The sequence below is a fragment of the Arcticibacter eurypsychrophilus genome (assembly GCF_001730525.1).
In the GTDB taxonomy this organism is placed as follows: domain Bacteria; phylum Bacteroidota; class Bacteroidia; order Sphingobacteriales; family Sphingobacteriaceae; genus Arcticibacter; species Arcticibacter eurypsychrophilus.
In genome coordinates, this window is sequence record NZ_MDFN01000009.1 from 57,672 (window position 1) to 143,649 (window position 85,978).

64 protein-coding genes (1 of these 64 running past the window's edge) are annotated in these 85,978 nt (G+C 39.9%); 20 read left to right on the plus strand and 44 right to left on the minus strand.

Annotated features, from left to right (window positions below):
* From BFL47_RS06505 to katG, 4 genes are all read right to left on the minus strand, one after another.
* Nucleotides 1-237, minus strand: the beginning of a protein-coding gene (locus BFL47_RS06505) for a RagB/SusD family nutrient uptake outer membrane protein (RefSeq protein ID WP_069658994.1). The gene continues 1,767 nt to the left of window position 1, outside the view; 237 of the gene's 2,004 nt are visible here — the first part of the coding sequence; its start codon is at nt 235-237; its stop codon lies beyond the left edge, outside the window.
* A 10-nt stretch (nt 238-247) separates the two neighbouring features.
* A complete protein-coding gene (locus tag BFL47_RS06510) occupies nt 248-3,343 on the minus strand; it encodes a SusC/RagA family TonB-linked outer membrane protein (RefSeq protein ID WP_069658995.1) in 3,096 nt (1,031 codons plus the stop codon).
* Nucleotides 3,344-3,450: 107 nt separating this feature from the next.
* The gene (locus BFL47_RS06515) at nt 3,451-4,827 is read right to left on the minus strand and encodes an IPT/TIG domain-containing protein (protein WP_069658996.1); all 1,377 of its coding nucleotides are present in this window, start codon (nt 4,825-4,827) and stop codon (nt 3,451-3,453) included.
* Between the two features lie 866 nt (nt 4,828-5,693).
* On the minus strand, nt 5,694-7,964 hold the full coding sequence (gene katG / locus BFL47_RS06520; protein WP_069658997.1) for a catalase/peroxidase HPI: 2,271 nt from the start codon (nt 7,962-7,964) through the stop codon (nt 5,694-5,696).
* 420 nt (nt 7,965-8,384) lie between these two features.
* On the opposite strand from katG, the gene BFL47_RS20190 reads away from it, so the two are divergent.
* Together BFL47_RS20190 and BFL47_RS06530 are read left to right on the plus strand one after the other, a co-directional pair.
* The gene (locus BFL47_RS20190; RefSeq protein ID WP_083257047.1) at nt 8,385-9,152 is read left to right on the plus strand and encodes a response regulator transcription factor; all 768 of its coding nucleotides are present in this window, start codon (nt 8,385-8,387) and stop codon (nt 9,150-9,152) included.
* A gap of 200 nt (nt 9,153-9,352) precedes the next feature.
* Nucleotides 9,353-10,111 (plus strand): bestrophin family protein, encoded by a 759-nt coding sequence (locus BFL47_RS06530; protein WP_245681320.1) that lies wholly within the window; start codon nt 9,353-9,355, stop codon nt 10,109-10,111.
* Nucleotides 10,112-10,295: 184 nt separating this feature from the next.
* On the opposite strand, the gene BFL47_RS06535 is transcribed toward BFL47_RS06530, so the two are convergent.
* The 14 genes from BFL47_RS06535 to BFL47_RS20045 all read right to left on the minus strand — a co-directional run bounded on the left by BFL47_RS06535 (nt 10,296) and on the right by BFL47_RS20045 (nt 28,564).
* Nucleotides 10,296-11,198: a prohibitin family protein gene (locus BFL47_RS06535; protein WP_069658998.1), complete on the minus strand. Its 903-nt coding sequence runs from the start codon at nt 11,196-11,198 to the stop codon at nt 10,296-10,298.
* A 128-nt stretch (nt 11,199-11,326) separates the two neighbouring features.
* Nucleotides 11,327-12,997 carry an alkaline phosphatase family protein gene (locus BFL47_RS06540; protein WP_069658999.1) on the minus strand — a complete coding sequence of 557 codons (1,671 nt, stop codon included), beginning with the start codon at nt 12,995-12,997 and terminating at the stop codon, nt 11,327-11,329.
* A gap of 41 nt (nt 12,998-13,038) precedes the next feature.
* Nucleotides 13,039-14,535: a SusD/RagB family nutrient-binding outer membrane lipoprotein gene (locus BFL47_RS06545; protein WP_069659000.1), complete on the minus strand. Its 1,497-nt coding sequence runs from the start codon at nt 14,533-14,535 to the stop codon at nt 13,039-13,041.
* Between the two features lie 27 nt (nt 14,536-14,562).
* On the minus strand, nt 14,563-17,895 hold the full coding sequence (locus tag BFL47_RS06550) for a SusC/RagA family TonB-linked outer membrane protein (RefSeq protein WP_069659001.1): 3,333 nt from the start codon (nt 17,893-17,895) through the stop codon (nt 14,563-14,565).
* A 448-nt stretch (nt 17,896-18,343) separates the two neighbouring features.
* A complete protein-coding gene (locus tag BFL47_RS06555; protein WP_069659002.1) occupies nt 18,344-18,922 on the minus strand; it encodes a helix-turn-helix domain-containing protein in 579 nt (192 codons plus the stop codon).
* A 36-nt stretch (nt 18,923-18,958) separates the two neighbouring features.
* A complete protein-coding gene (locus tag BFL47_RS06560) occupies nt 18,959-20,095 on the minus strand; it encodes a TIGR03364 family FAD-dependent oxidoreductase (RefSeq protein WP_069659003.1) in 1,137 nt (378 codons plus the stop codon).
* A gap of 11 nt (nt 20,096-20,106) precedes the next feature.
* Complete coding sequence (locus tag BFL47_RS06565) at nt 20,107-21,450, minus strand: DUF5690 family protein (protein WP_069659004.1); 1,344 nt, start codon at nt 21,448-21,450, stop codon at nt 20,107-20,109.
* Nucleotides 21,451-21,453: 3 nt separating this feature from the next.
* Nucleotides 21,454-22,137, minus strand: a complete 684-nt coding sequence (locus BFL47_RS06570) for an HAD-IA family hydrolase (protein WP_069659005.1) — start codon at nt 22,135-22,137, stop codon at nt 21,454-21,456.
* Nucleotides 22,138-22,173: 36 nt separating this feature from the next.
* A complete protein-coding gene (locus tag BFL47_RS06575; RefSeq protein ID WP_069659006.1) occupies nt 22,174-23,556 on the minus strand; it encodes an aspartate aminotransferase family protein in 1,383 nt (460 codons plus the stop codon).
* A 159-nt stretch (nt 23,557-23,715) separates the two neighbouring features.
* Nucleotides 23,716-25,092, minus strand: a complete 1,377-nt coding sequence (locus BFL47_RS06580; protein ID WP_069659007.1) for an aspartate kinase — start codon at nt 25,090-25,092, stop codon at nt 23,716-23,718.
* Between the two features lie 55 nt (nt 25,093-25,147).
* On the minus strand, nt 25,148-26,035 hold the full coding sequence (locus BFL47_RS06585; protein ID WP_069659008.1) for a bestrophin family protein: 888 nt from the start codon (nt 26,033-26,035) through the stop codon (nt 25,148-25,150).
* 272 nt (nt 26,036-26,307) lie between these two features.
* Entirely contained in the window at nt 26,308-27,915 is a 1,608-nt protein-coding gene (locus tag BFL47_RS06590; protein WP_069659009.1) for a glycoside hydrolase family 31 protein, read from the minus strand.
* A 211-nt stretch (nt 27,916-28,126) separates the two neighbouring features.
* A complete protein-coding gene (locus BFL47_RS20040) occupies nt 28,127-28,351 on the minus strand; it encodes a hypothetical protein (protein WP_069659010.1) in 225 nt (74 codons plus the stop codon).
* A 21-nt stretch (nt 28,352-28,372) separates the two neighbouring features.
* Nucleotides 28,373-28,564 carry a Rossmann-fold NAD(P)-binding domain-containing protein gene (locus BFL47_RS20045; RefSeq protein WP_069659011.1) on the minus strand — a complete coding sequence of 64 codons (192 nt, stop codon included), beginning with the start codon at nt 28,562-28,564 and terminating at the stop codon, nt 28,373-28,375.
* 179 nt (nt 28,565-28,743) lie between these two features.
* Here BFL47_RS20045 and BFL47_RS06605 point away from each other — a divergent pair, with 179 nt between their 5' ends.
* The 9 genes from BFL47_RS06605 (at nt 28,744) to BFL47_RS06645 (ending at nt 40,240) form a co-directional block, all read left to right on the plus strand.
* Nucleotides 28,744-29,157: a hypothetical protein gene (locus BFL47_RS06605; RefSeq protein WP_139125779.1), complete on the plus strand. Its 414-nt coding sequence runs from the start codon at nt 28,744-28,746 to the stop codon at nt 29,155-29,157.
* Nucleotides 29,158-29,377: 220 nt separating this feature from the next.
* Nucleotides 29,378-30,070 (plus strand): DUF305 domain-containing protein, encoded by a 693-nt coding sequence (locus tag BFL47_RS06610; RefSeq protein WP_069659013.1) that lies wholly within the window; start codon nt 29,378-29,380, stop codon nt 30,068-30,070.
* Nucleotides 30,071-30,393: 323 nt separating this feature from the next.
* Nucleotides 30,394-30,966 carry a DUF3347 domain-containing protein gene (locus BFL47_RS06615; RefSeq protein WP_069659014.1) on the plus strand — a complete coding sequence of 191 codons (573 nt, stop codon included), beginning with the start codon at nt 30,394-30,396 and terminating at the stop codon, nt 30,964-30,966.
* Nucleotides 30,967-30,972: 6 nt separating this feature from the next.
* On the plus strand, nt 30,973-31,431 hold the full coding sequence (locus BFL47_RS06620; RefSeq protein ID WP_069659015.1) for a heme-binding domain-containing protein: 459 nt from the start codon (nt 30,973-30,975) through the stop codon (nt 31,429-31,431).
* Nucleotides 31,432-31,441: 10 nt separating this feature from the next.
* A complete protein-coding gene (locus BFL47_RS06625) occupies nt 31,442-34,012 on the plus strand; it encodes a multicopper oxidase domain-containing protein (RefSeq protein WP_069659058.1) in 2,571 nt (856 codons plus the stop codon).
* A 12-nt stretch (nt 34,013-34,024) separates the two neighbouring features.
* Nucleotides 34,025-36,427, plus strand: a complete 2,403-nt coding sequence (locus BFL47_RS06630; RefSeq protein WP_069659016.1) for a heavy metal translocating P-type ATPase — start codon at nt 34,025-34,027, stop codon at nt 36,425-36,427.
* A gap of 117 nt (nt 36,428-36,544) precedes the next feature.
* On the plus strand, nt 36,545-36,997 hold the full coding sequence (locus BFL47_RS06635) for a 5-fold beta-flower protein (RefSeq protein WP_069659017.1): 453 nt from the start codon (nt 36,545-36,547) through the stop codon (nt 36,995-36,997).
* Between the two features lie 494 nt (nt 36,998-37,491).
* On the plus strand, nt 37,492-38,592 hold the full coding sequence (locus BFL47_RS06640) for a metallophosphoesterase (protein ID WP_069659018.1): 1,101 nt from the start codon (nt 37,492-37,494) through the stop codon (nt 38,590-38,592).
* Nucleotides 38,593-38,710: 118 nt separating this feature from the next.
* Nucleotides 38,711-40,240, plus strand: coding sequence for a choice-of-anchor I family protein (locus BFL47_RS06645; RefSeq protein ID WP_069659019.1), 1,530 nt, complete (start codon nt 38,711-38,713; stop codon nt 40,238-40,240).
* Between the two features lie 387 nt (nt 40,241-40,627).
* On the opposite strand, the gene BFL47_RS06650 is transcribed toward BFL47_RS06645, so the two are convergent.
* The 4 genes from BFL47_RS06650 to BFL47_RS06665 form a co-directional block, all read right to left on the minus strand.
* A complete protein-coding gene (locus BFL47_RS06650; protein ID WP_069659020.1) occupies nt 40,628-41,827 on the minus strand; it encodes a DcaP family trimeric outer membrane transporter in 1,200 nt (399 codons plus the stop codon).
* A gap of 15 nt (nt 41,828-41,842) precedes the next feature.
* Complete coding sequence (locus BFL47_RS06655; RefSeq protein WP_069659021.1) at nt 41,843-42,910, minus strand: type II asparaginase; 1,068 nt, start codon at nt 42,908-42,910, stop codon at nt 41,843-41,845.
* Between the two features lie 12 nt (nt 42,911-42,922).
* Nucleotides 42,923-44,335 (minus strand): aspartate ammonia-lyase, encoded by a 1,413-nt coding sequence (gene aspA / locus BFL47_RS06660; RefSeq protein ID WP_069659022.1) that lies wholly within the window; start codon nt 44,333-44,335, stop codon nt 42,923-42,925.
* Between the two features lie 70 nt (nt 44,336-44,405).
* Nucleotides 44,406-45,740 (minus strand): anaerobic C4-dicarboxylate transporter family protein, encoded by a 1,335-nt coding sequence (locus BFL47_RS06665; RefSeq protein WP_069659023.1) that lies wholly within the window; start codon nt 45,738-45,740, stop codon nt 44,406-44,408.
* A 325-nt stretch (nt 45,741-46,065) separates the two neighbouring features.
* Between BFL47_RS06665 and BFL47_RS06670 the strand changes: the two genes are divergently transcribed.
* Nucleotides 46,066-46,302 carry a hypothetical protein gene (locus BFL47_RS06670; RefSeq protein WP_069659024.1) on the plus strand — a complete coding sequence of 79 codons (237 nt, stop codon included), beginning with the start codon at nt 46,066-46,068 and terminating at the stop codon, nt 46,300-46,302.
* On the opposite strand, the gene BFL47_RS06675 is transcribed toward BFL47_RS06670, so the two are convergent.
* From BFL47_RS06675 to BFL47_RS06725, 11 genes are all read right to left on the minus strand, one after another.
* Nucleotides 46,299-46,769: a TspO/MBR family protein gene (locus BFL47_RS06675; RefSeq protein ID WP_069659025.1), complete on the minus strand. Its 471-nt coding sequence runs from the start codon at nt 46,767-46,769 to the stop codon at nt 46,299-46,301. The two genes, BFL47_RS06670 and BFL47_RS06675, sit on opposite strands and share 4 nt — an antisense overlap.
* 6 nt (nt 46,770-46,775) lie before the next feature.
* Nucleotides 46,776-48,356 carry a Na+/H+ antiporter gene (locus tag BFL47_RS06680; RefSeq protein ID WP_069659026.1) on the minus strand — a complete coding sequence of 527 codons (1,581 nt, stop codon included), beginning with the start codon at nt 48,354-48,356 and terminating at the stop codon, nt 46,776-46,778.
* 329 nt (nt 48,357-48,685) lie between these two features.
* On the minus strand, nt 48,686-50,035 hold the full coding sequence (locus BFL47_RS06685; RefSeq protein WP_069659059.1) for a Gfo/Idh/MocA family protein: 1,350 nt from the start codon (nt 50,033-50,035) through the stop codon (nt 48,686-48,688).
* Between the two features lie 15 nt (nt 50,036-50,050).
* A complete protein-coding gene (locus BFL47_RS06690; protein ID WP_069659027.1) occupies nt 50,051-51,169 on the minus strand; it encodes a phosphotransferase enzyme family protein in 1,119 nt (372 codons plus the stop codon).
* 72 nt (nt 51,170-51,241) lie between these two features.
* Nucleotides 51,242-52,795, minus strand: coding sequence for a DUF4832 domain-containing protein (locus BFL47_RS06695; protein ID WP_083257048.1), 1,554 nt, complete (start codon nt 52,793-52,795; stop codon nt 51,242-51,244).
* 34 nt (nt 52,796-52,829) lie between these two features.
* A complete protein-coding gene (locus BFL47_RS06700; RefSeq protein ID WP_069659028.1) occupies nt 52,830-53,930 on the minus strand; it encodes an acyltransferase family protein in 1,101 nt (366 codons plus the stop codon).
* A gap of 4 nt (nt 53,931-53,934) precedes the next feature.
* Nucleotides 53,935-54,804: a PKD domain-containing protein gene (locus tag BFL47_RS06705; protein ID WP_069659029.1), complete on the minus strand. Its 870-nt coding sequence runs from the start codon at nt 54,802-54,804 to the stop codon at nt 53,935-53,937.
* Nucleotides 54,805-54,827: 23 nt separating this feature from the next.
* On the minus strand, nt 54,828-56,342 hold the full coding sequence (locus tag BFL47_RS06710; protein ID WP_069659030.1) for a RagB/SusD family nutrient uptake outer membrane protein: 1,515 nt from the start codon (nt 56,340-56,342) through the stop codon (nt 54,828-54,830).
* An 11-nt stretch (nt 56,343-56,353) separates the two neighbouring features.
* Complete coding sequence (locus BFL47_RS06715) at nt 56,354-59,353, minus strand: SusC/RagA family TonB-linked outer membrane protein (RefSeq protein WP_083257049.1); 3,000 nt, start codon at nt 59,351-59,353, stop codon at nt 56,354-56,356.
* 327 nt (nt 59,354-59,680) lie between these two features.
* Nucleotides 59,681-60,697, minus strand: a complete 1,017-nt coding sequence (locus BFL47_RS06720) for a LacI family DNA-binding transcriptional regulator (RefSeq protein WP_069659032.1) — start codon at nt 60,695-60,697, stop codon at nt 59,681-59,683.
* A gap of 789 nt (nt 60,698-61,486) precedes the next feature.
* Nucleotides 61,487-61,675 carry a hypothetical protein gene (locus BFL47_RS06725; RefSeq protein ID WP_069659033.1) on the minus strand — a complete coding sequence of 63 codons (189 nt, stop codon included), beginning with the start codon at nt 61,673-61,675 and terminating at the stop codon, nt 61,487-61,489.
* 95 nt (nt 61,676-61,770) lie between these two features.
* Between BFL47_RS06725 and BFL47_RS06730 the strand changes: the two genes are divergently transcribed.
* Nucleotides 61,771-62,232 carry a DinB family protein gene (locus tag BFL47_RS06730; protein WP_069659034.1) on the plus strand — a complete coding sequence of 154 codons (462 nt, stop codon included), beginning with the start codon at nt 61,771-61,773 and terminating at the stop codon, nt 62,230-62,232.
* Here the strand turns inward: BFL47_RS06730 and BFL47_RS06735 are convergent.
* Nucleotides 62,229-62,720 carry a hypothetical protein gene (locus BFL47_RS06735; RefSeq protein WP_170827285.1) on the minus strand — a complete coding sequence of 164 codons (492 nt, stop codon included), beginning with the start codon at nt 62,718-62,720 and terminating at the stop codon, nt 62,229-62,231. The genes BFL47_RS06730 and BFL47_RS06735 overlap by 4 nt on opposite strands.
* A gap of 104 nt (nt 62,721-62,824) precedes the next feature.
* On the opposite strand from BFL47_RS06735, the gene BFL47_RS06740 reads away from it, so the two are divergent.
* A complete protein-coding gene (locus BFL47_RS06740) occupies nt 62,825-63,916 on the plus strand; it encodes an AI-2E family transporter (protein ID WP_069659036.1) in 1,092 nt (363 codons plus the stop codon).
* Here the strand turns inward: BFL47_RS06740 and BFL47_RS06745 are convergent.
* Nucleotides 63,913-66,834: a glycosyl hydrolase 115 family protein gene (locus BFL47_RS06745; protein ID WP_139125780.1), complete on the minus strand. Its 2,922-nt coding sequence runs from the start codon at nt 66,832-66,834 to the stop codon at nt 63,913-63,915. The two genes, BFL47_RS06740 and BFL47_RS06745, sit on opposite strands and share 4 nt — an antisense overlap.
* A 171-nt stretch (nt 66,835-67,005) precedes the next feature.
* On the opposite strand from BFL47_RS06745, the gene BFL47_RS06750 reads away from it, so the two are divergent.
* The 3 genes from BFL47_RS06750 to BFL47_RS06760 all read left to right on the plus strand — a co-directional run bounded on the left by BFL47_RS06750 (nt 67,006) and on the right by BFL47_RS06760 (nt 70,175).
* A complete protein-coding gene (locus BFL47_RS06750; RefSeq protein ID WP_069659037.1) occupies nt 67,006-67,455 on the plus strand; it encodes an ATPase in 450 nt (149 codons plus the stop codon).
* 195 nt (nt 67,456-67,650) lie between these two features.
* Complete coding sequence (locus tag BFL47_RS06755) at nt 67,651-68,613, plus strand: ABC transporter ATP-binding protein (protein ID WP_069659038.1); 963 nt, start codon at nt 67,651-67,653, stop codon at nt 68,611-68,613.
* Nucleotides 68,613-70,175 (plus strand): ABC transporter permease/substrate-binding protein, encoded by a 1,563-nt coding sequence (locus tag BFL47_RS06760; protein ID WP_069659039.1) that lies wholly within the window; start codon nt 68,613-68,615, stop codon nt 70,173-70,175. Before BFL47_RS06755 ends, BFL47_RS06760 begins: the two co-directional genes overlap by 1 nt.
* 179 nt (nt 70,176-70,354) lie before the next feature.
* On the opposite strand, the gene BFL47_RS06765 is transcribed toward BFL47_RS06760, so the two are convergent.
* Nucleotides 70,355-71,725: a mercuric reductase gene (locus tag BFL47_RS06765; protein ID WP_069659040.1), complete on the minus strand. Its 1,371-nt coding sequence runs from the start codon at nt 71,723-71,725 to the stop codon at nt 70,355-70,357.
* Nucleotides 71,726-71,921: 196 nt separating this feature from the next.
* A complete protein-coding gene (locus BFL47_RS06770) occupies nt 71,922-72,779 on the minus strand; it encodes an NAD(P)-dependent oxidoreductase (RefSeq protein ID WP_069659041.1) in 858 nt (285 codons plus the stop codon).
* 416 nt (nt 72,780-73,195) lie between these two features.
* Here BFL47_RS06770 and BFL47_RS06775 point away from each other — a divergent pair, with 416 nt between their 5' ends.
* Together BFL47_RS06775 and BFL47_RS06780 are read left to right on the plus strand one after the other, a co-directional pair.
* Nucleotides 73,196-74,347: an XdhC family protein gene (locus BFL47_RS06775; protein WP_069659042.1), complete on the plus strand. Its 1,152-nt coding sequence runs from the start codon at nt 73,196-73,198 to the stop codon at nt 74,345-74,347.
* Entirely contained in the window at nt 74,344-74,955 is a 612-nt protein-coding gene (locus tag BFL47_RS06780) for a nucleotidyltransferase family protein (RefSeq protein ID WP_069659043.1), read from the plus strand. Before BFL47_RS06775 ends, BFL47_RS06780 begins: the two co-directional genes overlap by 4 nt.
* Here BFL47_RS06780 and BFL47_RS06785 read toward each other — a convergent pair.
* Nucleotides 74,910-76,046, minus strand: coding sequence for a mannonate dehydratase (locus BFL47_RS06785; RefSeq protein ID WP_069659044.1), 1,137 nt, complete (start codon nt 76,044-76,046; stop codon nt 74,910-74,912). The genes BFL47_RS06780 and BFL47_RS06785 overlap by 46 nt on opposite strands.
* Before the next feature lie 157 nt (nt 76,047-76,203).
* On the opposite strand from BFL47_RS06785, the gene BFL47_RS06790 reads away from it, so the two are divergent.
* Nucleotides 76,204-76,614, plus strand: a complete 411-nt coding sequence (locus tag BFL47_RS06790) for a hypothetical protein (protein ID WP_069659045.1) — start codon at nt 76,204-76,206, stop codon at nt 76,612-76,614.
* A 91-nt stretch (nt 76,615-76,705) separates the two neighbouring features.
* On the opposite strand, the gene BFL47_RS06795 is transcribed toward BFL47_RS06790, so the two are convergent.
* The 6 genes from BFL47_RS06795 to BFL47_RS06820 are packed head-to-tail and all read right to left on the minus strand — an operon-like array spanning nt 76,706 to nt 85,692.
* A complete protein-coding gene (locus tag BFL47_RS06795; protein WP_069659046.1) occupies nt 76,706-78,127 on the minus strand; it encodes a TolC family protein in 1,422 nt (473 codons plus the stop codon).
* 1 nt (nt 78,128) lies between these two features.
* Nucleotides 78,129-78,815 (minus strand): ABC transporter ATP-binding protein, encoded by a 687-nt coding sequence (locus BFL47_RS06800; protein ID WP_069659047.1) that lies wholly within the window; start codon nt 78,813-78,815, stop codon nt 78,129-78,131.
* Nucleotides 78,816-78,834: 19 nt separating this feature from the next.
* The gene (locus BFL47_RS06805; RefSeq protein ID WP_069659048.1) at nt 78,835-81,249 is read right to left on the minus strand and encodes an ABC transporter permease; all 2,415 of its coding nucleotides are present in this window, start codon (nt 81,247-81,249) and stop codon (nt 78,835-78,837) included.
* A gap of 60 nt (nt 81,250-81,309) precedes the next feature.
* Nucleotides 81,310-83,739: an ABC transporter permease gene (locus BFL47_RS06810; RefSeq protein ID WP_069659049.1), complete on the minus strand. Its 2,430-nt coding sequence runs from the start codon at nt 83,737-83,739 to the stop codon at nt 81,310-81,312.
* Between the two features lie 11 nt (nt 83,740-83,750).
* Nucleotides 83,751-84,428, minus strand: coding sequence for an ABC transporter ATP-binding protein (locus BFL47_RS06815; RefSeq protein WP_069659050.1), 678 nt, complete (start codon nt 84,426-84,428; stop codon nt 83,751-83,753).
* Nucleotides 84,429-84,438: 10 nt separating this feature from the next.
* Nucleotides 84,439-85,692: an efflux RND transporter periplasmic adaptor subunit gene (locus BFL47_RS06820; RefSeq protein ID WP_069659051.1), complete on the minus strand. Its 1,254-nt coding sequence runs from the start codon at nt 85,690-85,692 to the stop codon at nt 84,439-84,441.
* Nucleotides 85,693-85,978 lie beyond the last annotated feature (286 nt).

Genomic DNA, 85,978 nt, shown 5'->3' on the forward strand with positions numbered 1-85,978 from the left:
TATATCGTCTGCATAATTGCTTACAGTATACGTCTTATGCCCAATTTCAAGGTTGTAGTCTAATAACTGGTTATAACAATTAGCCAGCCATTGCTCTGTATAATCTCTGCTATTAAATATCCGCGTTTCACTTTGCCTGTCGGCGAAGTATTGGTCTACACTCAGGTAATCTTTACACGAAGTAGCGAAAAGTCCCGTGCCAGCCAATAGTATAATTATAATGTACTTTGCTTTCATTCTTTTAAGTTTATAAGGTTGCAGTTATACCAAAAGTGAAGGTCTTTGCCAAGGGATAGGCCTGTCCGTTAGAACTATTCATCTCAGGATCCCACAATTTGAATTTAGAGAATGTGAGTACGTTCGTGCCCATTAAATACAGCCTTAGATTATTTACATGGAATCTATTAACGATGCGCTTTGGCAAGGTATATCCAGCTTCAAGTGTTTTAAGACGCAAATAGGTGCTTTCCCTGAGCCAGTATGACGATGCCCTGTAATTGTTTGCGTTACCACCATAACTCAATCTGGGATAAGAAGCGTTGACATCTTCATTCTGACCTAGGATCCAACGGTTTGATTCATCGAAATCTGTCAGTATATTTCCCCAGTCGCCTTCGCTGAAAGGGTAAACCGTGTAGCCATTGATAAAAAATGACGATTTGCCCGCACCTTGGAAATGCACGTTAAAGTCAAAACTTTTCCATTGACTTACCAACGCAAAACCGTAGACTAGGTTCGGATAAGAAGTTGCTCCCACAGGTAGTATATCAGTGTCGTCTATTTTGCCATCGCCATTAATATCCTTGTACTTGATGTCACCTGGCATAACCGCTCCATATGTTTGTACTGGACTGTCTCTTATGTCGTCATAGTCTTTAAAAAGTCCAAGGGCAAGAAGGCCCCTGTTCTGTTTAACCCTGAAACCGGCTTGAGTGTTATACTGATAGTTACTAAATTGTTCGTCCGCTTCCAGAATTTCATTCTTGCTATAGGTCATCGTACCACGCATGGTTAAATTAACCTTGCCTACAGTTTGAGAAATCTTAATCTGTCCGTCAATTCCTTTGGACAAGACAGATCCTACATTGGCACTTGGATTTGCAGCTTGTAGACCTACACTTGCTGGTACGTAATCTCTTCTCATATATATTCCATCTCGTTGTTCATGGAAATAATCCAGAGATCCTGCTATTTTGTCATTAAATAATGAAAGATCCAAACCTAGGTTGTGCTTTGTAGCTACTTCCCAAGTCACCGTATTTGACGCAATATTCTGATAGGTTAACCCAGGGAAACTAAAGCTACTTTCGATATCTCCCCAATTATACCCCTTATTAGGATCCGTAGGTTGATCGTATGTTCTGAAAGAAGAGAGGTAGGGAAAACGAATTGGCACTTGGTCGCTACCGATATAGTCATTCCCCACTTTACCATAGGAGTAACGGACCTTAAACATATTCATCCAGCTCAAATTTTCCTTTATAAAAGGTTCCTCCCCTATGTTCCACGCTCCGGAAACAGCTGGGAAAAAATCGAATTGATGACCTGTGGCAAAGTTTTCCGAACCGTTATAGCCGAAGCTAAAATCTGCAAAATAGCGGCTTTTATACCCGTATGTAAACTGGCCAGCAAATCGTTGATTGCGTCGGTCAATACCCTGGATCAAGTCATCACCGTAATAAGAGGTGTTCACTTTCTTTTCCTGAGTATACTGCAACATACCTCCCATATTGTGACTGCCGAAGCTTGTTGCGTAGTGCAGTTCGCCTTGCATGAATTCTAAACGCTCGCCCTCTGCATATGATTGTTGGGTCAATAACTGCTCAGTAATACGACGATCAAAAATCAAATTTCCCTCAGAATCTCTTAACCGTTGTGCTTCCCATCCTTCCGGCCATTTCATTCTTCTGATATTGTTCTTGTTATTCGTATCGTAACCATATCTTCCGAGAAAACGCATGCCTTTGGTTACAAAGTCCATATTCTGCTCCAAAGTCACGTTGGTCTGTATCTTATTTTCCCAATTTTCAATATATCCTTGCTGAGTAATCAGCGTCCATGGATTGTTTCGTTCGGCACCACCTCTTGAAGCCACTTTCCCATCGGAGTAGCGGATTGGAATTGAAATAGGATTCTGTCCCATTAATGAAGCCCATATTTCGTCGTATGTACCCCCAGGAAGATTCTGCTTGCCTAAAGACCCTGCTATCCCAACCTTCACTACCGTAGTCTTGGTCAGGTTCATATCCACACTTGTCCTATAATTCCAGCGTTTGTAATTCGCATTGCTATTATAATCATTCAACGCATCGTCGACGGCATACATACCGCCCTCATCAATGTAACTACCGGACACAAAATAACGCGCTGTAGCACCTCCACCATCAAAGTTCAATGAACCTCTCTTGGTAGCGGCGCCATCTTTGAGAAACATTTTCATCCAGTTGATATTGGGAAAAAGATCCGGATCTAAACCATCACGTATAAGCCCCAGGTCGTCATTTGTATAAAATGACGTCTGGTTACGGGTGCTGCGTGCTTCATTCATAAGTTCCGCATATTTAATTCCCCCAACAAATTCAGGCGTAAATGTCCTTGCATTGTACGAAGTTTCTGCTTTCCCACTGATCGCTACTTTACCATCTTTACCGCGTTTTGTAGTAACCAATATTACACCGTTTGCACCCCTTGAACCATAAATAGCGGTCGCAGAAGCATCTTTAAGTACAGAAAAAGATTGAATATCCTCAATATTGATTTCATTCAGACTTCGCTCAAAGCCATCTACCAAAACAAGGGCAGCGGTACCTGCACCAAAGGTAGAAATACCACGTATCCAAAATTCGGATGAATTATTTCCAGGTTGTCCTGAACGTTGTAAAGTTAAAACCCCTGCAACGTTTCCGGCTAGAGCATTGGTGATACTGGAACTGGGTGTTCTTAAGGTATTAAGATCTACGGTAGTAACGGCACCGGTCACTGTGACCTTTCTCTGAGGGCCTGTTGCAGTGATTACGATTTCATTAAGTGCGTTAGATTCAGATTCCTTCATCACAACGTTTATCTCTAAATCATCTTTAATCAAGACTTCCCGGGTTACAAACCCTATATAGGAGAAGACCAGCCAACGGTACTTGTTCGTTTTAATTGTATAATTCCCATCGGAATTGGTCGGTACACCCAAGCCGGGTTGATCCTTGACTACTACTGAAACCCCGGGCAGAGGTTCGTTCTTTTCATCGACTACTTTGCCTCTGACTGTCACAGATACTGCATCATTCTGCCCAAATACTTGGCAAAAGCATCCACATACCCATAAAAGGATTATAATGTATTTTTTCATATGTCCCAATTTGTATCCCCTGCATTGACAGTTCCATGGAAAATATTTCAACCATGTGAAAGAAGCAGGCGATTTTTCTGAAAAACTTATTTAAATGGCGCTTACAACTACTCTACACTTATTGTGCGAATCCGTCTATTGGTTTTTTCTGAGATATAGAGAATTTTCCTTTCTTCGTCATAGGCTATCCCACTTGGTTGGTTAAAACGGGCTTCCTTCCTTAAATCACCATCAATATACCCTTCTTTCTTACCGTCAGATGAGGGGCTTCCTTTACCCGCATAAGTCGCTACTTCTCCAGTTGGCGATAGTACCCGAATACTGTGATTATTGACATCACACATATAGAAATCGTACTCATCTGCTTTTCCTGCGTAAGCTGGATTTTTTACAAATACGCCTTGATAAAGGAAAGAGAATCTGGCCGACGTACCTATAGCATCTATATCACCGGTAAAACCTGGTTGCCCTGCAAAGACGATGGGCGAGCTCAGTTCTTTCTTAGCCCAATTATAATTGCTCTTATACACACATCCACTTTCTAAAAAATAAGCATAGTTTCCCGACGGGTGGAAGAAAATGGTTGTCTTAAAATCATTATTCCCTCCTACTCTAAAAAGTTCCCTGGAATTTAAACCTCCAATTGCAGGATCATAGAACGCTTTCATTAATGCTCCACCCCACCAGGTGTTAAAAAACATGACATGGTCTACCGGGTGATGTGCACAGGCATAACTTGTTCGGTCGTAAAGGTACGGATGCACTCTTCTAAAGTTTTCTGAACGTAAAGTGTATGCAATAGCCACAAAATTCTTGTTGTTCTGTCCATTATCGTCAACAATAAACAGGGTATCATTATCGAAGCTCATTGTTGCAGTTTGCAGCGCTTTAAAAGAAGCCTGTCCGTTAGTGATAAGCGTAGAGACTTGTCTTTCATTTATCAAAACTCTCCGCACAAGCTTGTCTCTCTCAACTACAAATAGTGAATTGGTATTAGGTTCAAAGAGCATCCAGGTAGGATCATTGAAACCAGCTTGTTCAAAAGTACCGTTAATAACTGCGGAGTTACCGTATTCGTCAACCTTCCCTACAAGCGTTCCAACCGAGATCTTTGACACATACGTAAAACCTTCACTGAATATATGCTCAGCAACAGGCGCTCCATCATCGCCATTGATCACTACCTTTACCTCACCCGAACCAGTCTGTTTCGGGACAATGCAATAGATTTTGTCTCCGGAGACTCCTATAATCCTCAATTCCCTATCTCCTATTGAAACCTTGATCTTTGAAATGTCATCACCCAGATTGGTTCCGTAAATGTAGAGCCTTGTGCGGACAGCTCCTGCTTTAGGAGAAAAATCGCTGATCACAACCGGCTGACTAGGATCACGGCCGTTGTTCTTACCTTCATCTTTTTTACATCCAAATAAGGCTAATTGGCAGATGAATAAGAAAATTAAATATTTAGTAAAATCTCTCATATATTGAATTTATAATGTTAGTATCCAAAGTTATATACATAGTTCTCTCTTCATATTGATTCATTGTGGTTAACATTAAAAATCTAAATAAAAAAAACCACAATTCAATAATTATCAAGTAGTTACATTTGCAAGATATCGCTAGAATCTAACCTTTTTCTTTATAAAAGCATCTGGAAACGAAACTTTGATTAATAGGTTAGCTTAATTTGATTCGCTATTGAATCAGGTTGATTATGTTTATACTTACCACCCGTGCTAAAGTGCAACGAAATAGTTACGAACTTATAAACGCAGACTAAAATAATGTTCGTATTTCTCGTAGAGTTAGGAAGTAGCGTATAGGCTTACTATTGTCATTAATATGAGATAGAAAATTTCTTTTGGTTTAACTTTTAGGAATAAAAGCTGTTTTTGTTAAATAAAAAGTAAAAATGCATTAAAAAATAATCTTAAAGCAAATCCCTTTAAACCTTATATATGTTGAACGCGTGCTCAAAAAAATCAAACAGAACCATGGTCCCGCCCTTTAATGCTCGGTTGAAAGAAAAAAATCGCGATAAGTTGGAGCCTCTTAACAACCGCACAGAACATATTATACCCAGCAGTTTAAGGGGCTCTCTTATTCTTTTTCAATGATGACCAATTAATTAAAAAATCAAATTGAAATCACATGTTTAAAAACTAAGCTATGTTTGTTTTTTTTACCCATAAAAATGCCCCCAATAAGTATCTAACTTTTTGGGGGCAGTGCATATTGATACAGCCTCTTTTTATGTCTTAGTTTGATTATTAATATACTAAATGAGCTCGATCATTTGTAAATAAAACAAAGATCAAGCTAGCTTAATACAATGAATCTACTTTTAGTCAAACCTGTCCAGATTCATTACTTTACTCCAGGCAGCCACAAAGTCTTTTACGAATTTGTCTTGAGAATCTGCGCTACCATACACTTCAGCCACAGCTCTTAATTCTGAATTAGAACCAAAAACCAAGTCTGCACGTGTACCTGTCCATTTTATTTCACCGTTGGTACGGTCAGTACCTACGTAAACTTCCTTATCATTAGATATTGCTTTCCATGCAGTGCTCATATCAAGCAAGTTCACAAAGAAATCGTTACTAAGCAAACCCGGACGTGATGTAAAAACACCATGTTGGGATCCATCAAAGTTAGTGTTCAATACCCGCATACCGCCCACTAATACAGTTAATTCAGGTGCTGTAAGTGTGAGCAAATGAGCTTTATCGATCAGCATCTCTTCGGTGGATACATGAATCTTCGAATTACGGTAGTTACGGAAACCGTCAGCAGCAGGCTCCAGGTAACCGAACGATTCTGCATCGGTTTGTTCCTGAGAGGTATCCATACGGCCCGGTGTAAAAGGAACTGGGATGCTATTTCCTGCATCTTTAGCTGCTTTTTCAACACCTGCAGTACCGGCAAGGACGATTAAATCGGCTAAAGAAACCTTTTTACCGCCTGTCTGCGCTTCATTAAATCCTTTTTGAATGCCCTCCAATATATTCAACACTTTTTGCAATTGCACAGGGTTATTCACCTGCCAGTATTTTTGTGGAGCAAGGCGAATGCGGGCACCATTGGCACCTCCACGCTTATCAGAACCGCGGAAGGTAGACGCCGAAGCCCATGCTGTGGAAACCAGCTCTGATACGCTCAAACTTGATTCTAATACTTTTGCTTTCAATGTCGCAATATCACTTTCAGTTATTATTGCGTGATCAACTGCTGGAATAGGATCCTGCCAAAGCAATTCTTCCTGCGGTACTTCAGGCCCTAAATAACGTGACTTTGGGCCCATATCGCGGTGTGTTAGTTTAAACCATGCACGCGCAAAAGCATCAGCAAACTCTTCAGGGTTTTCAAAAAAACGTCGTGATATTTTTTCGTATGCCGGATCAGACCTTAAAGCAATGTCCGTAGTAAGCATGGTTGGCAAATGCTTTTTTGAGCTATCATACGCATCAGGAATAATGGCTTCTGCATCTTTAGCTACCCATTGATGTGCACCGGCTGGACTTTTAGACAGTTCCCATTCATAACCAAATAGATTTTCAAAAAAATTATTGCTCCATTGGGTTGGTGTTTTAGTCCAAGTTACTTCCAGTCCACTGGTAATAGTGTCGGCACCTTTGCCAGAACCATAATTGTTGTTCCAGCCGAAACCCTGCATTTCGACGTCATTAGCTTCAGGCTCTTTGCCTACATGATCAGCAGGGGCAGCTCCATGAGTTTTGCCAAAGCTGTGTCCACCGGCTATTAACGCTACCGTTTCCTCATCATTCATGGCCATCCGACCAAATGTATCTCTGATATCTTTAGCCGAAGCAATTGGGTCTGGGTTACCGTCAGGACCTTCTGGATTCACGTAAATCAACCCCATTTGTACAGCTGCAAGTGGTTTTTCCAGATTTCGGGAATGGATATCACCATCGGCGTCATCGTCTGATACTAATACACCATGACCTTCTTCCACTCCTGGTGAACCATGTGCATATCGAATATCGCCGCCCAGCCAGGTGGTTTCTGATCCCCAATACACAGATTCATCCGCTTCCCATACATCTTCACGTCCTCCGGCAAATCCATAAGTCTTAAAACCCATTGATTCCAGTGCTACGTTACCAGTAAGTATTATCAGATCAGCCCATGAAATTTTGCTGCCATATTTTTGTTTAATTGGCCATAGTAACCTGCGGGCTTTATCGAGACTTACGTTGTCTGGCCAACTGTTAAGTGGTGCAAAACGTTGCAGTCCTGCACCAGCACCACCACGTCCATCGCCCACACGATAAGTTCCTGCACTATGCCATGCCATACGGATAAATAAACCACCATAGTGACCAAAGTCTGCAGGCCACCAGTCCTGGGAGTCAGTCATAAGTGCATTAAGGTCCGTTTTCACAGCGGCAAAATCAAGACTTTTAAAAGCTTCAGCATAATTAAAATCATCACCCATAGGATCTGATAAAGAGGAGTGCTGACGCAGAATACTCAACTTTAATTGGTTCGGCCACCAATCGCGGTTGCGGGTACCGCCACCGCCTGCAGTCTGCTTCATGCTACCATTAAAAAATGGGCATTTACTGATATCATTTGATTCATTTTCCATATTTTGCAAATTTATTTATTGACCACTTTATACGTCTCAGCGATTATAAAGTATCATAAAAATATGATATTGGATCAAACAATCATAATCATTAATTTCTATGTTAAATAGATAAAGTCTATTATAATATACAAAATTCAGAAATTTTAATATACCCTCCTATAAGACCTTTTCACTATCTAAATACTATCATTACTAAACACATATATCATTAAGAAGTTCTTATACAGCACCGCTATCTCTGAGTTTCAAGTAAACAAAAACCAGCCATATCAGTCATCATTATGTAAACTGAAGTTAATTACAGACTTATTTAAAAGTATAATATTTTTAACCACTAAGTTTACGCTATATGTGTTGGGGTTTGACTTGTTTTATTGGCATTAAAATTTGGCAGATAATAATTAAAATACTATTACGATGAAGATATTACCTGTTGAAGATGAGCCGGGTTTGATTTCAGTAATAGTACGGGGCTTAACAGAAGCTGGCATGGAAGTAAGTGTAGCTGCCGGTGGCAATACAGGACTTGAAATGGCTCTCGGGCATAATTTCGACCTCATCATTCTGGACATTATGCTGCCAGGGATGAACGGGATCCAAGTATGTAAAGAGCTTCGTAAAACAAAACAGCACATTGCTATCCTCATGCTTACAGCTCTTTCCAGCACCGAAAATATCGTAACAGGATTGAACAGTGGTGCTGACGATTACCTGGGGAAACCTTTTAAGTTTGCCGAACTTGAAGCTCGTATACGTACCCTGGTACGCCGTAGCGCAAGTGGAGGGCATGTAGCAAGCAAAAGCATCGTCATCAATGACCTTGAAGTAAATACCATAAGCGACTTATTGAGTCTATCCAAACGGAATCGTGAATATGAACTGATAAGCGATGAATTTTATCAGCGATGCGATCAATTAAAGAAAGAGCATCCGGAGATAAAAAATTTAAAAATTGAATTTTTATACGGTAGTACACTTAACCTGTTCTGTAATTTTTTAGAGGCTAATGAGGTAAGTCATATACTTGATGTATCCGATCATGCTGTAAATAAACTAAATAAATCGAGCATCGATCCATCAATATTAATAAAAAGAAGTGGACTGCCGGTTATCGCCGTAGGTACCGATGCAGAATCCGGACAAGTTACCGAATCAAAAATGGTATTAGAAATGAGCGAAATTTAATTGAACCATAAAAAATAAAAATATGTTGCTTAGAGAAAATATACCCGCTACATACATATTCGGGAATATAAAGGTCGAGATTATAATGGTTACTTTGTATGCAACGCTTATTGCCGTTTTATACAACAATTTTCATATCACCCGAATATCTATCCCCATTGCGGTACCTACTATCCTAGGCACTGTTTATATCAATATTATTGGCCTTTAAGTCAAACCAGGCGTACGACAGATGGTGGGAAGCACGTACTTCGTGGGGTGCTATCGTCAACAATTCACGTACGCTTACCCGGCAACTTTTTACCTTTATTGATACACATTATGGAACCGCGGAAGAAAAAGCTTTTTGTGAGCGTATGGCAAAAAGGCAGATAGCATGGTGCCATAGTTTAAGCCACCACTTACGTGGAGAGAATTCTATGAAAGGACTTGAAAAATGGCTATGTCAAGATGATCTTGAACAAATTAAGCATTACCATAATGTACCACTAGCCTTACTGGAATTACAAGGTACAGACCTGAGGAATGCCTTTAAATTAGGTTGGATAAACAAACACCAGCAAGTAGAACTTGATAACACCCTAACCCGCTTTTCAAACGAAATGGGTGGTTGCGAACGGATCAAAAACACTATTTTCCCTGCCACTTATGGTGTCTATATCCATTTTGCCTTGATATTGTTCATCATACTGTTGCCATTTGGGTTGATAGAGTTTTTTGGTGTGATAGAAGTACCGGTAGTAATAGCTATTGCCAGTTCCTTCTTCCTGATAGAAAAAATGGCCATACATCTTCAGGATCCATTTGAGAACAAACCAACTGATACACCTACCACTACTATATCCCGTACTATTGAACGCGATTTTATGCAAATGCTGAAGCAAAATTATGAACATGAAGAACCGGCTACAGTTTCAGGCGGCCATCTATCAAAGTCAAAAGTGTATTACATACTTTAATACGGTGCATTCACATTTATTATTTTTTATCTTATTCATGTAAGTATTAAGAAACGCTTTCTTAAGGCGGATCTCACACTCTCAAGACCAGACAATTAAATATTTGTGGTTAATAAATTCTGCATTCATATTGAAACCATTATCTGTTATAATACCCATTTGCCGGAGTATTATAACAGAACTTTTAGTTTCCTCCTAATATTACCGGATTCTTTGAGTTCCCCATTATAATTACCTTCGTGTTAGGCGAAAGAGCAATTTCTTTTTGGGCGATAATTGACTCATATTGTAGCTGTTTATCACTCAATCCGGTAGATAAAATACGCTGATAGTCAGCAATACCCTGAGCTTCTACACGCTTCCGTTCTGCTTCCTGTCTTTCTTTCTGTAAAACGAATTGCATTTTCTGAGCATCCTGCTCTGCATTGATCTTTGACTCAATAGTTTTGCGGACCGATTCAGGCAGAGTGACATTTCTAATCAGTAACTGTTCCAACTTTAAGCCACGGGTAGCAAAGCTCTTATTAATTGCATTAAAAATCTTATCCTGAAACTCCTGACGTTTGGTTGAATATAAAGCTACGGCCTCATAAGATACCGCATTGTCACGAATGGCAGTGCGTGCTACAGGGCGCACAATCTTATCCACATAATCATCCCCTATTTCTTTGAGGATGTTGGGTGCATCATTAGGACGCACACTAAATAAAACAGAAAGATCAATTGTAACCTCCAAACCATCTGATGTTAAGATCCGAATCGCATCGTCGCCCGATTTGTTACCTTCATCATGAGTGCCGGACATGGTATAATTCTGCGTTTTAACATCGAACATTGTTACCTCAACAAGTGGATTTATAAAATTCAACCCACTGTATAATACATCATTATCTACCCTTCCATATAGCGTTTTAACACCAACATGACCAGCATCTACAACTTTGAACATTGAAAGAGAAGCTCCAAGAAGTGCCAAAACAATTCCTACAATTCGGATCGCTCCACTGAATCGGGCAGCCTGACTATCTCCTCTGGCTATAAAAAAACTTGCTGTTATAACGAGCAAACCTAAAATGATAAAAAACATAATATGCGCTTTAAATATGAGTAAACATATATATATTTTCCCTCAAAATCATAAATAAATAGTTTATTAAGCCAAGAAGAGACAGGGTTACGTATTATATTAAATCATGTTAATTTTCAAACAGCAATTTATTGTTTAAGGAATAATTTATTTGCAGGAATAATTTGTTTAGTCAGCCCTGGACCCTTATAAAATGTTTCCAGCCAAAAGCCTCCATCTGCATTGAAATAAGCCACTTTTATAGCATGTTTTCCAGGCTTCAATGTGATGGATCCCATACTTTCAATCACTCCGTGATCACCATCATTGTCCACAACTTGTTCACCATCAATATACAATTTACTACCATCATCTGATTGGGTATAAAATGAATATTTACCAGCTTTGTCAATTTGAAGATATCCTTCATAAACTAATCCGAAACAAGAATTATCAGCTGGAATTAAATCCAGAAGCTGTTGTCTGCATATACTGAACTCTAGACTTCTCCATTGTTTCTGCGACTTCAGCTGATTAAAGGAGGGCAACTCTTCCCAATGATCGCCACTAAAGAACTTTGTATTTAAGCCCGTCGTTTCATTCGGTTTCACAATCCTAAAATAAGCAGTCGATGATTGACTTTCATGGCCGTCCTGACCCACAGCTTTAGCTTTTACTACCGTGGTTTGTTTAACCATGAATGGTTCTTTATAAATCGCCGAATTAGCTCCAGGCTCTGTTCCATCCAAGGTATAATATATAGAAACATGCTGCTCAGTAGAACTCATTCTAACCTCAGCACTTTTATTTACATACAGGCCACCCGGCAGTCTATACAATTCCCGTTCAGGATAAATAACCGGAGCTGTTAAACGTAATGTTCCCTGCCAAAGATTTGCAGGTTCTTCATATCCCTCAAAGGCGGCTTTAACAGGCCGGCCTATCCATGCATATGGAGGAACTACTTTCAGTGCAAACGCAACCGTAGCAGCTACATCATATTGGTATACCTGTTGCTTTATGGTATATCCCTTTTTGACTCCTTTACCATAAAAAACAAGAGGCACAACCGTTTCTTCAGGTGTATTACCCCCATGACCATAACCAATACCTCCATGATCAGATGTAATGATTACAAGTGTATTTGAATCTATACCTGCTTCTTTAATTGAATTAAGGACGTTGCCTATAAGCGAATCAGCTTTGCTGATCGCTTTAAAATAGGCTTCAGTACCATGCCCCGATTCATGCCCTGCTCCATCAACCAAATCAAGGTGCATAAAAGCAAACAAAGGCTTTTTCTTCAAGATGTAGTCTTGAAATTCAGTAGCTGTAGAGTCGGGAGTTGAAAAATGATGATCATAACTGACGGCCGACTGCTGATATAGTCTGCCAAAACCTTCCCATTCGTATACTGACCCGGTTTCAGCGTTCGGAATTTGCTCACGGATGATACTAAAAATTGATGGAAACCTGTTGTTCGAATCAAAAACAACAGGTTCAAGAAGATGATCATCAATCTTCCAGTCATTATTTGTGACACCGTGTTGTTCAGGACCTGCTCCAAGCAATATGGATGCCCAATTCGGACTGCTTACCGAGGGCAAGACAGTCCGAACTTTTAATACCATACTACCCTGACTTATCATACGGTCCATTACTGGTGTCTTAGCCTTTTGAAGACCAGAAACACTCATGCCGTCAATACCAATAATAATGACATGTTTGATTCCTTCCGGCGAACCTTCATCGTGTGTAAAAGTAAACGATACACAGCTGATTGCAAGCAAAATAAGAATATTAGAAAAAAGTACTTTCATTATTTTTTAATTTTATATTGAAAAGGATAGGCATTCCAAATCTAATTAGCGTCCCACCATACTTTACTTTTCATATCATCCGCACCAAGCCAACTCACAGCTTCCTGATAATTAGCTTCATTGATACGCTGCTCATCGGCAGGATATAAACATCTTACAGGAACGTATCCTGAACTTACAGGTCCGACTTGAATATTGGGAAAACCAGTTCTTCTCCATTCAGACCAAGCCTCAAATCCATTTAAAAACAATGAAATCCACTTTTGAAGATAGATCTTTCGCAATTTTTGATCTGTAGTACCCGTATAAACCACTCCCGTTTGTGCATAATAATCAGCTCCTGCAACAATATCAGCTGGTTTAGGAAAACTGTAATTAGCAGGAATCCTGCTGGCATAGTAGCTGAACTGATCGCTTATTCCATTATGATAATAGGTGGCTGCTGAAGTTGATCCACCAGAAATAAATCCTTTTTCTGCCGCTTCTGCCAAAATAAACTGTTCTTCCGAATAGCTATAAAATACACTTTGGGCTGCAGTGGGTGATGCAAGTTCATCATTATATTGCCGGGGAGCCCACAGCATACCAGGTGCAGAGTATTTTGCAGGATCATCCCAGTCGCCAGTTCCATTCACAGCACCATGATATTTATTGTCAACCGATGCAGGTATAGCAAGTACAAACAAGCGGCTATCATTCAAAGTGGACAAGTAATTGTTCAGATTGGCAGATATCCGGGTGCTAATTCCATAATCACTGTTGCTTCCCCTATAAAAGGGCATTTCGTTTTCTAAACGATCACCCAGATATTGCAGTGCGGCTTGATCTTCATGCGATTGAAAAAGAGGATATTTAGACGGATTGGCTAAAATAGCCGTCATCTTGCTTGTAGGATTTACTTTTCCTGATTGACGCATTAATAGGCGAAGGGTCATTCCTGTAGCGAATTTTTTCCAGCGAATCTGATCGCCAGCAAACATAATATCACCGATTACCGTTTCTTTACTGGTACCCATTAGAGTTACCGCTTCTTCCAGATCATTCAGTAATCCTGCGTAAACCACTTCCTGTTGTTCATATTTAGGTTTGTTTATACCTGTAGTTTTAGAACTGGCAGCTTCACGAAAAGGTATCGGACCATAAAGATCGGTCAGATTCTGAAACATCCAGGAACGGAGAACTAATGCAATGCCTTTGTAGTTATTCAATTTTTGTGCATCAGCTACAGTAATAATTTCATTCAAGTCGCGGATGTAATTGTAATAATTCCAGCAAAAGTAACTATTGGCATCATTTCTTGTCCAGTTGATAAAGTTACTGGCATAGGGAGAAGCAAGCTGATCTGCGGCAACGCTTCCTCTGTCAAAGGAATTGCTTAAATTATTATTTGCAACAGACCGAATAATATTGGTCAGCAATAAGCCGGGATTCGTAATCTGATCCGGTGAATTTGGATTCGTATTAATTTGTTCAAAATTCTTAGTGCAGGCACTAAGTAGTATGATAAGGGTACATAGAATTATATGTTTGCGCTTCATCTTAGTTCGTTTTAAATGATAAAAAGATTAAAAATTGAGGTTTAAGCTGATGCCAAATTCCTTCATGGATGGTAGACTCATATCCTCAAACCCAGGAACAAGCCCATTTCCCTGAGTAGCCACGGCTACTTCCGGGTCAAAATGCTTGTTGCTCGATGGAGTCCATAAAAACAAATTCCTACCAGTTAAAGCCACTTTAGCGTTGGACAGAAAAGATCTTTGCAACCATTTAGCTGGCAAATTATACCCTAAAGAAAGTTCTCTCAATTTAAAATAAGTGGTACTGAAAAGCTGAGCCTCTGTAATATGGTCCATTCGTCCTTTAAAAAATCCTCTAATATCAGTTCCATAGATTCCCTGACTGAAGGTACCATCTGTACTACTGCTATTCGGCTGATAACTACCATCAGCCATGATCGCTGCTCCTGATATATAGTAAGGGGTATCATATTCTTTTCCCACTTCACGAGCTGAACGCCCTTCTGCACTTTCTATAAGCTGACCCGCACCTACTGCTTTATTGTAAAAACGAGAAACAAATTTTCCACCAACCTGACCAGCTATCAGCATATTCAAGGAGATGTTTTTATATTTCATTTGACTTGAAAAGCTACCTGTCCAATCCGGATTGATATTACCAAGATATATATCTGCACCAGTAGCACGTGCACGTCCATTTTCGTAAATAATAACATCACCCTTCATTGCTCCATCAGGCACACGCATATAACCGGGTCCCCATATTGCACCCATCCGTTCGCCAACTCTGGCCTGAATAGAGGCCTCCTCTCCTGGAGCACTCTGCACTACCTTATCCACTTCATCTGTAAGAGAAATCACTTTACCTATATTCTTTGCCCAATTGACAGACATATCCCAGCGCAATGAACCTGGTTTATTGATTGGGGTAGCCGACAACATAATTTCTACACCATTATTCTTAATCTCTCCTGCATTGATTGCCCTGGAGGTATAACCCGAACTCGTTACCTGAGGCAGGCTCATGATCTGATTTTTAGACCTGATATCGTAGTAAGTTAAATCAACTGAAAACCTATCAAAAAAGCCCCATACCGTTCCAATCTCGTAAGTAGAAGTAAGTTCAGGTTTCAAAGCGGCATTTGCTAAGCCCGATTGACCCGCCAGAGCAGCATTATTTCCCCAGGGAGCACTATAGTTATAGGTATTGTACAATTGGTACGGACCTGCATCATTACCTACCTGAGCCCAGCTAGCTCTTAATTGACCTTGGCTAAATGCGTCAGGAAGACTTAAAATCTTCTTCAAATCTGTATTTAGTCCTACTGAAGGATAGAAGTAGCTGTTATTCCCCTGTGGCAGTGTACTTGACCAATCATTTCGGCCTGTTATATCCATAAATATAACATCTTTGAAGCTGAGATTTGTGGTTGCATACATACTATTAATCCGCTTTTGATATCTGCTGGACGATGCTGAAAGTTGAGCACCAGTATTACCAAGATTATAGATTCCTGGAATAAGTAAGGAAGGTGCTGTTGTGGAGCCGCTGTTGCCTGAAAGATCAAAGCGGTTTCCACCTAAAGAAACCTGATATTTAAAATCCCCTTCTGATGCCGTGTTATGATAACTTAACAAGAAATCAGAGTTCCTTTCCATAAATTCTATTTTCACCTCTTCATACTTACCTTCAGCATTATCAAGATCACTTACAGCCCAACGCATTGGCCTGAAATCGTTATAATAATCCAGTGCAGTGCGTAATTTCAAACTCAGGTTTTTTGAAATCTCATAGTTTAGATCAATATTGCCATAAACTTGATTCTTATCCTGCCCCTTTGTATCTTCATACATCAGGAAAAAAGGGTTATTATGATTTTCTCCGTAGTTATACTGAAATTGTCTAAGGCCTTCCAGACCCGTTTGCCAATAATCCTTTAAGCTGTTCATATTGATATTCCGGTTCATCCAGGTAAAAAAGTACATGGCAGTATTTCGACCGTAACCATTATCTGGTCGGTTAGTACTCTCGGTTTTAGCATAATTCATATGAATTCCGGTGGTCAACTTATTGGTTAACCTATAGCTGCTATTCAAAGATACCTGGTAACGGTCAAGGTCATTATTAGGTACAATCCCTTTTTCGTTTAGGGATGTAAGCGAAAGTCTATATTTACTTTTTTCGTTACTTCCTGAAAAAGCGATATTATTATACGCTTTTCCTCCTGTTTCGAAGAAATCACGAATATTATCAGGCTGCGAAACCCATGGTGTAGCGATGATATCACCACGGTTACTCAATGCAACATCGGCCCCGCGAAAACCATTACTTGTTGGAGAATCAAACTGCGCTTCGTTGGTACCAACATCTAAACGAGGTCCCCAGCTCTCATCAAAGCCATCCTGAACACCGTCTGGATAAGCTGACCAGCTTGCTCCAAAATTAGAACCGCTGTATTTACCACCCCTGCCTGCGCCAAACTCATTTTGAAACTGAGGTAACCGCCCAACATCATTTATGAAATAATAGGAATTGAAACTTATACCGCTTCCCTTGCCCGAGCTACCTTGTTTGGTTGTAATCACTATTGCTCCATTGGCAGCCCTTGACCCATAGAGAGCCGCTGCTGCCGGTCCTTTCAGCACATTTACACTGGCAACATCTGCGGGATTTATGGCCGCTGTACTGCTGCCATAATCAGCATTTCCCGAGGTATTATTTACCCCGTCATTTGCAACTGGTGCACCATCAATAATAAATAAAGGTTGGTTATTTTGCATCGACAAAGATGATTCGCCACGTAATGTAATCCTTGCGCTTGAACCAACTGCGCCACCTGAAACAATGTTAGCTCCAGCAATCTTACCTGCCAGATTGTTGATAAAATTACTGGAAGGGGCCTCATTAAGCGACTTTCCCTCTATTTGCTGAGTAGAATATCCTAGCGACTTCTTCTCCCGACTTATACCGAGTGCGGTAACTACCACTTCTTTCAGTCCTAAAATATCTTCTTCAAGTGTAACATCGATTTGGTTACGACTCCCAACATTAATTTCCTGTGTAACTAAACCTACCATGGAAAATACCAATACACTAGTCTGGTCTGTAAGTTTTAACTTATAATGTCCATTGCTATCAGTAGCGACCGCTATCTGAGTACCTTTTATTTTCACCGATACTTTCGCTATTCCATTCCCATTATTATCGGTTACTCTTCCCTCTACTTCCTTAGTCTGGTAAGCCGGTTGGCTTCCTTTTACACTATTATTAGCCAATGCCCTAGCAGGCACAAATACGGTAAAAAGCCCAAGTGCAGCAATAAGAAGCCCGACACACCAGGATTTAAAAACTTCAGTTCGTGTTTTAATATAAATAATCATAATATTACTGGTAAATAGTTCTTTTATAGTGCAGTATTTCGGGCTGGATCTTCAGTTCAGTGCCCGGAATCTGCCTGTTCTTTTCATTTTAAGCATAGATTTCCTTATGCTAATAAATCTAATGACAAGGCCTCCTTTCTATTATTTTCATATCAGTTTGCGTAGATTATATCCATTTATAAGGTTTATTCATGGAAAATTTGAAAATGCACACTCCTTCCTAAAGCATTTCTTTAGCGGATGCGTTAAATGACAGGCTCCTAAAACAAAGGATTGAATAATGGAGAATATCTCTCGTTGTTATGCGTTTTTAACCATTCTATTGCTTGTTAAATGTTAAGCAATATTAAACAGTTATTATTAATTTATGCAGCATAACATGTTAAACTATTATTAATTATGGAAATAAGAAATAGTTAACAACATGAAGTTTACTAATATTAAACAATTAAAGATTATTTTCAAAAAAGTAAATCACAATCATAGTAGCATTGGAATCTCCGGTATTACGGGGAGTATGAGATATCCGGCCATCAAAAAGTATAGAATCTCCAGCTTGCAACCGGATCAATTCATCTTCAAATCTATATTCGATTTCACCTGATAGTATATACTTATACTCAAAAGCTTGTGTTTCTACCATTGGCCTGGTAGCATTAGGTTCAAGTTCAAGCAGTACAATATCGACTACAGACTTCTCTATATTTCTAGTAAAAACACGATGATAAATAAAGCCCTGTGCCTGCTCCTTCTCAAAAGAACTATACTCGTTCCGACGTTTGACTAAAATTGTCTTTCCGTTCTTTTCCATGCTGATATTTCTAAAAAAAACATTCAGATCCAGATCCAATGCCTTAATAATTTCTATCAACACCATTAATGAGGGGACAACCCGGCTGTTCTCTATCTGCGAAATAAGACCCTTACTCACTGAAGCTTTATCTGCCAGTTCCTGGACGGTTATTCCTTTTTTCTTTCTCAGGGCCCTGATCTGATCCGCTATTTGAATCAGAATTTCTTCTTTCATAATTAATCTATCTACCGGGTAAATATAGTCTGTAATTTATAATTGCTGAATCATCCTTTCTGCCAGTCCAAACGACAGTGTCATTCCCGCCCCACCAGTAGCATTAAAAATAAGAACACCTTCTTCCGGACTATGCTGAAAACAGGTATCTCCATTTGTCATTTTTGCATAAACCCCATTCCATGATTGAAGCAACTTCCAGTCTTTAAACCGGGCGAAAGTTTTTAGATAATTCAATATAAGTGCATTGATATGCTCACGGTCAAATGGATCAGGATTCAAGCCATATTCATGAGAATCGCCAATCGTCAATTCGCCATTTCCATTCTGAGATACCATGACGTGAATTCCTAATTTACCATATTCCGGCAGATACTCATCAGCTAATTGACGCAATGAAGACAATGATGGTGCAACTTGAAACGCGGCATAATGCAAAGCTGACAAACTTCCACATAAAGATGAGCCTATCGACCAATCGCCCGGTTGTGCAGCCAGTCGCATCATCTGGAGCTTGCATTTCGTAATCGGAATCTCACTGTAAATCCTTGGGTAAAGCGTTTCAAAATCAGCACCACTGCATACTACCACCATGTCTGCCTGATATTTTTTCCGATCTCCAGTATATATTGTCGTTTTTTCGATATGAGTCACAAGTGTATTCCACTTGAATTCCACCTGTAGTTTCTCTTCCAGGTAACTTGCGAGTCGCGAGATCGCTAATCGCGGATCAACAATAAGTTCGTCAGCGTTCCATAGTGCCCCAATCAATCCATCCGGATTCACTGCTTCCGACTTTGCCAGTGTTTCAGCTGCTGTTAATACTGAACAAGGTCTATCTGCAGCATATGCTGCAGCATATTCCTCCATAACTGCCAATTCCGTAGCATTATAGGCAAGATGGAGAGAACCAGATTGCCGATACCAAATTCCTGCATCTTCACAAATTGACTTCCATATATCCCTTGATTGTATAGCCGTATTATACGGATCGCCGGCAGCCTGCCCGACTGGCCATATCATACCAAAGTTCCGGATCGAAGCACCAATAGCTTGTGAATATCGTTCAAAAACAGTTACTTTATACCCTTTCAAAGCAAAAGCCCTAGCACTGGCTAATCCTACTATACCTGCCCCAATAATCAGGACTGTTTGCTGTGGTTTTATATGCATAGTTATCAAATTTAAATGTTAGAACTTTGTGTTGAATTGCTTGTCAGAACATAAGCATCATCCACTTCTTTCGTAATAGCATACTTCTTATATTTATTTCTGAAGTAAAATAGAGACAAACAGGCTAAAACTCCCGCCAACAATGCCGTATTCCATATCGCATTTATAAAAAAATGCCCCCAGCTTAATTGCACAAAGCTTAATTCCCTTACTAAAAGGACTGCCACACTGCCCAGATACCCACAAGCATCAGCTACATACATGATAAAACCGATATTTCCACCACAACGGAAAGTAGCCAATAAACGTTCAAAAAAGATGGCATTATACGGAATATAAACCATGTAGATACTTAATCCTGTTACGCTCATCCATGTTACATTGCTAATCAAAGATTTTTCCATAAGCCAGGTAGCTAAAACCGCCATTAGGCAGCCACTTATAATCATGCCATGAATGAGGGTGAACGCTGCCAAATTATTTTTAACAACAATCAGCAAACTCACCATAACAAGTACTACCAAAGCTATAATTGAATTAGTTTGAGCGTAAATCCGATTATCGGTAATACCAATATCTGCCCAAATCTCCACTTCAAAATTATCCCTGACATCGCGCAGCACTGTAAACAGAACATAGATAATCACCGTTACTGCCAGTCCCGGTAAATAGTTCATCAAAAAGTTTTTCCGATCAGCACCATTCATGGTTGTCCGCACTGTCCGGAGCGCCAGATCCTTAACATCCGGAGGGGGCATCACTTCAAGCAAGAAAGTACAGATTAATAAAGGAACAACGAACAATAATCCCGTAAAAAAGGGCATCCAATATACAGAAACGTGTGCATTCAGGATCAGTAAAGAGCCGATAGTTTTCACTAATCCGGAGGCAAAAACCAACGAGACACTCATCACAGCACCCAACAATTCAGTAGTTCTTCTTCCTTCCAGATAAGAAAAGACCAATCCCCAGATCAAACCTAAAGGAAGACCATTTATAAACAGGAAAACAATGTTGAAAGGTGCAGGAACCAGGGCAAAACCAAACAAGGCAAACCAGGAAATACCAATCAAAAGAAGAATTTTCGGTGCACGTAGATTATACCCCTGTTCAGCAATAAAACGGATACCATAAAACTTACTGAGCATATACCCGAAAACCTGTGCGATCACCAACCATACTTTATAGTTAATCCCCAAAAGATCTCCTTCATCAAAAGTACCCGCAGTGAACGCCTTTCTAAAAGCATACATACTGGTATAACAACCAAATGCTGCCAGCGCAGTAACTACCGTAATTAAAGGAAAGGACAGCTTTGCTGCCTGTTTTCGTCCATATTTAAGTAGTTTATTCATAATCTAATCCTTTATTATATCCAGCACCTCACTTATATTATCAATAATATGAGTCGGGTTATGCACCCGCAACTCACTGCGGGTATAACTTCCCGTAGTGATCCCGATACAATAACTACATCCAGCGTTTCTACCTTCGTTAATATCCACTTCTGTATCCCCTACTTTCGCCACTTCCTTTGGATCAGTTATTCCTGCCTGATTCATGAGGGAGAGGATCATATCCGGAAACGGCCTCCCATTTTTTACTTCATCCGAAGCAATCAGAAAATCGATCAGGCCACTTTCCCACAATTGAAACTTGTTAACGATCACGTCAGCTATTCCTCTTGAAAAACCAGTGTTAATAGCTATCTTTTTACCCGAATCATGCAAGGCTGTCAGCGTTTCTTCGACATGAGGAAGTAGTTCAAGCTCATCCGATGCCTCATAGTATTGAATCATCTGTTTTGTAAAATCATCATAGATCCTCACGATGACTGCATCATCAATAATCTCTTTATCGTGGAATTTTTTAAGTATGTCCCTGATTGCCCGCTTCTTTTCATATCCCATAAAAGGAGCAGTTCCATCAACTGGCACATAGAATCCATGTTTCCCCAGGGCTTCCTGAAAAGCTTCACCCACTTTGTTAGCATCTTTTACCGTTGTTCCTGCAATATCAAATACGACTAGTTTTATACTCATCACCGCTGTTTTAAATCACTACTATCAAAGCCCATTCTAAATTTTTTTTATACCCATAGCATCCCTTATCGCTTCTTCCAAGATCATCATGGCATTGGAAAGCTCAGTTTCAGTAATGATAAGTGGCGGGTATAAGGACAGCACATTCCCATCAGAAACTTTTATACTTAATCCATTTTTCAGACAACGATACAAGACCCTTTCTGCCAGTTGAATATCTTTTTCTTTGGTCTCACGACTCTTAACCAATTCGATCCCCCAAAGCAGACCTATCCCCCTCACCTGACCTATTGCCTCGAATTGTTTTTGTAAGCCCTCAAGCCGGCTACGCATCCATAATTCCAATATATGCACATGCTCCAGCACGTTATACTCTTTCATATAATCGAGTGCTGCCAAAGCTGCTGTAGCTCCCAGTGGATTCTTTTCATGGGTAAAATGCCCTAGTGCAACATGACCGGCAACATTCAACTCTTCCCGGCATAACATAGCGGCCATAGGAACTATACCAGCACCCAGCCCTTTACCTAAAACAAGCATGTCCGGAACAATTCCATAATACTGATAGGCAAACATGGATCCCGTGCGACCCATGCCAATGGGTATTTCGTCCATTATAAGCAACACCTGATGTTTATCACAAATTTCTCTTATCCGCTTCCAGTATCCATGCGAAGGGATATGCACTGTGGTACTACGAATAGTCTCTGCTATAACAGCTCCAATGTCCCCCTCTTTTTCTATGATATATTCCACATAATCTGCATAGGCCAGATCACCTTCCGGCAGATTATCATTATACCAGATGCCCCGGTAACTGTCAGGAGGAGGTACCAATATATTTCCTGGCAACAATGGTCCCAGTTGCTGCCTGAACATGTACTCCCCACCAACTGAAATGCTGTCCATAGAAGCACCATGAAAAGCACCGTACATTGAAATAGTTTTGTATTTACCCGTAGCTACACGGGCCAATTTAAGAGCCATACTCATCGCTGAGGCACCTCCGGGAGAAAATAATACCCTACTTAGCTTTCCGCTCGTTAGCCTGATAAGTTCTTCAGCAAGGTTTACAGCTGGAAGATTAGTAAAACGCCTGGGGGAAAAAGGGAGAAGATCCAATTGCGCTTTTACACGCTCCAATATATACGAGTTTTGATATCCAAGATGGTGGACATTATTGCCATGAAAATCAATGTATATTTTACCCTCTAAATTGATTATATCAATGCCATTACTGGAATCTATCACATCCAAACAAGGAGTAGACAAAGATTGGTGCAAGAAGTATTTCGCATCCTTTTCTAAAATATCATTGGTTAGGGCACCTTTAATACCTGCATTCCAATTTTTTCGCTCTTCAGTAAGATTTACATCTCCTTCTGTCTGACTGTGATTGCGCCCTGTATTATCAATCATTAATATTGCTTATAAAATGTTAAGCAATATTAAACACACACTGTTAATATAAACTTTTTTTTGTGTTAAACTATTATTAATGTAAGAAGTAAGAATTATCAGAGAATGATAGTGTTTAGCATTAATAAACACCGTTAAACTGCCAAACATAAAAATCGCCTATCCCATAGTACTATTTAATGCGATGATAGCCATCTTAAAATGCTCAGGAGCCACTAAAAATTGAATATTTACATTCCTCATCGCAAAACCTGCACTTTTAATATTAATACCCTGTTCAGTAAGCGAATATGCACTTTTAGCTAATAAGCCCGGCTCATCCATATTCGATCCCAAAAGGCATACCATGGCTACTTTTTCAACAGTAACTTTTTCAAAATGATCCTCCAGTTCGCTGATCAGCTTTTTATCAAAATCACGTGCCCATATCACAATAGAGATACTGTTGGCACTCGTGGCTTTAAAAGTATAACTCACGTTATGATTAAAAAACATTTGCATAATCTGAAGATCACTGCCCACATTGCCAACCATTAAAGGATCGTAAACATCAATCATCAGCAATTTGTCGGTGCCCGTAATAATCTCCACGCGCTTTTGTTCCGATACAAACTCCCGGGTAAACAGCGTACCTGGATGTGAAGGCTCAAATGTGTTTTTTATACGCAAATGGATCCCATTAATCTCTAATGGTTTAGAAGCCCTTGGATGGATAGCCTCCATACCCACATCGGCCAGTTGATCAGCAATGTCATAATTGGTATAACCTACAGGCTTGCAATTCTCTATTCCCACCAATGCAGGATCTGCAGTTGAAAGGTGATATTCTTTGTGGATAATGGCTTCCTGTGGTTTCAAAATTTCCGCTATCTTACTGAAAGTAATTTCTGAATACCCCCTGTCAAACTCTCGCATGATTCCTTCTTTACCTTTCGCATAACCCGTAACAATACAGATCGTACGCTCAAAATCAATGTCTTTAAAAGCATGTTTAATCCGCTGATCTATCGTGTAAGCCCGATGATCTCCAAATCCACTCAAATCAATCAGCTGGGTATTGATGCTCATATTCACTAAAATATTACTAAGAACAAATGCCGAATGCGTCTCCCCTATTGAAGCCAGAATCTCCCTTGCCGCTTGTAAAATCCCTACTTTACTTACATAACCTGATGCCAGTATATTGGCCAGATTATCTAAATATTTTTGTGCTTCCGTAATATGATTTTCAATAAACAGATCTGCAACCGGAAGGTCAAGACCCAATTTAGCATATTTTTTATTGATCAATTTTAACTTGACGATCAGATTTTTTAACGGACGGTGAAAATCCTGGTATTTAGCAATACGATGGTACACGCCCGGCTCTCCGTTCTTTTTATTCTCAAGCAATAGATCGGTTACACCCGAAAATGCAGACACGACGAAAATTCTATTATATAACTGATCACCTGTACGCTCAAATAAAATAATATTTTTGATAACATCCTGCAAAGCACTCATGGAGGTGCCGCCTATCTTCTCTACTGTAAACATGGTTTTTTTTAAATAATATTCTTCCCTTTTTTAAAAAGAGCGTGCTAATAAAAATTCACATCAGCACACCAGTCTTCGGTGTAATCTGAATAGGCAAATTCTCTTCCCCGAGCATCTCTCTTAAATTGATCTCAATACTTTTACTTATGGTAGTCATGGGCGTATCATTATCTTTTGATGCAAATGGATCCTGTATTTCAACAGCGATTTGCTCAATTACCAAAAAGATGAAGGTCACGATCAGGCTGATAGGAATCGTCAGATACCCTAGCTCCTTAACCATGCCAAAAGGGAAAAAGCAGGCAAAAATGTGAACAAGAATAAAAGAAAAATAGGAATAAGGAACAGGAAACGGAGTATTCTTAATCCTTTCAGTTTGTCCTAAGTTGTTAGGTAGTTCAGTAAAGATAGTTTCCAACTGAACAAAAACAAAGTCTCTAATCTGCTTCTTTTCATACAGTTCCTTTATCTGTTGCATATGAAGCGGCAATAAGGCATTGGGTAAATGCTGCTTTTTCTCCAGAATACTATATTCTTTATTTGACACCAGTGTTCGAAGGCAAATTGCTCCCTGCTGTCTACGTAATTGACGGGTAGTTGACTGAACAAAAGCAATCTGCCGATGAATCAGTTGTTGCGCAGCTGGAAATGCATGCTCCCCAAAACTTGTAAAACCAATTACTTCTCTTGCTAAACTTCTTGAATTATTAACGATGGAGCCCCATATCCGAGCCTCCCACCATCTTTCGTATGCCGAATTCACCCTAAAACCCATCAGTATTGACAATGCCGTGCCAATCATACCAACCTCTCCATTTGGGAAAGACACATTTATCCCAAACTCGTAATAACAAATACTAATCGATAGTATTAAATAAAAAACAAGCCATAGCCAGGTGGAAAGAAATATTTTTGCTACTCTATAACTATTTTCTAGAACCATTCATCACGAAATTACAAATCATTATTTATATCCGGATAGGTATACCCAAAAATTTCCTTTTAATACCTTAAATTTGAAAACTGATATGCTCGTGTCAAACCAATACACTACAATTAGAGCCATATATATGCCCTTTTTAATATATTACTACCTGAAAACACCCTAATAGCACCTATTAGTGCCTTTTAATGCTCTTTATAGTGAAAATTATTAAATCATAAACCTTTTGCATAATAAAGAATATATTATGCAATTAAACAATTGATAAAAGTCTAGTCCTTAACCAATTCATATATGGGTAGCCTATCCAAAGGCACTATCTGCTCCATTATTTTTGGACCTTTTATAATTCCCCCCTTGTCACTCCTCCATTTCCCTTTCGGAAAGTAAATTAATTTCTTACTGTTTTTAGTGACTACTGGTGCAACTAAGAATTTTTTTCCCAGCATAAACTGTCCTTTCACCTCAGCAAATCCTTGATTCGGAAATTCATATTCCATACTTCGCACAATAGGCTGCCCATTTTTAGCAGACTCCTTTACCATTTGTAAAATGTAGGCGGTATACCGGTTTCTGATTTTCACAGCACTTTTCACTAATCCAAGATTTTCCTTGCTGAGCACCCGCCATGGCGCAACCGAAAATTGCATCATAGGCATTAAAGCAGAACACTGAGCAGAACGAACAACAAGTTCCTCATCTAACTTATCTTTACCGATGAAGGAACCATATTCCCCTCCACCTATCATATCCGGACAAGTGAAATTATAACCAAGCAAACCAGCCACAGTGAGGTGAGGAATAAGCTTTTGCAAATCAACCCAGGTATGCTGCTTATCGCGCAAACGTTGAACAAGTGGTTCTCCAGCCATTTTCCACATCGCGCGATATTCATTTAACGGATAATTCAAACCAATCTCTCCCCATAATCGACTATGTTCATTTGGCGTAGCCTTCCGGAATGAAATTGCATCAGAGGGATAAAAATCAGCATCACCAGCATCAAACTTAAAACCATCAATGTGGTAAGTTTTAACCATATAATCTAATCTTCCTTCAAACCAATCTTTAGCTTGCGGATTTGTGAAATCTAAAACAGCACTATGACCATTCCACCAACTAATAATAGCAGGATCCGTAGCCTCTTTCCAGGCACTTCCTCCTTTTTGATTTCCACTGAATAAAAGCAACTTTTTATTTAACAGATCCCTAAAAATCTCTGTGTCTGGAGATATAAAAGGACTAACCCACAACATCACCTTAAAATCCAGTTTATGCAAACTATCAACCATTACAGTCGCATTTTCAAACCTGTCCTTTCTAAAATCAAACCGTCCATAGTAATCAGCCCAATTATCATCAATCATTAATACACCAGTAGGAAACCCGTTAGAAATAATGTCACTAGCATACTTAATAATATCAGTTTGATTCTGGTTATAAACCAATTCAATCCATGTGTTATATTGAGGTCTGGAAAATAAAAGTGTATCCGGTAATTTCCCTTTTGAAGGAAAATGCTTTTTATTAGCGTTAACAAAAGCTTCTTTTAATGTACGTCCCATCGAGTCTACAAAGACAGGCTCAGTTGCATTAGAAAGCAGTAACTGATCTCCTTTCACAGAAAATTCGAAAGGAGCATCACTCCATATATACCTTCCCTTGGTTGAAAGCAGTAATGGAGCAGCTTGGTTTGTGCCTGTATCTCCAAAAAGATTAAATGAGTACCCATCCTTCAAAGGCATCCTATGCCCTTCATTTACAACTCCTCCATACCAATTCTCGCCACTTTTAATTTTTATTACAGTGGTTTGAGCATGGGAAGATCCCCAGGTTGAACAGATTAATATAAAGAAGATACAATATTGCTTTAGCCTCATGGTCTGAAATCAGTTGATATAAAAGTATAGTTTAGCCTGTTGCAACACGAACATCAGTTAATACCATGATTCTTTTACATCACAATATAGTAAAGTTGAAATAAAGAAATGGCAACCATTGATTGAAAAAAGAAAACGATACCAGCGCAATCGGTTGTTTCAACCATGCAAACGATTGTCCTACTTTGCCGCCTAAATAACATTCGGCAAATCAACAGTCAAATTCCGCTTTATGCATTATAATAAAATCGACCCACTTCACCGGCTGTTTGCCTGTAATCTCAGAAAAGTTATCAAATGTATCATCCGCACCAGGAATAGTCCCTCCAGCATAACGTTTCCAATGATCATATACACAGCCCATATAAGCCATTTCCGCACCTGCATCTTCCATAGCATGCAGAAACACCTCAAGTGCTGACCACCATGCACTCAAACACGCACCTTCAACATAATGCTAAATTACCCCTTCATTGATCCCTCTTTTACCACCATAACTTAACACATTTTGCATAAAAGTTTCAGGACGCAAATGCGTAAAAATAAAACCAGACCATTCAATATATTTTTCTACTAGCTGGTGCCATGCCCAATGCGCAACGGTCGTATCGTCACGGCCACATGCTCCTAAATGTACCACATTTTTCACCCTTGCTTCCCTGGCGTAATATGGAAGGGCTTCTTAAATGTCATCCATTATGGAGTTTAATGCTACTAAAGTTTTAAAAAACAAGACTCTAAACAATACAGAAAGTGGATTTGAGCAATCCAATTCTTATTAGTTAAAACAATATTTCAATCTAACTGTAACTAAATGTAGATATAAACATGAAAAGACTGGCAATTTTAAGTATGGCAAGTTTTTACCTGATGCTTACTACAGGTATGTTTGTTTGCATCTTAAGTTGCAGTAGCCAATGGTTCTTTACTAATTTGATTAATCAATCTAGTGAGCCAGCCGCTCATGAATATGCTTCTAAGCAAAAAAGCAAAAACCATTGTAAGGGGAAAAAAGATTGTTCCTGTTGTAAAAAACATGGCAACTATGCAGTTAAAGAAAATATTAAGCCTTCCTTTGAATATTCTTCTTTGAGTATTCCAACTTTAACAGCCGGTCACTTCTTTACTCTTTTCCTGGTTATTCGCAAAAATCTCATAAGTCCCCGTTGGCATGAAATCAATGCACCACCAGGCAGTATTGGTCCTGATATCCATATTCGTATCTGCTCTTATTTAATCTGATCCTAAGTTTCTCATACTTAGGTTATCTCCATTTGAGATGGTTTCCCTTTCTATATGTAGAAGAATTACATCCATAGGGATGCCCCAATTTATTTATTAATTCTTACATGTATACCTGCCCTATATGCAATAAATAACGCTTATAGGATAAAAGGATTTTAAGTCCGTCAGCACCCAATTCTAGCCGTGCCATTAAATCACATTTACAAACAACAAACCTATGAAAATTACACATTTTTTGATCCTGTCTACTACCCTTTCTATTAGTATGACTTCCTGTAGCAATCCATCAACCAAACAGAATGATGTGCATTCTGAGATGAATCACGATTCCATGTCATCCAATGTTATGGATACATCTTCCTCGCACGGCTCTGGGACAAGCGGCGCCATGAATAAGATGATGAGTGATATGCATCAAATTCAAATGACAGGAAATGTAGATGTTGATTTTGCTATGATGATGAAAGCTCATCATCAGGGAGCTGTAGATATGGCAAAGGAAGAACTTCGTTCCGGAACAGCCGATCAAGTGAAATCAATGGCTGGGAAAATTGTTGATGCTCAGGAAAAAGAGATTGATGAGTTGAATAATTTTATTGAAAGCCATAAAAGACCGCAAAAGGACTATGACCCTATGAATAAAGAGGTAGGCTTTGGAAAGGTCATGAATAGGAACATGACGATGATGATGGATATGCCTAAGGCTGAAGATGGATCTACTGATCAACAATTTGCCAGGATGATGTTACCTCATCATCGAAGTGCTGTATTTATGGCAGAAGGGTTTGTTCAATCCGGGAAGGACCCCAAGCTTTTGGCAATGTCTAAAAAAATGATAGCAGACCAAAAAGCAGAAATAAAAGAGCTTCAGGATTGGCTCTCAAGCATAGGGCCAAACCCAAACCGTTAATTTTTAAACAATTGGCAAGCAGTTTAGATTTCAACAATAATAATTAAAACAATGCGCTGTAGCTTGGTAAATGTTCACTACTATTTAAATTTTAAGCAGTCCTGTTTTGTTGCAGATAACAGGACTGTAGTTAAAAACCCCTATTACGGAGCTTCTATGCTTACTTGTGGTATAGTAGTTGGAGCCTTATAGCTACAAACTCCTTCCGCTATTAACTCTTTCTTAATTAAAAATTGATTTATGCAGCAAAATCTTCTTGAAGGCATTTAGACCTTTACTGATAACAAAGTGCTGTCGGTAATTTAACCTTTAACAACAAATTTATGAAAACTCTAATATTAAGTGCAATTATCCTTTTATTTGGAATTACCTCCTGCAATACAGGAACCAAACAAAATTCAACTTCATCTGTCACTGGAAACGGAACGGAACAAATAACGGCCAAAGCACCATCTGCCACTGCCAGCTCAACTGAGGGAATAATTGATTCTTATATCAAATTAAAGAATGCATTAACACAGGATGATGATCAGGATGCGGCTATTGCAGGAAAAGAATTAATTGCATCATTAGACAGCTTTGACAAAAGCAGTTTAAATGAAGCTCAGGCTAAAGAATATACCGATATCTATGAAGATGCCAGGGAACATGCAGCACACATAGGGGCAAATGCTGGTAATATTAAACATCAAAGGGAGCATTTTGAAACCTTAAGTAAAGATGTATATGACCTCGTTAAAGCTGTAGGTGGGACTCAAAAGCTTTATTACGTCAATTGCCCGATGTATAATGATAATAAGGGAGCTAATTGGCTGAGCGAAATTAAAGAAATTCAGAACCCTTATTTAGGTAAGCAAATGCCTGAATGTGGAACGGTGAAAGAAGAACTTAACTAATTTTCGATGAGCATCAGGAAAAAAGTACTGCTAAGTGTATTGGCAGTACTCCTTCTCATCCAATTTTTTCAGCCAAAGCGAAATGTTAACACAAAAGCTTCAAAATCGGATATTAACAACGTTTATCAGGTACCCGATAAAGTAAAAGCCGTTTTGCAGCGCTCCTGCTATGATTGCCATAGCAATTCAACTAATTATCCCTGGTATAGTAGTATTCAACCGTTCGGATGGGTTATGGCTTCACATATTCGTAAAGGTAAATCAGAGCTAGACTTTAACAGGTTTGGTGAGTATTCTCCAAGAAGGCAAAAAAGCAAATTGAAATCAATCAGAGAAAGTATAAAAGATAATTCAATGCCTCTCCCCTCTTACACTTTGATCCATCAATCAGCAAAACTTTCAAATGAGCAAAAAAACAGCATTTACAAATGGTTAGATAATGTGCAAAGCACCTCTCTTCAGTAAAATTAAAATCATGAAACGAATACTTTTATATGTATTTTTCCTGGGCTTTTATACTATTGCTTCCGGACAGCCCCAGGTCTATGTTTGTCCAATGCATCCGGAGGTTATGAGTAACAAGCCGGGCAAATGTCCCAAGTGCGGTATGGAATTAGTTGAAAAGCGAGTTAAAAGTCCTGCCAAATCTGCCCCTGCACAGAAACATGATCCTGTAAAAAGCGCTGCTCCTGTTGGTATAAAAATAAAGTCAGCGAGTAAAACAAAAGCTGATCATACAACTCCAGCTCCTGTATTAAACGAAGAAAGAAACGCGGAAAAAGCAGGCCATAAAGTAAAGACTGCAGAAGTAACCTACAGCCCCAAAATGGTTCGTTATGACCTATATGTAAATGATACTACAGTTAATTTCACAGGAAAGAAGAAAAAGGCAGTAGCTATAAATGGAAGCATACCCGCTCCAACTTTAACATTTACAGAAGGTGATACGGCTGAAATATATGTTCATAATAAAATGGATGTAGAGACATCTGTTCATTGGCATGGTGTATTTTTACCAAACCGTTTTGATGGCGTTCCCAACCTGACTCAAATGCCTATCAAACCGCATTCAACCTATGTATATAAATTTCCCGTGATACAAAACGGAACTTATTGGTATCATAGCCATACTAAATTGCAGGAACAAAGCGGCATGTACGGAGCTTTGATTTTCAACAAGAAGAATGAACCGAAAATCCCAACAATACCGATTGTTTTAAGCGACTGGACTGATATGAACCCTAGGGAGGTTGACCGCTCACTTCATAACGCTACGGATTGGTTTGCAATTAAAAAGGGAACATCCCAAAGTTACGCCGAGGCTATTCAAAAAGGATACTTCAAGACAAAGTTGAATAATGAGTGGAAGCGGATGAGTGCGATGGACGTTAGCGATGTATATTATGATAAATTCCTGGCTAATGGCAAGCCTTCAATCAAATATTCAAGATTTAAGGCAGGTGATAAAGTACGGTTGAGAATTATTAATGGCGGAGCATCAACTTATTTCTGGCTGACTTATTCAGGTGGCAAAATTACAGTTGTCGGAAACGATGGAAATGATGTAGTACCTGTAGATGTTGACCGTTTATTAATTGCCGTCTCCGAAACGTATGATGTCATCATCACTATTCCGCAAGATATGAGTTATGAGTTTTTAGCAACAGCTGAGGACCGTACCAAATCTACTTCAATATGGTTGGGTGAGGGAATGAAAATGCCAGCTAAGCCACTTGGGAAGTTGAAATATTTTGAAGGAATGGAAATGATGAATGGCATGATGAAGATGAACGGAGACATGGCATCTACGGGCATGGAAATGAGCAATCAGCAAATGGACATGAATACGGTGATGTATCCTGAAACTACCGGAGAGCAATATGGCAGGTTAAAATCGAAGCCTGATGAGATTGTTGACCTGGATAGTATAGTTGCTAAACCTGAACCAATAAAAGAGGATATCACAAAAGCAGATCCACAAATGAAAGGGCATGACATGCATACTAAGAGTAGCATGAATATGGAAATGAGTGAGGATTTGGTTACCCTTAATTATGCCATGTTAAAATCTCCGGAAAAATCAACCTTAAGACCGGGTCCGCTAAGGACTTTAAATTTCGAGTTGACCGGAAATATGAACCGCTATGTATGGACGATTGACAATAAGACCGTTTCAGAGTCTGATAAGATTCTTATTAAAAAAGGAGAAAATATCCGCATTATTATCTACAACAATTCCATGATGCGGCACCCTATGCACCTGCATGGTCATGACTTTCGGGTATTAAACGGACAAGGAGAATATGCCCCTTTAAAAAACGTACTCGATATTATGCCAATGGAGAGAGATACGATAGAATTTGCCGCAACAGAAAGTGGCGACTGGTTTTTCCATTGCCATATCTTATATCATATGATGAGCGGAATGGGAAGAGTATTCAGCTACGTCGGATCTGCTCCAAATCCGGATATTCCAAATCCAAAACTGGCGCAGCGTAAGCTATTTGCCGATGACCGAATGCCTCACTTCATGGCCAATGCAGGATTTGAAAGTAACGGAAGTGATGGAGAAGCTATGCTTTGTAATACCCGCTACCGCTTGTCTACTGAATGGCGGATAGGGTTAAAGTCAGAAGACGGCAACGAAAGCGAAACGTATTTCGGTCGCTATTTAGGTAAAATGCAATGGATTTTCCCATTTATAGGATTTGACTATCACTATAATCCCAGGAGAAATATAAGCGAGAAGAACCTTTTCGGGCAAACCAGTAACCAAAGCAATAGAAAGGCTTTGGTGGCGGGTATTCAGTATGTCTTACCGATGTTAGTTAACGCAGAAGCGAGACTAGACAGTAAAGGAAAATTCCGCTTTCAACTAGTCCGAAAGGATATTCCAGTTACAGCCAGATTAAGTGCTACGATTATGGGTAATACAGATAAAGAATACATGGGAGGCTTAAGGTATACTGTTACCAAGTACTTTTCTCTTTCTACCCACTATGATAGTGATATTGGTTACGGGGCAGGGGTTACATTAACGTATTAAATAAAGAGCATCATGAAACATACTTATAAAATAAGCGGAATGAGCTGTGAAGGCTGCCGCGAAAAAGTGGAACAGGCACTGAATAAAATAAAAGGTATTTCTTCGGTGGTTAGCTTAAAACCGCCTGAAGCTACTATTACAATGGAAAAGCATGTGCCAATAGAAAAATTACGGGAAACCTTATCTGCAGCAGGAAATTATACAATAGAAATGGCAGGCCATCAAGTTGCAGAATCGAATACTCATGCTACTATATTGCCAGATGTCAAATCTAATTCTACGCTAAAGTATTCATGTCCCATGCACCCGGAAATTATACGAGACAAGCCTGGTGCCTGTCCAATCTGCGGAATGGATCTGGTACCAATATCTGGAACAGGCACAAAAGAAGAAGATGAAGAAGATCAAACATACGATACATTACTGCGCAAGTTCAAAATAGCTGCGCTGCTTACAGCTCCTATCTTCCTTATTTCCATGTCAGAAATGATCCCTGGTAATCCCTTGCTTACACTTATGGATCTTAAGTACTGGAACTGGGTACAATTTGCCCTGTCAATTCCAGTAGTATTTTACGCAACCTGGATGTTCTTTGAGCGTGCATGGCAGTCAGTTATCACCTGGAACTTAAATATGTTTACTTTAATTGGCATTGGTGCAGGGGTTGCCTGGCTTTTTAGCATCATCTCCCTATTGTTCCCAGGTATTTTTCCAGATCAGTTCAAGACCCATGCAGGTACTGTTTATGTGTACTTTGAGGCGGCAAGCGTCATTCTTACGCTAGTATTACTTGGGCAGCTTTTGGAGGCACGTGCACATGGCAAGACCAACAGTGCTATTAAAGAACTGCTGAAACTGGCACCTAATGAGGCCACAAAAATTGATGAAAAAAAAGAAACGAAAGTTGCCATTGATGACATCCAGAAAGGAGATTTACTACGCGTAAAACCAGGCGAAAAGGTACCCGTTGATGGAAGTATCCAATCAGGAGAAGTAACTATCGATGAATCGATGATATCCGGAGAACCTATTCCTGTTGATAAGAAACCAGGAGACAAGGTCAGTTCTGGCACCATAAACGGAAACAAAACCTTTACAATGCTGGCAGAAAAAGTAGGGTCAGAAACCTTGCTTTCTCAGATTATTGAAATGGTTAATTCGGCAAGCCGCTCGAAAGCTCCTATACAGAAACTGGCAGATAAAATATCGGGTTATTTCGTCCCTATTGTGGTTCTCATCTCGGTGATAACTTTTATTGTTTGGGCAATTTATGGCCCTGAGCCTTCCTACGTCTACGCATTTGTAAATGCAATAGCGGTGCTGATCATTGCCTGCCCCTGTGCGCTTGGCCTTGCCACACCGATGTCGGTGATGGTTGGTGTTGGAAAAGGTGCAAAATCTGGCATACTTATCAAAAATGCAGAGTCTTTGGAAAAGATGAATGCAATAGATATAGTCGTTATAGATAAAACAGGAACCGTTACCGAAGGAAAACCATCCGTTGAAAAAGTGGTTAGCACAAACCATGATTTCACAGAAGACGATATTCTTCAAAAAATCATATCCTTGAACAGCAGCAGTGAGCATCCTTTGGCACAAGCCACGCTTCGCTATGGAGAAGAAAAGAATATCAAAATTGAACCTATAACACATTTTGAAGCGATTACCGGAAAAGGGGTTATTGGTGTACTCGGAAAAGAAAAACTGTCCCTGGGCAACGAAAAGCTAATGGAACAGGTAAGTGCAAAAATTACTTCGGAATTAAGTGAGCAAGTTAAAGCGGAGCAAAAACAGGGCAAAACAGTCTCTTATTTATCGGTTGGAAATGTTGCTGTTGGTTTTGTGGTAATCTATGATAAGATTAAGGAATCAAGCAAAGAAGCAATCAATAAACTACAGCAAGAAGGTCTGCAGGTTTGGATGTTTACCGGCGACAATGAAGATACAGCAAAAGCCGTAAGTAAAACCTTGAAACTTGATGGATATAAAGCTCAAATGCTGCCAGAGGATAAACTTCAAGAGATAAAACGGCTACAGGCTGAGGGGAAAAAAGTAGCCATGGCAGGCGATGGCATCAATGATGCCCCTGCATTGTCGCAGGCAGATATTGGCATAGCCATGGGTACCGGTACTGATGTCGCCATTCAAAGCGCAGCCATTACTTTGGTTAAAGGTGACCTTAACGGAATTGCTAAAGCCCGGTTATTAAGCCATAAAGTAATGCGCAATATTAAGGGAAACCTCTTCTTTGCTTTAGGCTACAATATCCTTGGAATCCCTATTGCAGCGGGAGTCTTGTATCCTTTTTTTGGTATTCTTCTGTCGCCAATGATTGCTGCTCTGGCCATGAGCTTGAGTTCGGTTTCCGTTATCCTGAACTCCTTACGACTAAGGGGCACAAAGCTGCAGGAATAAATAGAAAAACCAAACAGTCAACCTGCATTAAATATGATCAGTATCATTTCACAAACTATTGATTGTTAATATCATACTCTTTTAATTACACTATATTCGGATAAATAAATTCACATCATGAAAAAGCTTAAAACAATCTTCGTACTGCTTATTATCTTCCTTGCAGGAACAGTAAGTAACTCACATGCACAAGGGGTATCTCCACAATCGAAAAAAATCGCTATAGATGCTAAAGGCGGTATCCATAATCATCTGGGAACTAAATTAGGGTATATTGATAAGGACAATATCGTAAGAAATAACAAAGGCCAGAAAATCTATTTTATTGATAAAAGCGGAAACGTTATTGATGCTAATGGGAAAAGACTTGGAAAAGCAGAGAAGAATGGTAATTTCTACAATACTCAAGGAACTAGTGTAATAACTGTTAGAGATAAAGATGCCGCAATGTGCGAAATATTAGATCCTGAAGGACATACCATGGGTACAGTGCATAAAAACTATAAACTGCATGCATGTGCCGCTCACTGCTTAATGCTAAAAGAAAAGAAGGACAAGGCCAAGATTTAACCTGAAATCTTGTCTAATAAGCTTCCAAAAAGCCTTGGTTAATATGCATGACCAGGACTTTTTGAAAGTAATATTGGTCAAGTACAATATAAGCACTCATAACATTAGCTTAGAAAAAGGCTTGATAGATGATAAAAGGCATAAGATTGAAAGTGTTTATATTAGTGACACCAGATAAAGCATATATTTTCTTTCTTTAAATAAATGACTGCACTTTAAAATTCCGGGATCTTTTTTCATTTGCAAATAGAAGCACTTTTTGCAGTAGTTACTTAAGTAGATTACTACTGTCTATTAGCGGGTTAAATTTAAACCCTCCCTATTATTCTATAACCCATATTCTCCATTTTCTAAAATTATTATAAACCCATTTCACCAATCAAACCAATTTCAACATTTTTGATCATCAGTTTTTGATAAAAAAATCGAAACCAACTTCTACCCCCTTTCTATTTATTCCTAAACAAAATCCTTAAAACTTCTCTTTATCAATTATGCGTGCGTTTTTACAAAAAATTCTTACCCAACCAGTAATCACACTGGCAAATAAACTCTCCTCCAGACCCGATCAAACACACGTACACAAAGCACTAACCACCCTTTTTAATAAAATTCAAACCAAACCAGGCAAAAATGGATTAATCCTCGATTTCGATAACACCTCCAAACTGATCATCTTCTCCGATCAACATAAAGGTTCCCGGAATTTCAATGACGACTTTGCACGATCTGAAAAGAACTACCTCGCTGCCCTCAGTTATTATAACACCGAAAACTACTTGTATTGCAATTTAGGCGACAGCGAAGAACTCTGGAAAAACACCCTTAACGGAGTACTCAAAAGCAATACCGCCACCTTTGATCAAGAGCACCTGTTTTCACAGCGAAATGCTTTTATAAAAGTCTTCGGAAATCACGATTTATACTGGGACAATGACCCACTCGCTCCTTTAACCCTTGAAAAGGTATACGGCCAGAAAATAAAAATATACGAAGGAGTAATCTTAAGATTGGTCCTAAAAAATACCCCTCTTTCTATATTTCTAACCCATGGACATCAGGGTGACCTCCAAAGCGATGGCAACTGGTTCAGTAAATGGTTTGTTTCTACTATCTGGGCACCGTTCCAATCCTACCTGCGCATCAATCCAAATACACCGGCCTATAACAGTCAGCTTAAATCAGAGCACAATATGATGATGTACAACTGGACGGCTAAACAGTCAAATCTGGTTCTAATAACAGGTCATACACACCAGCCCGTCTTCAATTCCCTTACACATTTGGAGCGCATGTATATGCGATTAGAAACCGCCAGACAAAACAATAACCAACGAGAAATTCAACAAATAGAAGTCGAACTACTAGCCGGAAAATTCAGCGGAGAAACTTCTCCACGTCTCGCATATTCCAAAAATACTTATTTCAATACCGGCTGCTGCTGTTTTAGTGATGGAGATATTACAGGTATAGAAATAGAAGGTGGTAAAATTCGACTCATTAAATGGAAGTCTGAAGGCACCGATCACACTAAACGTATCATACTGGAAGAAAGCAAATTAGAAGAACTTCTTGATGCAACAAAAATTAATTAAATCTCAAAGAAGCAATAGTACAAGCACGGAGCTTAGGTTAGTGTTAACAATAATATAACCTTAAATTTAAATATCGGTAATCTTGTAGGGATAGATTCGTGGTCATAATCTACAAATAATGAAGAAAATCTTACTATCCTGCTTCCTGCTAACCGCACTGATTGGTTGCAAAAAAGACAAACAGACAGACCCTATTATCAATGAAGATGCGTCAACATTTACTGAAAGCGGATCTTTTGATGTTGGAGAAACCGGAGCAGCAGAAATCAGTGCCTTCGACCCCACAACAAATAGACTATTTGTAGTTAGGAATGAGAAAGAAGGTCTGGCAAGTCAACTGAATCAAATTGAAGTGATTGATTTCACAAATCCTTCAGCCATGAAATCCATCGGCTCAATTGCCATGCTTCCTTTTGGTGGAGCGGTGAATAGCCTTTCCGTTTCTGATGGAAAACTTGCTGCAGCCATCCAATCAACAGACAAACAGGCAAATGGTAAAATAGTCGTATTTAAAACCAGTGATTACAGTGTGATTGCTCAAATTACAGTAGGTGCATTGCCTGATATGGTTACTTTTTCCAGCGATGGCAAGTATATTATATCTGCCAATGAAGGGGAACCTAATACCACTTATACAAATGATCCTTTAGGTACGGTATCCATAATTTCTGTAAATGATAATTATGCAGTCACCACGCTTGACTTCTCTTCTATGGCCTCACAGCTTCCCGCTTTAAAGCTCAAAGGTTTCCGCATATTCGGACCCGGTCTTAATTTCGTAAAAGACATCGAGCCGGAATACATTACCATCTCCGCAGATTCTAAAACGGCGTGGGTAACGCTTCAGGAAAATAACGCCATTGCTAAAATAGATATCGTCTCGAAAACCATTACAAACATCTTTCCCTTAGGATTTAAGAATTACAATACTGATGGTAATGAAATAGACCCTAGTGATTTGGATGGCGGCTATAAACCTGCCAAATGGAACGTAAAAGGCATGTATCTTCCCGATGGAATAGCCGTGATTGAAAATAACGGTACACCATATTTATTTACAGCAAATGAAGGTGATTCAAGAGAATATGATGGCTTCACAGAGATGTTACGCGTAAAAAACAAGGATATAAAACTAGATCCTACTGCTTTTCCTGATGCAGCCACATTGAAAATGGATGCGAATTTAGGCAGACTAAATGTGACCACCACATTAGGCGATACAGACAAAGATGGAGACATGGACGAATTATATTCTCTAGGATCCCGTTCGTTTAGCATTTGGAATGGTAATGATGGGACCCAGGTGTTTGACAGCAAAAATGAGCTGGATGCCAAATGTGTTGCTGCCTCAGTATATGATGATGGCAGAAGTGACGATAAAAGTGTAGAGCCTGAGGGCATCACTATCGGAACCGTAGGAAGTAAAAAAATAGCTTTTGTAGGAATGGAACGCGCTGATGCTGTAGCGGTATACGATCTAACAACACCCACTAAACCTGTGTTTTTACAATTACTTAAATGCGGAGATGCCCCCGAAGGTGTTCTATTTATTCCTGCTAAAGATAGCCCAACAAAAAAGAGCTTATTAGTGGTTAGTAGCGAAGGCGATGGTGTAATTAAAATATATACCCCGAATACCATATTGTAACATGTAATCGATGTGAAAATATCTGAACACAAAGATCCCCCCTCCCAAACTGCTTTTAGTTGATCTAAAATAAGAAATACACTTGATTTATGTCAATCACGTAGTTTGTGGGATGCAGTATGATTTAATGCGATTTAAGGTTTCAGGAGTGATACCCAGGTAGGATGCAATTAAATTCTGAAGAATTCTTTGAAAAATGGTTGGATTACTTTCGGCCAGTCGCACATATTTCCCATCCGCAGAGTGTGGTGGAGCTTACTAAGCTACGCTTGATGTCACCAATATTAATCATATTAAATGAACCATGTACAATCCCGGAGCAAAGTCAAACTCAACAGAAATCTTAGAAGATACCTTTTCACCATAAAAGTATCTTCCAGGATTGAATTAGAAGTTATACAAAAAGCCAAAGTTTACACGAGAAGCAGGCAAACTTTTATTAGGATCTTGAGCATATTCTAATGTCTTTTTACCCCAAAGAAATTCGGCTCCTACGGTAAAACTTGGTACAACATCATACATAATGTTTCCACCTGCATACTGGTTTAGCATGGATTCCCATCCTAAAGAGCCATCCTTACCGTTAAATTTATTGTACGAAGCAATAAATAAAGTATGTATTTGATTGCTCCAGTAATGCTGATAAGAGGCATAACCTGCATTTACAGGAAGTAATGAAAGTTTTGATGCATCAAACCGGTCAACTGAACCGTCCAAACCACTTCCACCAACGGAAAGGAAGTAATCAGTTATTCCTTTTCCAAGATTAAACTGGAACTGAAAGTTATTTCTTTTATCAGCACCGGCAAACAGATTTACCATTGCACTTACGCCATAACCATCAGACGAATTAAAGCTATCATTAGCACCGTAGCCTATGCTACGATAAATACCGGCAACTTTAATAAAACCTGGTTTTAAATTATATTTTAATGTGGCAATAAAATCAGGTAAGCGGCGCGGTTCATAATAAATACTGCTATTTTCAGGAACGGTATAATCATATAAGCGTCTTGGCTCCATAACCTCTAAAGCAAGTTCTGTTTGCAATTTAGAAGTTAAATTGCCTGTATATCTGATCATTGGACGACGGGATTCTACCATACCCGTTGGGCCATCCCAATCAAACAGACTTGAAGGCCACATGTCTGCATCACCAAAAGTACTCCAGGTTTGACCTAATAAAAAATTATCGTACTGTACAAATGCATGACGGATACGGAAAGTAGATTTATTATCGGGTCCGCCTTCAAAATCACCTTCTATACGTGCGAATACTTCTTTCCCATCTTTGAAACGGCGAGTACCGTCAAATCTGATCTGTGTCTGACGCATATCTACCCATATTCCTGGACGGTCTTTTCCATCAACATCATTATTATGAATTCCAAATGTGCTGTTTCCATGCAAATTTCCTTTGATATCATAAATGCCATTAAACTTTAATCTTCCTTTTAAAACAGCCTCAAACTCTGGTTTACCGTTAATTGAGTCTTTGGATGAATAATTTAATAATTGCGCATTAGCCCCAGAAGTAAAAATCATAAAAGAAACGATTACCAAGGCTTTGAAAATATTTATTCTCATGATTAGTGTATAAAACTAGTATTCGAAAAAGTATTGTTGAATTTTATCACGATTGGTGGTTTTCAACAAAGCCAACTGCAATAAGACGCGAGCTTTTTGAGGATTCAAATCTTCAGAAGCAATAAAACCTAAAGCTTTGTCATCCACTTCAGAATCAATAGTTGTCCGGCCGCTAAATACACGGGAAGAACGAACTACTACAACCCCTTTAGCCACTGCTCTTTTCAAAGCTTCTTCTGCTTCAGGATACAAGTTGCCATTTCCCACACCAGCCATAACTATACCTTTTGAACCTGAACTTACAAAGGCGTCGATAGCAGTTGCGGTCATATTAGCATAGCCATATACAATATCAACCTTAGGTAATTTAGTAAATCTTTCATTGCTGAATTCACTTCTAAGCGTGTGCTTGCGTGTAGAAGAATAATAATAATCTGGTTTGCCATTAAAAATAAAACCTACCGGTCCAAAGTTTGAAGAACCAAAAGCCTCCAATCCTGTAGTGTTTGTTTTAGTTACATCACGTGCCGCATATATTTTTTCATTCATAGCTTGCAATACACCCATCCCGTTTGATTTAGGATCAGCCGCAATCGCAACTGCATCATATAGGTTTTTAGGGCCATCCGCAGAAAGTGCTGTTGCCGATCTCATCGCTCCAACCAGCACTACCGGCTTATTGCTTTTTACCGTTAAGGTAAGAAAGTAAGCGGTTTCTTCTTGTGTATCAGTTCCATGAGTGACAACAATACCATCCACATCTTTCCTGCCAAGCAGTTCATTAATCCTCGACACAAGCTTTATCCAGACTTCATCATTCATGGCCTGGCTGCCAATCTGTGCCACCTGCTCTCCTTTAACATTCGCAAGCTTATGGATATCAGGCACTGCATTTAACAGTTGATCAATTGGTAATTTCCCGGCAGTGTAACGAGTGTCTGTACTACCAGCCTGGCCAACCCCGGCAATAGTTCCTCCTGTAGCCAAAATCATAATATTATGCTTTTGAGCCAGTGTAATAGTGAAGATTGCAAGGTTGAAGATGATAGTAATCATCAACTTCTTAATTTCTAAAGATTTCATATTTATTATTGTTTAGCTATTAATGAATACAGGGTGAATCATATTTTCGATGGAATATATTTCTTCCCATTTTTCCTGGGTGATGTAGTGATACTCTAACACCGCAATATCATGTACAGACTTACCTGTTGCAAGCGCTTCCTTAGCGATCAGTGCACATGTTTCGTATCCTAGAATAGGGTTAAGCGCTGTAACTATTCCGATGCTGTTCATTACAGCTCGAAGACACACATCTTCATTGGCTGTAATACCATCTACACATTTGGATTGTAATGTGTAGCACGCGTTTTCCATGTACGTCAGCATGGTAAATAAGCTAAAGCCGATTACCGGTTCCATCACATTTAATTGTAATTGTCCGGCTTCAGCTGCCATCGTAATTGTCATGTCAGCACCAATAACATAATAAGCTGTTTGATTGACTACTTCAGGTATTACCGGGTTTACTTTCCCTGGCATAATAGATGATCCCGGCTGCATTTTAGGCAAATTGATTTCATTCAGACCAGTACGCGGGCCGGAAGACAATAGCCTCAAGTCATTACATATCTTGGAGATTTTAACAGCACATCTCTTAATTGTTCCAGATAGCTGAACATAAGCTCCTGTATCTGAGGTTGCTTCTATTAAATCTTCAGAAAGAGATAAGGGCATTCCAGTAATTTCTTTTAAATACCGGGTCACTATTTCAGGATAACCTTTAGGCGTATTTATAGCAGTACCTATAGCTGTAGCACCCATGTTAATCTCTGTGATCAGATTTTGTGCCTCCCTCATTCTTAAAATATCTTCCTTTATCGTAGTTGACCAGCCATTAAATTCAGCACCCAGAGTCATTGGTACTGCATCCTGAAGCTGGGTGCGTCCCATTTTTAAGACTCTGCTAAACTCTTTACCTTTGCGTTCAAAAGATTCGCTCAAAGCTTCCATCGACTTGGTAAACCTATTTATCTTATTGTAAAGTGCTATTCTGAAAGCAGTAGGATAGGCATCATTGGTGCTTTGCGAAAAGTTAACATGGTTATTGGGATGAAGAAATTCATATTGACCTTTTTCTTTCCCCAGGTATTCCAGTCCGATATTTGCGATCACCTCATTGGCGTTCATATTAACCGATGTTCCTGCTCCCCCTTGGATCATATCTGAAGGAAATTGATCTAAGTATTTTAAAGCAATGAGTTTATCACTGCCAAAACAGATTGCTTCAGCAATTTTAGAATCGATTGCACCGCAATCTTTATTGGCCATTGCTGCGGCCTTTTTAACATAACCCAAAGCCTGGATTAATAGCGGTTCCTGCGAAATAGGAATTCCAGTAATATGGAAATTCTCAATTGCCCTCAACGTCTGGATTCCGTAAAACATAGTATTATCAATTTCTTTTTCTCCAAGAGAGTCATGCTCTATTCTTGTTTTTTTTTCCATGATGAACTAAATAAAAATTATTGTTTAACTTTTTGTTGACTGTATAAGAGTAGCGGACTTGAATATGGCCTTAAATACCAAATAAGAATACCATTAAAAATCCTATAGCCACTGCTGTAACTGTTGATATAATGCCTGGTAGCATAAAACTATGATTAAGCACATACTTACCTATACGGGTAGTGCCGGTTTTGTCAAAACCTATTGCGGCAATAATGGTAGGGTAGTTGGGAATAAAAAAATACCCGTTTACTGATGGGAACATGGCGATAAGGAAACCTGCCGGGATACCTAATGCGACACCCAATGGCATCATCGCCCTTATAGTTGCTGCCTGACTAAAAAGTAAAATAGACATCACAAATAGTGCAATGGCAAAAGTCCAGGGCGCTTCAAGAACCATCTCCTTAATTCCACTTTCAATAAAAATATAATTTCCCTTAATAAAGGTATCACCCATCCAGGCCACACCGAAAATGGCAATTACCGCTTCATTTCCAGCCTTAAAAATATTTCCAGATGATACAGTCGATACTTTGACTTTTGAAATTAAAAGAATGAGGGCAGCTGCGCTCATCATGACCATTTCTATAATGGTTACCATCGAAATGGAGGCCATTACTCCATTTTCACCTTCCCATGAGGGTCTTAACGAAGGTATAGCACCAAAGAGAACGATTACAAAAACGGCTGTAAGAAAAACTAAAACAGAAATCTTAGCTGTTCCCGGAATCTCAGACGTGTTTACGGATTTAGCGTCCTCATTAATCATCTTTACAAAATCAGGGTCTTTCAGCTTTTCATTGAATATAGGATCATCTTTAAGCTCAACTCCAATCTTGTTAATTATGAAAGCGGAAATTAATACCCCTATCAGTGTTGCAGGAATGCTAATCTTTAAAATATCAAAAATTTCTATTCCCTGAGGGGCTAATAAAGCAGCAAGTGCCACTGTTGCCGCAGTAATTGGACTTGCCGTGATGGCCTGCTGGGAAGCAATTACAGAAACGCTTAACGGACGTTCTGGGCGAATACCTGTTTTAGTGGCCAGTTCAGAAATGATTGGTAATATAGAATAAGCAATATGACCTGTACCCGCTACAAAGGTAAAAATATAGCACACCAGAGGGGCTACAAAAGTTATGCGCTTGGGATTTTTCCTGAGCATCTTTTCAGCCAGCGCTACCATGTATGCTAACCCTTGAGATGCTTGTAATGCCGCTGAAGCAGAAATCACAGCAATGATGATCAACATAACATCTATGGGAGGAGTGGTGGGCTCAAGATTAAAGCCAAAAGTTAAAATCACTAAGCCTACAGCTCCCATAACGCCTAATCCTATACCCCCGATCCTGGCTCCAACAAATATGGCCGCCAATACAACTAAAAGCTCGAAATAAAACATATATAATATTAGGTTTAAAGAATAAATTTTTGGACTTGTTGAATTGCTAACACAAGCAACATGTTATTTATCTTTCAATGTTGGGGACAAAGCTATTTAATAAATAAGGAAAGAAATATGACAACAATCATTATAAAAATTAATTAAATACTATTAATTTATTTTATTAATTAAACACATAAGGCCTTAATAATAACTTACTGCTTTAAAGCGAGAAGATTTTAGAGTCTTCAGACGGTGCCGAATTTCATGAAAGACATAAGGCCTAATCACGAAAACATAAATACCAGAATCAGTGTTATTTAACTACCTATGAATAACACTTATGAAAGCAACAACAGCCGTAATTATAGCAACGCTATATCTAATTGTCTACGTGATTCTGTTTCAAACAGAAATGTCGACCACTATCCTCTCCTATCTATTTTTAACCTCCCCATTTCTCATGATCTGGCTCGTATACACCGTACTAAAAGATGATCACGAACAGTATCCTGAATTAGGGGAAGATCAAGAATGGGGCTATCGTGATAAACCCAAAGATAAACTGGATCGATTTTAATTCAAATGGAAAATGGCTGCGTTTAATGCCATCGCAAAAGTCACCCACAGAAAATAAGGAATCTGAATCAGACCAATCCAGGGTTTCAATCCATAAGAAACGCGAATCCAGATAATTAGGCTTAACCACAAAAGCACAATATCGACTAAAGCGGTTGCCGGACTCTGCATGTAAAAGAAAAAGAAACTCCAGCAAAAATTTAGAATCAGTTGGATGACGAAGTATTGCTTAGCCTGATGGTTTGTCTGGCTCTTTAACTTCCAGATCGCATATCCGCTTACCCCCATTATGATATATAAAATAATCCATACCGGAGCAAAAACACCATTAGGTGGATTGAAAAATGGTTTATTTAAAGTAGGATACCATGACTGGATACTGCTTTGAGTAAAAAAAGAGGCCGCCAGGCCCGTAAATAATGGCGCAATACTCGCCAGCAGTAATGCACCAAAACGTTTAGCCTTCATATTAATTTAATGAAATATAGTTTTAATTTTTTCTTCCTCCAGATCTAGTAACCCCTGATATTTTTTTACCATTTCTTCATCTGTTTCCAAACTCTTATTTAATTCCAAAAGTGTAGCCCTTTGCTTTTTTAATATGTACAAATAGATTTTTCGATACTCTTTTTGCTCCGCTGTCCCATCAAATTCCACCAGTAACATATCACTTTCCAATCTTTCCTTTAATTGTTGCAAGTGCGTGTTGCTGCTCATAATCCCGGCATGTTCATCTTGCAAGTATTTCAAACTTACTTCAGCTAGTTTCTTCCTGATCATTAACTCCTGTTCTTCCGGGGGCATATAATGATCGGGGTCGTCCATGTTTACCCATTTGATCACTAAAGGAAGGGTTAATCCATGTAAAACTAGTGTGAGTAAGATTACTGTAAACGTAATGAAAAGGATTAGATTTCTTTGCGGAAAAGTAGTGCCATTACTCAACATTAGTGGAATAGATAATGCTGCCGCTAAAGATACCACACCGCGCATTCCTGCCCAGCCAATAATTATCGGCCCTTTCCAGCCCGGCCTGTTGTCTTCAGTCTTAATAAAGCGACTGATAAACATGGTAAAAGCGGATACACCAAGGGAACAAATGATTCGGGTTACAATCAGCACAGCTGTAATCAGACATCCATAATAAATAGCCTGACCCAAACTAACAGAACCTAATTGTGAAACAATTACAGGCAGCTCGAGTCCTATTAGTAAAAAAACCACCCCGTTTAACAGAAATCCAAAAGCTGCCCATACATTAGTTGCCCGAGTACGGCTACTATGACTCAAAAAATTATGACTTCGTTCCGATAAAAACAGTGCTCCGCTTACAACCGCAATCACCCCTGATACATGAAAGTTTTCGGCTACCAGATACATCACATAAGGCGTTGTCAGCGTAAGGACGATATCAATATTTGAATCTGTGGGAAGCCATCTATGTGCCGCGAAATAAAGCATTCCAACTGCAACCCCAATAAGGACACCCATTACAATCACCCAAACGAAACTTAGTGCTGCTTCATAATATATAAAAGTACCTGAACTCACAGCGACTAACGCAAAGCGATACACGATCAAACTGGAAGCATCATTGAGCAGACTCTCCCCTTCCAATACCACACTAATCCGCCTCGGAACCTTCACATGCTTTAAAATAGAGGTAGCTGATACAGCGTCCGGTGGCGAAATAATTCCCCCTAATAAAAACCCAAGGGCCAGCGTAAATCCTGGAATGAGGGTACTTGATACCAGTGCAATAACAAACGAAGTAATAAGTACTATTGGAAACGCGAAACCACTGATCACCCTTCTCCAGCGCCATAGATTCTTCCAGGAAGCATACCATGCCGCATCATAAAGGAGCGGAGGAAGGAAGATTATAAACATCAGCTCTGGATTTACTTTCATTTCCGGCAAACCGGGAAGAAAACTAAGCGCCAGACCGCCCAATACCAGTATCACCGGATAGGTAACTTTGAGCCAATCTGATAACATAACTAGAAGTAAGAGCGCTAAAATCAGGGATATATATAAAATGGATGTATCTACCATTGTCCAAAATCTACTAGCTGAAACGCAGCTTTTGACTATAGGTTTTCACTAAATGAACGGAAATGAATGCTCTCTTTCCTATTTGATTCTGTGTTGACTGAAGATTTAATCTGTTCTGATTAAAGACTTTAGATATATTAATTGGAAGAAAACAATAGCCAAGTTATGGTCTGATAACTAATGATACTACAATGAATCTGGATTAAGTCCGACTTGAGTCCATGTTTTGCACTTAAACATGGACTCAAGTCGGACTTAATCCAGATTCAACCTTGAGTCAATAATAATCAAACCTTAATCTGGTATCCACTTATGCTAAGTATGGCATCTTAAAATCCACTATCATCCAGCGCAAATGTATTCTTCCGATCCTTCCATTTACCTCTGGTAAAATCAGGGAACTTTTGTGGTGTATTGCCTTCTTCTATTGATTTTTCTGAAAGTGGGGTGATTACGCTCATGGTCAGCGAATCATAGATGTCAATCGGCGTTTGTTTCCGCTGTTTTACAGACTCCACAAAAGCGTTAAACACAAACCAATCCATTCCCCCATGTCCTGCCCCATCCGCTTTACTTGCATATTTTTTCCATAAAGGATGGTCGTACTTTTCCGTCCAGATGCTGGCTTTATCCCATTCATCATAGTTTTTTGCCTGATCTTCAATATATATCGATTCATTAATGTCCATCCAGATGCCTTTTGTTCCTTGCACCCTGAAACCTAGTGAATAAGGCCTTGGCAAATGCGTGTCATGCGATAAAGTAACCGTTTCACCATTGGCACAATTCAACATCGTGGTCACAATATCTCCGTTTTTAAACTTGATGGAAGCATTTTTATTTCCGGGAGCGACCTTCGATATGTAGGCATTTAGTCCCGGTGATTTAGAAGCAAAGGACACCAGGTTGGTAAACCGGTTTCCCCGGTTGATGTCAATATAGTTCATCACCGGACCTGCACCATGTGTCGGATAGATATCACCATTCCGATCAATATTAAACTGTGTTCGCCATTGCGCTTCCCCTACGGTTTTCGGTCCGAATTCGGCTCCTTTTCCATCAAAGTTTTTGCCGTCATTGAATAATATACCACGAAGATCATGCTGATAACCGCCTTCGAGATGTACCAGTTCACCAAACAGGTCTTTCCTCACCATATTTAAAACTGCGAGTACGTCTCTTCGGTAACATACATTTTCGAGGGTCATGTATGGTACCTTCGTTTCTTCGTATACCTTCAGGATGTCCCAGTGATCATCTTCAGAGAGTCCGGCAATTACCTCACAACCCACATATTTCCCGGCCCTCATGGCATCAATGGACTGTTCTTTATGAAATTGCCATGGTGTGGCTATAATTACGCCGTCAATATCTTTTCTTTCCAGAAGCTTTTTATAGGCCTCGAGCGATCCGGTATATTCTGCAGGAAGTTTTTTCTTCGCCTTCACGAATTGTTCCCGACAATATTTCAAGGAGCTTTCCTGAGTATCACAAATAGCTACTATTTCCACGTCGGAACGCAGTAAGCCCTCTCCGATGTGGTTACGCCCACGTAATCCTACTCCGATATAGCCTAATCTTATTTTATCGGCATTTTTGCCGAAGAGTAATCCTGAAGGTAAAATTGTAAAACCTGCAAGTGCTATTGCACTGCTTTTGACAAAGTGTCTGCGATCCATCATTGTATAATTTGGTTAATTCTTTTTATATGCTTTCCTCTCGTTCTGGATGGTACTTTTCAGTACTTCCACATGGGTATTCAGCATTTTAAACAATTGAAGCTGTGCTCTTGTACGTTGCAAATTATGGGTATCAAATTTGACCTTAAAATACTGATCGCCGTTGATATAATCTTCAAGGAAACGCACAGCCTGCATATAAGGAAGCAGCAGAACGCCCATAATCAGTGAATTTACCTCGCTTTCGGTCAGGAAACTATTGGCCTCTTTTAAATACCCCTTGGTATAGGCATCGAACAAATGAAAGTTAAGCTTTATTTTGCTCAGATCCTCCTCATCCTCTGCCTCGGTATTGATAATCGTACGGATGGCATCACCGAAATCAAAAGCCACATATCCGTCCATTACCGTATCCAGATCAATCACGCATTGAGCCTCGTCATTCAGGTCAAGCAACACGTTATTAAATTTGGTATCGTTATGGATCACCCGCCTGGGGAGTACCTTTTGCTGTTCCGGCTTTTGAAAGTATAACATGGATCCAGCGTGTTCATTAATAAATTGAAGCTCTGTTTTTACGTGTTCAGCGCGACCGGATAGGTTATTATGTACAGCCGTTTTCAGGTTGGCCAGTCTGAATTCAATATTATGAAAATTAGGAATCACCTCATACATTAAACCGGCGGGCAAGTCGGAAAGCATCTTTTGGAACTTGCCAAACGCTTTACCTCCCTCATAAGCTTGTTTTTCTGTTTCGACCACATCATAACTTTTTGTATTCTTCAGGAAGTAGCACATGCGCCAGTAGTCACCATGCTCATCTTTATAATAATACTTTTTATTCCGGCATGGTATCAGCGTCATGACTTCTTTATCGGGATCACCTTCGTTTGTTTTTTTGATCTTATCCTTGAGATGTTCAATGACAAGGCACATGTTATCCGTCAGCTTTTCCACGTTTTTAAAAACATGATGATTAATGCGCTGCAATAAAAAATCACTATCCGACGTGTCCAGATTCTTCAGAAAATACGTATCGTTTATATGGCCAGAGCCAAATATTTTCAAAGAATCGGCATCTACGTGACAATTGAAATTGGATACTAATGCGGGTATATTATCTAGAATTTGCACGCTTTACTAATTTAGAATTTGTAAAATTTCATTTGGATAAATGATTCCCTGATCTGAAAATCGAATAAGTGGTCAGATCACTTTCAGGGTATGATTTAACCTATTAAAACCAGTCTGTTCTTCCCAAACCCCATCATTAGCCAGACGGATGCTATATTCAGGCCGGGTAGAGATACTGGCATACTGATCGGGCAGGTTGAGCAAAAGCTCGTAATCTCCCGAGGCAAGATCCATAGGCACTGCGATGCTTTCTTCTAAGCTGAACATCCCGGAATACCACGTTCTCACATCCGTACTGAGATCAAAAGACCGCTCTTCACCAGTGTTTACATTTCGCAGGATTAATTTCGCCGTCCTTTTATTAAAGGGGGATGCATAACCTGCATTTTTAAAATTAAGTTTAATAGAAAAAGGACTTCCCTTGACCACTTGATCGGGCAATACCGCAGTTTGAAGCACAAAGCGATAACCCATATTCTTTTTGATGTTATCCATACAGCCACCACTTTGCCAATCATTGTTGACGGCAGTATTGTAATGCGCATTGATAAAACTGTAATGCAGGGAAGCAAATTCTTCCTGCGCTTTACCGGCTGGCTCACAATCATTTTGCGGACTGTAATCATCCGAACAGGTTTCTCCACCAACTACGACGAATTTACTGTCACTCTTCATGTAATCACGCAGCGTATTGACTACGGAGGCATCTGAAGTTCGTGGACTTAAGCTATTCCCATAATCTTCATACGTCCCAAAATCATTGGCACTGGCTAAAAAGCAGTCATTATGAAACCCGATACGGGCATTGTCTGCTCCAGTAAAGGCAGCCTTTTCGGTTAAAGCGGCCGAAGTCAGTAATGAATTGACTCCATACAGGTAACGCTGTTTAATTTGCGGGTAACGCACCTGCACCATCCGATCGGCAGGTACAGCATCCAGCATGGCTTTAATCACCTGGATCCGATCCAACCAATTGGCATCGGTCAACTTATTTCCCTGACCACCGTTTGTAGATGCATCTCCAAAAAAGTCACTGTAGTATTGTTCACCCCAAACGCCTATAAAACCAAGCTGCACACAGGCAATCACATCTGCATTCTCCTGGAGTACGGGTTTTAATTGGGCGATGTGATTGAGGATGGTACTTTTTGGCGCATCGCCATATGGGGGACAGATAAACCCTTCGGGACAGTTGCCCGCTTTAGACGTTACCGTGTATACAAACCGGGGAATTAACTTGACACCAGCTGTCCGTGCAGCCTGCATGTCCTTTTGCATATTGCTTAAAAAGGCAGAAGCGATAGCGCTATTGGTCAGGTTATCTAAAATATAATAGCGAAAAACCAGGGTACTGGCTACCTGATAGCTTGCAGTAGGAATAGTTTGCGGCGTACGGTAACCCTTCAGTTCATCCGCATTGAGGACAGTAAAGTTACTGGCATAGGTTTCGGAATAACGGTAAAAACCTCGTTCAGGATTTGGAAAATCTTCCTGACTTTCCTGATAGGTAACGGTCTTTTTCGTAATAAGCAACAGTTCGTTTTTAGCTTCAGTACAGGCGCAAAACAGCAGCAAAAGCAGCATTGCAGGTATACGTTTTATAAGAGAATGGTCGTGGTTTTTCATACATAAATATTTTAAACGTGATTATTAGCCTTTATCAGATTTTGAAAAATAGTTTGTTTCGGTATAACCAGATGCATAGCAACCATTCCAACACCAATACTGTAAATGCAGAAACAACTGCAATGAAGGAGGATGATAAACCGGCAAAAGACAGAAAACCGTCAATGAAAATAAATACAGTTGGGTTAAGCCATTGCATACCGACCGTTTCAAAAAACAGATAGATGAACAAGGCATTCATTCCTGCGGCAGAAAAGAGATGGGCGAACTTTTGCTGCCGGCATAGATCTACCAACCAGTAAAACGCGGCTAGGATGAGTAAAACCCAACCACCGGAAGCGAATACGAAGGAAGAAGTACTGATCCTTTTGATGATCGGGGTCAGCGAACTTAGATCCAGCGCCATTCCAGCAAACAATAAAACAATTCCTGCAAATACTAGTCCCTGTAACTTATTTTTTTTTGATCTTTCCGAGTAAAGCCATTTTCCTGCAAGTACACCCCAAATGGTATGGGCAGCAGTGGGGATGATGTTGATGGCCACCCAGCCGTCCTCGTTAATCTTGCCCATAAGCAACATATCGGTGTAGGATCCAAAATTATGACCTTCCGTAAAAGGCTGATTGAACCCGGGGATATTGATAAAACGGTACAGCAGCTCGGTGGTCAGCAATAACAGGATGGAAAAAAGAAATTGCCTAAAAAAAGACTGCTGGATAATCAGATAGGCAATCAGTGTGGTGAAGGCTAACTGCGTAAGTACATTCCAGAGTTCAAACACCAGCTTACCGGCATAGACACAATGTAAGGCGATACCAAGAACAAACAAGCGTAAACAACGCAGAAGGATATGTTTGAGATTAGCGTTCCAGCTGATTCCTTTCATTTCCTTGCGCTGATAGGAAATAAATAATGCTGTTCCGGCCATGGTCATAAAGGCAGGCTGCACTAGATCCCAAAAGCGCAGACCATGCCATCGATGGTGAAAAAACTGATTGATTAATCCACCTGTTACTCCCGTTAGGTGTAAGTTTTGAAGTGATACGTACAGCTGACAGCTTTCGGCTGCCAGCAATAACATAATGATTCCCCGCATCACATCAAGTGACACCATACGGTCCTGTTGGTTCTTCATATGCTTAATCAGCCATGGGTATAAGGTATCCTGAGGCACCTGCATCCGGAGCACTTCCTAAGGTAACGGACCAGTCACTTTTAGTTGCAGTCATTCCAATACGGAGCGCCTGTCCCATCAATCCTTTTAGCTTGCCTCTTGCCAAACGAAACTCAAACCTTAATAAACCATTGGCCGATTCGGTTACCGTTCCTATTTGCAGGAAGTCGGAGATCGATTGCTGGTCGAATGAAAAATCAGTTTGTGCACCTTTATGATAAAAAACATCCAGTCCGGCTGCGAGTAATTGACCTTCCAATAACACGTCGTATCCTCCATCGGGAAATGCGGAGGTCAGTAATCCTGTACCGGCGCTATTATCCGTATCCATATAGAGGTCGAAAATATCTCCATTGGCACGTTTGGAAACCATTTCTACATAGACATATACATAGTTGCCGTCATAATCATATTTCACCGTTCTAAATGTGCCGCCCCCTGTACCGGAGGTGATCACATTTGCGGTTACCGTATTCCAGTCATCCAAACTGTTATCATTCAGTTTTACAGGTGACGATTTAGAGATCCGGATCACGGTAGAACCTTCTGCTGTAGCACCACCTGTTACTGTAGCCACCAGGGTAGCTACATATTTTCCTTTTCCGGGATATACGTGAACGGGACTCTCCTCTGTTGAGGTGGTTCCGTCGCCGAAGTCCCAGGTATAGGAAGCGGCATTGGTTTTATTCGTAAAGGTGACTTGGTTTCCATCAACCGCCAGGTCATAGATCACATCTGTAACCGGCAATACCTGATCATCGTCCTTGCAGGATCCCAGCAACAGAGTTACGGTGAAAAGTGTAAGGAGAACCGTATTTTTATATATCTTTTTCATTATGTTCCTGTTTTAGGGTGATTCTAGGGATTTTGAGTAACCAGTTTATTGGATAAGACCTCATCAATAGGGAGATAATAAATGATCCGCGGACTTTCCCAGCTTACCACCATGTTGTTGTATCCTGAAGGTGCTTTAGAGAGGTCGATATCGGTTTCTTTTAATCCAGGTAAGTGGTAACCCCAATAGGTACGGTTCATATTCCGTTTATTCCGGTACACATCGAAATTACGGTGTCCTTCGAAAGCCAGCTCAATTCTTCTTTCGTTTAACACAACATCCAGCACGGATAATCCTGAAGGAGCGCTCCCATTATAGAGAGAAGCCTGGAGTCCCCTATTCTTCCTGATCATATCCACATCATTCAGAGCGGCAGGGTTGGCTCCTGATTTGGCTTCTGCTTCAGCTTTATTCAGGTACATCTCAGAAAGACGGAACATAATGGGTGAGCTGAGGTTGGGAGATCCACCCTGAAAAGAAAACTTGGTTATATAATAGGCTTCCATCCCATTTAACTTTTTTATGTTATTGCTTGCGTCTTTTCCTGGAACAATATAAGACCATCTTATATCTTCAGGATGCGCAGCCATCAGGTTACGTAAGGATTGTGATACAAACTCTTCGCCCCATCCGGAGTTACCATCAGAATAAATCATGGAAGCGATAGAACCGAATTTGCCGTAGTCATCACTTTCGGTAAAGGCCACACAAAAGATGGTCTCGGAACCAGTGGCTGCGTTTGCAAACAGGGATGGGTAAGTGGCAGCAGTTGTCAGTGTGAAGCGACCTGAATTAATTACCATGTTAGAGTACTCAATGCATTTTGCGTAATCGTTCATATAGAGGTAAACCCTGGATAGCAATGCCCATGCGGCCTCTTTGGATGCATATTGAACTCCGCGGGGTTGAGTCATGAGACTGGCAGCATTTTCCGCATCTGCAATAACGGAGGCATACACTTCGGCTACTGTAGCTCGTGGTTTTTGTGCATCATCCGTCAGGGATGTGCGCAGTACAATACCGGGAGCTGAGGGATTATGTGTATAAGGTTTTGCAAATAAGCGTACTAAGTTGAAATGATTAAAGGCACGTAAAAAATAGCACTCGCCCAGTAACTGCTGTTTAGTGGCATCCTGAGTACCGGCACTTTCTACTGCTGAAATGACGGTATTTACTCCATTGATGATTTTGTAGGAGGCATACCAGAAATAACGGGTATTTGATTGTGATGCAGTATGTGTTAAGGAGAAACTGTAATACAAGGGATCTGTGGTCACTTGTCCGGATGCGATATCATCACTGGCAAAGTCGGATAGCTGGAAATACTGCCGCAGATACATGTTGTTCTGGTCTTCAACACCATTGAAGACAATATGATCTTTAAACAAGGCATACGCTCCATTTAAGGCATTGGTCAAACCATCAGAAGTGGTGGTTAACGTATTGGTGGAGATGGCATCACTGGGTTCTACGTCCAGTTTACAACCGGAGAATAGTAAGGAGACCACCGTGAACAGCGTTATGATCGATTTTTTCATGGTATTTCGTTTTAGAACCTGCAATTAATATTGAAAAGAAACTGTCTGTTATTGGGGTATTTAAAATCGGATACCCCCGGTGTGGTATAGCTACCCAGTACAATGGTGGTTTGTGGATCCTGACCCAGGAAGTTAGAGAACGTAGCCACATTGTCGGCAGATAAGGAAAATGTTAGTCCCTGTAGATTCAACTTATTGATCCATGGTTTCGGGAAGTCAAAAGAAAGAGCGATATTCCTGATGGTGAAGAAACCGCCGTCTTTGAGGTAACGGGTAGAGGTTTCAGTGGAGTTGGCTGAATTTTGGGGACTAGGTTCCGTTGCTATATCTCCTGGTTTAGTCCAGACGACTGCGTCATCAGGCATTTTTAGCTGGTTATAGTAAGGTTCATGTCCGTCATTCATCACGAAACGCAGGTTATTACTAAACACTTTGTTGCCGTAATTGAAATAGGTATTAACTTGTAGACCAATGTTTTTATATCGGAACGAGTTGTTAAACCCGCCTTGGTATTTCGCTAAAGCAGAACCCACTTCCTGCATGGTTGCTTTCTCGTAATCAGTGGTTGCTTCTTTGGATACCGCTTTGCCATTCTCATCTTTTATGACAACTGCCCAGGTTGGTGCTCCGGTTTCGGCATCTACACCCAGCCATTCGGGCATGTAAAACTCATATAGATTACCGCCGTCACGATAGATCTGCGAAATGCTCCAGGAAGCACCTGTTTTTATGATATCGGAGGGAAAGTCCTTTAACTTGTTGGAGTTAAAGTTGACGGTAAAGTTGGTATTCCAGTCGAAGTCTCTTGTTTTGATATTAGCCGTGTTCAGACTAAATTCAATACCATCGTTTACTACTGTACCTGAGTTTTCCCATCGTTGTTCGAAGCCAACAGAAAGCGGTTGTGAAACCTGAAGCAGGAGATCTTTAGTTACGTTATGGTACGCGTCAATTGACAGATCAACCCTTTTAAATAAGCCGATATCAATCCCTCCATTGGTTTGATGTTTACTTTCCCAAGTCAGATTTGGACTTGCCAGCTGATAAGGGATCGCTCCGGAGAGTGCATTATATTGGGTGTTCAGTGCAAACAAACCGAGGTAACGGGATGCTCCGATATCCTGTGTACCAGTTATTCCGTAACTTAAGCGTAGTTTAAGATTGCTTAGTACAGGGCTTTGTTTAAGGAAATCTTCATTACTGATCAGCCATGCTGCAGATGCCGCTGGAAAAGATGCTCTACGATTTGCCTCAGGAAAGGCTGAGGATTCATCTATACGATAGGATCCTGTTAAAAAATATCTATTCTTAAAGCTATAATTCAACTGGGAGATGAAGGACTGCAGTGCAGAACGGTTATTGTAACCATTTACCAGCTGACTGTTAGAAACGACATTAAGTACCCTTAAGCCTTCGGGAAGACCCTTACCCGATCCTCCGGAATATTCGGATTTGCTTCCTTCAAAAGCAAGGCCCGCCAGTCCGTTTAAGGCATGGTCGCCAAACTGGAAATTAAACTTGAAGAGATTATTGGAGATGCCTCCGTAATTTAGCGTATTCAGTTCATCAAGGTAACCGTTATTGTGATAAGTTCCTGCTACTGTACGTGAAAAGTAATTGGTACCCTTATTGAAAGAGGCGGCTACACGACTGGAGCTGGTAAAGGTCAGCCATTTGGTTAAGGTATAGTTTAAGGTAAAATCGTAGTTCAAATCAAAACCTTTATAAGGGTGATCTGAATTGGCTACGGTATGTACCGGATTGATCTTGTCGCGAGACCACCACTTGAAGGTTGAATTACCATCCACATAAATAGGATTGCCTGATTCATCGTAAGGATTATCCCAAGGCATGTTTAGAAAGGAATAGTATACATCCATATAGTCGTAACTCTTTCCTGTATTTCCACTTAGATTGATGTTATTCGAGACACTAATCTTATCAGAAAAACGATAAGTAGAGTTGGCACGGAGGTTTACGCGTTGATAGTCGGTGTTCATGAAGGTACCCTTCTCCTTGTAATAGGATAGACCGGCATAATAATCCGCTTTGTCTGTTTTTCCAGCCGCAGATAGATAGAAATTATACATCGGCTCAGACGTAAAGGATTTCTTGCCCCAGTTGTAATTCTGATCTCTCAGCTCGAGGGGACGTTCACTATAGAACTTAATCAGGTCTATTTTATAAGAATTATCCGTTGCTCCAGGAATATAATCATGGTAAAATTCTTTCTGGTGTTCATACAATTCGCTGCCATTCATCATCTTCATCTTGCCAAAGTCCGCAGTACGGATCCCTGAAACTAAGCGTGCTTCAAATTGGGTCTTGCCGGCTTTAGCGGTTTTAGTGGTGACAATGATAACACCGGCGTTGGCTTGTGAACCATACATGGCTGTAGCGCCAGCATCTTTCAACACCGTTACGCTCTCCACATCATTGGGATCGTAGTTGCCACCAATTATACCATCTACAACAACTAATGGACTCTGAGAGGCGTTAATAGAGGAAACACCTCTTAAACGAATTTCGGCAGCTGCCCCGGGAGCACCAGAACTGTTTACGACTTGTAAGCCGGCTACCTTTCCCTGGAGCATGGTACCGATCGTGTTAGCCGTTACATCCTTCAGATCATCAGCCGAGACGACAGCAACAGCAGAGGTTAGCTCACTTTTCTTTTTGTTGCTATAACCAACGACAATGACTTCGCCTAGTTGCCGGTTATCTTCATTCAGGACAATGTTCATGAGTCGGCCCTCTACGGCCCTGATATCCCGGGACACATAGCCAATGGAACTAATTGTCAAAATAACACTTGTTGGGAGGCCAAGAATGGAAAAAAGGCCATTCTGATCGGATAACACACGATTTGTAGTACCTTTAATGGTAATTGTCGCGCTTGGAACCGCTACACCACTAACAGCAGACACAACTTTGCCTTTAAATGTCACTGTTTGAGCTAAAACGTTTAGGCAAACACCTAAAATACATAGCAGAAGTAGTATTTTCTTCATATTAAACAGTTTTGGGAGGTAAACAAATGGACTATCATGGCTAAAAGGATTAAAAATGGTGAGTTTTTTGATTTGTTATCTCTAAAATCGTCAAATTAACTTTCAATAACTACTACATGAAGCCTAAATAACACATAAGGAAGTTGCGCAATCGATTGACTTGATTACGCAATCGTTTGACTGAATTTAATCTGTTGGATTAAAAAATAGATTTGATGGGAAAGGGAGGGGATATGAGATAAGATTTAGCTGTTTCTGGAAGAGAAAAAAGAATCCGGTATTTAAAAAAGCTTTTTTAAAAGGAGACTCGCTTTTTTGTTTATTCCCCTAAGGGCAATAGGTGATCATCTGCGAATCAATAATCACCTGGTTATATAGCGTTTCAGGTTCATTAGAGCGCATGAGCTGAAAAAGGATTTCAGTGGCCTTCTCTCCTTGTTTGTATGGAAATTGTTCAATGGATGCCAGGGGAAGAGTATCCATGTACTGCCAAAGCGGTAAATTTGCAAAACTAATGAAGCTCACATCTTTATTCATAATCAGTCCGGCTCGTTTAACCATAGACATGCAATCAAGCAGAACATAGTCATTGAAGACGATGATGGCGGTAGGTTGCTGCTTTAAGGATAAGAGTTGATGAAGGGCATTGGTGTTGCCATCCCTTGTAAGATCCGTCGAGACAATCAGATCGGATTCAAAGGAGATCCCTGCTGCACGAAGGCCTTTGGCATAGATTTCCAGTCTTTGTCTGCTGGCAAATAGTTTATGGGGACCGTTAATCAGACCGATGAGCGAGTGCCCGCTTTCCGTGAGCTTTTGAATAGCCTGAAACATGCCGGACTCCAGATTGCAGGCCACACAATGAATCTCCTTTTTATCGGGAACGCGGTCAAAGAAAACAATAGGAATATTATACTTGCTTAACTGATTAAAATGATCATAATTTGAAGTTTCCTTCGTAATGGAGACCAGCATACCATCAACCCTGTGGGTTTTCATATTTTCAAGGATGCGCTTTTCGCGTTCAAAATCATCCAGAGATTGTCCCATAATGACATTATAGTCATTAGCAGCAGCAAAATCCTCAATCCCACTAATTGCTGCAGAAAAGAAGGGCTCTGATAAGCTGGGCAGAATTACCCCGATGGTATAGGTTTTACGTTCTTTAAAGAAAATAGCAGACTGATTCCTTTCGTAACTTAATTCTTTTGCAAGTTCGTGCACCCGGGTAGTAGTGGTAAGCCCGATACTCGGATGATTATGAAGGGCACGGGAAACTGTGGAAACCGAGACCTTCAAAATCTTAGCAATTTCTTTAAGGGTAGAAGGAGTTTTGTTGATCATGCACGCTTAAGGGTTACGGGTTTATACAAATTTAATTAAAAATTAACGCTATTGTCATTTTCATTCCTTATTGCTTGTTATTGAAAAATTGTAAGACGAGAACTTTACACTCTTTCACAAAATACGGATTTCTAAGGGCATATTAGATTTGGGCATTACTTAAGATTATAGGGATTATGTAGATTTTGATTGGAAATGCATGAGAAAAACAGAATTAAATTGTAACATTTATCTAAAAAACATTTAATTATTAAATTTACTGCAAAGAGCCCATTGATTCGTAAAATATAATTACTTACCTTTAATACAAGGGATAACGCCCTGATAATTACTCTTTACTTAGATCATTCCGGTTAAATAAAACGGCAGATTCTAAGCTTTTAACTTGAGTCTGTTATGAAGCAGATTGTTTTTGAGAACTAAACATTTAAATTAAAAAACATGAGTAGAGACAAGAAAAAAGAGCCTAAGTCGGCTGAGAAAAAGGAACAGTCTGATTACCAGTCTGGGAAATCTGCTAAGATCGAAACATCTCCCAGCAAGAAGAAGAAGTAATTTAATTCATTCATTTTAAACCCATTCACATTATTTAGAAATTCTTTTGATTAGCTGACAATTTTAATTGTATCAATGATCAAAAGGGCTAAAATCTTTATCCTATTAGACCTCGTTGATACAATTTGTAAGGATGGCAAGGTACATTTTATATGAGTAAACGCAAAAAAGGCCGTCCTGAATTAATTAGGACGGCCTTTTTATAATACATCGGGCGTGTATTTTCGATAGGTACTATTTCTTAGTTGGAGCTTTAACAGCAGTAGTTGCAGCAGCATTCTTTTTTGCTTCAACTTTCTTTGCATGTTTCTTGTGCGCTACAGTTTTTTCAGTTGCGGGTTTTGTAGTAGTAGTACCCGGTAATTTAGCAAATGCTCTCATTGTTGTTGCAAATAATGCCAATGCTAAAATTGTTCTTTTCATGATTATTTATATTTGCAATTTGTTGATTCAAAGGTGCGATTGGAGTGTGAATATTAGATGAAGATGAATACATTTACACCTTTAGTAATTAGTTCATGGAAAAAACATTTTATACGATTAAAGCGATCAGGGAAAACTTCTTAAAACTCATTTCAGATTTAAGTATTGAATCACTTAATGAAATCCCTGAAGGGTTTAACAATAACATCATCTGGAATTTAGGCCATATAATTGCAAGTCAACAAATTATCTGCTATGAACTTACGGATAATATACCGCTCATTGAGAGTCAGTATATATCCGATTATAGAAATGGGACTAAGCCTGAACGTTTTATAAATAACACTGAGCTGGAGGTAATGAAGAGCAACCTCCTCAGCACGATTGATCGTACAGAGATTGATTTACTCAATAACCTTTTTGAAAACTTCAAAGTTAAACAACTACAATTAGGATTGAAGCTGGAACGAATTCAAGATAGTTTAAATTATGTGCCTGTTCACGATGCTACCCATTTAGGCTATTCACTTGCTCTTAAAAGAATCATCAAACATTAATTAGACGAATCGACGGATGCACTTGTTGAAGGATTACTTTTAAGACTGGCTTTTTGTTCTTCAAGTTCCTGGAGTCTTTTGTATTTTTTATCCATATTTTTTGTGAGTTGCTCCACTTTATCTCTTAAATCATTTGCTTCTTCCCGACTATCCCGTGCATCCTCTGTCGCATCTTCAGCCCTATCAGCTAGTTTTTCAGCCTTCCTTGCCTGTTTGAGTTTTCCAGAAGTCGCTTTAGAAGCTTGATCGCTACTTTTTTCTAAAGTTACTTTTGATTTCGCTTCTGCTTGTTCGGCTTTAGCCTCAAGCAATGGAATTTTATTTTTAGCATCTTCAAGTTTATTACGTAAGCTTGCAATATCAGCAGATACTTTGCGGTACTCTTTACCAAGTTTAATCGTATCCGTACTTGAATCCATACGGTCCTTTGCAAAGGATGTAGTTATAAAAAAAGCCATAAAAGGCAAAATAAGATAGATGTTTTTCATAAGGCGTACAATATCAATAAGTATGCCTGAAAATAAATTTAAGGTGTAAACAATTGTCATAAAACCCTGTTGCTGCTTTAGTTATAATTAACGGACTGAAATTAATGGATCTCAATCAAACAAAAAATCTTCCCTTTTATATTAAATTAGCCTGTGTTCTTTTCAGCCTGATTGCTTTATTTTATATTATCATTATTGCTAAAGAGATTTTATCTCCGCTGATATTTTCATGTCTATTTTCTATCTTATTACTGCCATTAGCTTCTTTTTTTGAGTATAAATTACGCCTTCACAGGAGTGCTGCATCTATGCTTTCTGTTTTGATCTTATTAACTTCTTTAAGCCTCATCTTATATATTATAGGTTCGCAGATTTCTAATCTGGCTGATGATTGGCCTCTTTTTCAGCAACAGTTAAATTCATCTATAAACATTATTCAGAATTGGATCTCTACCACTTTTCATATAAACTCAACTAAGCAGTTGACCTATTTGCATACTGCTACCACCAAAGTAATGGCCTCAGGAACAGTAGTTATCGGAGCGACACTCTTGTCGTTATCTTCCATGATGCTATTTTTTGTCTTTACTTTTATTTACACTTTTTTCTTTTTATTATACCGCAGGCTGATTAAAAAATTTCTGACCTCTGTTTTTCTGGATGAGAATACAGCACTCGTACACGATATTATTGAACAGGTTCAGTATATTATCAGGAAATACATTGTCGGTTTACTGATAGAAATGGCTATAGTTGCGGCTGTTGTATGTCTGGCTTTCTGGGCATTAGGAATAAAATATGCTATTCTGTTGGGCCTCATCACCGGATTATTTAACATCATCCCTTACATTGGAATCTTTACAGCACTTGTACTGAGTACGCTGATTACCTTTGCAACCGCGGCGGTGCTGAGTAAAGTGATTGTAGTGGTTGTTATCCTGGTGGTTGTTCACCTGATAGACAGCAATATATTATTACCCCTGGTGGTTGGTTCCAAGGTTCGAATCAACGCTCTAATTACCGTTTTAGGGGTAATTATCGGCGAAATGATCTGGGGAATACCTGGTATGTTCTTATCCATACCGGTGATCGCTGTTCTGAAAATCATCTTTGACCGGGTGGAAAGTCTAAAGTCATGGGGTATTATTCTCGGCGATGAGGATCATAAAGAATCTTCAAAAGACCTTGAACTTTAAAGTTTTTTAGTTTCAGGGATGATGCTATAAGCTTTTTTAAGTCCGCCCAGGTCTATAGTGACCCGTTGAAGAATAACTCCGGGATCAACCATATAAACCTTCAGGGTATGTTTGCCCTTGTTTAGTAAAGGCCCTTTAACATGCGAGATGGCACTGTTTCGCAACACATTCTGCTTCCATTCTTCAGATCTTCCTATCGTTTTATGATCAATCAGGGTAGTCGGACCACCATCAATAGAGATGGCAAATCGCATGCTGAATTTATTGTTTAGTGGATGGGTAGGCAAGGTATATAGGTCTAATTCAGCAGCAGATTTCTGAAATGTGATAAAATCATATTCCAGGACTGGAGCATTTTTTATAAGATCAGATACAGGCTGGGTCAGAGAAACAGGATGGTCTAAGGGCATAGCAATTAGAGATGTTTCCACCTCTCCTAAACCCTGTATGGTTTCCCATTGGGATTGCGTGCCCACAATTTTACGTGTAAAGTTTTTGGCAAGCATAGATACATAGCCGTTATCTTCTACAAATCCGGTATAATTAGCAGGAAGAACAGTTGGATTGTTAAAAACAGGAACTTGTACGCTGATTGTTTTACCTGCGGCACTAAACTTAATTTCACCTTTTTGAGGTGCTTTAGGCGAAATTTTAGTCCAGTCAATACTCACCCATATTCTGGTTTCTTCTTTTCCTCCCTCGGATTTCAGGGTACCGGCTTGCTGGTCTATACGAATCCATTTATTATTTGTTTTAGCAGTCCAGTTCAGCTCTTTTTCATCACTTAAATACAAATCGATAAAATACTTTTTATCTGTTAGCTGATTAAATTCCGGAAGAGTAAATATGTTGTTTTTTGCCTTGTTTAGCGAAGAATCGCTCTTGATATATCCTTCAGGGGATAGATTCCACACCGCAGATTTGTTTATCGATACAGGGGGAAATTCAGGTTTTAAATAAACAGGAAGATTGCGTGGCTGCATAGACATCATATTGTTCCATTTTCCACTGGATAATTGATGGTTATAGTAGGCTGTCTCTTTTACTATACCAGTGTATGCTTCTTGAGACAATCGCTCATAATATACTGAACTTAAGCGATTTTGCTTCGCATATAAAACACTTTTATCCTTATAAAGGAACTTTTTATTTATTAGGGAAGCGCCAACGACAGGGTAATAAACAAGCTGGTAGTATGCATCAGAATCAGCTGAACTTATTTGCGGACGTAGCTTTTTTACTACTGTTTCAATCTTTTGATAGCTGTCTATACGACGTTGAGCTTCGTCGCCATAATAAAAATGATTGTAACCGGTATTAGACGTTTTAGTGGTAGGCTCCGTTTGACTCCATCCTATAAATTCAGGTTTACGTTCAAACGCGAGGTCGTAATACTGCCAAAGAGTACTGCTGATCTCCTTTGAATGTTCTTTTCCAAAGATTCCTTCTACCCAATTGTTGAGATGCCTCCGGCTATAATCACTGTCTTTAAAAGGTTCGGCCTGATAAGCCATATCGAGAAAAAACTGGATATTGTATTCCAGTGGTTTAATATCGCCTACATTCAGTACCCATAAACGGTCAGATCCAGTCATGTAAGCCTTCATCATTTCCTCTCTAATTAATCCAGGATGTGTACTGCTAAGCCACAAATAATCATGTGGCCTACCCCAATAAGAGGCATGGTAATAGATTCCTGAGCCTCCGGAACGATTTTCTTCTTTTTCACTGTTGAGCCGCTGGATATAACCATAGTTGTCATCCGGCCAAACCAGGGTAACATCTCCAGGTAACTGAAGGTTAGCATCATATATTTCAAGCACTTCCTTATAGGCGGTAAAAACCTGGGGGATTTCCTTGATGTCTTTATGCAGGTTTTTAGTCAGCATTCCCCGCTGATCTTTAAAGATTTGATGCAACAGGGGAACAGCATCTTGAACACTTTTTATTCCTTCCATACCACTATCATGAACGCCACGCATTCCCAGCGTATATACAGCTTCATTGGCACTACTTTCTTTAACCCGCTGCTCCCAATAATTATACACGTTTTCTTTGTTGGTGATATAGTTAAATGCACCATGATTTTTATCCCACTCGTCTACATTATTTCTTAACATCGGCTCTGCATGTGACGAACCGATAAGAAGGCTGTAATCTGCAGCCATTTTTTGATTGCCTGGGTAGTGATAAAAGGCTTTGGTACTGGGATGCATGGCTGGCCAGATCAGGTTTGCTTTTAACCGGAGTAAAAGTTCAAAGATTTTAGCATACGTTTTGGGACCAATGTCACCTGTTTCGGGTTCAAAGGTTTTTGCCGCCCAAGGTTGTAGTCCCCAATCTTCATCATTTAGAAAGATCCCCCGATATTTAACGGAGGGAGTTGCTGATAAAAAATCAGCGGTATGTACAATAAGGTCTGTTTGAGGCTTTACAGCTACATCTGCCCACCAATACCAGGGAGAAATGCCTATCTTTTCTGATATGCTGAATACGCCATAAGCCGTTCCCCGGGCATCACTTCCTGCAACGATCAATGCTTTCGGTATATTTTTAAGCGGATTAGTTAAAATAGTTAATCCATAACACTCCCATTTATCTTTTAGTCCTTGAATTAAAGTTGACGCTGCCGGCAACAGCTTGCGGATAAGGGATGAATGAACATCGCCTATTACAATTACATTGCCGTTTACTTTAGAAAGATCGGTAAGAACTTGAGTTTGAAATCCGGTAACACGTTTAATATCCTGTTGCAATAGGGTCGCGGTAATGGAATCGAGCTTCGGACCTTTTGAGTCGTACACAATACTGGCTATTGTATTTTTATCCAGAATAGTAAAATCCTGAGCAAAAACAGAGGAGCAACAGGTAAACAGTACAAAAACAAAAACGAGTTGCTTGAGGTACAGGTTAATCATGAGGACTAAATTAGGATTATTATCATGTATTTATAATAGAATGGCTGGTTTATCCTAAATAACCCTCAATTATGTCGTAATCAACCCGTCTGGGTTTCCTATTAGAACTCGATATTTGGGTTATGTTTTAAAACACAAACCATCAATTCAGTAAATCTAATATTTAAAGTCATGGAAAGACAAGCGTTTAAAATCTCCATTAATTCATCACCTGAAAAAATAAGGAATATTCTATGGAGTGATGTAACTTATCCTTTGTGGACCGCTCCTTTTGCCGAGGGCTCAAAGGCTAAAACAGATTGGAAAAAGGGAAGCATAGTGTTGTTTTTAGATGGAAATGATAATGGCATGATTTCCACCATTGAGGAAAATATACCTAATAAATTCATGTCCATTAAACATTTAGGATCTGTCAAGAATGGGGTTGAGGACTTAAATAACCCTGACAATGAGACTTGGGTGGGTGCTCTGGAAAACTATACCCTCAACACTGAAAATGAAAGGACCGAATTGCTGATTGACATGGATATCACAGATGATTTTAAGGAATATATGCAATTGACATGGCCTAAAGCACTAGACAAAGTGAAGGAATTAGCAGAAAGCAGCAGTTATAGTTAAGGTTCGTAGATGCCTCCGTGTGAAGGATTCATTTGATAAGTACACTCAAAGAGTCTATTCGGAGCATACATTTGATGCAATCATATGATATAGCCGTTTGATGCAGCAGGAGCTTTATGATGTTGCTTATAATTACTTCTTCAGATCATTCCAACATTAATCACTACTTTAGGTTATACGTTGAAAGCGATTGAGATGATCAGAGTAGAAAAGCTTACTAAACTTTACAATAAGATTCCTGCTGTATCGGATATTTCTTTCGCCATAGAAAAAGGACAAAACATGGTCCTATTGGGCACCAGTGGTTGTGGCAAGACCACTACACTCAAAATGATCAACGATCTGATTCATCCGGATAGTGGTGAGGTATGGTTGGATGAGGTCAATACCCACAAGATGAAACCTGAGGTTTACAGAAAGAAAACAGGTTATGTCTTGCAGAATATTGCCCTATTCCCTCATTTCACTGTAGCGGAGAATATTGCCGTAGTCCCTCGTTTGCTGGGTTGGGATAAGGATAAAATCAGGCACAGATGTATGGAGTTGTTGGAAAAACTTCATCTTTCGCCGGACAAACATTACTCCATTTATCCGCATCAGCTGAGTGGCGGTCAGCAACAACGAGTAGGACTGGCCAGAGCTTTGGCTGCAGAACCGTCTATTCTATTAATGGACGAACCTTTCGGGGCACTTGATCCCATAACCCGTGCAAGTATCAAAAAGGATATCGCCCAACTGGATGAGTTTAAAGACAAAACAATTGTTCTCGTTACCCATGATGTGCAGGAGGCTTTTGAGTTAGCTGATAAGATTTGTCTGATGGATAGAGGACAGATTGTACAACAAGGGAGTCCTGATGAATTATTATTTAAACCTGCCTCTGCTTTTGTTTCCGGCTTTTTTAAAGAGCAGCAACTGCTGTTAGAGTATCAAAATACGACTCTGCATAAGCTTTTCCGCTGGCTGCCTGAGACACACACTTTTGTACAAGACCTTATTCCTGTTTCCCCTGAAGAGAACCTTTGGCAGGCTTTTGAAAAGCTGAATACCATTGGAAAGACCTTACTAGTCATTAAAGATTCGGGTGGAAGGCTAAAATATGCCGATCATGGTTCATTAATACACGCATTTACTACCTATAAAAACACACTTGCCTGATGGAACAGCAAAACCTTTGGCAATTCATGATTCAGCAGCATGATAAGCTAATCCAACAGACACTGGAACATATTGGCCTGACGTTCATCTCCTTATTCCTGGCCTTGTTAATCGCTCTCCCATTAGGAATCTGGATCGCAAGGAAACCTGCTGCATCTCCATTCGTTCTAGGCATTAGCGGTGTATTGCAAACCATTCCCAGCATTGCCTTACTTGGATTTATGATCCCTTTGTTGGGTATCGGCTGGTTGCCTGCCATTACCGCCTTATTCCTTTATGCCCTGTTACCCATTATACGGAACACATATACCGGCATTACAGGCATTGATCCAAGTATTAAAGAGGCCGCGGTAGCTATGGGTATGAACCATTGGCAGGTATTGTGGAAGATTGAACTCCCTCTTGCCTTCCCGGTAATCATGGCTGGGATTCGTACAGCAACGGTAATCAATGTGGGGGTTGCCACACTGGCTGCCTACATTGCTGCAGGGGGATTAGGTGAGTTTATTTTTGGAGGGATTGCGTTAAATAGCGTTAATATGATTCTTGCTGGGGCTATTCCTTCTGCCCTGCTGGCCATCCTACTCGATTTCCTACTTTCCCTGGTGCAGCATATCGATTTAAAAAAGTTAAGGTTCGCCCTTTGGCTGATACCTCTAATCTGCATTGCTGCCACTTCATCCTATTTCTTTTCTGGAACTCAGGATCTTAAGTTAAAAGCAGGTTTCACACCTGAATTCATGGGAAGAACGGATGGCGATCTGGGCTTAAAATCTATTTATAAACTGGATATTAAACCGGTTGTGATCAGTGATGCGGTGATGTATAAGGCTGCTTTTGATAAAAAGCTGGATGTGATCAGTGGTTACGGAACAGATGGCCGATTGAAGGCCTATAATCTGGTCATTTTAAAGGATGATAAGAAAATATTCCCCCCTTATTATGCCGCTCCCCTGGTTCGAAATGAGGCCTTAATTAAGTTTCCGGAGTTAGAAAAAGTATTAAACTTACTTGCCGGCAGAATTAACGATTCAATCATGACTGACCTGAACTATCGGGTAGATTATCTCCATCAGTCGCCTCAACAGGTAGCTAAAGATTTTCTGGTCAAGGCTAAACTATGGAGGAACCCTTTACCTGCTGGATCTCAAACCGTTCGGATTGGCTCCAAGATCTTTGGCGAACAATATATTCTTGCTGCCATGTATGGGATGCTGATCAGGGGAAATACACGCTTAAATGTTTATTCTAAGACCGGCTTAGGAGGAACTCAAATCTGTTTTAATGCATTGAAAAATAATGAAATAGACTTTTATCCGGAATATACAGGAACAGGCCTGCTGGTATTGCTGCATCCGTCTAAACAAACACTGAGCAGGGTGACGAAAAGCAATGGTAGTACGTACAACTTTGTGAAACAGGAGTTTGACAAAACGTTTCAAATGAAATGGTTGAAGCCAATCGGGTTTAACAATACGTACGCCCTGATGATGCGCCGTCAGCAATCATCCGAATTACAGATTCAATCGATATCTGATTTAAAGAGATATCTGGATCAATAAAAACCTGAAGTTTTGATTAGTAGAAAATAGATAAAATGGGAAGCAAAGGTTCATAAAGCCTTGTTAAATTAAATTTGAATAATCTAACAAAGCTTTGCAAGCAAAGTTCAAATAGCCTGAACGAGCAGATTTAAAGAGTTGAATTTCTCCAAGTGCAAATTAATAAAATTCGGAAAAATTTACTCTTTAAGCGTTAAAAATAGATTATTAAGCGACTCGGAGTATAATGGATGAGCAAAGATCATCTTTCTGATTTGTTGATGGGGAATTTTACCAAGCATAGCCATTTGTAATACAGACATGATTTCCCCTCCATCTTCTGCAATAATTGCAGCACCAAGAATCTGTCCGCTGTCGGCATCAACCACAGCTTTCATGAAACCCCTTTGATCCCCCACTTCAATGGCACGGGCTACTTTAGACATCGGCAGACAGGCCACTTTAATATTTAGCCCTTTATTCCGCGCCTCTGTTTCTGTTATACCAACCCGCCCTAATTGTGGATCGGTAAACATACAGTAGGGTACGATCCGGTTGGTTGTAATCTGTTTGTTTTCCAGCAGGTTCTGTGCAAGTATGATGTAATCGTTATAAGCAATATGAGTAAACTGAGGACCGCCTTTAATATCACCAATGGCATAGATTCCCTCTGCTGATGTTTCTAAAAACTCATTAACCTGAATATGTCCTTTTTCAGTTACTGCCACACCTGCCTTTCCCAGGTTGAGGTCTGATGTATTAGGAGTTCTTCCGGCAGCGACTAAAAGGTGACTTACCGGCAGTTCCTGACCATCTTTTAAAGATACCAGAAGATGATCTTCCTGGTTATCTATTTTGCTTACTCCAGACTTACAAATTACCCGTATCCCTTCCTGCTCCAGAAATTCAAGAACGGTCTGACTTACATCCTCATCTTCTTTAACCAAAATACGATCTCCCTGTTCCACTATAGTTACCTGGGAACCAAATCGCCGGTACATCTGACCGAATTCAAGAGCTATATAACCGGCTCCTAAAATCAACAGATGCTTTGGTATTTCCGTTAGTTCCATGAGAGAAGCTGAAGTTAAATAGCCACTATCTTCAATTCCCGGAATCTTAGGAATAGCACTATGAGCACCTGCAGAAATAATGATCTTGGGGGCCGATATCATTTCTGATCCACCACTATTCAGCATGACATTTAATTCATTTTTACCAGTAAAAGCAGCCTTTCCCCATATTAATTCCAGGTTCTCTGTCTCCTCTACTCCTTTTTGAGCGCCATCCCTAAAAACATCAACTACTCCTGATTTCCTTTTAAGGATTGCAGCAATGTCCACACTTTTTAGCTCTGCTTCTACTCCAAGGAAATGAGCCTGCATGATTGTATATATTGTTTTTGCTGATGCAATCATGGTTTTAGTAGGTGTACAACCTACATTGACACAAGTCCCTCCTATATATTGCATTTCAATAAGAGCTGTTTTCCATCCTGCCTTTGCCAGCTTCTTTGCTAGTGGAGTACCACCCTGACCTGAACCTATAATGATAGCATCGTACGTTTTCATTTTTCTGAGAATTATGGATAATGAAGCTTATAAAAAACAGATAGCCGGTATTTTATAAGCCTTTCAATAGGTTAGAACATCCACATTGGTGTTTCATACAAATGTGGGCCATGCATTGAAATAACAATTATCAGCTGTTATGTTTTAAATTAATTCCATAACCTCAATTTTAAATACATTATGTCAGAACTTCAATTTACCGATGGTCAATCTGTTTGATTACAGCAATAATGTCTTCCTCGCCATAAGTAGGTTCTGCCTGCTGAAAAGTGTCATATGCAGCATTGGCCAAAGGAGAATTAAGACCTTCTGCTTTAGCCAGGCGCAAATCTTTTACGATGTTTTTTAAAGCAAATGCAGGCCGATAATTTTCTTCAAGAATCAGATTACTCTTAATTTTTATAAAAGTACTGCCTATTGCACTATTATTGATCATCTTAAACAGATCCTCTAATTCAATTCCCTTATCACGTGCAAACACAGTAGCTTCAGCAAGTCCCTGAGCCTGAATTGCCAATAAGGTATTGATAGCCAGCTTAGCGGTATTGCCCGCACCATGACTCCCGACAAAAAGGGTCAGCTTACCCAGATAATTCAGAATAGGTTTAACTTGTCCGAAGGCACTTCTTTCTCCACCCACCATAATAACCAACTGACCACTCTCAGCTTGTTTTACACTTCCTGAAACGGGTGCATCGATGTATTCATTTCCTTGTTGTTTGCACAATACAGCCATTTCTCTACTAATTACGGGAGAAACTGTGCTCATGTTAATAATAGTTTTAGCAGAAACGTTTGCGGAAAGAAGACCATTTTCATCTGTAAAAAGGTGTTTGATTGCTTCATCATCAGTCACCATAATAATGATCACTTCATTTTCTTGCATTAAAGCAGCGGGTGAAGAAGCTACTGACGCTCCCTCCGCTTTCAAAGCTTCTTCTTTTGCCTTGGTTCTATTGTAAATGGCTACCGAAAACCCTGCTTTAATTAAATTTAAGGACATGGGCGCACCCATTATTCCAAGGCCTATAAATCCTATTTTAGTTGTATTCATTTTTGTTGATCTGTTAATTTAAATACGCAATCTGATAATCTCTAATCCAGTTAATCAAAAAACCAAGGTTAGAACTGATGATAAAACTAATTTCAATTCTGCCAAATTGCGAATTTTCAACTGAAGAAAAAATTAAATCATTGTACAAAAGCGTAACCATTCTCTTGATTTGAAGATCTTTCAAACAGCCGGTCTCACAGGATTATCCTGATCATACGATCTGGCAATCAGCACCACGAAACAGAAAACATACGCCGGCAACAGCAGGAAATCTATATACCATGCGACAGGGTAAAAGATTAAACAATTCCCAATGCAATTTGACTCTTTACTCTGGTTTAATGAATTTTGCTCATAGGTAAACAAAAGGGTATTAAAGTCGTTTAATTTCCGTTAATACATCATACCGCTAAAAGATGAAAGAAATCAGGGATATTTTAAAAGCTTATGGCCTAGCACATAAAGAAGGAAAGATGACTGCCCTGGCTACTATCGTACAAGTGGAAGGATCTTCTTACCGCAGACCCGGTGCCAGGATGCTGATTACCGATGAAGGCCAGTTAACAGGCGCTATAAGTGGAGGTTGTTTGGAAGGTGATGCATTACGCAAGGCTTTACTCGCTATTTCAGAGCAAAAAAACAAACTGGTTACTTATGATACCACTGATGAAGATGATGCAAAATTTGGTGTTCAGTTAGGCTGCAATGGAATTGTACATATTTTGTTTGAACCTATAGATCCTGCACAAGAGAACAATGCCATTCAACTACTGCAAGAACTAATTAAAGCAAGAAAAGATGCGGTATTGGTCACCCTATTTTCATTGAAACAAACAGAACAAACGGGTACCAGTTTACTATTCAGGCAGGACAAAATACATAGTTCACTGCCTATCCACTTGCAGCTGGACCTCCTATTTGACCTACAAAATGCCATGAAGACAAAATTATCCTCCTTAAAAAAGTACTATATCGAGGATCAAATGATGGATGCCTTTATTGAATATATCAGTCCCCCAGTTGCCGTTGTCATAGCCGGAGCGGGAAATGATGTTATACCTTTAGTAGAGATGACCACATTATTAGGCTGGCATACTACTGTTTTGGATGGAAGACCTACGCATGCTACCTTGGAGCGATTTAATAAAGCAGACCAAGTTCTGGTAGTCAAACCCGAAGAAGTTTTATCAAAAGTAAACACCGATGCACAAACCGTATTTGTACTAATGACGCATAATTATAACTATGACCTCTCCCTGTTAGCACAATTACTGCAACATGATTGTCGTTATATTGGCACACTTGGTCCGGCTAAAAAGTTAGACCGGATGCTTGAAGAAATAAAAGCTAATGGGCAGGCATTAAACGAACAACATCTTGCCGCTGTTCATGGTCCTGTAGGTTTAGATATTGGGGCCGAAACCCCAGAAGAAATAGCGCTTTCAATAGTGGCTGAAATCAAATCTATACTTACGGGTCAATCAGGAATATCCTTAAGAGAAAAGAAACAGCCGATCCATAACCAGGTAATTGAAACACCTTCAAACACCATGAAAATAGCGCAATGATGGATACGGGTATACTAATTCTTGCAGCAGGAAGTTCATCCCGCTTAGGCCGCCCAAAGCAACTGCTGCCGTACCAGGATAAAACCTTGCTCCAACATATTACAGATGAAGCTATCAAAGCTAATTTACATCCGATTATACTGATTACAGGAGCTTTTTCGGATGAAATAGCAGCTCCTATCCTTCAAAAAGAAATTGAGATTATACATAATGACCAATGGCAGCAAGGTATGGCTTCAAGTATAGTTGCAGGCCTCTCACATTTAATACTGCTCAATAGTGACATTAAAGGTGTTATTATCGCCGTATGCGATCAGCCATTTATAACAGCTTACCTATTGCTGAACTTAATCAAAATGAAAACAGATTCAGGAAAAGGCATTGTGGCTTGTAGCTATTCCAATACCATTGGAACACCTGTTTTATTTGATCATCATTACTTCAATGCATTACTTCAACTTACAGGAGAGGAAGGCGCCAAGAAATTGGTGAAGCAAAACGAACACGATGTAGCCACAATACCTTTTCCAAAAGGCGATATCGATATTGATACCGAAGAAGATTATGCTTTATTCCGCACAACAGCATCCATTAATCCCCTGATATAACCTATTGCATAAAGGATTCCCATGGTACTGTAACCGGGGAAAGCATTGCTGTCCCCATCCATAGTCGGCACATGATCCGGGCGCAACGGCCCTTTAAAACCTATATCATAATAGGCCTCCATGGCTTTGTACATATCAATCTGGCCCTCATCATGAAAGGTCTCTTCAAACTTGAATTTACTTCCCCGAACATTCCTGAAATGCACAAAGTGGATCTTTTCCTTTCCGAAATGCTTTACTGTGGCAGGAATATCAACCCCCATTAAAGAAAAGTTACCCTGACACATGGTAATTCCGTTATTCGGACTAGGATACAACTTAAGCATCCTATCGAAATTAGGAACAGTAGTCATAATCCTTGAGATCCCTTTGATGCTATCTACCTGTGGATCATCAGGATGCATGGCCAGCTTTATCCCAGCCTTTTCTGCCTCAGGCACTACAGCCTTTAAGAAATATTCCAGGTTCTTCCATAGCGAATCCTTGGAAACTGCACCATAAGGCGTTAATGGTAAATTTTTGCTGTCCTCATAATCATATGCAGTCATCAAGGCACCACCCCGTCCTGGTTTATCCATACTGGTACGAAACCAGCTTACCACAGGCATCCAGTTGTAACATATAGTGTCAATTCCTGCTTTAGAAAGATTTTTCATGAAGGTGATGAAGTTGGCAATCTCCTCATCCCGACCATCCAGACCGAGCTTCGTCTTTTCACCTAATGAAGGCGGCCCCTCAATAACGCGCAGCTTCATCCCCACCTTTTCCCAGGCATCAACCGTAGCCTTAATTGAATTATACTCCCAGGGCTTCGCATCTGCAGCAACCAGTTTCATGTTAATTCCACCAACCGCACCTAACACATCCATTTGCCTGGTTAAAGCCATCTTATGCTCATCCATTCCTGAAAAATAAGCTTCACACAGCTGCATTCCTGCATCGCGGATATAAATCTGAGGTACAGGGTTAGCTTTCGTTTTTTCAAGAACAATCTGCTGGATAGCAGCAGCAGATGCAGCCGTCACTCCCAGAGATAAAGCTGCAGCTAGTGAAGCGCTTTTTTTTATAAAATCACGACGGTTCTCTTTCATACTTAATGATTTGAGGAATATTTGGTATTTATAATCAGTTACCGAATATAATAATAAAAACCAACTACCATGAGTATATTTGGAGAAGAGAAATTAGTACCTAATCTTTTTAGAAGAGTCAATTCATAAAAGAACAATCACGTCTTATAACCTTAACATGAATAAGCTATTCAAGCTAAATGTACTTTTAGTATTTGTAATAACCGCTCTCCTGGGTTGTGCTAAAGACAAAGAGACACTTCCCAATTTAGAAGGGAACTGGGAACTAAGGGAAACAGTAAACGGACAGACAGGAATTGTTAGTGAACTACCTGCCGGAAATGGAACATATATTCAGTTTAGTGCCAACGAGTTTAAAAGATTTCAAGATGGAGAACTTATAAATGAGGGCACTTATACTCTTTACAAGTACAATACTAAAATCACTCAAAAGGAAGCTTACAAGATTGCATTCAACAACAATGATCCTTTTTCCATCTCAACCTATTATACTATAAAAAACAATGAATTGGTCATTACAGAAGATGCCTATGATGCACCAGCTTCAATTTACATGAAGATACTTTAACTGTCCTGATTAAGTTTACCATCTAAAATCATACTGAATACTGCATCCTATACATTCCTGCTTCTTATACATTTTTCAAATAAAACACTTATTACAATGCCAGTTTACCCTGGTAATAATCCAGAATTTTAGTGCGGATATAATAATCGTACCTTGAACTAATCAGATTCGTATTTGCCCTGTCCATATTATTTTTTGCCACAACAAAATCCACTGAATTCAATACCCCTGCATTAAACCTGATCTCCGCTGTACGAAAAGATTCCGAAAACGCAGTAACCTGTTCCGTTAACACCTGGTAACGCTCGTAAGCTGCATTCATATTCAGGTAGGCCTGTTCCACATTTTGCTTCAACTGAATCTTTGTATTTTCTTCAGTATACTTGGCATCCAGCAGACTGATCTTTGCCAACGCAACACGGTTTCTATTTTGAAAAAAGTTAAGAAAAGGAATGCTTAAACCTAAACTTACCTGCGTATTGTAACTATTTTTCAGCTGGTCGTAATACTTATATTTAAGAGAACCATATTGAGTATAACTAACCGGCTGCCTTTGCCCCGTACCGCTAATTACATAGGAACCCGAATTCACAGAACTAGAATCGGCAGAATTAGTCAGACTTGCAGCACTTGAATACCGCGTACCGATCCCGCCCTGCAAAGACAGCACAGGAAACATAGCTTGCCTCGCTGCTTTCACTTGTTTCTCCGTACTCTCCCTCCTTAAAACCGCCGCCTTCACCAATGCCAGATCAGATAAGGCCGTATTGTAAATAGTGTTAACAGGTGTATCATATTTACCAGGTAACTGCTCTGCATTTAACCGTTGTAACTGAATGGTACTTTGATAAGGCACATTCATCAACTGCAACAGACTGAGTTTAGAAACCGCTAAGGTATTGCGGGCATCTACCAGTGTCAACCGGTCTGTTGCATACTGCCCTTTCACATCGTAATATTCAGAGGGTTTCACTGCCCCATCTTTATTTAAAATCTCCAACCGCTCTGTCTGTTTCTTTGAAACATCTGCCTGAGCGAGCGCCTGACTTAACAGATCCGTATTACTTTGAACCTGCAGATAAGCCGTAATCACGTTCAAAGTAATATTATCCTTCGCTTGCTGAAAATCCATCTTACCCGCCTGAAAAGCCAATGCCGTTTGCCGGATACTACTCTGTAGCGACAGTCCGTTGAACAAAACTATTCCTGCGTTTAAATTATAATCTGCGGCGTTAATAGACTGACTCGAAGAGGAACCATTACTAAAAGGATCCCGTCCCGTACTTACTGAATGGTTCACGGTACCGTTTAACGTAGGCAAAAGATTTTCCCTGGCCTGGTTATAGTAAATGCGACTGGTTTCCATATCCAGTTCCGTCCGCTTTACCTGCAGATTATTCCGCACAGCAATGTCCACACACTGCTGCAAAGTAAAAATGGAGTCTGTCTGGCCATAAGCCACAAAAGAAATAGCAACAATAAAAGCAGTGCATATCGCGCGAAAAGAATACATGTTATTGATGATTTAAAACCCGTGATGATTCAATTTTGCCATCTAAAAGGTTGATAATACGGTTCCCGTATTCCGCATTTTTCTCTGAATGCGTCACTTGAATAATAGTAACACCATCCTCCCTGTTTAACTTTAGAAAAAGCTCCATTATTTCGTCTCCTTGTTTGGAATTCAGGTTCCCGGTAGGCTCATCGGCCAGTAACAATTTAGGCTTGGCTATTAACGCACGTGCGATACCTACCAATTGCTGTTGTCCCCCGGATAGTTGCGAGGGGAACAAATCCTTTTTACCTACGATATTAAAACGATCCAGGATATCAGCAACCAGTGCTTTGCGCTCCGAGCCCTTTATATTCTGATAAATTAAGGGAGTTTCAATGTTCTCGTACACCGTCAACTCATCGATTAAGTGATAGGCCTGAAATACGTAACCCATATACCCTCTGCTCATTGCCGAACGCTGTTTCTCTTTTAACAGATGCACCGCCTCTCCGGCAAAATAATGGTACCCTTCCGATGGTTCATCCAATAGACCAATAATGTTTAACAAGGTAGATTTTCCTGATCCCGAAGGTCCCATAATGGACACAAATTCGCCCTCATCTACATCAAGACTCAGGTCATTGAGGACAAAGGTTTTGTTGCCACCGGCTTGATAGTATTTAGAAAGATGTTGTAATGAAAGCATAGCAGCTATAGATTTAAAATTATTCACTTCGAAGACTTTTTATAGGGTTGACCAATGCAGTCGTAATAGCTTTATAACCAAAAGTTAAACCTGCAATAAACACAGACAATAGTATTGCTGCCAGAAAAACACCAGCACCTAAATCGATCCGGTATACAAAGCTCTGCAACCAGCCATTCATCATATACCACCCGATAGGCATCGCGATTAGAAACGAAATACTCAGAAGAATGAGGAACTCCTTGGAAAACAAATAAACAATACTGCCTACTGAAGCACCAAGTACCTTACGGATCCCTACTTCTTTGGTACGTTGAACAGCCATAAATGAAACCAGACCATAAAGTCCCAGACAAGATATAAAAATGGCAACTCCCGCAAATAACTTGTATATCAACGCCAACTGATTTTCCTGCTTATAAAACTGTGCGATGCGTTCATCGACAAAGTAGCCGTTATACGCATATTCAGGGTAGGTTTTTTCCCATAACTTCTGAATTTCAGCAACCGTTTGAGTGAGCGATCCGGTTTGAATTTTAATAGCAGCAAGCGATAAAACTCTCTTACCGGGAGCAATGATGATAGGTTTCACTTCTTCGCGGAGTGAGTTGGTTTTAAAATCCTTTACCACACCAACAATAGGTGCCCAGACTCCACGACCACCTATCCGCAAGGTCTTACCAAGAGCAGCTTTTGGATTTTTTATTCCTAATTTTTTAATAAGAGTTTCATTCACGACCATCTGATTAATTGTATCACTTGGCGCATACCCTCCGCCGGCTACAAACTGCAATCCGAACGTTTTAAAATAATCAGCATCTCCGGCCTTCAGGAATACAGTAAAATCAACATCATCAGGAGCCTGATCAAAATAGAAATTACTGGCCCAGTTATTATCCGAAGATGGCGCGTCCGAAATAAAACTCACTGACTTAACCTGTGGTTTCTGGAGCTGCTGCTGTTTGAACTGACCCATTTTTTGCAAGCTCAAACTATCGGTATATCCCGGAATAACAAGTACCGCTGAGGAGTTAAAACCAAGGTCAGCACTATTCACAAAGTTCATTTGGTTCAGGGCTACCAGGGTGCCAATGATCAGTAACTGCGAAATGGCAAATTGAGCTACAACTAAACCTCTTCGAAGTGGAACTCCCCCAATAGATGCCGCAGTGATCTTATTTTTAATAGCCAGCACAGGCTTAAAGCCGGATAAAATCAACGCAGGGTAAATTCCTGATAGCACCACTACAGAAATCAGCGTACTGATCAAAAACAATACACTGCCGGCACTTAATAAGCCCATCGTTTTTGGAACACTTGAAATATTTTCCAGATAGGGCAATGCGAGTTTCGCTACAATGAGTGCTAAAAAACCCGACGTAACTACAATCATGGTAGTCTCACCTAAAAGCTGAAAAACGAGTTGCTTGCGACTACTGCCCAACACCTTACGAATCCCTACCTCTTTCGAACGGCCTACAGATTGCGCTGTAGTCAAATTAATGAAATTAATCGAGGCCATTATGATGATCAGTACGCCAATAAAGGACAGGGTAAATAAGGTTGCTTTCGAGGTTATATGATCACCCGTAGTGTTGCCAAACCGGGTATCAAAATGAAGGTCGCTTAGCGGCTGTAAAAAATTGAAAGTTCCTCTTATATCAAATGTATAATGCTTTTTAGAAAACACTTTTAGCCTGGCATTTACACTTTCTATTGACTCGCCCGGAGGCATCAGCAGCATCACTTGATGATTACTGCTATTACTTCCCCACTCGTCCGAGTAATTGTAGTTATTGGGATAATTTTTTAAAGTGACATAAGATACCAGCACTTTAAATGGAAAATCACTATTCGACACCACATCTTCAATTACACCAGCTATTTTCAAATCGATCAGGTTATCCATTTTAAGGAACTTCCCTTCTGCATGCTGCCAGTCGCCAAAGTACTTAATAGCCGTACTTTTATCAATCACTACCATGTTCGGCTCGGCCAGTACTGCTTTGTTTCCAGCGATCCATTCCGAATCAAACAGGTCGAAATACTGTGGCTCAATAAAGACGACGCCACTATGTTCAATAAACTTTTTATCGGCATGACCGCTACCAGCAGGAATCGTAATCTGACTCCCGTAACTAACATCCATAGCAGCAATTGTCGCCTCAGGCAGATCCGTGCGCAAAGCAGGGACCGCTGGAACTGTTATACCAGGAGTGTAAGAAACATCATTACCCTGAACAGATTGTGTAACGATATGATATATATTTCTGTAGTTTTTATTTTGCTTATTAAAACTCGTTTCGTACTGCACCACGATGTAAATAAGCAAGCATGCCGCTATCCCTACAGTAAGGCCCGCTATGTTAATTGCCGAGTAACCCTTATGCCTCATCAGATTACGCCAGGCGATTTTAAGATAATTTCTAAACATGATTGTATATTTTAATATAGATAAACCGAAATATTTATAAACAGTCGAATTCCAAATGCTTTATTCAGACCTTAAACTTTTTACCGGATTACTTAATGCTGCTTTTACCGATTGAAAACTGATCGTCAGGAAAGCAATTAGCAGCGCTGCAATACCGGCAATAGCAATAATCCACCACTGGATCTGAACCCGATACGCAAAATCCTGCAACCATTTATACATCAGAAACCAGGCTAGCGGAGAAGCGATCACGATTGCCAGTACGACCAGCTTCAGGAAATCTACAGATAACATACGCACGATGACCGGTACCGAAGCACCGAGTATTTTGCGGATCCCGATCTCTTTGCTGCGCTGCTCTGCTGCAAAGGCAGCCAGACCGAATAAACCCAGACAAGCTATGCTGATCGCCAAGGTGGTAAACAGTATGAACAGCCTCCCTATCCGTTGTTCGGAACGATAGGTAGCATCAAAATCCTGATCCATAAACGACACACTAATTGGCACGTTAGGAGAAATAGATTTCCAGGTCTGTTCAATTTGCGCCATTACTTTTTTTAGATCTGTAGTTTTTACACGGATACTCAACGCGCCATTGTTTGCATCCAGAAACAGGACAACCGGACCAATATTATCCCGTAAAGAACTAAAATTAAAATCCTTCACTACGCCAATGATATGGTAAGCTTTTGTATTCGATTCAGTGCGCTCGCCCCCATTTGACTTGAATAAAGTTTTATTTAGAGGCTCTTTCAAGTCCAGAAACTTAGCTGCCGATTCATTAATAATAATACCCGATGAATCCGTCAGCATATCTTTAGAAAAGCTCCGTCCTGATGCCATCGTCATGCCCAAAGCATCAATATAATCTTCATCTACACCCCATGTTTCCGGAAATAAAGATCGTTTTGAATCCAGCGAGGCATCTTTATAAAACATGGCAGTATTATGCCAGTTTGAGGTAGGTAAATAACCAGTTAGCGTGGCATTCAACACACCAGGCAGACGTTTTACTTCCTGCTTAAACAGTTTGGCCTGATCATTCAGCTCATAAGAATTCTGTACAATAACTACCTGATCGCGGTTATACCCCAGGTTCTTGGTCCGGATATAGTTCAGCTGTTTGTAAATCACCAGGGTGCCAATAATTAAAAAGATCGAGATGGAGAATTGAAAGACCACTAGAAAATTTCTTAATCCGGATGCTTTAAATCCGGTGGAAAGCTTTCCTTTCAATACTTGAATAGGTTGAAAGGCGGATAGGAAAAATGCCGGATAGGCACCCGCTGATACACCAATCAGTAATACCAAACCTATAAATAAGGGAAGCAGCCAGATAAACGACTGAGCGGAAACAGCCATTTCTTTACCTGATAGCTGGTTAAATAAAGGCAATAAAAACAAAGCTGCGCCAAATGCAAGTACCGCTGCCATAAAGGTTACCAGTATTGACTCGGTTAAAAACTGCGCGATGAGATAGCTGCGCGATGAACCCAAAACCTTACGTACCCCTACTTCCTTTGCCCGGTTAGCAGAACGTGCAGTTGCCAGATTCATAAAATTAACACAAGCGATAAGGAGTATAAAAAAGGCTATTGCCGAAAATATATATACGTATTGAACGGTGCTGTTAGGTCCAAGTTCTCCTGTCCGGTTTGACTTTAAATGAATATCCTTAAGAGGTATTAAATTAAGTCTGAAGTAGTTCCCGCTTTTTTCAAACGACGAATAAGTCATCTTTAATTCGGCCTGTACTTCCGCACCGCTATGTCGTTGCAAAAAACCGTTTAAGGCACCTTCAAATTGCTTTACATCAGCCCCTTCTTTCAATAAAACATACGTACTAAAGTTACTCCTCAACCATTTATTCTCCCTGCTTTCCTCCAGCGATGACATGGAAAGGAAAAAATCGAAGTTAAAATGAGAAGTTTTAGGGAGGTCACGGATCACCCCTGTTACTTTATAATTCAGGTGATCATCGAACAGTAAAGTACGACCAAGCACCTGAGTACTATTAAAATACTTTCTGGCAGTCGACTCTGTTAACACTACCGTATTGGGCTCCTTTAATGCTGTAACTGCATTTCCCTCAATCATCGGCAAAGTAAACACCTGAAAAAGTGAGGGATCCGCAAATGCCAGCTTATTTTCGCGTATGGTGACATCTCCTTTTTTTATCCGCGCCGACCAGGCATTTTTAAGACGCACTGCATTTTCTACTTCCGGGAAATCCTCCTTCAATGCTTGAGCCAATGGAGCCATGCTCACTGCGTAAAAGACCTCATTATTGCCAAACTTAAGATCCTCATTCACGCGATAGATCCGATCTGCCTTTGTATTAAACCGGTCGTAACTTAGCTCATCGCTGACGTAAAATATGATTAATAAAAAGGCGGTGAGGCCTAAAGCAAGACCTAAAATATTAATTGCAGCAAAACCCCTGTTGTTTTTAAAGCTCCGGAAAGCTGAGGTAAGGTAACTTTTCCACATACTTCCAATATTTATATCAGGATATTTTCTAATACAGTCTGACCATCCAGCAGACGGATAATGCGGTGACTATATCGGGCATCATGTTCCGAGTGCGTCACCATAATGATGGTGGTACCTTGCTCGTTTAAGTCTGTTAAAAGCTCCATCACGTCATTACCATTGCTACTATCCAGGTTACCTGTAGGCTCATCTGCCAGGATCAGTTTGGGATTATTTACTACTGCCCGGGCTATAGCAACACGCTGTTGTTGTCCCCCTGAAAGCTGCTGCGGATAATGGTTCCTCCTATGCATGATCTGCATCTTTTCAAGCACCGCCTCTACTCTGCTCAGCCTTTCTTTGGCGGGTACTTTCGTATAGATCAAAGGAAGCTCTACATTTTCAAATACGGTCAGCTCATCAATCAGGTTGAAACTTTGAAACACAAAGCCTAGGTTATGTTTGCGCAGATTGGCACGTTTGCGCTCGGTGAAGTGTGCGATCTCAGCACCGTTAAACATATAACTACCACCATCCGGGTCGTCAAGCATACCCAATATGTTGAGTAAGGTAGATTTGCCACAACCCGAAGGCCCCATAATAGCTACAAACTCTCCGGTATTTATTTCCATGGATAACTTATTTAAGGCAATAGTTTCCACTTCTTCTGTACGGTAAAATTTTTCGAGATCAGTAATTTTTATCATAATCTATAGCTTATTTTTTTAATATCAGTTCCTGCATGTCACCATATGTTTCATAACTTGATGTCAGCACCCGATCGCCAGGCTTCAGACCTTGCATCACTTCATAATATTCCGGATTTTGTCTGCCGAGCTGAATGTCCGTCCGGTATGCTGTTTTCCCGTCTTCGCTTACCTTAAAAATCCAATTTCCTCCGGTCTGCTGATAGAAACCTCCTTTGGGCACCAATATGGCCTTGGTTTCGTCACTTAGAGCAAGCCTGATTTGCAGTGTTTGTCCCCGGCGAATTCCTGCAGGTACCTTCCCTTGGAAGGCCATATCCACCTGAAAGCGTCCACTAGTAACTTGGGTATATACCTTTTTAATCGTTAACTTATAGGTCTTGTCGGCGAAGGAAAAATCGCCTGCCAGACCGTTATATATCCGTGGAAGGTAATGCTCGTCAATGTCAACCTTGACTTTATAGCCTGATAAAACATCGATCTGCCCTAACCGTTCCCCTTTATTTTTATTCTGTCCAACTTCGGCATCCATGGAGGTAAGCTGACCATCTACGGAAGCCCTTACAATGAGGTCGCCGACCTTTTTACGCATCAATGCAAGGGTGGACTTCATATTTGTGTACGATTCTTCCGATTGATCCTGCTGTTTGCGGGTAGACACAGTATCCTGCTTCAAGATTTGCATGGCTAATTTCTTCCGGCGGACCTGGTATTGGTAAGCATTCTCTGAGGATTTAAACTCCTGCAATCCGATCGCTTTTTGCTCAAATAAATGTTTATTCAGTTTATAGATCCGATCTGCTTCCTTCAGGCCGTTGTCCACATCAGCCATTTGATTCAATTTAGAAATGGTATTTTGTTGAGCCTGGTCGCGGGAAATCTGCATTTGCGTCAGCACGTTAAATACTTGAGTTTGTTGGTTAGCCAAACTCAATTCCAAATCGGTATTGGCCAGTTGCAAGATGGGATCACCCTTTTTCATTGCAGCACCATCTTCCACAAATTTACGATCTACACGGCCACCTTCTATTGCATCCAGGTAAATGGTCGTTAAAGGCATAACGATTCCGTTGACAGGAATGAACTCCTGGAAGTCCCCCTTTGCTATTTCACTAATGGTGATTCGTTCCACATCCACATTCAGCTTACTTTTGCCCGAACTAAAGTAAATGCTACCCCCGAGCAAGACCACCAAACCTGTGATCCCGGCTATGGTCAGTACTTTTTTGATGTTCCATTTCTTTTTTTCGATAACTCTGTCCACTGTATATTCGCTATTTCAACTAAGAGCTATACAAAGGCATGCCATGATTTAAAATACTGATTGTCACCAATTTAAACCATAGTGAATATATAGAGCGTACGCTTCCGTTACAACAGGTGTACGGTATTGATACAGTGCTTTATATTAATGATAAATCAAAAGGCTGTTGGTCAAATCGTTGTGTATTTGGACGTTCGATTGTTTATTTAGAGGTATGATAACTCACAAAAACCAGATAGATAACAGCTCTATACAATGTCAGATCCTAAAATAACTATACACTTGA

Excerpts from the sequence above, each read along its gene's own strand:
- BFL47_RS06510 (WP_069658995.1), bottom strand. The coding sequence starts at position 3,343 with ATGAAAAAATACATTATAATCCTTTTATGGGTATGTGGATGCTTTTGC.
- BFL47_RS06515 (WP_069658996.1), bottom strand. The coding sequence starts at position 4,827 with ATGAGAGATTTTACTAAATATTTAATTTTCTTATTCATCTGCCAATTA.
- katG (WP_069658997.1), bottom strand. The coding sequence starts at position 7,964 with ATGGAAAATGAATCAAATGATATCAGTAAATGCCCATTTTTTAATGGT.
- BFL47_RS20190 (WP_083257047.1), top strand. The coding sequence starts at position 8,385 with ATGAAGATATTACCTGTTGAAGATGAGCCGGGTTTGATTTCAGTAATA.
- BFL47_RS06535 (WP_069658998.1), bottom strand. The coding sequence starts at position 11,198 with ATGTTTTTTATCATTTTAGGTTTGCTCGTTATAACAGCAAGTTTTTTT.
- BFL47_RS06540 (WP_069658999.1), bottom strand. The coding sequence starts at position 12,997 with ATGAAAGTACTTTTTTCTAATATTCTTATTTTGCTTGCAATCAGCTGT.
- BFL47_RS06545 (WP_069659000.1), bottom strand. The coding sequence starts at position 14,535 with ATGAAGCGCAAACATATAATTCTATGTACCCTTATCATACTACTTAGT.
- BFL47_RS06550 (WP_069659001.1), bottom strand. The coding sequence starts at position 17,895 with ATGATTATTTATATTAAAACACGAACTGAAGTTTTTAAATCCTGGTGT.
- BFL47_RS06555 (WP_069659002.1), bottom strand. The coding sequence starts at position 18,922 with ATGAAAGAAGAAATTCTGATTCAAATAGCGGATCAGATCAGGGCCCTG.
- BFL47_RS06560 (WP_069659003.1), bottom strand. The coding sequence starts at position 20,095 with ATGCATATAAAACCACAGCAAACAGTCCTGATTATTGGGGCAGGTATA.
- BFL47_RS06565 (WP_069659004.1), bottom strand. The coding sequence starts at position 21,450 with ATGAATAAACTACTTAAATATGGACGAAAACAGGCAGCAAAGCTGTCC.
- BFL47_RS06570 (WP_069659005.1), bottom strand. The coding sequence starts at position 22,137 with ATGAGTATAAAACTAGTCGTATTTGATATTGCAGGAACAACGGTAAAA.
- BFL47_RS06575 (WP_069659006.1), bottom strand. The coding sequence starts at position 23,556 with ATGATTGATAATACAGGGCGCAATCACAGTCAGACAGAAGGAGATGTA.
- BFL47_RS06580 (WP_069659007.1), bottom strand. The coding sequence starts at position 25,092 with ATGTTTACAGTAGAGAAGATAGGCGGCACCTCCATGAGTGCTTTGCAG.
- BFL47_RS06585 (WP_069659008.1), bottom strand. The coding sequence starts at position 26,035 with ATGGTTCTAGAAAATAGTTATAGAGTAGCAAAAATATTTCTTTCCACC.
- BFL47_RS06590 (WP_069659009.1), bottom strand. The coding sequence starts at position 27,915 with ATGAGGCTAAAGCAATATTGTATCTTCTTTATATTAATCTGTTCAACC.
- BFL47_RS06605 (WP_139125779.1), top strand. The coding sequence starts at position 28,744 with ATGAAAAGACTGGCAATTTTAAGTATGGCAAGTTTTTACCTGATGCTT.
- BFL47_RS06610 (WP_069659013.1), top strand. The coding sequence starts at position 29,378 with ATGAAAATTACACATTTTTTGATCCTGTCTACTACCCTTTCTATTAGT.
- BFL47_RS06615 (WP_069659014.1), top strand. The coding sequence starts at position 30,394 with ATGAAAACTCTAATATTAAGTGCAATTATCCTTTTATTTGGAATTACC.
- BFL47_RS06620 (WP_069659015.1), top strand. The coding sequence starts at position 30,973 with ATGAGCATCAGGAAAAAAGTACTGCTAAGTGTATTGGCAGTACTCCTT.
- BFL47_RS06625 (WP_069659058.1), top strand. The coding sequence starts at position 31,442 with ATGAAACGAATACTTTTATATGTATTTTTCCTGGGCTTTTATACTATT.
- BFL47_RS06630 (WP_069659016.1), top strand. The coding sequence starts at position 34,025 with ATGAAACATACTTATAAAATAAGCGGAATGAGCTGTGAAGGCTGCCGC.
- BFL47_RS06635 (WP_069659017.1), top strand. The coding sequence starts at position 36,545 with ATGAAAAAGCTTAAAACAATCTTCGTACTGCTTATTATCTTCCTTGCA.
- BFL47_RS06640 (WP_069659018.1), top strand. The coding sequence starts at position 37,492 with ATGCGTGCGTTTTTACAAAAAATTCTTACCCAACCAGTAATCACACTG.
- BFL47_RS06645 (WP_069659019.1), top strand. The coding sequence starts at position 38,711 with ATGAAGAAAATCTTACTATCCTGCTTCCTGCTAACCGCACTGATTGGT.
- BFL47_RS06650 (WP_069659020.1), bottom strand. The coding sequence starts at position 41,827 with ATGAGAATAAATATTTTCAAAGCCTTGGTAATCGTTTCTTTTATGATT.
- BFL47_RS06655 (WP_069659021.1), bottom strand. The coding sequence starts at position 42,910 with ATGAAATCTTTAGAAATTAAGAAGTTGATGATTACTATCATCTTCAAC.
- aspA (WP_069659022.1), bottom strand. The coding sequence starts at position 44,335 with ATGGAAAAAAAAACAAGAATAGAGCATGACTCTCTTGGAGAAAAAGAA.
- BFL47_RS06665 (WP_069659023.1), bottom strand. The coding sequence starts at position 45,740 with ATGTTTTATTTCGAGCTTTTAGTTGTATTGGCGGCCATATTTGTTGGA.
- BFL47_RS06670 (WP_069659024.1), top strand. The coding sequence starts at position 46,066 with ATGAAAGCAACAACAGCCGTAATTATAGCAACGCTATATCTAATTGTC.
- BFL47_RS06675 (WP_069659025.1), bottom strand. The coding sequence starts at position 46,769 with ATGAAGGCTAAACGTTTTGGTGCATTACTGCTGGCGAGTATTGCGCCA.
- BFL47_RS06680 (WP_069659026.1), bottom strand. The coding sequence starts at position 48,356 with ATGGTAGATACATCCATTTTATATATATCCCTGATTTTAGCGCTCTTA.
- BFL47_RS06685 (WP_069659059.1), bottom strand. The coding sequence starts at position 50,035 with ATGGATCGCAGACACTTTGTCAAAAGCAGTGCAATAGCACTTGCAGGT.
- BFL47_RS06695 (WP_083257048.1), bottom strand. The coding sequence starts at position 52,795 with ATGAAAAACCACGACCATTCTCTTATAAAACGTATACCTGCAATGCTG.
- BFL47_RS06700 (WP_069659028.1), bottom strand. The coding sequence starts at position 53,930 with ATGAAGAACCAACAGGACCGTATGGTGTCACTTGATGTGATGCGGGGA.
- BFL47_RS06705 (WP_069659029.1), bottom strand. The coding sequence starts at position 54,804 with ATGAAAAAGATATATAAAAATACGGTTCTCCTTACACTTTTCACCGTA.
- BFL47_RS06710 (WP_069659030.1), bottom strand. The coding sequence starts at position 56,342 with ATGAAAAAATCGATCATAACGCTGTTCACGGTGGTCTCCTTACTATTC.
- BFL47_RS06715 (WP_083257049.1), bottom strand. The coding sequence starts at position 59,353 with ATGAAGAAAATACTACTTCTGCTATGTATTTTAGGTGTTTGCCTAAAC.
- BFL47_RS06720 (WP_069659032.1), bottom strand. The coding sequence starts at position 60,697 with ATGATCAACAAAACTCCTTCTACCCTTAAAGAAATTGCTAAGATTTTG.
- BFL47_RS06725 (WP_069659033.1), bottom strand. The coding sequence starts at position 61,675 with ATGAAAAGAACAATTTTAGCATTGGCATTATTTGCAACAACAATGAGA.
- BFL47_RS06730 (WP_069659034.1), top strand. The coding sequence starts at position 61,771 with ATGGAAAAAACATTTTATACGATTAAAGCGATCAGGGAAAACTTCTTA.
- BFL47_RS06735 (WP_170827285.1), bottom strand. The coding sequence starts at position 62,720 with ATGAAAAACATCTATCTTATTTTGCCTTTTATGGCTTTTTTTATAACT.
- BFL47_RS06740 (WP_069659036.1), top strand. The coding sequence starts at position 62,825 with ATGGATCTCAATCAAACAAAAAATCTTCCCTTTTATATTAAATTAGCC.
- BFL47_RS06745 (WP_139125780.1), bottom strand. The coding sequence starts at position 66,834 with ATGATTAACCTGTACCTCAAGCAACTCGTTTTTGTTTTTGTACTGTTT.
- BFL47_RS06750 (WP_069659037.1), top strand. The coding sequence starts at position 67,006 with ATGGAAAGACAAGCGTTTAAAATCTCCATTAATTCATCACCTGAAAAA.
- BFL47_RS06755 (WP_069659038.1), top strand. The coding sequence starts at position 67,651 with ATGATCAGAGTAGAAAAGCTTACTAAACTTTACAATAAGATTCCTGCT.
- BFL47_RS06760 (WP_069659039.1), top strand. The coding sequence starts at position 68,613 with ATGGAACAGCAAAACCTTTGGCAATTCATGATTCAGCAGCATGATAAG.
- BFL47_RS06765 (WP_069659040.1), bottom strand. The coding sequence starts at position 71,725 with ATGAAAACGTACGATGCTATCATTATAGGTTCAGGTCAGGGTGGTACT.
- BFL47_RS06770 (WP_069659041.1), bottom strand. The coding sequence starts at position 72,779 with ATGAATACAACTAAAATAGGATTTATAGGCCTTGGAATAATGGGTGCG.
- BFL47_RS06775 (WP_069659042.1), top strand. The coding sequence starts at position 73,196 with ATGAAAGAAATCAGGGATATTTTAAAAGCTTATGGCCTAGCACATAAA.
- BFL47_RS06780 (WP_069659043.1), top strand. The coding sequence starts at position 74,344 with ATGATGGATACGGGTATACTAATTCTTGCAGCAGGAAGTTCATCCCGC.
- BFL47_RS06785 (WP_069659044.1), bottom strand. The coding sequence starts at position 76,046 with ATGAAAGAGAACCGTCGTGATTTTATAAAAAAAAGCGCTTCACTAGCT.
- BFL47_RS06790 (WP_069659045.1), top strand. The coding sequence starts at position 76,204 with ATGAATAAGCTATTCAAGCTAAATGTACTTTTAGTATTTGTAATAACC.
- BFL47_RS06795 (WP_069659046.1), bottom strand. The coding sequence starts at position 78,127 with ATGTATTCTTTTCGCGCGATATGCACTGCTTTTATTGTTGCTATTTCT.
- BFL47_RS06800 (WP_069659047.1), bottom strand. The coding sequence starts at position 78,815 with ATGCTTTCATTACAACATCTTTCTAAATACTATCAAGCCGGTGGCAAC.
- BFL47_RS06805 (WP_069659048.1), bottom strand. The coding sequence starts at position 81,249 with ATGTTTAGAAATTATCTTAAAATCGCCTGGCGTAATCTGATGAGGCAT.
- BFL47_RS06810 (WP_069659049.1), bottom strand. The coding sequence starts at position 83,739 with ATGTGGAAAAGTTACCTTACCTCAGCTTTCCGGAGCTTTAAAAACAAC.
- BFL47_RS06815 (WP_069659050.1), bottom strand. The coding sequence starts at position 84,428 with ATGATAAAAATTACTGATCTCGAAAAATTTTACCGTACAGAAGAAGTG.